The organism is Acidithiobacillus thiooxidans ATCC 19377, assembly GCF_009662475.1.
Taxonomy (GTDB): Bacteria; Pseudomonadota; Gammaproteobacteria; order Acidithiobacillales; family Acidithiobacillaceae; genus Acidithiobacillus; species Acidithiobacillus thiooxidans.
The window spans coordinates 1,806,278-1,919,793 of sequence record NZ_CP045571.1 but is presented as its reverse complement, the minus strand read 5'-3'; the positions used below and the strand labels follow the sequence as shown (position 1 = coordinate 1,919,793).

At 52.6% G+C, this 113,516-nt stretch carries 116 protein-coding genes and 1 pseudogene (2 of these 117 running past the window's edge); 71 read left to right on the top strand and 46 right to left on the bottom strand.

Annotation, left to right across the window (positions count from 1 at the left end; all coding sequences use genetic code 11):
• A protein-coding gene (locus tag GCD22_RS10130; RefSeq protein WP_024893514.1) for a YciI family protein crosses the window boundary here: on the bottom strand, window positions 1-22 show its 5' portion. Its footprint begins 281 nt before the window's first position; 22 of the gene's 303 nt are visible here — the first part of the coding sequence; it begins with the start codon at window positions 20-22; its stop codon lies beyond the left edge, outside the window.
• Between the two features lie 51 nt (window positions 23-73).
• On the bottom strand, window positions 74-625 hold the full coding sequence (locus tag GCD22_RS10125) for a septation protein A (protein ID WP_031572122.1): 552 nt from the start codon (window positions 623-625) through the stop codon (window positions 74-76).
• Between the two features lie 63 nt (window positions 626-688).
• Between GCD22_RS10125 and GCD22_RS10120 the strand changes: the two genes are divergently transcribed.
• Window positions 689-1,552, top strand: a complete 864-nt coding sequence (locus GCD22_RS10120) for an ATP-binding protein (RefSeq protein ID WP_031572121.1) — start codon at window positions 689-691, stop codon at window positions 1,550-1,552.
• Between the two features lie 24 nt (window positions 1,553-1,576).
• Here GCD22_RS10120 and GCD22_RS10115 read toward each other — a convergent pair whose 3' ends face one another.
• Window positions 1,577-2,374 (bottom strand): inositol monophosphatase family protein, encoded by a 798-nt coding sequence (locus tag GCD22_RS10115; RefSeq protein WP_029316069.1) that lies wholly within the window; start codon window positions 2,372-2,374, stop codon window positions 1,577-1,579.
• A 110-nt stretch (window positions 2,375-2,484) separates the two neighbouring features.
• Here GCD22_RS10115 and GCD22_RS10110 point away from each other — a divergent pair, with 110 nt between their 5' ends.
• The 39 genes from GCD22_RS10110 (at window position 2,485) to tilS (ending at window position 41,512) form a co-directional block, all read left to right on the top strand.
• Window positions 2,485-3,252 carry an RNA methyltransferase gene (locus tag GCD22_RS10110; RefSeq protein WP_031572120.1) on the top strand — a complete coding sequence of 256 codons (768 nt, stop codon included), beginning with the start codon at window positions 2,485-2,487 and terminating at the stop codon, window positions 3,250-3,252.
• A gap of 50 nt (window positions 3,253-3,302) precedes the next feature.
• Window positions 3,303-4,058, top strand: a complete 756-nt coding sequence (gene cysE / locus GCD22_RS10105; protein ID WP_024893509.1) for a serine O-acetyltransferase — start codon at window positions 3,303-3,305, stop codon at window positions 4,056-4,058.
• A 45-nt stretch (window positions 4,059-4,103) separates the two neighbouring features.
• Entirely contained in the window at window positions 4,104-4,595 is a 492-nt protein-coding gene (locus GCD22_RS10100) for an Rrf2 family transcriptional regulator (protein WP_010638749.1), read from the top strand.
• An 18-nt stretch (window positions 4,596-4,613) separates the two neighbouring features.
• Window positions 4,614-5,879, top strand: a complete 1,266-nt coding sequence (locus GCD22_RS10095; protein WP_077218310.1) for an IscS subfamily cysteine desulfurase — start codon at window positions 4,614-4,616, stop codon at window positions 5,877-5,879.
• 24 nt (window positions 5,880-5,903) lie between these two features.
• Window positions 5,904-6,332 (top strand): Fe-S cluster assembly scaffold IscU, encoded by a 429-nt coding sequence (gene iscU, locus GCD22_RS10090; protein ID WP_010638752.1) that lies wholly within the window; start codon window positions 5,904-5,906, stop codon window positions 6,330-6,332.
• Window positions 6,333-6,342: 10 nt separating this feature from the next.
• Complete coding sequence (gene iscA, locus GCD22_RS10085) at window positions 6,343-6,666, top strand: iron-sulfur cluster assembly protein IscA (protein ID WP_010638753.1); 324 nt, start codon at window positions 6,343-6,345, stop codon at window positions 6,664-6,666.
• Entirely contained in the window at window positions 6,666-7,283 is a 618-nt protein-coding gene (gene hscB / locus GCD22_RS10080; RefSeq protein WP_024893507.1) for a Fe-S protein assembly co-chaperone HscB, read from the top strand. Before iscA ends, hscB begins: the two co-directional genes overlap by 1 nt.
• Window positions 7,284-7,388: 105 nt before the next feature.
• The gene (hscA, locus tag GCD22_RS10075; protein WP_024893506.1) at window positions 7,389-9,254 is read left to right on the top strand and encodes a Fe-S protein assembly chaperone HscA; all 1,866 of its coding nucleotides are present in this window, start codon (window positions 7,389-7,391) and stop codon (window positions 9,252-9,254) included.
• A complete protein-coding gene (gene fdx / locus GCD22_RS10070; RefSeq protein ID WP_024893505.1) occupies window positions 9,255-9,593 on the top strand; it encodes an ISC system 2Fe-2S type ferredoxin in 339 nt (112 codons plus the stop codon).
• Window positions 9,593-9,787, top strand: a complete 195-nt coding sequence (iscX, locus tag GCD22_RS10065; RefSeq protein WP_010638760.1) for a Fe-S cluster assembly protein IscX — start codon at window positions 9,593-9,595, stop codon at window positions 9,785-9,787. Before fdx ends, iscX begins: the two co-directional genes overlap by 1 nt.
• Window positions 9,788-9,799: 12 nt before the next feature.
• Entirely contained in the window at window positions 9,800-10,864 is a 1,065-nt protein-coding gene (gene mnmA / locus GCD22_RS10060; protein WP_010638761.1) for a tRNA 2-thiouridine(34) synthase MnmA, read from the top strand.
• A gap of 20 nt (window positions 10,865-10,884) precedes the next feature.
• The gene (locus tag GCD22_RS10055) at window positions 10,885-11,901 is read left to right on the top strand and encodes a potassium channel beta subunit family protein (protein ID WP_244947517.1); all 1,017 of its coding nucleotides are present in this window, start codon (window positions 10,885-10,887) and stop codon (window positions 11,899-11,901) included.
• A 160-nt stretch (window positions 11,902-12,061) separates the two neighbouring features.
• A complete protein-coding gene (locus GCD22_RS10050) occupies window positions 12,062-13,324 on the top strand; it encodes a DEAD/DEAH box helicase (RefSeq protein ID WP_024893503.1) in 1,263 nt (420 codons plus the stop codon).
• Window positions 13,325-13,437: 113 nt separating this feature from the next.
• A complete protein-coding gene (gene phoB / locus GCD22_RS10045; protein ID WP_081577390.1) occupies window positions 13,438-14,154 on the top strand; it encodes a phosphate regulon transcriptional regulator PhoB in 717 nt (238 codons plus the stop codon).
• Between the two features lie 43 nt (window positions 14,155-14,197).
• Window positions 14,198-15,526 (top strand): phosphate regulon sensor histidine kinase PhoR, encoded by a 1,329-nt coding sequence (phoR, locus tag GCD22_RS10040; RefSeq protein WP_024893501.1) that lies wholly within the window; start codon window positions 14,198-14,200, stop codon window positions 15,524-15,526.
• Between the two features lie 256 nt (window positions 15,527-15,782).
• On the top strand, window positions 15,783-16,550 hold the full coding sequence (gene pstB / locus GCD22_RS10035; RefSeq protein WP_024893499.1) for a phosphate ABC transporter ATP-binding protein PstB: 768 nt from the start codon (window positions 15,783-15,785) through the stop codon (window positions 16,548-16,550).
• Window positions 16,551-16,562: 12 nt separating this feature from the next.
• Window positions 16,563-17,276, top strand: coding sequence for a phosphate signaling complex protein PhoU (gene phoU, locus GCD22_RS10030; protein ID WP_010638778.1), 714 nt, complete (start codon window positions 16,563-16,565; stop codon window positions 17,274-17,276).
• Between the two features lie 2 nt (window positions 17,277-17,278).
• On the top strand, window positions 17,279-18,790 hold the full coding sequence (locus GCD22_RS10025; protein ID WP_024893498.1) for a Ppx/GppA phosphatase family protein: 1,512 nt from the start codon (window positions 17,279-17,281) through the stop codon (window positions 18,788-18,790).
• A gap of 33 nt (window positions 18,791-18,823) precedes the next feature.
• Window positions 18,824-19,423 (top strand): DedA family protein, encoded by a 600-nt coding sequence (locus GCD22_RS10020; RefSeq protein WP_010638782.1) that lies wholly within the window; start codon window positions 18,824-18,826, stop codon window positions 19,421-19,423.
• 191 nt (window positions 19,424-19,614) lie between these two features.
• Window positions 19,615-20,367, top strand: coding sequence for a 30S ribosomal protein S2 (rpsB, locus tag GCD22_RS10015; protein ID WP_010638784.1), 753 nt, complete (start codon window positions 19,615-19,617; stop codon window positions 20,365-20,367).
• 29 nt (window positions 20,368-20,396) lie between these two features.
• Entirely contained in the window at window positions 20,397-21,275 is an 879-nt protein-coding gene (gene tsf, locus GCD22_RS10010; protein WP_031572118.1) for a translation elongation factor Ts, read from the top strand.
• Complete coding sequence (gene pyrH / locus GCD22_RS10005) at window positions 21,276-22,001, top strand: UMP kinase (protein WP_010638788.1); 726 nt, start codon at window positions 21,276-21,278, stop codon at window positions 21,999-22,001.
• Window positions 21,998-22,558 (top strand): ribosome recycling factor, encoded by a 561-nt coding sequence (gene frr / locus GCD22_RS10000; protein WP_031572117.1) that lies wholly within the window; start codon window positions 21,998-22,000, stop codon window positions 22,556-22,558. Before pyrH ends, frr begins: the two co-directional genes overlap by 4 nt.
• A gap of 5 nt (window positions 22,559-22,563) precedes the next feature.
• A complete protein-coding gene (gene uppS / locus GCD22_RS09995; protein ID WP_080707799.1) occupies window positions 22,564-23,328 on the top strand; it encodes a polyprenyl diphosphate synthase in 765 nt (254 codons plus the stop codon).
• Entirely contained in the window at window positions 23,310-24,128 is an 819-nt protein-coding gene (locus tag GCD22_RS09990) for a phosphatidate cytidylyltransferase (protein WP_031572115.1), read from the top strand. The genes uppS and GCD22_RS09990 overlap by 19 nt, the downstream gene beginning before the upstream one ends.
• The gene (gene ispC, locus GCD22_RS09985; protein WP_024893493.1) at window positions 24,125-25,303 is read left to right on the top strand and encodes a 1-deoxy-D-xylulose-5-phosphate reductoisomerase; all 1,179 of its coding nucleotides are present in this window, start codon (window positions 24,125-24,127) and stop codon (window positions 25,301-25,303) included. The genes GCD22_RS09990 and ispC overlap by 4 nt, the downstream gene beginning before the upstream one ends.
• A gap of 12 nt (window positions 25,304-25,315) precedes the next feature.
• Entirely contained in the window at window positions 25,316-26,671 is a 1,356-nt protein-coding gene (gene rseP, locus GCD22_RS09980) for an RIP metalloprotease RseP (protein ID WP_031572114.1), read from the top strand.
• Window positions 26,668-29,004, top strand: a complete 2,337-nt coding sequence (gene bamA / locus GCD22_RS09975) for an outer membrane protein assembly factor BamA (protein ID WP_010638802.1) — start codon at window positions 26,668-26,670, stop codon at window positions 29,002-29,004. The genes rseP and bamA overlap by 4 nt, the downstream gene beginning before the upstream one ends.
• An 18-nt stretch (window positions 29,005-29,022) precedes the next feature.
• Window positions 29,023-29,553: an OmpH/Skp family outer membrane protein gene (locus tag GCD22_RS09970; RefSeq protein WP_024893491.1), complete on the top strand. Its 531-nt coding sequence runs from the start codon at window positions 29,023-29,025 to the stop codon at window positions 29,551-29,553.
• Complete coding sequence (lpxD, locus tag GCD22_RS09965; protein ID WP_024893490.1) at window positions 29,553-30,617, top strand: UDP-3-O-(3-hydroxymyristoyl)glucosamine N-acyltransferase; 1,065 nt, start codon at window positions 29,553-29,555, stop codon at window positions 30,615-30,617. Before GCD22_RS09970 ends, lpxD begins: the two co-directional genes overlap by 1 nt.
• Window positions 30,607-31,056, top strand: coding sequence for a 3-hydroxyacyl-ACP dehydratase FabZ (fabZ, locus tag GCD22_RS09960; RefSeq protein ID WP_024893489.1), 450 nt, complete (start codon window positions 30,607-30,609; stop codon window positions 31,054-31,056). The genes lpxD and fabZ overlap by 11 nt, the downstream gene beginning before the upstream one ends.
• The gene (gene lpxA / locus GCD22_RS09955) at window positions 31,053-31,835 is read left to right on the top strand and encodes an acyl-ACP--UDP-N-acetylglucosamine O-acyltransferase (RefSeq protein WP_024893488.1); all 783 of its coding nucleotides are present in this window, start codon (window positions 31,053-31,055) and stop codon (window positions 31,833-31,835) included. Before fabZ ends, lpxA begins: the two co-directional genes overlap by 4 nt.
• On the top strand, window positions 31,832-32,773 hold the full coding sequence (locus GCD22_RS09950; RefSeq protein WP_024893487.1) for a Gfo/Idh/MocA family protein: 942 nt from the start codon (window positions 31,832-31,834) through the stop codon (window positions 32,771-32,773). The genes lpxA and GCD22_RS09950 overlap by 4 nt, the downstream gene beginning before the upstream one ends.
• Window positions 32,774-32,821: 48 nt before the next feature.
• Window positions 32,822-33,931 (top strand): DegT/DnrJ/EryC1/StrS family aminotransferase, encoded by a 1,110-nt coding sequence (locus GCD22_RS09945; protein ID WP_031572113.1) that lies wholly within the window; start codon window positions 32,822-32,824, stop codon window positions 33,929-33,931.
• A gap of 4 nt (window positions 33,932-33,935) precedes the next feature.
• Window positions 33,936-35,063: a lipid-A-disaccharide synthase gene (gene lpxB, locus GCD22_RS09940; RefSeq protein WP_031572112.1), complete on the top strand. Its 1,128-nt coding sequence runs from the start codon at window positions 33,936-33,938 to the stop codon at window positions 35,061-35,063.
• A gap of 41 nt (window positions 35,064-35,104) precedes the next feature.
• Window positions 35,105-35,707, top strand: a complete 603-nt coding sequence (locus GCD22_RS09935; protein ID WP_081577387.1) for a ribonuclease HII — start codon at window positions 35,105-35,107, stop codon at window positions 35,705-35,707.
• Window positions 35,704-39,210: a DNA polymerase III subunit alpha gene (dnaE, locus tag GCD22_RS09930; RefSeq protein ID WP_031572110.1), complete on the top strand. Its 3,507-nt coding sequence runs from the start codon at window positions 35,704-35,706 to the stop codon at window positions 39,208-39,210. The genes GCD22_RS09935 and dnaE overlap by 4 nt, the downstream gene beginning before the upstream one ends.
• A gap of 30 nt (window positions 39,211-39,240) precedes the next feature.
• Window positions 39,241-40,191 carry an acetyl-CoA carboxylase carboxyltransferase subunit alpha gene (locus GCD22_RS09925; protein WP_010638820.1) on the top strand — a complete coding sequence of 317 codons (951 nt, stop codon included), beginning with the start codon at window positions 39,241-39,243 and terminating at the stop codon, window positions 40,189-40,191.
• A complete protein-coding gene (tilS, locus tag GCD22_RS09920; RefSeq protein WP_024893482.1) occupies window positions 40,169-41,512 on the top strand; it encodes a tRNA lysidine(34) synthetase TilS in 1,344 nt (447 codons plus the stop codon). The genes GCD22_RS09925 and tilS overlap by 23 nt, the downstream gene beginning before the upstream one ends.
• A gap of 6 nt (window positions 41,513-41,518) precedes the next feature.
• Here tilS and dksA read toward each other — a convergent pair whose 3' ends face one another.
• The gene (gene dksA / locus GCD22_RS09915; protein WP_024893481.1) at window positions 41,519-41,983 is read right to left on the bottom strand and encodes an RNA polymerase-binding protein DksA; all 465 of its coding nucleotides are present in this window, start codon (window positions 41,981-41,983) and stop codon (window positions 41,519-41,521) included.
• A gap of 120 nt (window positions 41,984-42,103) precedes the next feature.
• On the opposite strand from dksA, the gene GCD22_RS09910 reads away from it, so the two are divergent.
• A complete protein-coding gene (locus GCD22_RS09910) occupies window positions 42,104-42,868 on the top strand; it encodes an HAD-IA family hydrolase (RefSeq protein ID WP_024893480.1) in 765 nt (254 codons plus the stop codon).
• Window positions 42,869-42,956: 88 nt separating this feature from the next.
• Here GCD22_RS09910 and GCD22_RS09905 read toward each other — a convergent pair whose 3' ends face one another.
• Complete coding sequence (locus tag GCD22_RS09905; RefSeq protein WP_031572108.1) at window positions 42,957-43,196, bottom strand: HP1242/YdcH family protein; 240 nt, start codon at window positions 43,194-43,196, stop codon at window positions 42,957-42,959.
• 348 nt (window positions 43,197-43,544) lie between these two features.
• Between GCD22_RS09905 and GCD22_RS18975 the strand changes: the two genes are divergently transcribed.
• Genes GCD22_RS18975 through GCD22_RS09895 form a run of 3 tightly spaced genes read left to right on the top strand, consistent with a single transcriptional unit; the run spans window position 43,545 to window position 45,245 of the window.
• Window positions 43,545-43,973 carry a UTP--glucose-1-phosphate uridylyltransferase gene (locus tag GCD22_RS18975; RefSeq protein WP_425321080.1) on the top strand — a complete coding sequence of 143 codons (429 nt, stop codon included), beginning with the start codon at window positions 43,545-43,547 and terminating at the stop codon, window positions 43,971-43,973.
• The gene (locus GCD22_RS18970; protein ID WP_425321079.1) at window positions 43,963-44,490 is read left to right on the top strand and encodes a UTP--glucose-1-phosphate uridylyltransferase; all 528 of its coding nucleotides are present in this window, start codon (window positions 43,963-43,965) and stop codon (window positions 44,488-44,490) included. Before GCD22_RS18975 ends, GCD22_RS18970 begins: the two co-directional genes overlap by 11 nt.
• 5 nt (window positions 44,491-44,495) lie before the next feature.
• Complete coding sequence (locus GCD22_RS09895; RefSeq protein WP_035210404.1) at window positions 44,496-45,245, top strand: PilZ domain-containing protein; 750 nt, start codon at window positions 44,496-44,498, stop codon at window positions 45,243-45,245.
• 32 nt (window positions 45,246-45,277) lie between these two features.
• Here the strand turns inward: GCD22_RS09895 and GCD22_RS09890 are convergent, their stop codons facing one another.
• On the bottom strand, window positions 45,278-46,456 hold the full coding sequence (locus GCD22_RS09890) for a glycosyltransferase (RefSeq protein ID WP_081577385.1): 1,179 nt from the start codon (window positions 46,454-46,456) through the stop codon (window positions 45,278-45,280).
• 15 nt (window positions 46,457-46,471) lie between these two features.
• On the bottom strand, window positions 46,472-47,596 hold the full coding sequence (locus tag GCD22_RS09885) for a glycosyltransferase family 4 protein (protein ID WP_031572104.1): 1,125 nt from the start codon (window positions 47,594-47,596) through the stop codon (window positions 46,472-46,474).
• 203 nt (window positions 47,597-47,799) lie between these two features.
• Here GCD22_RS09885 and GCD22_RS09880 point away from each other — a divergent pair, with 203 nt between their 5' ends.
• From GCD22_RS09880 to GCD22_RS09870, 3 genes are all read left to right on the top strand, one after another.
• Window positions 47,800-49,770, top strand: a complete 1,971-nt coding sequence (locus GCD22_RS09880; RefSeq protein WP_031572103.1) for a DNA topoisomerase IV subunit B — start codon at window positions 47,800-47,802, stop codon at window positions 49,768-49,770.
• 38 nt (window positions 49,771-49,808) lie between these two features.
• Window positions 49,809-52,130: a DNA topoisomerase IV subunit A gene (parC, locus tag GCD22_RS09875; RefSeq protein WP_031572102.1), complete on the top strand. Its 2,322-nt coding sequence runs from the start codon at window positions 49,809-49,811 to the stop codon at window positions 52,128-52,130.
• Window positions 52,131-52,296: 166 nt separating this feature from the next.
• Window positions 52,297-52,821 (top strand): hypothetical protein, encoded by a 525-nt coding sequence (locus tag GCD22_RS09870; protein ID WP_226859367.1) that lies wholly within the window; start codon window positions 52,297-52,299, stop codon window positions 52,819-52,821.
• Window positions 52,822-52,829: 8 nt separating this feature from the next.
• On the opposite strand, the gene GCD22_RS09865 is transcribed toward GCD22_RS09870, so the two are convergent.
• From GCD22_RS09865 to GCD22_RS09840, 6 genes are all read right to left on the bottom strand, one after another.
• Entirely contained in the window at window positions 52,830-53,108 is a 279-nt protein-coding gene (locus GCD22_RS09865; protein ID WP_031572100.1) for a YrhK family protein, read from the bottom strand.
• Between the two features lie 65 nt (window positions 53,109-53,173).
• Window positions 53,174-53,644 (bottom strand): lytic transglycosylase domain-containing protein, encoded by a 471-nt coding sequence (locus GCD22_RS09860; protein WP_237747432.1) that lies wholly within the window; start codon window positions 53,642-53,644, stop codon window positions 53,174-53,176.
• Between the two features lie 250 nt (window positions 53,645-53,894).
• The gene (locus GCD22_RS09855) at window positions 53,895-55,190 is read right to left on the bottom strand and encodes a sensor domain-containing diguanylate cyclase (RefSeq protein WP_226856158.1); all 1,296 of its coding nucleotides are present in this window, start codon (window positions 55,188-55,190) and stop codon (window positions 53,895-53,897) included.
• A 135-nt stretch (window positions 55,191-55,325) separates the two neighbouring features.
• Window positions 55,326-55,532, bottom strand: a complete 207-nt coding sequence (locus GCD22_RS09850; protein ID WP_024893470.1) for a DUF1289 domain-containing protein — start codon at window positions 55,530-55,532, stop codon at window positions 55,326-55,328.
• A complete protein-coding gene (locus GCD22_RS09845) occupies window positions 55,522-57,336 on the bottom strand; it encodes a cation:proton antiporter (RefSeq protein ID WP_031570045.1) in 1,815 nt (604 codons plus the stop codon). The genes GCD22_RS09850 and GCD22_RS09845 overlap by 11 nt, the downstream gene beginning before the upstream one ends.
• 13 nt (window positions 57,337-57,349) lie before the next feature.
• Window positions 57,350-57,607: a GlsB/YeaQ/YmgE family stress response membrane protein gene (locus tag GCD22_RS09840; RefSeq protein WP_215858229.1), complete on the bottom strand. Its 258-nt coding sequence runs from the start codon at window positions 57,605-57,607 to the stop codon at window positions 57,350-57,352.
• A gap of 293 nt (window positions 57,608-57,900) precedes the next feature.
• Here GCD22_RS09840 and GCD22_RS09835 point away from each other — a divergent pair, with 293 nt between their 5' ends.
• Window positions 57,901-58,842 carry a sulfotransferase family protein gene (locus GCD22_RS09835; protein ID WP_024893467.1) on the top strand — a complete coding sequence of 314 codons (942 nt, stop codon included), beginning with the start codon at window positions 57,901-57,903 and terminating at the stop codon, window positions 58,840-58,842.
• A 10-nt stretch (window positions 58,843-58,852) separates the two neighbouring features.
• Window positions 58,853-59,677, top strand: a complete 825-nt coding sequence (locus GCD22_RS09830; RefSeq protein ID WP_024893466.1) for a glycosyltransferase family 25 protein — start codon at window positions 58,853-58,855, stop codon at window positions 59,675-59,677.
• 50 nt (window positions 59,678-59,727) lie between these two features.
• Here the strand turns inward: GCD22_RS09830 and GCD22_RS09825 are convergent, their stop codons facing one another.
• The 7 genes from GCD22_RS09825 to GCD22_RS09795 all read right to left on the bottom strand — a co-directional run bounded on the left by GCD22_RS09825 (window position 59,728) and on the right by GCD22_RS09795 (window position 67,850).
• Entirely contained in the window at window positions 59,728-60,276 is a 549-nt protein-coding gene (locus tag GCD22_RS09825; protein ID WP_031570048.1) for an HdeD family acid-resistance protein, read from the bottom strand.
• A 12-nt stretch (window positions 60,277-60,288) separates the two neighbouring features.
• Window positions 60,289-62,814, bottom strand: coding sequence for an alpha-glucan family phosphorylase (glgP, locus tag GCD22_RS09820; RefSeq protein WP_031570051.1), 2,526 nt, complete (start codon window positions 62,812-62,814; stop codon window positions 60,289-60,291).
• Between the two features lie 89 nt (window positions 62,815-62,903).
• Complete coding sequence (locus GCD22_RS09815) at window positions 62,904-63,824, bottom strand: beta/alpha barrel domain-containing protein (protein ID WP_024895148.1); 921 nt, start codon at window positions 63,822-63,824, stop codon at window positions 62,904-62,906.
• 123 nt (window positions 63,825-63,947) lie between these two features.
• Window positions 63,948-64,292 (bottom strand): hypothetical protein, encoded by a 345-nt coding sequence (locus GCD22_RS09810; RefSeq protein ID WP_024895147.1) that lies wholly within the window; start codon window positions 64,290-64,292, stop codon window positions 63,948-63,950.
• A gap of 52 nt (window positions 64,293-64,344) precedes the next feature.
• Window positions 64,345-65,172, bottom strand: a complete 828-nt coding sequence (gene ppk2, locus GCD22_RS09805; protein ID WP_024895146.1) for a polyphosphate kinase 2 — start codon at window positions 65,170-65,172, stop codon at window positions 64,345-64,347.
• Window positions 65,173-65,310: 138 nt separating this feature from the next.
• A complete protein-coding gene (locus tag GCD22_RS09800) occupies window positions 65,311-66,390 on the bottom strand; it encodes a cytochrome d ubiquinol oxidase subunit II (RefSeq protein ID WP_024895145.1) in 1,080 nt (359 codons plus the stop codon).
• 11 nt (window positions 66,391-66,401) lie between these two features.
• Complete coding sequence (locus GCD22_RS09795) at window positions 66,402-67,850, bottom strand: cytochrome ubiquinol oxidase subunit I (RefSeq protein WP_024895144.1); 1,449 nt, start codon at window positions 67,848-67,850, stop codon at window positions 66,402-66,404.
• Between the two features lie 270 nt (window positions 67,851-68,120).
• On the opposite strand from GCD22_RS09795, the gene GCD22_RS09790 reads away from it, so the two are divergent.
• The 4 genes from GCD22_RS09790 to GCD22_RS09775 all read left to right on the top strand — a co-directional run bounded on the left by GCD22_RS09790 (window position 68,121) and on the right by GCD22_RS09775 (window position 71,785).
• On the top strand, window positions 68,121-68,753 hold the full coding sequence (locus GCD22_RS09790; protein WP_051690473.1) for an SPOR domain-containing protein: 633 nt from the start codon (window positions 68,121-68,123) through the stop codon (window positions 68,751-68,753).
• Window positions 68,754-68,761: 8 nt separating this feature from the next.
• Window positions 68,762-69,481: a Crp/Fnr family transcriptional regulator gene (locus GCD22_RS09785; protein ID WP_010638875.1), complete on the top strand. Its 720-nt coding sequence runs from the start codon at window positions 68,762-68,764 to the stop codon at window positions 69,479-69,481.
• Between the two features lie 364 nt (window positions 69,482-69,845).
• Window positions 69,846-70,325: a hypothetical protein gene (locus tag GCD22_RS09780; protein WP_024895142.1), complete on the top strand. Its 480-nt coding sequence runs from the start codon at window positions 69,846-69,848 to the stop codon at window positions 70,323-70,325.
• A gap of 74 nt (window positions 70,326-70,399) precedes the next feature.
• The gene (locus tag GCD22_RS09775) at window positions 70,400-71,785 is read left to right on the top strand and encodes a sugar porter family MFS transporter (protein ID WP_288010081.1); all 1,386 of its coding nucleotides are present in this window, start codon (window positions 70,400-70,402) and stop codon (window positions 71,783-71,785) included.
• A 125-nt stretch (window positions 71,786-71,910) separates the two neighbouring features.
• On the opposite strand, the gene atpC is transcribed toward GCD22_RS09775, so the two are convergent.
• The 14 genes from atpC to GCD22_RS09710 are packed head-to-tail and all read right to left on the bottom strand — an operon-like array spanning window position 71,911 to window position 88,236.
• Window positions 71,911-72,426: an ATP synthase F1 subunit epsilon gene (gene atpC, locus GCD22_RS09770; protein ID WP_010638887.1), complete on the bottom strand. Its 516-nt coding sequence runs from the start codon at window positions 72,424-72,426 to the stop codon at window positions 71,911-71,913.
• A 27-nt stretch (window positions 72,427-72,453) separates the two neighbouring features.
• The gene (locus tag GCD22_RS09765) at window positions 72,454-74,763 is read right to left on the bottom strand and encodes a plasma-membrane proton-efflux P-type ATPase (RefSeq protein ID WP_031570059.1); all 2,310 of its coding nucleotides are present in this window, start codon (window positions 74,761-74,763) and stop codon (window positions 72,454-72,456) included.
• 28 nt (window positions 74,764-74,791) lie between these two features.
• Entirely contained in the window at window positions 74,792-76,087 is a 1,296-nt protein-coding gene (gene eno, locus GCD22_RS09760) for a phosphopyruvate hydratase (RefSeq protein ID WP_024894599.1), read from the bottom strand.
• 14 nt (window positions 76,088-76,101) lie between these two features.
• A complete protein-coding gene (pyk, locus tag GCD22_RS09755) occupies window positions 76,102-77,529 on the bottom strand; it encodes a pyruvate kinase (protein ID WP_024894598.1) in 1,428 nt (475 codons plus the stop codon).
• Window positions 77,526-78,920: an FAD-dependent oxidoreductase gene (locus GCD22_RS09750; protein ID WP_031570063.1), complete on the bottom strand. Its 1,395-nt coding sequence runs from the start codon at window positions 78,918-78,920 to the stop codon at window positions 77,526-77,528. Before GCD22_RS09750 ends, pyk begins: the two co-directional genes overlap by 4 nt.
• Window positions 78,921-78,935: 15 nt before the next feature.
• Window positions 78,936-79,892: a 1-phosphofructokinase family hexose kinase gene (locus GCD22_RS09745; protein WP_024894596.1), complete on the bottom strand. Its 957-nt coding sequence runs from the start codon at window positions 79,890-79,892 to the stop codon at window positions 78,936-78,938.
• Complete coding sequence (locus GCD22_RS09740) at window positions 79,889-80,815, bottom strand: bifunctional enoyl-CoA hydratase/phosphate acetyltransferase (RefSeq protein ID WP_024894595.1); 927 nt, start codon at window positions 80,813-80,815, stop codon at window positions 79,889-79,891. The genes GCD22_RS09745 and GCD22_RS09740 overlap by 4 nt, the downstream gene beginning before the upstream one ends.
• A 46-nt stretch (window positions 80,816-80,861) precedes the next feature.
• Window positions 80,862-82,049 carry an acetate/propionate family kinase gene (locus GCD22_RS09735; protein ID WP_031570070.1) on the bottom strand — a complete coding sequence of 396 codons (1,188 nt, stop codon included), beginning with the start codon at window positions 82,047-82,049 and terminating at the stop codon, window positions 80,862-80,864.
• Window positions 82,037-83,254: a dihydrolipoamide acetyltransferase family protein gene (locus GCD22_RS09730; protein WP_031570072.1), complete on the bottom strand. Its 1,218-nt coding sequence runs from the start codon at window positions 83,252-83,254 to the stop codon at window positions 82,037-82,039. The genes GCD22_RS09735 and GCD22_RS09730 overlap by 13 nt, the downstream gene beginning before the upstream one ends.
• Window positions 83,251-84,243: an alpha-ketoacid dehydrogenase subunit beta gene (locus GCD22_RS09725; protein WP_031570074.1), complete on the bottom strand. Its 993-nt coding sequence runs from the start codon at window positions 84,241-84,243 to the stop codon at window positions 83,251-83,253. Before GCD22_RS09725 ends, GCD22_RS09730 begins: the two co-directional genes overlap by 4 nt.
• Window positions 84,240-85,304 (bottom strand): thiamine pyrophosphate-dependent enzyme, encoded by a 1,065-nt coding sequence (locus tag GCD22_RS09720; protein WP_031570077.1) that lies wholly within the window; start codon window positions 85,302-85,304, stop codon window positions 84,240-84,242. Before GCD22_RS09720 ends, GCD22_RS09725 begins: the two co-directional genes overlap by 4 nt.
• On the bottom strand, window positions 85,297-85,647 hold the full coding sequence (locus GCD22_RS09715) for a carboxymuconolactone decarboxylase family protein (protein WP_031570080.1): 351 nt from the start codon (window positions 85,645-85,647) through the stop codon (window positions 85,297-85,299). The genes GCD22_RS09720 and GCD22_RS09715 overlap by 8 nt, the downstream gene beginning before the upstream one ends.
• Before the next feature lie 37 nt (window positions 85,648-85,684).
• Window positions 85,685-85,966 (bottom strand): hypothetical protein, encoded by a 282-nt coding sequence (locus GCD22_RS18525; RefSeq protein ID WP_226859395.1) that lies wholly within the window; start codon window positions 85,964-85,966, stop codon window positions 85,685-85,687.
• Entirely contained in the window at window positions 85,939-88,236 is a 2,298-nt protein-coding gene (locus tag GCD22_RS09710; protein ID WP_226859394.1) for a plasma-membrane proton-efflux P-type ATPase, read from the bottom strand. Before GCD22_RS09710 ends, GCD22_RS18525 begins: the two co-directional genes overlap by 28 nt.
• 250 nt (window positions 88,237-88,486) lie before the next feature.
• Between GCD22_RS09710 and GCD22_RS09705 the strand changes: the two genes are divergently transcribed.
• Window positions 88,487-89,866, top strand: coding sequence for a dihydrolipoyl dehydrogenase (locus GCD22_RS09705; RefSeq protein WP_031570082.1), 1,380 nt, complete (start codon window positions 88,487-88,489; stop codon window positions 89,864-89,866).
• A 69-nt stretch (window positions 89,867-89,935) separates the two neighbouring features.
• Here GCD22_RS09705 and GCD22_RS09700 read toward each other — a convergent pair whose 3' ends face one another.
• Window positions 89,936-90,241, bottom strand: coding sequence for a HigA family addiction module antitoxin (locus GCD22_RS09700; protein ID WP_031570084.1), 306 nt, complete (start codon window positions 90,239-90,241; stop codon window positions 89,936-89,938).
• A gap of 229 nt (window positions 90,242-90,470) precedes the next feature.
• Between GCD22_RS09700 and GCD22_RS09695 the strand changes: the two genes are divergently transcribed.
• From GCD22_RS09695 to GCD22_RS09635, 13 genes are all read left to right on the top strand, one after another.
• Window positions 90,471-91,925: a cytochrome ubiquinol oxidase subunit I gene (locus GCD22_RS09695; RefSeq protein WP_024894587.1), complete on the top strand. Its 1,455-nt coding sequence runs from the start codon at window positions 90,471-90,473 to the stop codon at window positions 91,923-91,925.
• Between the two features lie 40 nt (window positions 91,926-91,965).
• On the top strand, window positions 91,966-93,048 hold the full coding sequence (locus GCD22_RS09690; RefSeq protein ID WP_031570091.1) for a cytochrome d ubiquinol oxidase subunit II: 1,083 nt from the start codon (window positions 91,966-91,968) through the stop codon (window positions 93,046-93,048).
• An 81-nt stretch (window positions 93,049-93,129) separates the two neighbouring features.
• Window positions 93,130-93,447 carry a hypothetical protein gene (locus tag GCD22_RS09685; protein WP_031570093.1) on the top strand — a complete coding sequence of 106 codons (318 nt, stop codon included), beginning with the start codon at window positions 93,130-93,132 and terminating at the stop codon, window positions 93,445-93,447.
• 77 nt (window positions 93,448-93,524) lie between these two features.
• A complete protein-coding gene (locus tag GCD22_RS09680; protein WP_031570094.1) occupies window positions 93,525-93,740 on the top strand; it encodes a hypothetical protein in 216 nt (71 codons plus the stop codon).
• A 12-nt stretch (window positions 93,741-93,752) separates the two neighbouring features.
• Window positions 93,753-94,469 (top strand): Crp/Fnr family transcriptional regulator, encoded by a 717-nt coding sequence (locus GCD22_RS09675; RefSeq protein ID WP_140391070.1) that lies wholly within the window; start codon window positions 93,753-93,755, stop codon window positions 94,467-94,469.
• A gap of 133 nt (window positions 94,470-94,602) precedes the next feature.
• Window positions 94,603-95,163: a sigma-70 family RNA polymerase sigma factor gene (locus tag GCD22_RS09670; protein WP_031570097.1), complete on the top strand. Its 561-nt coding sequence runs from the start codon at window positions 94,603-94,605 to the stop codon at window positions 95,161-95,163.
• 154 nt (window positions 95,164-95,317) lie between these two features.
• Complete coding sequence (locus GCD22_RS09665; RefSeq protein WP_024894582.1) at window positions 95,318-95,692, top strand: carboxymuconolactone decarboxylase family protein; 375 nt, start codon at window positions 95,318-95,320, stop codon at window positions 95,690-95,692.
• 29 nt (window positions 95,693-95,721) lie between these two features.
• Window positions 95,722-95,889, top strand: a complete 168-nt coding sequence (locus tag GCD22_RS09660; RefSeq protein ID WP_153940763.1) for a hypothetical protein — start codon at window positions 95,722-95,724, stop codon at window positions 95,887-95,889.
• 113 nt (window positions 95,890-96,002) lie between these two features.
• Window positions 96,003-97,331, top strand: a complete 1,329-nt coding sequence (locus GCD22_RS09655) for a TolC family outer membrane protein (RefSeq protein ID WP_153940762.1) — start codon at window positions 96,003-96,005, stop codon at window positions 97,329-97,331.
• A 26-nt stretch (window positions 97,332-97,357) separates the two neighbouring features.
• Window positions 97,358-98,392 carry an HlyD family secretion protein gene (locus tag GCD22_RS09650; RefSeq protein ID WP_024894554.1) on the top strand — a complete coding sequence of 345 codons (1,035 nt, stop codon included), beginning with the start codon at window positions 97,358-97,360 and terminating at the stop codon, window positions 98,390-98,392.
• Between the two features lie 3 nt (window positions 98,393-98,395).
• Complete coding sequence (locus tag GCD22_RS09645; protein ID WP_081577382.1) at window positions 98,396-100,168, top strand: ATP-binding cassette domain-containing protein; 1,773 nt, start codon at window positions 98,396-98,398, stop codon at window positions 100,166-100,168.
• Window positions 100,165-101,280, top strand: coding sequence for an ABC transporter permease (locus GCD22_RS09640; protein ID WP_031573385.1), 1,116 nt, complete (start codon window positions 100,165-100,167; stop codon window positions 101,278-101,280). The genes GCD22_RS09645 and GCD22_RS09640 overlap by 4 nt, the downstream gene beginning before the upstream one ends.
• Complete coding sequence (locus GCD22_RS09635; protein ID WP_031573383.1) at window positions 101,280-102,389, top strand: ABC transporter permease; 1,110 nt, start codon at window positions 101,280-101,282, stop codon at window positions 102,387-102,389. Before GCD22_RS09640 ends, GCD22_RS09635 begins: the two co-directional genes overlap by 1 nt.
• A 42-nt stretch (window positions 102,390-102,431) precedes the next feature.
• Here the strand turns inward: GCD22_RS09635 and GCD22_RS18520 are convergent, their stop codons facing one another.
• The 3 genes and pseudogenes from GCD22_RS18520 to GCD22_RS18190 all read right to left on the bottom strand — a co-directional run bounded on the left by GCD22_RS18520 (window position 102,432) and on the right by GCD22_RS18190 (window position 103,030).
• Complete coding sequence (locus GCD22_RS18520) at window positions 102,432-102,608, bottom strand: hypothetical protein (RefSeq protein WP_226856128.1); 177 nt, start codon at window positions 102,606-102,608, stop codon at window positions 102,432-102,434.
• 66 nt (window positions 102,609-102,674) lie between these two features.
• Window positions 102,675-102,725, bottom strand: a pseudogene (locus GCD22_RS18965) (hypothetical protein); the annotation flags it as partial.
• Window positions 102,710-103,030, bottom strand: a complete 321-nt coding sequence (locus tag GCD22_RS18190; RefSeq protein ID WP_031573377.1) for an AAA family ATPase — start codon at window positions 103,028-103,030, stop codon at window positions 102,710-102,712. The pseudogene GCD22_RS18965 and the gene GCD22_RS18190, both read right to left, overlap by 16 nt.
• 96 nt (window positions 103,031-103,126) lie before the next feature.
• Here GCD22_RS18190 and GCD22_RS09625 point away from each other — a divergent pair, with 96 nt between their 5' ends.
• Together GCD22_RS09625 and GCD22_RS09620 are read left to right on the top strand one after the other, a co-directional pair.
• Complete coding sequence (locus GCD22_RS09625; protein WP_080707843.1) at window positions 103,127-103,369, top strand: type II toxin-antitoxin system TacA family antitoxin; 243 nt, start codon at window positions 103,127-103,129, stop codon at window positions 103,367-103,369.
• A 304-nt stretch (window positions 103,370-103,673) separates the two neighbouring features.
• Window positions 103,674-103,880 carry an N-acetyltransferase gene (locus GCD22_RS09620; protein ID WP_051690667.1) on the top strand — a complete coding sequence of 69 codons (207 nt, stop codon included), beginning with the start codon at window positions 103,674-103,676 and terminating at the stop codon, window positions 103,878-103,880.
• A gap of 83 nt (window positions 103,881-103,963) precedes the next feature.
• On the opposite strand, the gene GCD22_RS09615 is transcribed toward GCD22_RS09620, so the two are convergent.
• The 4 genes from GCD22_RS09615 to GCD22_RS09595 all read right to left on the bottom strand — a co-directional run bounded on the left by GCD22_RS09615 (window position 103,964) and on the right by GCD22_RS09595 (window position 106,631).
• On the bottom strand, window positions 103,964-104,461 hold the full coding sequence (locus tag GCD22_RS09615; protein WP_081577381.1) for a GNAT family N-acetyltransferase: 498 nt from the start codon (window positions 104,459-104,461) through the stop codon (window positions 103,964-103,966).
• Window positions 104,458-104,745: a type II toxin-antitoxin system TacA family antitoxin gene (locus GCD22_RS09610; protein WP_010638966.1), complete on the bottom strand. Its 288-nt coding sequence runs from the start codon at window positions 104,743-104,745 to the stop codon at window positions 104,458-104,460. The genes GCD22_RS09615 and GCD22_RS09610 overlap by 4 nt, the downstream gene beginning before the upstream one ends.
• A gap of 234 nt (window positions 104,746-104,979) precedes the next feature.
• Complete coding sequence (locus GCD22_RS09600; RefSeq protein WP_031573371.1) at window positions 104,980-106,263, bottom strand: type II toxin-antitoxin system HipA family toxin; 1,284 nt, start codon at window positions 106,261-106,263, stop codon at window positions 104,980-104,982.
• Window positions 106,260-106,631 (bottom strand): helix-turn-helix domain-containing protein, encoded by a 372-nt coding sequence (locus GCD22_RS09595; RefSeq protein ID WP_051690666.1) that lies wholly within the window; start codon window positions 106,629-106,631, stop codon window positions 106,260-106,262. Before GCD22_RS09595 ends, GCD22_RS09600 begins: the two co-directional genes overlap by 4 nt.
• Window positions 106,632-106,885: 254 nt before the next feature.
• Between GCD22_RS09595 and GCD22_RS09590 the strand changes: the two genes are divergently transcribed.
• Window positions 106,886-107,152, top strand: a complete 267-nt coding sequence (locus tag GCD22_RS09590; protein WP_031573366.1) for a CopG family ribbon-helix-helix protein — start codon at window positions 106,886-106,888, stop codon at window positions 107,150-107,152.
• Window positions 107,152-107,502 (top strand): hypothetical protein, encoded by a 351-nt coding sequence (locus GCD22_RS18515; RefSeq protein WP_226856129.1) that lies wholly within the window; start codon window positions 107,152-107,154, stop codon window positions 107,500-107,502. The genes GCD22_RS09590 and GCD22_RS18515 overlap by 1 nt, the downstream gene beginning before the upstream one ends.
• Before the next feature lie 309 nt (window positions 107,503-107,811).
• On the opposite strand, the gene GCD22_RS09580 is transcribed toward GCD22_RS18515, so the two are convergent.
• The 4 genes in view from GCD22_RS09580 to GCD22_RS09565 are tightly spaced (at most 2 nt apart) and all read right to left on the bottom strand, a layout consistent with a single transcriptional unit that may run on beyond the window.
• On the bottom strand, window positions 107,812-111,294 hold the full coding sequence (locus GCD22_RS09580; protein WP_031573362.1) for a pilus assembly protein: 3,483 nt from the start codon (window positions 111,292-111,294) through the stop codon (window positions 107,812-107,814).
• Complete coding sequence (locus GCD22_RS09575) at window positions 111,291-111,947, bottom strand: hypothetical protein (protein ID WP_051690665.1); 657 nt, start codon at window positions 111,945-111,947, stop codon at window positions 111,291-111,293. The genes GCD22_RS09580 and GCD22_RS09575 overlap by 4 nt, the downstream gene beginning before the upstream one ends.
• Window positions 111,948-111,949: 2 nt before the next feature.
• A complete protein-coding gene (locus GCD22_RS09570) occupies window positions 111,950-113,137 on the bottom strand; it encodes a PilW family protein (protein WP_051690664.1) in 1,188 nt (395 codons plus the stop codon).
• 1 nt (window position 113,138) lies between these two features.
• Window positions 113,139-113,516 carry the 3' portion of a type IV pilus modification PilV family protein gene (locus GCD22_RS09565; protein ID WP_080707841.1) on the bottom strand. It continues 183 nt past the right edge of the window, so 378 of the gene's 561 nt are visible here — the last part of the coding sequence; the start codon falls outside the window, past its right edge — the gene reads right to left on this strand; the stop codon is at window positions 113,139-113,141.

Here is a 113,516-nt window from a genome sequence, read left to right as displayed (position 1 = left end):
TGCCAATGATGCAGTAATACATAAGCTTGTCCTGTCAATGAATGAGCGGTATCGGTGTTTCCAGCATCGGCGTTCACGAGTCACTGCCTTTAATTTCCTGGGGAAGTGCCCGGGAAATGACCACGGCCTGGAACAGCACAAAAATGATGGTAATGCCGAGCATACCGAAAAGCTTGAAGTCTACCCAGATACCCGTCGAAAAACTGTAGGCCACCACCAGATTCAGGACCGCGCCAAAAATAAAAAACGTGATCCAGTAGATATTGAGGCGTTTCCAGAAAGACTGCGGTAGGGTAGCCGGCAGTTGACTACCCATCAGGCGCTCGAGCAGTGGCTGATCCCGCCAATGGGTAAACAACAGGACTCCGGCAAAAAGCAGATAGAGGATGCTGGGTTTGACCTTGATGAAGGTGTCATTATGAAAATAGAGAGTCAGGCCACCGAAAATCAGAATCAGCAGCGTAGAGACCCAGGTCATTGTCTCAATACGACCACGGCGCCACCACTGCCAGGCCATGAGCACAATGGCGGCAACAATCAGCACTTCTGTAGCCGTATAAATACCATGAATCTTATACGCTACAAAAAAGAGGATAATGGGCAGAAAGTCGGTAAGCAGTTTCATGACGGGACGCAGTAATATAGAGTGGAACTTGGCTATCTAATCACAGAAAGGAGTTTATGGACAGTGGTACGTCAGCATTTGCTTCAAAGTTTAGCAGCGCTGCTGGGGGATAGCAGTGATCATCCCTTGCCGGATTTCGCCAGCATCAAGGCTGCGCGTTGGCGACATTTGCCACTGGGTGGGCGTCTGGAGGCCGTCAGCCGGGTGGATTTGCCGGATATGGAGGAGTTGTTGGGTATTGACGAAACCAAGGCGGCCCTGGAACTGAATACCCGGCAGTTTGTGGCCGGATTCCCGGCCAATGACGCCCTGCTCTGGGGCGGAAGGGGAACGGGAAAGTCTTCCCTGGTCAAAGCCTTGCTACGTCGTTATGCGGATCAGGGCTTTCGTCTGATTGAAATAGACGCGGATGGCATTCTCGATTTGCCGGAAATACTGGCCGCCCTGCAGGCTGCTGATCCCGTACAGCGTTATCACTTTGCCCTGTTTTGTGATGATTTGTCTTTTGGTTCTGACGATCCTGGCTATAAGGCCCTCAAATCACTGCTCGATGGCGGTGTGGAGGCGCGGCCCGATAATGTGCTTTTGTATGCCACCAGTAACAGGCGTCATCTCATGCCCCGGCATTTTTCCGACAATGAAGAATATCACCGTCATGGTGATGAGATTATTGCGGGAGAAACGGCTGAGGAAAAAATCAGTTTATCTGAGCGCTTCGGTTTGTGGTTGGGTTTTTACCCCTTTGATCAGACCATGTATCTGGATATTTGTGCCATCCATTTGCGGCGTCTGAATATGCCGGCGGATCCTGAACAATGGCAGGAGGAAGCCTTGCGCTGGGCACTGCAGCGTGGCTCCCGCAGCGGGCGGGTAGCCCGCCAGTTTGCCCGGCACTGGGCCGGATCAAAGTCACTGGCAGGACAGTAAAACACCGCGCCCGGGCTGCGGGTTTCAGGCCTTGGGCTTGTTGATTTCCTGGCTGATGATGTGGAGCATCTGCGCATGGACGCGCAGATTGCCAGCCACGATGTTGCCATTTTCCAGAAATCCCTGGTCCCCCGTGAAGTCGGTGGCGACCCCACCGGCCTCCTGAACCAGCAGTGCGCCCGCTGCCAGATCCCAGGGTTTGAGGTTGAATTCCCAGAATCCATCATAACGGCCGGCGGCCACATAAGCCAGATCCAGAGCGGCGGAACCTGGACGACGAATCCCTGCAGTTTTCAGCATGAAGGCCTTGAAGGTGGCAAGATAGGTATCCAGATAGGAAAAATCCCGAAAAGGAAATCCGGTACCCAGAAGCGCACCATCCAGATCTTTGCGTTGGGCAATGCGCAGGCGGCGATCATTGAGATGGGCGCCGCCGCCGCGCGTGGCGGTAAACAGCTCATCGTGGATGGGATTGTAAATAACTGCATGTTCCAGTCGGTCAAAATGTTTAATGCCAATGGAAACACAGAGCTGTGGCATGCCATGAATGAAATTGGTGGTGCCGTCGAGAGGATCGATAATCCATTCAAAATCCTTGTCGGGAATCCGGTTGCCTTCTTCGGCCAGAATGCCATGATCCGGGTAGGCGCGGCGGATGATTTCGACAATGGCGGCCTCGGCGCGTTGATCCACGTCGGTCACAAAGTCATTGTGCGCTTTGCTGGTGATGGTGATTTCATTGACCCGGGCAAAACTGCGATTGATGATATCGCCGGCTTTGCGGGCGGCACGGATAGCGGTAACTAATATGGGATGCTGCATGGGAACCCTTTGGCAAAACAAATTGGACGCAGTATAAGGGAGAACGGCAATGAGCGCACGAATAGCGCTGCGCATCAAACTAAACAGCGCGTTATCAGGAGCAAGCTAGCTTGAGTACAAAATTTCTGGAGAGGCTGCGGGTGGTTCTGGTGGAAACCAGCCATCCGGGCAATATTGGCGCTACTGCCCGCGCCATGAAAGTGATGGGACTGCAACATCTGGTCCTGGTGAATCCACGTTTTTTTCCTCATCCTGAAGCGACAGCACTGGCATCAGGTGCCGAGGATATTCTTGAACGGGCGCAAGTCACAGCAGATCTGGCTGCAGCCTTGCAGGGCTGCCACAAGGTCTATGGAACCAGTGCCCGGGATCGCCGCATTCAGTGGCCCGTATTGGATGCCCGCGAGGCGGCTGTGGAAATGGTTGCGGAACTTGCTGACGGAAATTGTGCGCTGGTTTTTGGCCGTGAGCGCACGGGGCTCAGCAATGAGGAGCTGGATCACTGTCAGGTTCTGGTGAATATTCCCACGGCGGAATTATATCATTCCCTGAATCTTGGTCAGGCGGTGCAGGTTCTGGCATACGAACTGCACATGGCGACTCTTCAGGCAAATCTGGAGCCGCACCCTGATCCCGATGTAACCAGCGTAGAACTGGCAGCGCCTATGGAGGACATGGAAGGTTTTTATGATCATCTGGAGCAGGTTCTGCGGCAAAGTGGTTTTTTACAGGAAATTCGTGCCATCCGGATGATGCGTCGATTGCGTCGTCTCTATGACCGGGCCCGGCCTACGGTTAATGAAGTCAACATTCTGCGTGGCATACTTACCGAAATACAGCGCTGGGCGACGAATAGTAGACAAAAAGGGTCGGGATAGTCTTTAATGCGGTCTGGCAAGGGCTCGTAAAACCTGGAGGAACATAACGAATGGCTGGTCATTGGCGTGCTGACCTGGATGCCGTATTTGCCCGTGATCCTGCCGCCCGCAATCGTCTTGAGGTTCTGCTGACCTATCCCGGTGTGCATGCCCTGTTTATGCACCGTCTTGCCCATGGGCTATGGAAACGGCGCTGGCGCTTGCTGGCCCGCAGTCTTGCGGCTTTTTCTCGTTTTTGGACGGGCATTGAAATTCATCCTGGTGCCTGCATTGGGCAGCGCTTTTTTATTGATCATGGCATGGGTGTAGTGATCGGTGAGACGGCAGAAATTGGTGACGATTGTACGCTTTATCATGGCGTTACCCTAGGTGGAACGTCCTGGCAACCGGGCAAGCGTCATCCCACATTGGGTAATGGCGTGATTGTCGGCGCGGGGGCCAAAGTGCTGGGACCCATTATGGTTGGCGATCAGGCTCGGGTTGGTTCCAATGCGGTCGTGGTCAAATCGGTTCCGGCAGGGGCGACAGTGGTGGGTATTCCCGGCCGGGTCGTAAATAAAGGGGAACAACACCCGGATAATTTTGAAGCCTATGGACTGACTGGGCAGATGCCTGACCCGGTAGCGCGAGCGATAGAATGCATGCTTGAACACATGCATCGCCAGGATGCCGAGATCACCCAGATCAGATCCGGATTACAACAATTACAACCGCGTGAAGCCTTGATGCCGGTCGAGGAAATCGCTTGTTCTCTGGAAGCAGGGCCGGATTCTGCCGAACAGGGAACTTCAAAACAGAATACTTGACTAAATTAGTACAGATAGTAGGATGTGCAGCAGAGGTTACCTGATATGAAATTGACGACGAAAGGCCGCTATGCCGTAACAGCCATGCTGGATTTGGCCCTGCACCAGAGTGATGGCGTGGTGACGGTGGCGGATGTTTGCCAACGTCAGCAAATATCTGTGGCTTATCTGGAGCAGTTGTTTGGACGTATGCGGCGCTTCGGACTGATTGAAAGTGTACGTGGGCCAGGTGGAGGTTATCGGCTGGCTGTACCGGATTCAGAAATTCCCCTGACCAGGATTGTCGAAGCGGTTAATGAGTCCATCAGTACAACCCAGTGCGGTGGCGAACCGCAAAACTGCTGCAAGGGTGATGGCCAGCAATGCCTGACTCATGATTTGTGGGAAGAATTGGGCGAGCGCATCGCCAGTTTTCTCGGGAATATCACCTTGGGTGATCTGGTTGCCCGACATTTACAAAAAGAATCGGCGCAGGGTGTGCCGATTCGTATGCAAAATCGCCATGCGTTGCATGCGGCAACACATGATACCGCTTGATACCGTGAGGTGCAGAAAATGAATCAACCCCAAATTATCGACCTGGAAAGCAAGAAACCCTTGCTGATTAACCCGGATCGTCCCATTTATCTGGATTATCAGGCGACTACGCCGGTAGACCCACAGGTGTTGGAACAGATGCTGCCTTATTTGACCCATGATTTTGGCAATGCAGCGAGCCGTTCCCATGCTTATGGCTGGACAGCAGAAAAAGCCGTCGAAAAAGCCCGTCAGCAGGTGGCGGATGCGCTTCATGCGGATCCCCGGGAAATTGTCTGGACCTCCGGCGCAACAGAGGCCACTAATCTGGCCTTGAAAGGTGCGGCGCATTTTTATTCCGGTAAAGGCAAGCACATTATCACCCTGCGCACCGAGCATAAGGCAACTCTGGACACCTGCCGTCAGTTGGAGCGGGAAGGTTTTGAGGTCACTTATCTGGAGGTTCAGGAAGATGGTCTGGTCGATCTGAAGGCTTTCGAAGCCGCCATTCGTCCGGACACCATCATCGCCTCGGTGCTGTTCGTAAATAATGAAATCGGCGTCATCCAGCCCATGGAAGAAATTGGCCGGATTTTGCGGACGCACAAGGTCCTTTTTCATGTGGATGCGGTGCAGGCGCTGGGTAAGATACCAGTAGATGTAGAAGCCATTCAGGCGGACATGATGAGCCTGTCCGGACACAAGATTTATGGCCCCAAAGGCATCGGTGCACTATATGTCCGGCGTAAGCCCCGGGTGCGCGTGGAAGCTCAGGTGCATGGTGGTGGTCACGAACGGGGTATGCGTTCAGGTACTTTGCCCACGCACCAGATTGTCGGTATGGGAGCAGCTGCGGAACTAGCCGTTCAGTTGATGGATGCTGATGCCCAAAGAATTGGTAAATTGCGCGATCGTCTGCTCAAAGGCATTCAGGATCGTGTTGAGGAAACCTATATTAATGGCAGCATGGAACATCGGGTTCCGCATAACCTGAACATCAGTTTTGCCTTTGTCGAAGGCGAATCTTTGATCATGGCCCTGAAGGAAATTGCGGTTTCCAGCGGTTCAGCCTGTACTTCAGCCAGTCTGGAGCCGTCTTACGTGCTTCGGGCATTGGGTAAATCCGACGAATTAGCCCATAGTTCCATTCGTTTCGGTATTGGGCGCTTTACGACCGAGGCAGAAATTGATGCCACCATCGAGTTGATAGCGGGCAAAGTGGGCAAATTGCGGGAGTTGTCACCGCTTTGGGAAATGCATCTTGAAGGCATAGATCTTAACAGTATTCAGTGGGCCGCACATTAAGGCCCTCAAGCAAGGAGAATAGTCATGGCATACAGCGAAAAAGTGATTGATCATTATGAAAATCCCCGGAATGTCGGGGCGATGGACAAGGATGATAGTGGGGTTGGCACCGGCATGGTAGGCGCGCCCGCATGTGGAGACGTCATGCGTCTGCAGATCAAGGTGAACGAGCAGGGCATTATCGAAGATGCCAAGTTCAAGACCTATGGTTGCGGTTCGGCCATTGCCTCCAGCTCACTGGTTACCGAGTGGGTCAAGGGTAAAACTCTGGACGAGGCCATGACGATCAAAAACAGTCATATTGCCGAAGAGCTGGAACTGCCGCCCGTCAAAATCCATTGCTCCGTGTTGGCGGAAGATGCCATCAAGGCGGCTGTGGAAGACTATCGCAGCAAGCGGGGTGCCGGGCAGGCCAGTCAAACTGAAGTAGCTGCCGCCCAGGTGGCACATTAAGGATACGGTCATGGCTTTGACTTTATCGGAAAGTGCGGTCCAGCAGGTACGAAAAAGCATTGCCAAACGTGGCAAGGGCTTGGGAATTCGTATCGGGGTCAAAACCAGCGGCTGTTCCGGGCTGTCCTATGTAATGGAATTTGTCGATACGCCCAACCCCGAGGATATGGTTTTTCCCCATGACGACGTGAGTCTGTTCGTGGATCCTAAAAGCCTTATTTATCTGGACGGGACGGAGCTGGATTTTACCCGTGAAGGCCTGAATGAAGGGTTTCGCTTCAACAACCCCAATGTGAAGGACTCCTGCGGCTGCGGCGAGAGCTTCACGACCTGATGGCAGGAGTATGCATTCAGTGCGGGGCGGAGCTCAATGCTCCCCCCGCACTTTGTCATTCTTGTGGAGCTATTCAGCCTTTTCGTGCGGAGCTGTCCCTGTTCGATGTGGTCGGGTTGCCGGAAAGCTATGATCTGAATCTGCAGGCATTACGGAGTCAGGTATTGCAGTTGCAGAAAGTCCTGCATCCCGACCGCTTTGCCCAGGCAGAAGCGACGACCCGGCGCTTTTCCCTGGAGTGGAGTACGCGGCTGAATGAAGCGCTGGCGGTACTGCGTGATCCCCTGAAGCGTGCGGACTATTTGTTGCAACGTCAGGGAATTGATGCCCTGGGTGAACAGGTCAAGGTGGCTGATCCGTCACTGCTGATGACCCAGATGGTGTATCGTGAGCGTCTGGAAGATCTGCTTGCAGCCAGGGACCAGAACGGGTTGGATCAATTGCGTGGAGAAGTGGAAGACGCTTCATCCAAAGCGGTAAATAAGCTTCACATCCTCTTGAAAAATCTGCCCTGCGAACAGGTTGACGAGGCTGGATCTGTGCTGCGTGAGTTACAGTTTCTGGACAAACTCCTGGGTGAAATTGAGCGTGGCGAAGAGTCCTTGCAAAACCTGTAGTTTTTTGGATGCATCACACGAACTTTTAAGATAAAGCCTGGCGTAGTTGCTTTGCAGGAACCATACTCAGAGCTTTTTTATCATGAATAAACAAGGTGCTATAGCATGGCTTTAATGCAAATTGCAGAACCGGGCATGACTGCTGATCCGCATCAGCGGCGGCTGGCTATTGGGATTGATCTGGGAACTACCCATTCTCTAGTAGCTTCTGTTTTGTCTGCGCTGCCGACGGTCATGCGCAACCATGACGGGCAATATTTGTTACCCTCGGTGGTGCGTTACTGCGAAGACGACAAGGTGGTTGTGGGTTATCCGGCACAGGCGGCAGCGGGACAGGATCCCCATAACACTATTGCTTCGGTCAAGCGTTTTATGGGTCGTGGTCATGAAGACGTCCAGCTTTTGGCCGGGCACTTACCCTATGATCTGGTGCCCGCTGAAGGCATGATTCGCCTGCGTACGCGTGCGGGTGAAAAGTCTCCCGTTGAGGTTTCTGCAGAAATTCTTAAGGTTCTGAAAAATCTCGCAGAGGAAACGCTGGGGTCTGAGCCCGAGGGTGTCGTGATTACCGTGCCCGCCTATTTTGATGAGGCGCAGCGGCAGGCGACCAAAGATGCTGCCCGTCTTGCTGGCTTGAATGTTTTGCGCCTGCTGGCCGAGCCAACGGCAGCGGCAGTGGCGTATGGACTGGATAAAAAAAGTGAAGGTCTTTTTGCCATTTATGACCTCGGCGGCGGCACTTTTGATATCTCCATTTTACGCCTGCAGGCGGGAGTGTTTGAAGTGCTGGCAACTGCCGGTGATACGGCCCTGGGTGGCGATGACATGGACCATGCCATCGCTGAATGGTTGATGGCGGAGAGTGGTATCCATCTGGATGATCCACTCTGGCGTCGTCAAGTTCTGCAACAGGCGCGGCAGGCCAAGGAAGCCTTAACAGATCAGGAGCAGGTTGAGCTGACGCTGGACTCCGGGCAGGGTGCTCCCCGCATCATCCAATTGACGCGAAAGCAGCTTGAAACCCTCATTCAGCCTGTTTTACAGCGCACCCTTCCAGCCTGCCGGCGCGCCCTGCGTGATGCAGGTCTGAAAGTGGCGGATGTGGATGGGGTGGTGCTGGTAGGAGGGGCAACCCGGGTTCCGGCCCTGCGTCGTCTGGTGGCCGAATTTTTTCAGCAGCCCGTATTGACTGATATTGATCCTGATCAGGTGGTGGCTTTGGGTGCGGCCATTCAGGCCGATGCGTTGGTGGGCAATCAGCGCGAAGATTTACTGTTGATGGATGTTCTGCCCCTTTCTTTGGGTCTGGAGACCATGGGCGGGCTGGTGGAAAAAATTATTTCCCGGAATACCCCTATCCCCGCTGCCAAGGCCCAGGAGTTCACGACTTTCAAGGACGGCCAGACGGCTATGAGTATTCATGTGCTCCAGGGGGAGCGGGACCTGGTGCAGGATTGTCGTTCTCTGGCGCGTTTCAGCTTGCGCGGGATTCCCCCAATGGTAGCCGGAGCTGCCCGCATCCGCGTGACTTTTCAAGTGGATGCTGATGGACTGTTAACGGTATCTGCAGAAGAAACGAGTACAGGTGTGCGTTCTGAGGTGCTGGTCAAACCCAGTTTTGGTCTGAATGACGATGAAATTGCCCGCATGCTCCAGGATTCTTTTGCGCATGGGGCTGAAGACATAGCGCATCGGCGTCTTTCTGAAGCACGGGTAGAAGGGGAACGGGTGCGCGAAGCCTTGCAAGGTGCCTTATCGACAGATGCTGCCTTGCTGCAAGCGGACGAAAAAGCCCGATTGGATGCCGCCAGTCAGCATTTAGAGCAGTGTCTGGCAGGCAGTGATGCAGATGCCATCAGTAAAGCCGCCGAGGCTGTGGAAGCTGCAGCCGAACCTCTGGTGCAGCGACGCATGGATAGTGCCTTGCGGCGGGCTATTGCCGGCCGTTCCATAGATGATCTGGGAGAGTGAATGACTAAAATACAAGTACTACCCAATGCTGAACTTTGCCCCGAAGGGGCGGAGTTTGAGGCGGAGCCGGGGGAAACCATCATTGCTGCGGCCATGCGCAACCATATAGCGATTGAACATGCCTGTGAAATGTCCTGTGCCTGTACGACCTGTCATGTCATTTTGCGTAAAGGTTTTGACAGCCTCAAAGCAGCCGAAGAAAAAGAGGAGGATCTTCTTGACAAGGCCTGGGGTCTGGAGCCCACTTCGCGCCTGAGTTGTCAGGCCAAAGTGGCGGAAACCCCTCTCGTCATTGAAATACCCAAGTACACCATCAATCTGGAAAAGGAGCGGCACTGATGCATTGGGGCGATACCATGGACATTGTTTTCGCACTGGATGAAGCACACCCCGATGCAGATGTGCAGTTACTCCGGTTCACGGATTTGCATCGCTGGATTGTGGAGCTTGCAGATTTTGATGATGATCCTGAAAAGTCCAGTGAAGGGGTTCTCGAAGCCATCCAGATGGCCTGGCTGGCAGAGCGGGACTAAGGACAGATTAACATGGCGGCGCCCAAGGCATTGGTGGCACTTTCCGGCGGTGTGGATTCAGCGGTAGCTGCGATTCTCATGCAGGAACAGGGCTATGACCTGATCGGTGTTACCATGCGCCTGTGGCCGAAAAGTCGTTGTTGCGACGAGAAAGATATTGAAGACGCAGCCGAAGTCTGTGCCCGGCTCAATATCCCTTATCAGGTTCTGGATTATCGCGAGGCTTTTCGCCAGCAGGTTGTGGATGTGTTTGTGGCAGAATATCAGGCGGGGCGAACGCCCAATCCCTGTGCCCGCTGCAATCAGTTTCTCAAGTTCGATGCCCTGTTGGAAGAAGGGAAAAAGCTGGGGGCGACGATTCTCGGTACGGGTCATTATGCCCGTCTTCAGGAAACCCCTTCCGGGATGTCTTTGCTGCGGGGTGAGGACGCAGCCAAAGATCAGTCCTATTTTCTGTTTGCTCTGAATGCTGGTCTGCTGCCACAGTTGTGTTTTCCGGTGGGTGAAATGAATAAGGACGCGGTTCGGGCCATCGCCCGGCGGCACGGTTTGCCGGTGGCAGCTAAACAGGACTCTCAGGATATCTGCTTTGTTCCGGACGGGGACTATCGGCGTTTCCTGGCGGATTATGCCGGCCTTGATATGGAGCAGGAAGGGGAGATGGTCGATAGCAGCGGTCAAGTGATCGGGCATCATTCCGGAACCCTGAATTTTACCGTAGGACAGCGCAAAGGTCTGGGTGGCGGCAATGGCCAGCCGCGCTACGTGCTGGCCCTGGACCCGGTTCGTAATCAGGTGCGCGTCGGTAGTGAAAATGAGTTGTATCAGCCTCAGGCCTATTTGCAGGACTGCAACTGGCTGACGCCCCTGTCTGCTTCTGATGAACACCCTGTGACCGTCAAGTTGCGGTATCGCTCGCGCCCGGAGCCGGGACTGTTGCTCCTGAAGGAAGATGGTCGTGCCGAAATCCGCTTTCATGAAGCACAACGGGCCATTACTCCCGGTCAGGCGGCGGTGTGTTATCAGGGCGAGCGTCTGATTGGTGGTGGCTGGATCAGTAGCGCCCATGGTGTTTGATTGATAAGGAGAGTCAATAGATGTCTGCAGATTCAAAAAGCAATTCGATGATTTATCGTCATCTCGGCCGCAGCGGTTTACAGGTTAGTCTGTTTTCTTTGGGCTCCTGGGTCACCTTCCATAACCAGGTAGATGCTTCAGGCGTTCGCGAAATGATGGCTATGGCCTGGGATGCCGGGGTCAATTTTTTCGATAACGCAGAAGTATATGCCAACGGTGAAAGTGAGCTGTTAATGGGTAAGGCTTTGAAAGAACTAGCCTGGAATCGTCTTGATTTTGTGATTTCCAGTAAGTTTTTTTGGGGGTTGAAGCCGGTTGGTGGAAAACAGTCCAGGACCAACAGTCAAAATACGCTCAACCGGAAATATTTAATGCAGGCTATTGATGGCAGTCTGCAGCGTCTGAAACTGGATTATCTGGATCTTATATTCTGCCATCGCGCTGATCCTCATACCCCTGTTGAGGAAACAGTTTGGGCGATGCATAACATTATCGAACAGGGCAAGGCACTTTACTGGGGAACCAGTGAGTGGAGTGCTGATGAAATTCGTGCTGCCTGGGAAGTCGCCGAGCGTCATCATTTGCATAAACCGGTGATGGAGCAGCCACAGTACCATTTGTTCCATCGTCAGCGTGTAGAAAAGGAATATGCCAGATTGTACAAAGACATAGGTCTTGGTTTGACCACCTGGAGTCCGCTGGCCTCAGGACTTTTGACAGGTAAATATATTGAAGGAATTCCTGATGGTAGTCGTGGTGCCATGCAAAATATGTCATTTTTACAGGAAGAATTACTGGATCAGCAAAAAAATCATGCTGTAGCTCAATTGCAGGAAATTGCGCACTCATTGGATTGTAGTGTCGCACAATTGGCTTTAGCCTGGGTGGCTCATAATCCCAGAGTCAGTACAGTTATTCTTGGAGCATCTCGTCCTGAACAATTACAAGAAAATCTTGCTGCGTTGGATGTTCTGAAGAAGCTGAATCCGGAAACGGTGGATAAGATTGAAGGTTTGACGGCGAAATTTGCCGATTAACTCATTTTATTCTCGTATTTATGTTTATATTCTGATAAAGTCCGTTCGCCAACATGATACAGTCTATATGATGGCCCTTTGCATTGGTCCCCACCTTGAGAAGCGTCTGCCCAGACTGACGCCCTAGCGGCGAGGCCGGTGTTTTTTTGGAGTAAATCCCATGTCGTCTGATTTTGCATCTCTCGGTCTTTCCGAGCCCATTTGGCGTGCTGCAGCGGAACGCGGTTATACCACCCCCACACCTATTCAGGAACAAGCCATACCGGTGGTCATGTCAGGCGTGGATTTGCTGGCTGGTGCGCAAACCGGAACGGGCAAAACGGCTGCTTTTGCCATGCCGATTCTCCACAAACTGGCCGCCACGTCGGAAACTGCGTTTCATGGTCCTTCCAGCGTGCGCGCCCTGGTGTTGGTCCCTACCCGGGAACTGGCTGCCCAGGTAGAAGAAAGCGTGCAGCTTTACGGAAAGAATTTGTCTTTGCGCTCCCTGATTCTGATCGGTGGCGTCAAAATCAATCCCCAAATGCAGAAGCTGCGACGCAGTGTGGATGTGCTGGTGGCGACGCCAGGGCGCCTTCTGGATCATATTCAGCAACGCAGTGTGGATTTGTCGCATGTTGAAATTCTGGTCCTGGATGAAGCGGATCGTATGCTGGATATGGGGTTTATCCGGGATATTCGCCGGATTCTAGCAGTGTTGCCTAAAAAACGTCAGAACTTGTTGTTTTCTGCAACTTTTTCTCCGGAAATCAGAACACTGGCAGACGGCCTCCTGAATAATCCGGTCAGTGTCGAAGTGGCCAGTCGTAACGCCACTGCCGATACGGTTTCCCAGCGCTTTTTGGCGGTAGATCAGGATCGTAAAAGAGAACTCCTGACCCATCTTATTGGTGAACAGCAATGGCATCAGGTGCTGGTGTTTACGCGTACCAAGCATGGTGCGGATCGACTGGCGAAACATCTCTCCCAGGGGGGCATGCAGGCCATGGCCATTCACGGTGATAAAAGCCAGGGTGCCCGTACCCGTGCGCTGGCTGAATTCAAGGAAGGTAAGGTGCGGGTGTTGGTGGCTACGGACATTGCAGCACGAGGCATTGATATCAATGAATTACCTCATGTGGTGAACTATGAACTGCCGCATGTGCCGGAGGACTATGTGCACCGTATTGGGCGTACCGGCCGCGCCGGTAATAATGGTCAGGCGGTTTCTCTGGTCAGCGTCGATGAACGTAAACAGTTATCGGACGTAGAGAAACTTCTGAAGCGCTCCTTTACCAAAGAAACCATTGTGGGTTTCGAGCCCAAGCAAAGCTTTTCCAGTCAGCCGCATGCGCCGCATACGCGTCGTCCGGCCGCGCCCGGCGCTCAGCGCCGGGCGCCTTCACGTTCGACTGGTGGCGGGAATCGGTTTCGGGATCGATAAAATCCGCTTATAAATTTTGCTGGACATTATTTGTCTGGTTTTTGGCTTGGCAGACCCCCCGCTGATCAGTCACAATGCTGCGAGAAGGGGCGTCAATCCGAGAAAAGGCAGACATGGAAGAAGAGAAGATTTCATCTGCACGCATTCTGGTTGTTGAGGATGAAGAGGGTATTCAGGAATTGTTGCGGGTTGCCCTGAAGCGTCAGGGTTTTGAGGTGTGTTGTGAAAGCAGTGTAGAATCCGCTGAGCCGGCACTACAGAGTTGGGCACCTCAGCTTGTTATTCTGGACTGGATGCTACCGGGTGAAAATGGTCTCGCCTGGTGTCGGGCCTTGCGGCGTTGTGAAGAAACCCAAAAACTGCCGATCATTCTTCTGACTGCCCGAGGTGAGGAAGGGGATAGGGTGCATGGCCTGGAATCGGGGGCAGATGATTATCTGGCCAAGCCCTTTTCACCACGTGAGCTGGTGGCCCGCGTCAATGCCTTGTTGCGCCGCAGTTATGGTAATAATTCTGCCGGTGTGGTGAAGCTGGGTGAGTTGCATGTAGACCTGCGCGCGCATCGGGTTTATGTCAAAGATGTCCAGTTGCATCTGGGACCCACAGAATTCCGTTTGCTGCGCCTGTTTGTGACCAATCCAGATCGGGTTTTTTCTCGCGATATGTTGCTGGATCAGATTTGGGGCCGACAAAGTTTTATCGAAGAACGCACGGTCGATGTCCATATCCGCCGTTTACGGCGGGTTCTTGACGAATACGGTCACGCGCCCTTGATTGAGACAGTTCGTGGTGAAGGTTACAGATGTAGTGCAGTGGTCAGTGACGTATGAACATGGCATCGCCTAACTTTTTGAAGAATATATTTTTATTTTTGTGAAAACCTTACGCGCCTGGTTTTATCCGCTGGCCGTATGGGCCCTGATACCCCTTTTTCTGGCCGCAGACAGTTTACGTGCCTGGTCTTATTTACCTCCCGTGATCATCGCCTTGATTCTGGCGATCTGGGTTGCCTGGCATCGGCAACAATCCCAAAGTTTCAGTGCCTGGTTCCGTAATCCCGATACTCATCTTCCCCCCCTCGCTGGAGGGCTCTGGGAGGAAACGTTTGCCGACGGTTATCACTGGCGGCGGGACCAGGAGGCCCGACAACGTCAGTTAAGTGCCCAGATTCTTCAGCTGCGCGATGCGCTCCAGGCAATGCCAGACGTGGTAGTGCTCATGGATGAGCGCGGTCAGTTGGTCTGGGTGAATCCTTCAGGTATTCGCCTCTTGCAACTGCAATGGCCGGATGATGTTGGCAAACCCCTGGCCTTCTGGTTGCGTACCCCCAATCTGCGGGCATTTTTAAGCGGTGAGGGCCCTTCAAGTTTGCAACTGGCTGCTCCATCAGATGCCCAGTTGTTTTTGGAGGGCGTGCGTTATCCTTTGGCTGATGCCGGAGCCTTGGTGATTTTTCGGGATGTGACCCGTATTCGCCAACTGGAGCAGGTACGCCAGGATTTTGTGGCCAACGTCTCCCACGAGCTGCGCAGTCCGTTGACTGTTGTGCGGGGCTTCCTGGAAAACCTGCTGGATGGTCCGCTGGCCGAAGACGAAGAAGTAGGCAGCCAGTTGCATTTGATGGAGCAGCAAACCCTGCGGATGCAATCCCTGGTGGAGGATTTGCTCTCTCTGGCGCGTATGGAGGCGGCCGAAGCCGAACCAGAGCGCTGTGATACGATCATTTTCAGTGCATTGATCGAGGGCGTGCTGGACACGCTCAAGCCCAATATATCCGAAAAAAGACTGAAAATTCACAAGCACCTGGACGAGACTCTGGGTATTTTTGCGGAGCAGGTAGACTTGACCAGTATCGTCCGTAATCTCCTAGAAAATGCAATCAAGTACACCCCCGCCGGGCGCAGCATCAGCATAAGCTGGGGCCGTGGTCCCGATGGTCTCAGGCTGACGGTGCAGGATACCGGAGATGGGATTGCTACCGAACATCTGCAAAGAATTACGGAACGTTTTTATCGGGTGGATAAGGGAAGATCCCGGAGGATGGGAGGTACAGGTCTGGGACTTGCCATTGTTCGCCATGCAGTAGAACGCTATCAGGGACATTTGGAAGTACATAGCGAAATTGGTCAGGGAGCGGTATTTACCGCACTGTTTCCCTTGTCTCTAGCGCGTAGTGCTGTCAGCGGTGAAAATGTGTCATAAAACGGTAATAAAACTCTGCTATTGTAGGTTGTCTATGCTGTAGGCTTCATACCGGAAGGTTGCGCACCAATATGAAAATTAAAAATGCATACAAGACACGTCGGCTCAGTGTGCTGCCGAAAATATTTAAGTTTGCCATGAGGCCTTATCATGAGTGGCAAAATCTTGCCCCGGCGGGTGCGTTAATGGCGACCCTAGCCGTGTTGGTTTTGAGCCTTGGATCACGTTTTCTTATTAAAGACAGGAGCCCGCGTTAATGTCGGAACTTCATAATACCAAAATTGCTGTTCGCCACCTGGATTTTTACTATGGCAGCAATAAATCCCTCAAGGATATCAATCTGGAGATGCCGGAGAAACAGGTCACCGCGTTTATCGGCCCTTCGGGTTGTGGCAAGTCGACCTTGCTACGGGTATTTAACCGCATGTATTCACTTTATCCCGGGCAACGCGCTACCGGTGAGGTGTTGCTGGATGGCGAAAATATTCTTTCCCCCAATATGGACGTCAATATGTTGCGTGCCAAAATTGGCATGGTGTTTCAAAAGCCGACGCCTTTCCCGATGTCGATATACGATAATATCGCCTTTGGCATCAAGCTCTATGAAAAACTTCGCAAGGTGGAAATGGATGAGCGCGTGGAAGAAGCCCTGCGTCAGGCCGCTCTCTGGGATGAGGTCAAAGATAAACTCAAGACCAGTGGTTTGGGTCTTTCCGGAGGACAACAGCAACGTTTGTGTATTGCCCGCGCCGTTGCGGTAAAACCCGAAGTGATTTTGCTGGACGAACCGACTTCTGCTCTCGACCCGATAGCTACCCTGAAAATTGAGGAACTGGTCAGCGAATTGCGCAATCAGTTCACCATTCTCATTGTGACCCACAATATGCAACAGGCCGCGCGCGTGTCTGATTACACCGCCTTTATGTATATTGGTGAAATGGTAGAATTTGGTCAGACCAACCAATTATTTACCAATCCGGCCAAGAAGCAGACGGAAGATTACATCACGGGTCGTTATGGTTAAGGAGAACTGAACATGGATAAAGATCAGCATATTTCCCAGCGCTTCAATGATGATTTGAACGAAGTTCATGAGCTGGTTCTGGCGATGGGTGGGGTGGTTGAAGAACAAATCAGCAATGCCATTCGCGCGCTGCAGACTGGTGACAATGACCTGGCCCGCGAAGTGGTAGCCCGGGATCATGAAGTCAATGGTTATGAAGTACGGATTGAAGAGGAATGTATCAATATCCTCGCAATGCGCCAGCCGGCGGCCTCGGACTTACGTCTGGTCATGACGCTCATCAAAAGTATTGCCGATCTCGAGCGCATGGGTGACAAGGCCAGCAAGATTGCGGATATGGTGTTGGCCATGGGGCATGGGACGCGTAATTCCAACCCGGCCTTTTTACGTGATGTGGGCGTCATGGCAGACTATGCGCTGAATATGCTGCGGCGCGCCATGGATGCCCTGGCTCGGGCAGACGCTGAACAGGCCATTGCCATTGCCAAGGGGGACGAGATTCTCAATCAGGAGTACCGGTCTGCGCTGCGTCGTCTGATTACCTACATGATGGAAGATCCACGCACCATCACTCCAGCCATTGATGCCCTGTTTATTGCTAAAGCCATAGAGCGTATTGGCGACCATGCCCGCAATATTTGTGAGTATGTGATTTATCTTGCCAAGGGCAAAAATGTCCGGCATCTTCCCCTGGATCAGGTAGAGCAAAGCCTTCAGGGGAAATAATCATGTCGGAACCCGTGACCACTGCAGTATTGGAAAATTATTTGGCAGCAGTGGATCTCGGTTCCAATTCTTTTCATATGGTAGTGGCGGAAGAGCTGGGTTCAGAAATTCGCTTGCTCGACCGCCTGCGAGAAGGCGTGCGTCTTGCCGAAGGTTTGCGCGAGGATGCCACTCTGGATCCGGCCGTCGAGAAGCGCGCACTGGATTGTCTGGCACGTTTTGGTCAGCGCCTTCGTGGTATTCGTCCCGAGCGGGTCCGCATTATTGGTACCAACACGTTGCGCCAGGCTAGTGCCGCCGAGGGGTTTGTGCAGGCTATTGAATCCACTCTGGGTTTTCCTCTGGAAATTGTTGCCGGTCGGGAAGAAGCGCGACTGGTCTATCTGGGGGTCGCCCACAGCCTGGCGGTAGATGCGGATGAACGCCGCCTGGTGATTGATATTGGGGGTGGCAGTACCGAACTTATTGTGGGTCAGGGATTTGTACCGAATAATCGTGAGAGCCTTCACTTTGGATGCGTAGGTTCCAGCCGCGCCTTTTTCCCGGATGATCTGATCACCACTGAGTCCTGCGAACGGCTTGAAAAAAAAGTGCGCATGGCGGTAGAGCCAATGCTGGATGAATTTACCGGCCATGGCTGGGATCAGGCAGTAGGTTCTTCAGGGACAGTCAAAGCCATAAACCGGATTCTGGTCGAGAATGGTCAGGGTAGTCGTATTACCCGCAACGGGATGTACTGGTTGCGGGAGCAAATCCTGCAGTTGGGATCGGTGCGGGCCTTGTCCCGTCTGAAAGGTTTGAAGTCGGATCGTGCCGCTGTATTTGCGGGTGGATTCATGATTCTTTACGCCTTGTTCGAAGCCTTGAATATTCAGGAAATGCGTTTTTCAGAGGGGGCGTTGCGGGAAGGTGCCATTTATGACCTGCTCGGCCGGATTCACCAGGAAGATACCCGCGAACTCAGTATTCACAGTCTCCAGGAACGCTTTCACAGTCAAACCAGGCGCAATCGTGGGGTGGCAGCCTGGGCGGATCAGTTTTTTACGGCAGCGATGGCCAACTGGTCTTTGCATGGTGCTCATCGGCAATGGCTGCAGTGGGCGGCGTTAACCCATGATATTGGGCTGGATATTGCCCATTCCGGCTTTCACAAGCATGGCGAATATATCTGGCGCAATGCCGATTTGGCGGGATTTTCCCGCAGGGAGCAGGGCGTTGTGGCAGCATTGCTGCGCACCCAGCGCAAACGGCTTCCGCATCTGCAGTTCTATTCTACCTTGGGTATTGCGGCTGAAGATTTGCTCGCTGTTCAGCGTTTGGCTGTGCTACTGCGACTTGCTATTGTTTTCCATCGCGGCGCACAAATTTCGGGTACTGCACCCGCCTTGCAAGTGGAGGACAAAGTCCTGCGTCTGTCACTGCCTGATCATTACAAGGATAAAATGCCCCTGCTTTTTGCGGATCTTGAGCAGGAACAGGAAAATACGGCTCCTGATTTTCATCTCCATTGGTAAGAGGGCGTTCCCATCGAATTTCTGAATCCGTTGTTGCACTGGCTGCATCTGCAACCGGTTACTCTGAGCGTTATCAAGGAATTTCTCCGCCAGTATGGGTACTGGATACTGTTTATCGGGACCCTGCTGGAAGGTGAGGCGGTAGTCATTGTTGCCGGGGCCCTTGCCCATGCCGGCGTGCTGGATTTACCCGTGGTCATTGCCGTTTCCTGGCTGGGTAGCACGATTAATGATCAGGTTCTGTATCAGGTAGGTTCGCGCTATGGAGAACGGATTCTCGACTGGCTTCCCAATTTTCTCAAGCGCCATGTTGCTCAGGCAGAGGGATTGATTAGGCGCTTCGGCGATTGGGTGACGCTGCTGTTTCGCTTTATTTATGGGACCCGAACCATTACCCCGATACTCCTGGGTGTGCATCATTATCCACCCCGGCGCTATCTAGTCATGAATCCACTGGCTGCTGCTGTCTGGGCCGGCGTCATCGCCGGTATCGGTTATGTTCTCGGGGCTTCATTGCAAGGCCTGCTGAATGGTGTACGTCAAGTGCAAATCATTTTGTTGCTGCTGCTGTTTGTGGGTGCTTTGCTTTACTGGTTTTGGCATCGCGGGAATAAATCCAAAACCGGTACTTAGCACGACTGCTTGCAGCCGACCTGGCCCCAGTGCGCGTTCCAGTCTTGCTCTAGTGGGGTAACCTGTGGTAAAACGCGCTGGGCTTTGCCCTAATACGCACACGTAGCCTGAGAGGATTTCCGGGTGTCCGCAAGGATGGAATTCTCGGCCGCGTGGTGGATCTTAACCCTATGAAAACTGGAGAAATCTCTATGAGCAGCAATGTAAGCATGCGTGCCCTGCTGGAAGCCGGCGTGCACTTTGGTCATCAAGCCCGTTACTGGCATCCCAAAATGGCCCCTTACCTGTTTGGTGAGCGCAACCGCATTCACATTATCAATCTTGAACATACTTTACCCATGCTGCGTAGCGCGCTGGCTTTTATTGAGCAGGTGTCGCGCAAACACGGTCGGGTTCTTTTTGTGGGAACCAAACGCCAGGCGCGTGAAGCTGTAGAGCAGGAAGCCCGTCGTTGTGGCGCTTTTTTTGTCAATCAACGCTGGCTTGGTGGGACCCTGACCAACTTTAAAACCATTCGTCAGTCTATTCGTCGTCTGGACGAGTTGGACCAGATGACAGCCGATGGCACTCTCGAAAAGCTGACCAAAAAAGAAGGTCTGACTCTGTCGCGTGAGCGTGACAAACTGGAGCGCAGTCTTGGTGGCATCAAGGAAATGAATGGTCTGCCCGATGCTATTTTTGTGATTGATGTGGGTCATGAAAATATTGCGGTGCTGGAAGCGCGCAAGTTGGGCATTCCGGTTATTGGTGTGGTCGATAGTAATTGTGATCCATTGCTGATTGATTATCCTATTCCGGGTAATGACGATGCTACCCGTGCTATCCGACTTTATGCTTCGCTGGTGGCCGATGCCATTTTGGCCGGTCGGCAGGGTGGTGCAGCGGATTTGCTGGATGAATTCGTCGAAGTGGACGAAGAAACCATTGAAATTGACGCCGATTAACGCATTCACCACATAACCAAGGAGTTTACATGGCTATCAGTGCACAACAGGTTAAAGAACTGCGTGAGCGCACCGGCGCTGGCATGATGGAATGCAAAACCGTTCTGACGGAAGCGGACGGAGATATGGAAGCGGCCATTGATCTGCTGCGCACCCGTGGTCTGGCCAAGGCCGACAAGAAGGCCAGCCGGGTAGCGGCGGAGGGCGTCATTGTTACTGCGCTGAGTGCAGACCAGAAGCAGGGCGTGGTGCTGGAAGTGAACTGCGAGACCGATTTTGTGGCCAAGAATGAGGATTTTCTGGCCTTGGCCAAGGATTGTGCCGGGCAGGCTCTGCAACAGGGTCTGAAACAAATAGAGGCGCTGGTGGCGGATGCGACCATTGAAGAGCGGCGCAAGACCCTGGTCAGCAAGCTGGGTGAAAACATCAGTTTGCGGCGTTTGCAGCACTTGCAGGTTAAGGAAGGCGTGGTTGGAGCCTATATACATGGCAGCCGCATCGGGGTGATAGTGGCGCTGGAAGGTCAGGCGGCTACAGAAGAACTCGGTAAGGATGTGGCCATGCATGTGGCTGCAGCCCGGCCGGAAGTGGTTCGTCCTGATCAGGTCTCTGCAGAACGTCTGGCCCGGGAAAAGGATATTCTGGTCGCCCAGGCCGCTGATAGTGGAAAGCCTGCTGATATCGTCGAAAAAATGATATCCGGCCGGCTTAACAAGCTGGTCAACGAAATTGCGCTGACCGGGCAGCCTTTTGTGAAAGATCCGGATAAAAGCGTAGGGCAGTTGGTCAAGGGCTTTCCGGGAGTGGAAGTCGTCGAATTCATCCGTTTTGAGGTGGGTGAAGGTATCGAAAAAGCACCCACGGCAGACTTCGCCAGCGAAGTAATGGCGCAAGTCCGGGGGTCCTGAATGACCGCTCCCCGGTACTCACGTGTTCTCCTGAAACTCAGTGGGGAGGCATTGATGGGGGATGGGCAGTATGGCGTCGACCGCGAGGTCGTACGCCGTATGGCTCGTGAAATCAAGGATGTGGTCTCGTCTGGTGTGCAGGTCGCCATTGTCATTGGTGGTGGCAATATTTTCCGGGGGATGGCCAAGGCAGCCGAGGGTATGGACCGTGCTACTGCTGATTATATGGGGATGCTGGCGACAGTAATGAATGCTCTTGCGGTTCAGGATGCCCTGGAGCATTTAGGCCTGCCGACGCGGGTACTTTCCGCCCTGCATATAGAGCAGGTCGCTGAACCCTATATCCGTAGGCGTGCCATTCGTCATCTGGAAAAAGGTCGGGTAGTGATTTTTGGTGCTGGCACAGGTAATCCTTTTTTTACCACGGATACAGCCGCCAGTTTGCGGGCTGTAGAAATCAATGCCGAGCTGGTTCTGAAAGGAACCAAGGTGGATGGCGTATATACGGATGATCCAGTCACTCACCCCGAGGCTATGCGTTACCGTGAACTGTCTTACAATCAGGTTCTGGAGCAGAATCTTCAGGTGATGGATGCGACAGCAATTACCCTCTGTCGTGATAATGACATGCCCATCATCGTTTTTTCCATCAACAAATCCGGCGCATTGATGCGGGTAATGCTGGGTGAAGAAGAAGGCACCTCGGTGCGTAGAGAGGTTCCATGAGTATTCAGGAAATCAAAAAAGACGCCGAAACCCGGATGAAAAAAAGCATCGAATCCCTTAAGGGGGAGTTGACGCGTCTGCGTACCGGTCGCGCCAGTGCTGGCTTGCTGGATCATGTGATGATTGATTATTACAATGCTCCCACTCCATTGGCCCAGGTGGCCTCGGTTTCCGTAGCCGATGCCCGCTCTTTGGTGGTGACACCCTGGGAAAAAAATCTGATCCCAAAAATTGATAAAGCCATTCGCGATGCCGGGCTGGGACTTAATCCGGTGGCTGGTTCGGACAATATTCGTGTACCTCTGCCGGCACTTTCAGAAGAGCGGCGCAAGGAAATGGTGAAAGTGGTCAGACAGGAAGGCGAAGGTGCCCGAGTAGCCATTCGTAATATCCGTCGTGACAGTATTTCTCAGGTCAAGGACATCCATAAGCAAAAAGTCATTTCCGAAGACGAAGAACGTCAGGCAGAAGAGGCTTTTCAGAAGCTGACTGATCGCTTTGTGGATGAAGTCGATGCCGTGGTGGAGGCCAAAGAAGCTGACCTCATGGAGGTCTGAGCAGGATGATGGCAGCATATGGATCAGGAGCGCGTTCGCTTCCGCAGCATGTCGCAGTCATTATGGATGGCAATGGCCGCTGGGCGTATCGGCAACATTTACCCCGTGTAGCCGGTCATCGACGAGGAGCGGAAGTCGTCCGGGAGATGGTTCAGTCGTGTGTAGACTTGAATATTCCCCATCTTACTCTCTTTGCGTTTAGCACTGAAAATTGGCGGCGGCCTCCTTTGGAGGTGCGTCTGCTCATGAATCTGTTCCGCTTGCTCCTGAAGCGGGAAGCCCGCAAGTTGCATGAAAACGGTGTGCGTTTACGAATTATCGGTGATCGCAGCGCGCTGGAGCGGGATATTCTTCAGCTCATTGAAGAAGCAGAAAGTCTCACCCAAAATAATACCCGTTTGCAACTCAACCTCGCAGTGAATTACGGTGGACGTTGGGATATTGCCCAGGCTACACGCGCGGCAATTGCTGCGCTTCAGTCTGCAGATTTGAATCTGCAAGAGCTCGACGAGCAGGATATTGCCCGGCATTTAAGCCTTGCCGATGGCCCCGAGCCGGATTTGTTGATTCGTACGGGTGGGGAAGAACGCATCAGTAATTTTCTGATCTGGCAACTGGCGTACACAGAATTCTATTTTACTGATACGCTCTGGCCGGATTTCGATCGCGCTTCCCTGGAACATGCACTACATTCTTTTGCACATCGGCAAAGACGTTTTGGACGTACTGGTGATCAGGTTCTGGAGGGCGATTGCTCCGTCAGCGACTGATCACCGCCGCCTTTTTGTTGCTGCTGGTTTTTGTCCTGATTTTTCAGGCTTCCTCTCCGGTTTTTCTGGTTTTTTTAATGCTGCTCGCCCTGTTTGCCGGACAGGAATGGGGTCGTCTCAGCCTGTTCTCCAGGCCATTTGCCTTACTGCTGGGGCTGGTACTGGCGGTTCTTTTGCTGTTGCCGCTCTGGTTGAATAATCTGATCGGCCCCATGTTGGCAGATATTTCGGTAGCCGCATGGTTATTATGGGCGGTGCTGATGCTTGCTGTGTCACCCAGCATGCTAGATAGAGCTTCAATTTGGCAGCGTCCGTTTACGGGTTTTATGCTTTTGCCAGCTTTTTTGCCAGCTTTCTGGTTTGCCTCGCAACTTCAGCGTCAGTCCCCCCATCAACTTTTGTGGGTGATTTTGATAATCAGCGCAGGAGATGTAGGTGCCATGACTTTTGGGAAACTATGGGGCCGGCGGCGGCTGATCCCACGGGTCAGTCCGGGCAAAACCTGGGAAGGCCTCCTGGGTGGCTTGCTTGCCAGCGCCATTGTGGGCACACTGGGCGCATGGATCTGGCTGGGGGCTCACCCTCTCGTATTATGCTCAGGGGCTTTGCTGGGAGTGGTGACAGCAATATTTGCAGTCATTGGTGACCTGGCAGAAAGTTATCTCAAACGCCGCGCAGATCGTAAGGATAGCGGTCAATTACTGCCGGGGCACGGTGGTTTGCTTGACCGTCTGGACAGTATCAGCGCGGGTATCCCGGTTTTTGTAGCCGGGATTTACTATCTGGGTTGGTGGAAATGACAAGAGGCATCTGCATACTCGGAGCCACGGGCTCCATTGGGAAAAGCACCCTGGACGTGCTTTCACGCCATTCCGATGTATTCCGGGTGGTGGCCTTAACGGGTAATTATCGTGTTGCGGAGATGCTGGCACTCTGCAAAATCCATCAACCTGAGCAGGTCGTCATGGCAGCACCCGAAGCAGCGCAAGAACTCCGGGTGCTGTTACGTGATGCCGGTCTAAAACAAATAAATGTGGAAAGTGGTCCCGAGGCATTGGCAGCCGTTGCCCGTATGGACGGTGTTGACGAGGTAATGGCCGCAATAGTCGGAGCAGCTGGTCTTTTGCCTACTCTGGCTGCGGTGGAAGCCGGCAAAAAGGTATACCTGGCCAACAAGGAATGTCTGGTGATGGCGGGCAAGCTGTTTATGGACCGGGTGCGGGCGTGTCAGGTGACCCTGCTGCCTATTGATAGTGAGCATAATGCCGTTTTCCAGTGCTTTGCCGATGGCCGAGGGGTGCGCCGCATCCTCTTGACGGCTTCTGGCGGTCCTTTCCGGACCTGGCCTTTGGAGCGTCTCGCGGGAGTGACTCCAGATCAGGCCTGTGCGCACCCTAACTGGGTGATGGGCCGGAAAATTTCTGTAGATTCTGCGACGATGATGAACAAGGGGCTCGAAGTGATTGAAGCCCATTGGTTGTTTAATCTTCCGGCAGAACAAATTGATGTACTCATCCACCCCCAAAGTATTATCCATTCCATGGTAGAGTACGTAGACGGGTCGGTGTTGGCCCAGCTGGGCAATCCGGACATGCGTACGCCCATTGCTCATGCCCTGGCTTACCCGGAGCGCATCGAAAGTGGGGTGTCCTCACTGGATCTGGCCAAGACCGCAGATTTGCAATTTGAAGTCCCTGACCTGCAACGCTTCCCTTGTCTGGCTTTGGCTTTTTCTGCCCTTAAAGCGGGTGGTGCTGCAGCTACTGTCCTCAATGCTGCCAATGAAGTAGCGGTTCAGGCTTTTCTGGACGAGGCTTTACCTTTTGCCCGGATTGCTGCTGTTGTGGAAAGTACCCTGGCCGATTTGCAACCTGCCGCACCGGATGAACTGGAAGCCGTTCTGGCGATTGATCAGCAGGCCAGAGTGATAGCTGGCAAGCATCTGCGCCGTTACGCTGAATCTGCTTTGGCCTGATTTCGGGCTACTGTGCACATACTCGAAACCATAGGCGCTTTTATTCTCGCAATTGGCATTCTGGTGCTGATTCATGAATCCGGACATTTCTGGGTCGCCAAATTCATGGGCGTGAAGGTGCTGAAATTCAGCATCGGCTTTGGTCCTGCTTTGATCAGTCGGCGCTGGGGCAAGGATCGCACCGAATATGTCATCGCTGCGTTACCTTTGGGTGGTTACGTCAAAATGCTCGGTGAACAGGCCGGTGAAGAAGTAATGCCTGAAGACCGTACCCGGACTTTTGAGCAACTGGCTCCCGGTAAACGCTTTCTCATTGCCCTGGCTGGCCCTGCTGCCAATCTCCTTTTCGCCATCATTGCTTATGCCGGAGTTGCCTGGATTGGCATTCCCGGGCTGGCTCCCATTGTTGGTCTGGTGAATGATCATTCTCTGGCCGCTCAGGCCCATTTGCAGCCGGGTCAACGCATTACCTCCCTGAACGGTCAGCAGGTATATACCTGGGAAGACATGCGTATGGGTTTGTTGTCGGCGGCCATTGCCCGGGTGCCCGCACACCTTGAGACTACCGAGCAGGGCAGGTTGTCAACACATACTCTGCCTTTGCAAAGCCTGAAGGCAGATTCGGTGGGGCCGGACTTTGTTGGTAAGATCATCGGAATGGAGCCTTACCTGCCAGCAACTGTGGGAGCGGTCGAAGCCAAAAGTCCGGCCGCTCAGGCAGGACTGGTTGCCGGTGATCGTATTACCGGCATTAATCATCATCCTGTCCCGAGCTGGGAGAGTCTGGCCCGTCACATTGAATCGCATCCAGACAAAACGATGGAGATGACTTACCGGACGGCTGCGGGGATCAGTAAAACCATTCAGATCAAACCACAAATGTTTCTCGACAAGGCGGGTAAAGCGATTGGCAGGATCGGTATTGTCATGGCGCCCCTGCCCAAGGATCTCATCGTTATACGCCAGCGGGGGCCGCTTGAGGGCTTGATCTATGGTGCGCACAGTACCTGGCAGATGTCCTGGATGACGGTGGAGATGATGGTTCGGATGGTGCAGGGTTTTGTTTCGCCGGATAATATCAGCGGGCCTATTAGCATTGCCGAATATGCGGGGCAGTCGGCTCAGGCGGGCGTGGCGCCCTTTCTGTCCTTTCTGGCTTTGGTTAGCATCAGTTTGGGGGTCCTGAATTTGCTCCCTATTCCCATACTCGATGGTGGTCATCTGGTGTTTTACGCCCTGGAAATGGTACGAGGTAAGCCGCTTTCGCCGGCGGTGGTGCAAAAAGCCCAACAGATCGGTATAGTGCTGCTTCTGATGCTGATGTCCTTCGCTTTCTACAACGATATTACGAGATTGATGACTCCGTGAAAAAATTCAGCCTGACTTCACCTTCGCCTCTGGTTCTTGCCTCGGGTATTGCCTGTTTGGCGGCCGTTTGGACGGCTCCAGCCTGGGCATTTACACCCTTCACTGTTAAAAACATAGAGATAAGAGGATTGCAGCACATTGCTCCTGGAACGGTCTATAACTACCTGCCCATCCATATCGGGGAAGAAGTAGATGACCAGAAAGCGCAGCAGGCGATTAAAGATCTGTACTCTACTGGTTTTTTCAAGGACGTAACTATCGCCCGCTCGGATGACAATTTGCTGGTGGTCGTCCAGGAACGTCCGATCATTGCCAGCATCAAGACGCACGGCATCAAGGCCTTTTCCAAAAAAGAAGTGGAAGGAACCCTGAAAGGCATCGGTCTGGTGGACCGCCATATTTTCAATCAGTCCCTGCTTGACGAGGTCGTACATGGGCTGCAGCAGCAGTATGAGGGCATGGGTTATTATAATGCGAAAATTCATGCCAAGGTGGATAAACTCCCACGTAACCGCGTAGCTATTTATCTGGATGCCAACGAGGGAGAGCAGGCTACTATCAAGCAGGTGACCATAGTCGGCAATCACGCTTTCAGTGAAAGTCGTTTGCGTGGCCTTTTCGATATTGGTGCCCCTGACGCCTTTTCATTTTTTACTAAAAATGATCGTTACTCTCAGGAAAAATTGATGAAGGGCCTGGAAGCCCTGCACAATTTCTATCTGGATCGCGGCTATCTGAATTTTGATATTGAATCCAATCAGGTACAGGTCACACCAGATCGTCGTTTTGTCTATATTACGGTCAATGTGCATGAAGGACCGGTTTATCATGTGAAGTCGGTGAATTTGACGGGGAATCTGGTGATTCCCAAGCCAGAGCTGGAAAAACTGGTTGAAATCCATCCCGGCGAAGTGTTTTCCCGGGCAAAAATCAACGACACTAACAGTGCCATTGCCAACAAGCTGGGTGATCTGGGCTATGCTTTTGCCAATACCACACCGGTGCCGACGGTAGATGAAAAAACCCGCGAGGTAGCACTGAATTTTGAAGTGGACCCAGGGCGCAAAGTATACATTCGCCGCATTGAAATTACCGGCAATGATCGCAGTCGTGACTATGTAGTCCGGCGTCAGTTCAGGCAGATGGAAGGATCTCTTTATAATGGTGCGCAGATCAGGCGTTCCAAGGAGCGGCTCCAGCAGACCGGTTTTTACGATAAAATCGATACTAAAACGGTTCCGGTTCCCGGTCATCCTGATCAGATGAATCTGGATGTGCATGTCAGTGAGCGGCCAACTGGCAGTTTTAGCCTGGGTGTGGGTTACTCCAATGCGCAGGGTATTTTGTTCAATGGTTCCATCAGCCAGAACAATTTCATGGGTACTGGAAATGCGCTGTCTTTTTCGGCCAACGTGGGCGGTTTGGGCACAGCATTCAACCTATCTTATACTGATCCTTATTTTACTCCGGATGGTATCAGTCTGGGTGTTAATCTTTATCGGAATGATACCAATCTTTCCAGCCTTGCTGTTGCGCCCTATCAGGAAATTGACTATGGCGCTACGGGTACGCTGGGCATACCCATCATGCAGTATGTCTATGACTATATGTCCTTGGGCTACAGTAATACAACTATTAATCTGACTTCAGACAGCACGCAAATTTATAATTCTTACGTAAATACTTTCGGGAATACGGCCAGCGCTGTCACTGTAGGTAATAGCCTCGTTTATGACAGCCGCAACTCGCCCATATTTCCGACCAAGGGGTTTTATGGCAGCCTGGATCTGAAAGCGGCTGTTCCTCCGGGAAAACTGAAATGGTACAAGGCCGAAGTCAAGGCTGACTATTATCATCCCATTACCTCCTGGTTAACCGGCGGGCTCAGCGGGCGATATGGTTTCATAAACGGTTATGGTGGCAAACCAGTTCCTTTCTTTAATAACTACTATTTGGGTGGCCCCACGACCTTGCCGGGTTACCAGACATATTCCCTGGGCGAACAAATTGATGGTTATCCCGTCGGAGGCACACGAGAATTATTGTTTAACGCCAGTTTGTACTTTCCGTTACCAGGTCTGGAAGATAACCATAATTTCCGGATGTCTCTGTTTGCCGCCAGCGGTTGGGTTTATGGGGTGCAGTCTTATCTCGGCGGTGCGAACAGTACGAGTTATTTCCCCAGTCTGGGTGAGATGCGGACAACAGCTGGCGTAGGCTTTCTGTGGATCAGTCCTCTCGGGCCTCTGCGTCTGTCTCTGGCAATTCCTCTGGACAAAAAGCCGGGAGACCTTACCCAACCCCTGCAGTTCACTGTGGGTAATAACTTCTGATGCCCCGGTGAGATGGGTATGATGCGTCAGTTACTTCTGGGTCTGGGTTTGTTGCTGTTTGCCGGGATAGCCTTGGCGGATCCCATGAAAATTGGCTTTGTCGATCTTGATAAAGCCCTGCGCGAGCTTCCGGAAGCGCAGGTTGGCGCGGCGAACCTCAATAAGCAGGTGGAGGCGAAGCAAAAGGAAATAGAAGCAAAGCGCCAACAGATAGATGCTTTTCAGAAATCGCTGGAAAAAGATTTTCCACATTTGAGTAATGCCCAGCGACAGGATCGCGAAGCTCAATTGCAAAGCATGATTCTCAGTCTTCAGCAATTTCAGCGCCAGGCTCAGGATACGCTCAACTATCAACGCAATCAGATCCTCAAGAATATTCAGACCCAACTGGTCAAAGTGGTCAGTCAAATTGGCCGTGCCGGGCATTATACGGTCATTCTCAATGACAAGTCGGTGTTATATGTCAGTGGTGCCATTGATTTAACCGGGCAGGTGGTGGCAGCGATGAACAGCACGATAAGTGCGGCAAAGTCCACAGGTAAAAAATAATGAGGGCAGCCAGCGCACATCGCCTTCAGGATCTGGCACAACACATTGCTGGAGAAGTACGCGGTGATGCGGAATATCTGATTACCGGCATGGCACCTCTGGATACTGCCGAGGCTGGGGATATTACTTTTTTCCAGGCGAGCAGCCTGCGCAGCTGTTTGCAGTCCAGTCAGGCTGGTGCTGTTATCCTCAGTTCTGAATTTGCTGATGATTTTTCTGGGCACTGCATTGTTGTCAAAAACCCCTATGCGGCTTTTGCTAAAACCATGCAGTACCTGTTTCCTGTGGCCCGATCTGAACCGGGTATTCATCACAGCGCTCAACTGGATCGGAATGTACAGATCCATCCTGAGGTACGCATGGATGCTTTCGTCAAGGTGGAGGCGGGGGCACAGATCGCGGCCCGAGTTTGGCTTGAGGCAGGGGTATTTGTGGGCGCTGACGTTCAGATAGGGGCGGGCACCCATGTTTATCCGGGTGCGAAAATCTACTCTGGTTGCCGCATTGGCGAACGGTGTGTTGTCCACGCGGGTGCGGTCATTGGTGCCGATGGTTTTGGGTTTGCGGAAGAAAACGGAAAATATCTGAAAATTCCCCAGATAGGCGGGGTACTGATTGGCAATGATGTGGAGATAGGTGCCAATACCTGTATTGATCGTGGTGTTCTGACCGATACGATCCTTGCCGACGGGGTCAAGATCGATAATCTGGTACAAATCGGCCATAATGTACAAATAGGCGCGCATACCGTTATTGCCGGCCAAACGGGAATAGCAGGCAGTACCCGTATTGGCAGCCATTGCCGGATTGGCGGGCAGGTTGGCATTACCGGCCATGTTGAAATAGCGGATAACTGCGTGATTGCCGGACAAAGTGCTATTACCCATTCGTTACGCAGCCCGGGGGTTTATTCGGGAGTGGTCCCTGCCCATGAAATTACGCGATGGCGGCGCATTGTTGCCCGCTTTGACGGGCTGGATACCTTATTTCGGCGGGTAAAAAATCTGGAAAAAAATTCTGCGCACCAAGCATCAACTGACGGAGAGCCATTTCATGGAGAGTGAACTGAATATTCAGGATATTATGAAGCGATTACCGCATCGCTATCCTTTTTTGCTGGTGGACCGTGTGCTGCATGTGGAAGTAGGGAAATCATTGCGTGCGATCAAAAATGTCACTATAAATGAGCCCTTTTTTCAGGGACATTTTCCGGCTATGCCCGTCATGCCAGGGGTTTTGATTATTGAAGCCCTGGCCCAGGCTGCTGCTCTACTGGCTTTTGTTTCGGAAGATAAATATGGTGAAAATGCTGCTGTGTATTTTGCCGGTATTGATAAAGCCCGCTTTCGCAAACCGGTCACTCCAGGCGATCGCCTGGAACTGCTGGCTAACGTCAGCCGGCGTCGCTCGGGAATGTGGCAAATGGAAACCCAGGCATTGGTGGATGGTCATGAGGTGGCTTCGGCCCTGTTGATGGCGACACTTCGGGAAACCGCTCCATGACTAGGGATATTCACCCTACGGCCATTGTTGATTCAGGTGCTATTGTGGGTGCCGATTGTAAAATTGGTCCTTACGCAGTGATTGGTGCTCACGTCGAGCTGGGCGCTCATTGTCAGATCGGTGCGCATGCGGTACTGGAAGGTCCGACCAGGATAGGCAGCCATAATCATATTTTTCAGTTTGCTTCAGTGGGGACAGCTCCTCAGGATCTAGGTTACCAGGGCGAACCTACGGCACTGGAAATCGGTTCGCACAATACCTTGCGGGAATTCGTGACGGTGAATCGCGGCACGGTAAAGGGGGGCGGTGTTACGCGGATTGGTAGCCATAATCTGCTCATGGCCTATTGTCATGTGGCGCATGACTGCCGCATCGGCGATCAGGTGGTGATGGCCAATGCGGCGACTCTGGCCGGACATGTCTGCATTGAAGATCATGCCATTCTGGGCGGCCTTTCTGCCGTACATCAATTTGCACGCATAGGTTCACATGCCATTTTGGGTGGGGGGACCATGGCACCTTTGGATATTCCACCTTATATGATGGCTGCCGGGAACCATGCCAGTCTTCATGGAATTAATGTGCGTGGTCTGGCTCGGCGTGGCATTTCCCGCGAGACCATTTTGCAAATCAAACGCGCTTACAGGATTTTGTTCCGTTCCGGGCAACGACTGGATGATGCTATGGAAGAGGTGCGCCAGCGCGGTCTTGATGCCCCGGAAATCGCCCATTTGCTGGACTTCATCCAGAACAGCAAGCGCGGAATTACCCGACCATGAAAAATCTCAAAACAGCCGTGATCGGTGTGGGTCATCTGGGTCGTTTTCATGCCCAGAAATATGCCAATTTGTCCGATCTGCAAGGCATTTATGACGCCAATCCCGATCGTGCTGCTGAAGTGGCCCGGGAACTGGGCTGTCGGGCTTTTGCCAGTATTCCTGAGCTGCTGGCTTCAGTAGAGGCCATATCCATAGCGACCCCAACTTCAACCCATCATGAGGTTGCTGAAGAAGCACTGCGTGCGGGAGTGCATTGCCTGGTTGAAAAGCCGTTCACGCTGGATATTCCGGAAGCAGACGCCCTGATTGCCCTGGCTCAGGAACGTCAACTGGTTCTGGCTGTGGGGCATATCAAAAGAGTGCATCCAGCCATTCGCTATTTGCGTCAGGCGGGTTATGGCGCCCCGCGTTACCTGGAGGCAGAGCGTCTGGCACCGTTCAAGCCCCGTTCTCTGGATATTGATGTCATCATGGATCTCATGATTCATGATCTTGATCTGACTTTATTGTTGACCGAGGCCGAACCTGTTGATGTGCGCGCGGTAGGCGTTGCTGCGGTGACCGACAAGGCCGACATGGCCAATGCCTGGATTACTCTCAGTAACGGTACCGTGGCGAACCTTGCGGCCTCCCGGGTGGTTCGCGAACCGGCCCGGCGCTTGCGGATTTTCTGGCAGGACCGTTACGCTTCTGTGGATTTTATCCAGAATACCCTGCACATTTACCATCGCGGAGAAGGCGCCGTGCCAGGTATTCCCGGTGTTCGGGATGAAGCCGTCAATTTGGCTAAAACCGATGCCCTGGCCGCAGAAATTGAAGATTTTCTGGGTGCGGTGCTGCGTCAATCTCCGGTATTTTGTGATGGTATGGCGGGTCGCCGGGTATTGGCGGCAGCACTGCAAGTACGCAAGGCGGTGGATGGTTTTCTTTCCCGATGAGGGATGGGCCAGACCCAGTGAATGAATTTCTAAACAGGATATCAATACATGAGTTATAGTACAGCCATTCCCATGGTCGATTTGCGCGCGCATTTTCAGCCACTGCGTGAAGAAATTCTTGCCGGATTGGGAAAAATTCTGGATCAGGCGGGTTTTATTCTCGGTGAACACGGTCGTGCTCTGGAACAAGATGTGGCCCAACTTTGTGGCGTAGCCCATGGGGTAGGCTGTGCGTCGGGAACAGATGCATTGTTGCTGGCTCTGCGTGCTTTGGGGATTGGGCCGGGGGATGAAGTCATTGTGCCTACCTTCACCTTTATTGCTACGGCAGAAGCGGTCCTTTACGTGGGGGCAAAGCCGGTCTTTGTAGACGTGGACCCGCAAAATTATGTGCTGACCGCGTCACTTGTTGAAGCGGCCATCACCGACCGCACAAAAGCCATTATTCCAGTGCATCTTTATGGCCTGCCTGCCGATATGCCCGCTATCATGTCTTTGGCGCAACAGTATCATCTGAAGGTCATTGAAGATTGTGCTCAGGCTATTGGGGCCAGTATTCATGGGCGTGCGGTGGGAAGCTTTGGTGATATCGGCTGTTTTTCCTTTTTCCCCAGCAAAAATCTTGGCGGTGCTGGTGATGGCGGCATGGTGGTGACCAATGATCCGGAACTGGAAAAACAATTAAGGGGCTTGCGCAATCATGGTTCATGGCAGACTTATCATCATGATGTACTGGGTTATAACAGTCGTCTGGATGAAATGCAGGCATTGATTTTGCGCACGGAATTTCCGCATCTTTCTATTTTTAATGCGGGTCGTCAGCGGGCTGCTGCCTGGTATGCCGAGCATCTGGCGGGCCTGGATCTGCAGTTACCCCATGCACCAGAAGCTTATCAGCATGTATACCACCAATATACGATTCAGCTGGAAGGTCGGGATGCGGTAAAAGCCGCCTTGCAGGCTGAGCAGATTGCCAGCGCCATTTACTACCCCATTCCCGGCCATCGCCAGAAAATGTTTGGTGATCAGCCTCAAGGCCATTGTCCAGTAGCGGACAATCTGGCCGAGCGGGTTTTGTCCTTGCCCATGTTTCCCGAGCTGCAAGAGGCGCAGGTTGCCCGGGTGGCAGAGGTGATTCGCCGCACGCTGAAGGATTAAAGCGTTGGGCAAGGTATTTATCCTTGCTGTAGAGCGTTCCGGAGAAAATCTCGGACTGGAAATCATGGAAAATGCGACTGCTGCTGGTCTGGATTTACATTGGTCAGGAGTAGTGGGTTCGCGTTTGCAGACCGCCGGCGTTGAAAATATTGCCGACGGGGAACCACTTGCCATCATCGGTCTGGTTGAGGTGCTGCGCCATTATGGGGCGCTACGCCGACTGTATCATCAGGTTGTATCGCACCTGAAAAATGAAAGGCCCACTTGTGTCATTCTGATTGATCACCCAGCATTCAATATGCGCATTGCCAAGGCTGCCAAGGCACTGGGCATTCGCGTTCTTTATGTGGTGGGGCCGCAGATTTGGGCCTGGCGCGGGCAGCGCATTCATCAAATCAAGCAGATTGTTGATCAAATGCTGGTGCTTTTTCCCTTCGAAGTTCCCATTTATGCCGAAGCCGGTGTTCCGGTGCAGGTTCTGGCCCATCCTTTGCTGGCACAGACTACTGCTGCACCTGATCGTTTGACTGCTCGGGCGGCTCTGGGGTTCGCGGCGGATGATCAGGTGCTCGCCTTGCTGCCCGGCAGCCGGCGTGGTGAGCTGGAAAAACTTTCCCGCCGTTATGCGCAAACCGCAAGTTTGCTGCGCGAGCAGATGCCCCGGTTGAAAATTGTCGTGGCTCTGGCTCGTGATGAACTGGCGTCGGCCTGGAAGCATCAGTGGGAACAGGGAGCAGGCCCCTGTGATGCTCTGGTGGTTATTGCCCAAACCCGCACGGTACTGTCAGCCGCCAATGTGGTACTGGTGGCTTCCGGAACGGCGACCCTGGAAACCGCACTGATGGAACGTCCGGCGGTAGTGGTTTATGCCCTGAATGCGCTGACCTACGCTTTTGCGCGGCGCCTGGTTAAAACCCCTTTTGTGGCCATGCCCAATATTTTACTCAAGGAGTCTGTTTATCCGGAGTTTTTGCAGGATGCCTTTAAACCCGGACAAGTCGCTGCAGCTCTGTTACCCTTGTTTACCGATGCCGGTCATAAACAAGTTCAGCGCCTGAAGCAGATACGTGACTTGTTGCAGGGGGATTCCGCAGAGGCGTTGCAACAGGTTTTGCGGAAAATGCTTTTATGACTGGTAAATCTAGAAATGGCAAGTGGCATGAATAATTGAGAATGAGTACAGCCAGAAGATCTCCGGTTTTGGAACACTGGGGCCCCTCGTGCGCGGGTGTGGATGAAGCCGGTCGTGGTCCGCTGGCGGGGCCGGTCATTGCGGCGGTGGTGATTTTGCGTGAACCTCTGTACGGCCTGAATGACTCCAAGAAAATGACCGCCAAGGCTCGCTTGCAATGGGCTGCCAGAATTCGGCAGGAAGCGCGGGCCTGGTCGTTGAGCTGGGCGGCAGTGTGGGAAATTGAGCGCTACAATATTTTACAGGCCTCTTTACGGGCCATGTCCCGGGCTATTGCTGCCCTGCCAGTGCGTCCGGAGCTTGTTGTTGTGGATGGTAACCAGTCACCGCCGGGCTGGCAGGTTGAGACTCTGGTGGGCGGTGATGGTCGGGTAGATGCTATTGCAGCGGCCAGTATTCTCGCCAAGGTGGCGAGAGATCAGACCATGCAGGTATTGGATGCTTATTATCCGCATTATGGCTTGGCCCGGCACATGGGTTATGGAACCGCAGTCCATATGCAGGCATTACAGCGATATGGACCTTGTCCGCTGCATCGACGTGGTTTTGGTCCGGTGGATCAAGCCTGGGAGGCAAAGCAGTGAGTGAACCGACTTTTGTCCATCTTCATGTGCATTCCGAATATTCGCTGGAGGATGGCATTATTCCGGTCAAGGCGCTGGCCAAGCGCTGTGCCGAAAAAAATATGCCGGCAGTGGCGATTACGGATCACGGTAATCTTTTTGCTCTGGTGAAGTTTTATAACGCCGCCCGCAGTCAGGGCGTGAAACCACTGATCGGGAGTGAAATCTGGGTCCACGATGAGGGCGATGCAGATCGCCCCGCCAGCCTGATTTTGTTGTGCATGAACAAAACCGGTTACGCCAATCTCAGCCGTCTGTTGAGTCGCGCCTATCTGGAGGGACATCAGCAGGGCCGCCCGCAAATTGCCGCCGGATGGTTGCAGCAGGCCAGTGATGGATTAATTGCCCTTTCCGCAGCGGGGCAGGGTGAAATCGGTCGGGCTTTGCTGCGCCGCGATCATGCGCAGGCTGAACTGTTGGCAAAACGCTATGCAGACTGGTTTCCCGAACGCTTTTATCTGGAACTGCAACGGAATGGCGAAAAAGATCAGGAAAGTCTGCTGCAAGCAACCCTCGGGCTGGCCGAAAAGCTGGATTTGCCGGTGGTGGCTACCAATAATGCCCATTTTCTGGATGCCGCCGATTTTGCCGCTTTTGATGCCCGTCAATGCATTTCTGCAGGGCTGACCCTGGATGATCCACGTCGGCCGCGACGATTTACCGCCGAACACCGTTTACCGGATCCAGAGGAAATGCGGACACTTTTTGCGGATTTACCCGAAGCTTGTGACAACACGGTAGAAATTGCCAAACGCTGTAATCTGGAGTTGGTGCTGGGCCAATACGCCTTGCCGGATTATCCCATTCCTGAGGGTCAGTCTGTGGATGAATATCTGCATGAAGCGGCTCAGAAAGGGTTGCAGGTGCGTCTGAATGCCCTGGGGATTCGGGCTGAAGGCAGCTTGCCTTACCATGAACGCCTGCTGCGTGAAGTGGGGGTGATCCAGCAAATGGGTTTCCCCGGTTATTTTCTGATTGTGGCGGACTTTATCCAATGGGCCAAGAATAACGGGGTTCCAGTCGGACCCGGACGTGGTTCGGGCGCCGGTTCTCTGGTGGCCTATGCCCTGGGGATTACCGACCTCGATCCGATCAGCAATGGCCTGCTTTTTGAACGCTTTCTGAATCCTGAACGGGTTTCCATGCCCGATTTTGACGTGGATTTCTGTATGGATCAGCGCGACCGGGTCATTCAGTATGTCGCTGAAAAATATGGCCGCGAACGGGTTGGTCAGATCATTACCTTTGGAACCATGAAGGCGCGGGCGGTAGTCCGGGACGTTGGCCGGGTGCTGGGACTGCCCTACGGGTTTGTGGACCAGCTCGCCAAGCTGGTGCCCGGTGATTTGGGCATGACCCTGGCCAAAGCCCTGGAAGAATCCGAAGAGTTGCGGCGCCGCCAGACCGAAGAAGACGACGTACGCGATCTTCTGGATATTGCCTTGCGTCTGGAAGGGTTGCCGCGCCATGCCTCCACCCATGCGGGGGGGGTTGTCATCTCTCCAGAGCCGCTGGCGGATCGTTTACCGCTATTTACGGACAGTTCTGGTGGTGGTGGTAATGTGACCCAGCTCGACAAGGATGATGTCGAAAAAATGGGTCTGGTCAAATTCGACTTTTTGGGTCTGCGCACCCTGACCATTATTGATATGGCGGTAAAACTCATTAATGCCGCTGCCGTCACGGAGGACCTTGCGCCCCTGGATATTCAGCAACTCCCGCTCGATGATCCAGACACTTTTGCACTGCTGAAATCCACGGAAACCGTGGCCGTGTTTCAGCTGGAATCATCGGGCATGCGTGATCTGGTGCGGCGTCTGCAACCCGATACTTTTGAGGATATTGTCGCCCTGGTGGCCCTGTTTCGTCCCGGTCCTTTGCAGTCGGGCATGGTGGACGATTTTATTGCTCGCAAGCATGGCAAGGCCCAGGTCAGTTATTTGCACGCCAATCTCGAACCCATCCTCAAGGAAACCTACGGCGTTATTGTTTATCAGGAGCAGGTCATGCAATCGGCGCAGGTCCTGGCAGGCTATTCCCTGGGGGGTGCCGATTTGCTGCGCCGCGCCATGGGCAAGAAAAAACCCGAAGAAATGGCCAAACAACGCAGTATTTTTCTGGAGGGCGCACATAAAAATGGCCTGCATCCCGATCAGGCAGGAGCTATCTTCGATCTGATGGAAAAATTTGCGGAATATGGTTTCAACAAATCCCATTCTGCGGCCTACGCTCTGGTTTCCTATCAGACGGCTTATCTCAAGGCCCATTATCCCCAGTTTTTCATGGCGGCGGTTCTGACTGCAGATATGGACCATACCGACAAGGTCGTGGCGATGATCGCCGAATGTCAACGCATGGGCCTGCGCATTGCCCCGCCCAGCGTGCAATGCAGTGGTCTGGAGTTTAAACCCGAAGGCAGGCAGGATATCCGTTTTGGTCTGGGGGCGATCAAGGGCCTGGGACGGGCGGCGATTCATAGTATTCTGGAAGCGCGTAAAGAAGGTCCTTTCCAGAGCCTCTTTGACCTGCTTTGTCGGGTAGATAGCCAAAAAATCAATCGCCGCGCGCTGGAGGCCTTGATTCGGGCCGGCGCCATGGATGACTGGCAGGTGTCCAGAGCGGACCTGATGGCTTCTCTGGAAAGCGCCATTGAAGCAGCCGCCCAATTTCAGCAAAGCCAGGCCAGTCTGCAGGAGTCCCTTTTTGACGGACTGGAAGCATTACCTGTCGCCCCCCCTATTAGTCATGCTGAGCTGTGGACATCCACAGAAATACTGCGTCAGGAACGGGAAACCCTGGGCTTTTATTTCAGTGGTCATCCCATGGATGATCTCCGTGTGGAACTCGCCGAGCTGGGTGTGCAGCCGTTGAGCAATATTGTGGTGGGAACCGTTATGTTGGTTGCCGGATTGGTGGTGGCGCGGCGCAGCACCCGTACCAAAAGGGGCGATCGTATTTATTTTCTGACCCTGGATGATGGTGTAGGGCGTCTGGAGGTCGTGGTATTTGCCGAAGTCTGGGCCCAGGCGGGAAAAATCGGAGAAGGGGAAGAACCCGTGCTGGTCCTGGGTGAGGTCGGCGAAGACAGCTATTCCGGTGGTCTGCGACTCAGCGCCCTGCGGGTGCTGGATCGCCAGCGGGCTCGTGATGAGTTGGCAACACAATTGACCGTGGAAATTCCTCAGGGTGAGTCGCTGGCTCCCGAGCTTTTGCGTGACTGGCTTCAGCAATATCCGGGCTCTGTGCGTCTGCTCCTGCGTTTACCGGTGGACAATGACCTGCAGGTGCTGTTAAAAGTTCCGGAAAGCTTAAGTTTTGTGGCGAGTGAAGAAGCCCTGGCGGCACTGCAGGCGCATATGCCCGAGGGATATCAATGGCAGTGGACGTACCGTGCTGCCACTTCGCTGGTAAATAATGTGATTCCTCTGGAACGTGGACAGCGCAAGACCCGGCGTCCCGCCTGAGGCAAGTTTTCAGATTGTTCAGGAGTACCTATGAAAATCAGTTATCTGGATTTTGAACAGGGTGTAGCAGAGCTGGAAGCCAAGGTAGAAGAGTTGCATGCTCTGAATCAGCCCGGTATCGCCGATGAAATCAAGCGCCTTGAAGTGAAGGCCCGCAAAGAGCTGCAGCGCATATACAGTAAGCTGGGTGCCTGGCAGACCGTGCAGGTGGCGCGCCATCCCCAGCGCCCCTATACCCTCGATTATGTGCAGGCTCTGTTCAGTGAAGTGCAAATTCTGGCCGGAGACCGCGCTTTTGCAGATGATCAGGCCATCATCGGCGGTTTGGCCCGCTTCAATGATCAGCCGATTGTCTGGATGGGACATCAAAAAGGGCGTGACACTAAGGAAAAAATCCAGCGTAATTTTGGTATGCCGCGCCCTGAGGGGTATCGCAAGGCGCTGCGCCTCTTGCGTTTGGCCGAACGCTTTCAATTACCGGTATTCACTTTTATTGATACGCCCGGTGCCTATCCTGGAATCGGTGCGGAGGAACGCGGCCAAAGTGAAGCCATTGCCCGGAATCTGGCGGTTATGTCCGATCTCGCCGTTCCCATCATCTGTACCGTCATTGGCGAAGGCGGGTCTGGCGGCGCACTCGCCATTGGCGTGGGTGATCGGATGCTGATGCTGGAATACAGTGTTTATTCCGTTATTTCACCGGAAGGCTGTGCGTCCATTCTCTGGAAAGATGCAGGAATGGCTGCGGAAGCGGCAGAAACCCTTGGCATTACGGCTCGCCGTTTACAGTCTCTCGGACTGGTAGACGAAGTCCTGGTTGAACCTCTGGGCGGTGCTCATCGTGATCCGGAAGCCGTTTTCACTTTGGTCCGGGAACGTTTTACCCAGCATCTGGATGAACTGAAAGCGATGGATACCAGTAAATTACTGACCACCCGTTATGAACGCCTGATGCATTATGGAGTGGTCGGCGCGGCCTGATCTGGAGCTAAGGCTCCAGAACATTCTCCAGAAGTGGGAGCTCCTGCCCCGGGAGCGCCCGTTTTTTGTGGCCTATAGTGGCGGATCAGATTCTACCGCTTTGTTGGTCGCTCTGGTGGCCTTGGGCTGTCCTGTGCAAGCCTTGCATGTAGATCATGGCTGGCACGCTGAGAGCCCGGACTGGGCGCGTTTCTGCGTCGCGCAGGCCAACGCCCTGGGTGTCTCCTGTATGGTGCTGCATTTACCTCCGGAAACTTCAGGAGAAGGTCCGGAAGATCGGGCCCGTCGCGGTCGTTATGCGTTGTTGGCGGCGCAGTTACAGGCCGGGGACTATCTGCTGACCGCTCAACATCAGCAAGATCAGGCCGAGACTTTTTTCCTGCAGTTATTGCGTGGTACGGGTATTGCCGGACTCTCCGGCATGCCTCAGCAAAAACCCTTGGGGGCAGGGGTGTTGCTTCGCCCATTTTTGCAGTTTCCCAAACAGGCACTGCTGGACTACCTTCAGGAAAAGAAAATCCCCTATATTTCCGATCCTGCGAATCAGGATCCCCGTTATGACCGGACGCGCGTTCGCGAACAGCTGTTACCGCTGCTCGAAAATCTCGGCTGGCCGCACGCTGTGGCCACTGTGGCCAGAACGGCAGAAAATCTGGGCGATGTTCACGAACTCGTCGATGACTGGTTTGCCTTGTATTGGGATCGGCACCAGTCAGACCATCCTGGCTTGCAGGAAGACGCTTTGTCTCTGGGCTTTTTGCAGCGCCTGTCTCCAACCCGGCAAAGGATGTTTTTGCGGGGCTGGCTGCAACGTCTTCAATGTCCATTACCCTCCCGGGCGCGTCTGGAAGTCCTTCAGGACGCACTGATGACCGCTACAGCTAAAAGCATTCAATGGGAGGGGGGTGCCTGCAGGATTCAGGGGAAAACCCTCTATTTAAGTCGTGCCCCGGAGTTTGATGATAATTGGCAAGAGGGTAGCTGGGATATTTCCCGGCCCCTTCCTTTTCGCGGCTGGGAATGCCGGTTACTGGCGCAAGGGTCTGGGGAAGGAGTCAGTCATGCTTTGCTCGCGGAGTGTGCCGAGGCTAATTTATATTGGCGGCGCCGTCAAAACGGTGAGCGGTCACGGATGGCTAACGGACAGCATCGAACGGTAAAAAACATCATGCTGGAGGCTGGCATACCACCCGAATGGCGAGCAAATATTCCCCTGCTGTGGGATGAAGCCGGGCACTTGTTGTGCATTCCCGGTTATTATCTGGCCCCGTGGGTTTGCGCCCCGATGGGGGGCGCTGCGCTCTGCTTACTCCGAAAATAAAACTTTTCAGTCCTGCGCCATTTGTTTTTCGCGTTTTTCTTCAAGCGTCTTGCAATCAATGCAAAGCGTGGCCGTTGGTCTGGCTTCAAGACGCCGCAGACCAATTTCCACACCACAGGATTCGCAATAGCCGTATTCATTTTCCTTGATGCGACCCAGAGCCTGGGTAATTTTGCGAATCAGTTTGCGTTCGCGGTCCCTTGCCCGTAATTCCAGACCCATGTCGGTTTCAAGACTGGCGCGATCATTGGGATCCGAGTAGTTGACGTTTTCCATTTGCATGTGTTGCACAGTACGATCGACCTCAGCCATGAGTTCGCCGCGCCAGTCTTCCAGAATTTTCTGGAAGTGAGCGATTTGCGCGTCGTTCATGTATTCTTCGTCAGGCTTCGGTTCGTATGGAACAAATGCGGTATATTGCTGAACATTTTTGGGGCTGATGCCAGCATTTTGAGAGGCTTGGTCTGCCATGTGATCTTCCTGTCCTTGTAATAAATCCGCATACGTTTAACAGAGATCAGCCATTTTGGCAATCTTGCAGCTTGCGTTTACAATGCCGGCTCCTTCAACTCTGTACCAGGAATAAAGCTTATGCCCTTGCGCGCCCTGATTTTTGATGTGGACGGAACTCTTGCTGATACCGAGCGGGATGCTCACCGTGTGGCTTTCAACCAGGCATTTGCTGCTGCAGATCTTCCCTTTGACTGGGATGTACCTACCTACGGATATTATTTGAAGGTGACCGGTGGCAAGGAGCGCTTGCGCAGCTTTTTGAATGATCACCCTGAATATCCGCAGCTTGGTGATGTGGATATTGCCCGAATCCACAAGCAGAAAACGGGTTTTTATGTGGAGATGATGGAAGCCGGTCTTTTACCCTTGCGCCCCGGCGTGGAACGCCTGCTGAATGTTGCCAGAGAGGTCGGGCTACCCATAGCCATAGCGACCACGACTACCCCGGCCAATGTGGAGTCCTTGCTGAAAAGCACCCTGGGTAAAGATGGACCGGGCCGATTCCGGACCATTGGCGCCGGCGATATTGTGCCGCACAAAAAGCCGGCTCCGGATATCTATTTGTATGTACTGCGGCAATTGGGTTTTCCGGCTGCGGACTGCCTAGCTTTGGAGGACTCGGAAAATGGCTTGCGTTCTGCCGTTTCTGCCGGATTGGATACGGTGATTACGCAAACGGAATATACTCAACACCAGGATTTTTCATCGGCTCTACGGGTACTTGATCAACTCGGCGAGCCCCAGGCCCCTGCACAGATTTTGCTAGGACGTGAAGCGGGTGCGCGCGTTGTGGTGGATGTGGATCTGCTGACCCAATGGTGGGAAGAAAAAACGCAGCATTAATCTGGAAACGGCCGTTGGCTGCTTCCAGGATTTATCAACCAAAATCATGTGAAGATGGCGGGTATTCTTTCTTCGGGTATGTGTAAGCTTAATCCGAAGTGAGCATATGATATATTTCATCTTTCAGGAGCAGGCGTTTTTTCTTCATTTCTTCCAGACTTTGTGAACCGCTAGCCGCATCATTGCGCTCAATGTGCTCAATGTGGGCGGTCAGTTCATTGAACTCTTCATAGCGCCGGGCAAAATGCCCTTGCTCTGCCAGGAGTTGGTCCATTTGTCCAGCCAGTTCAGGAAACTCTGCTTTCAAGTCTTGATGTTCAGTATTCATATATATTCTCCGGTAGTGATTGGATCCACTGGCTGCCTGTGGGGCAACAGCACATGCCCTCCACACCCAGTATAGCCTGCTGTTTTGCGCACGAAAAGCAGACAAAACCTGTTTCACAGGGATAGCGTGTTCCAATTTTGTTAAAGTTTTGGGTTTATTTACTGTTTTGGTTTTAATCAAAAATATTTTTTTGAGAATAAATTATGTATCACATGTTTTACGTCTGGCATCTGTCTATGGAGATTTTTTAGAAGGAGGGACGGTGAAGTACACCATTTGCTTTGCATGGTATAAGAATTGCTAATGCTTGGTAACTAAAATTTTGACCCTGCAAAAATGAGGTGTGTCATGCAGAAACATGCTCCGGATGTGGCAAAAAAATCTGTTCGGACCGCAGTCTTTCCTGTCGCAGGCATGGGTACCCGTTTTCTTCCTGCTACAAAAGCAACTCCTAAGGAAATGATGCCCGTGGTGGATAAACCGCTGATTCAATATGCCGTAGAAGAGGCTTTGGCAGCAGGTTGTGATCGTCTGGTATTCATAACGGGGCGGGGTAAACGTGCTATTGCCGACCATTTTGATGTCGCCTATGAGCTGGAAACAGAACTTGAAAAGCGCGGTAAAACAGCTCTACTGAAGGAAATTCAGAATATTGTACCGCGTGGTGTGACCACGACATTTATTCGCCAGCCTCGGGCTCTAGGCCTTGGTCATGCGGTGCTCATGGCTCGTGATGTGGTTGGCGATAATCCCTTTGCGGGTGCTCTTGGCGGATGATCTGATTCTTTCAGAAAAGCCGGTGCTTTTACAGATGAAAGAACAGTATAGCCGTTATCAGACGGCTATATTGGCAATTCAACAGGTTCTGAGGGAGGAATGCAGTCGTTATGGAATAATCGCTTCATTGGGTCAGGAAGAACAAATTGTGCGTATCGGCGGAATCGTCGAAAAACCAGCGCCTGAGTCAGCTCCTTCCAATTTAGGGGTGGTGGGCCGCTATGTGCTTCCTGCAAGAATTTTTGACCTTCTGGAAGAATTGCCTTCGGGCGCTGGAGGTGAAATTCAATTGACGGATGCCATTGCCCGTTTGGCTCTTGAGCGTCAGGTGCTTGGTTATGAATTTGAAGGACAGCGCTTTGATTGTGGCGATAAGTTTGGTTACCTCCAGGCCATTGTCGAGTTTGCACTCATGCATCCTGAATTTGGTAAAGAGTTCAAAGCTTATCTCGATAAAAGAATGCTTCAGGCAGGGAAAAAGAGTAGGTCAGTTGCCAAAGTCACTTGTGCTGGATGAAGCATATGGCTAGCTCTGAGAGCGCTACAAATGATCTGAGTCTCATTTTACCTCCCCGTGCCGGACAAACATTTAGAGAGTATCTGCAAGTAATTGAGAAAATTTTTCAGGAAATAGTACAAGAAGATCCAGTTACTCTTCTCAGTGCCATGCAGACGGGTGAAGTAATCGTATTTTCATCCGCCGAAGCGGATTCCGGCCAGCTGTGTAGTCTTTATAGCGTGAGTTCAAGTACTATTTCTCTAAAATTTAGTGTTTCCCAGAGGCTAAATCATGTTAATTATAATGAGAGAATTATGGTAATTATTGGATCTGGTAACAATATTTATGCTTTTTTCGCGAAATTTTTATACAATTCTGATAACCTCGCGATAGTTGCCGCGCCATTAGCTGTTTATAAGCGATCAGTGCGAAAATATTCCCGAATTAATATAATAGAGCCGCTTAAAATATCTTGTAAAGATGGTCTGCAGCTTGAGGGGGAAATCGCAGATTTTAGCCCTACCGGGATACGTTTTATTATGCCAACTATCAAAGTTATGAAGCGAGATACCATGTTAGTCGAATTTGCATCGGGCGATTGTGGGGCTTGTGAGACGCTTGTTCAGGTGACTCGCAGTCAAAGGCTTTCTTCCGGTGTGCGCAGTCAGGTGGCTGTGCGTATGTTATTGACTGGGTTGATGAAGAATAAAATGGAGTATATGTATTGGTGTTGCCGCAAGGTGCAATCAGGTAGCGCTCAATTGAAATACTGAGGCAATGTATGTGCATGTTGAATGTGCAGATATCATAATTTTTGCTTAGTTCTGTTTTCGTTAATGGTCTCTCGGTAAAATTCTGCCAGTTTTGCCACCATGGCGCTTTCTGCCCAATCCTGGGCGAGCTTTCGGGCCTCATCGGATAATTGCTGACGTAAATTTTCATCGGCGAGAAGTTCCGCGCAAGTTCGTGCGAACGTATTGGCTTCGGCAGGTGCTGATCGGGTGCCTAAACTGCTGCGGAGAACATCTGCCGCACCCATGGCTGGAACGGCAACAATGGGCAGTCCTGCGGCGAGGGCTTCCAGTAATACCATACCCTGTGTTTCCGTTTCCGATGCGAAAACCAGCAGGTCTGCAGCCGCATACGCCTGAGGTAATTCAGCAACATGATCAAGGTAACCCAAAAAGCGGACGTTTTGCGCCAATTGGCTTGATTGCACCTCGTTTTCCAGGTTTGATCTGGCTGGCCCATCACCAACAAGTAGCAGCAGAATATCGGGAAATTGTTGTCTGAGCTGCTTTAACATGGACAGAAGCAGTCCGATATTTTTTTCGGGAGCCATGCGTCCTGCGTACAGCAGGACAGGACAATTTTGGTCCAGATTATAGCGCGTTCTAAAATCCTGGCGATGACTTGTATTATGGGTCTGATGATTGATGCGAATGCCGGTGGGAATCACTCTTGTCGGTGTACGGATACCATAATCCCAGAGAACTTCAGCCATGGCTTGGGACGGAACAATTAATCCGTTTATAGCTGCACATTGCTGGCGCGATGGAATGCGCGCCATAGCTTTACGCAGCGGACCGGGGATTTTTCTGTAGTAGTGGCCGAGATACGCTTCAAAATAGGTATGGTAGGAACTGATGACTGGCAATTTCAAACTCCGCGCCAGATGATTCCCCAGATAGTGGGCAACGAAGGGTGTCTGGATATGCAGGATATCGTAGTGGCGAGCTTTGAGACCGGTTTTTATTTTCAATAATGCGCGCGGTTGCATCAGTCGTTCTTCGGGGAAAAAAGGAATATTTCGTGCCGGAATACGGTAAATTCCGTATTCCTCAGATGTGCAGGAGCCATAATCCGGAATCAGTAAATCGACCTCGTGTCCCAGCAACTCCAATCCTTGGCGAAAGCTGCGAATGGAAGTGGCCACACCGCTGATGCGTGGAAAATAAGTATCAGAAATCATGAGAATGCGCATGGAATATCCAAAAATTCAGCGGGCTGAAAATTGTTGTTGATAGGTGGCTTCGAGAATATCAAAGCTGCGTGTCCAGCTTTGTGATTCCGCACGCAGGCGTCCGGCCTTGCCCAAGCGCTGGCGTTCAGCGGGATTGCTATAGAGTGTTTGCATAGCTGTTTCCAGATCGCTATCACGCGGAAGCAGCAGACCATGTTCGCCATGAATGACTTGTTCGCAGACGCCCGGACAGTCATAGGCAATGATGGGTAAGGCGCTGGCTTGTGCTTCAAGTACCACATTACCGAAGGTTTCACTACAGGATGGAAAGCAGAATAAATCGGCGCTGGCGTACCAGCGGGCGAGATTCATGCCGCTTTGCATGCCTGCACAATAAATCCGTTCGTTGGTGTACTGGTTAATTTCACTGCGTAACGGGCCATCCCCGACCAGAACGAGGATAGCCCGGGGATGGTTCCTGCTCAGTTTGCGATAGGCTGCAATCAGGGGCGGCAGGTTTTTTTCCCGCGCCAGGCGTCCTACATAAAGCAATAGTAAATCTTCGTCACTCAGTCCCAGGTCCTGGCGGATTTGGGCATCACGCCATTGCGGATTGAAGCGCTGCGTATCTACTCCGCGCCCCCATTGCTGCAAATGCAGAAATCCCTGCTGATGGAGTCGCCGCAAAGTGCCCTGACTGGGTACCAGCGTTTGCCGGGTAGCATTATGAAAATGACGTAAATAAAGACGCGCTAGGTGATGTAGAGCAGGAATTCCATATAAGGAGAAGTATTGGTCGAAATTGGTGTGAAAACTGGTCACAACGGGTAAGCCGAGCTTGCGGGCGGCGATAAGGGCCGCGTATCCCAGTGGGCCTTCAGTGGCAATGTGTACCACCTCACTGCTCCAAGATTGCAGACAATCGTTAATATAGCCCGGACTGGCCCACCCTAATTTGACCTGGGGATAGAAAAACAAGGGAAATGCTTTCACCAGCCCTTCCTGGGCACTTTCATCAGATTGGCGTGGCCGAATGACCCGGACTTCATGACCGCGTGACCGGAGTTCCTCAACCGTCTTTCCTAAGGTAAGCGCCACCCCATTGATTTCTGGAGGGTAAGTCTCGGTGATCAGTGCGATTCTGAGTTTGCCTGTTGTCATGCCTTAACCGTTTGCTGAATGACTTGCAGGGCGAAGATGCTCTGCAGTTTATCCCCTCGACCTCGACATGATGATAACGGAGAAATATGACAATTTGATGAATCCTGCTGACATGCTGCTCAAAGTCATTAATCCGTTTATGATGGGCCCAGTAGTCAGCCCGAACTGAATTTGGGATACAATGATTAAGGAACCCTACTGTTTTGAACTATAGTGCTGAACAATTCACTGTCCTTAAGGGACTGGAGCCCGTGCGTTTGCGCCCGGGTATGTACACGCGTACCACCTGTCCGACACATATGGTTCAGGAGCTCATTGATAACTCTGCGGATGAAGCGCTGGCCGGACATGCGACCCGTATTGAAGTCACCGTACTCAGTGATGGGTCGGTCGTCGTCGAGGACAATGGTCGGGGGATTCCGGTAGGAATTCCTCCAGGAGAGACGCGTCCTGCAGCAGAATTGGCCTTTACTACCCTGCATGCAGGGGGGAAATTCGACAAGACTGACAAGTCTTCGGCTTACCGCTTTTCGGGCGGTTTGCATGGGGTGGGTGTGGCAGTTACCAATGCACTGTCCAACCGTTTGTTGGTGGAAATTCATACCCGGGATCCGCAAGGGGGTGGGTATGGTCATTATCGTTTGAGCTTTGTGGACAGTAAGCTTCAGGAAGCCCTGACCCGCGTGGAAAACAGTCAGGCCCGCCGTCATGGGACTCGGGTTCAGGTTTGGCCGGATCCCCGCTATTTCGATTCTGCTCGAGTCAACATCCGGGAGTTGACGCACTTACTGCGTGCCAAGGCTATTTTGCTGCCCGGTTTGCAGGTGATTCTGAATTTACCGGAGCAGGAGGCGCTGGTCTGGCAGTATGATTCCGGCCTGGCGGAGTATCTGGGAGAAATGCTTGCGGAAGCAGAGCCTATTACCCCGGTTTTTGCAGGTGAAATGTATCAAAATGATGATAGTAATGGTTTCGCTCAAGGAGAGGGGGCGAGTTGGGCGTTGTGTTGGAGTGCCCAGGGTAATCCACGTCCGGAAACCTACGTCAATCTGATTCCCACGCTCGATGGTGGAACCCATGAATCGGGTTTCCGCGCCGGTGTTTTTGAAGCAGTGCGCAGCTTTATGGAGCACCACAGTCTGGTGCCGGCCAAGCTGAAGCTGGTGCAGGATGATGTCACCGGTAAAATGGCTTTGGTGCTTTCCGGGCGGATTCTTGATCCCCAGTTTCAGGGTCAGACCAAAGATAAACTCACCAGTCGCGAAGCCTATAAGCTTATGGTGCAGACCATTCGCGATCCTCTGGATTTATGGCTGAACAGCCATCCCGAGGCGGGCAGGGCCATTGTCGAGCAGGCTATTCAGAGCGCACAACTGCGTAGTCGCGCGGCGCAAAAAATAGAACGCAAGAAAGGCTCGGGCTTAGCGACTTTGCCGGGCAAGCTGACCGATTGTGAAAGTGAGGATATTCAACGCAATGAACTGTTTCTGGTAGAAGGGGATTCGGCGGGAGGCTCAGCCAAGGCGGCGCGTGATAAAGAATATCAGGCGCTATTACCGCTTCGGGGCAAGGTGCTGAATACCTGGGAGGTGGATGCGGACCTGATTTTCAAAAATCAGGAAGTACACAATATGGCCGTGGCACTGGGTATTGAGCCGCATGGTGTCGCGGCGGATCCTGAGCAGGTGCTGGCGGGGTTGCGCTATGGCAAAATCATGATTCTCTCTGATGCTGATGTGGATGGGAGTCATATTCAGGTGCTGATTTTAACGCTGTTTCTGCGCCATTTTCCGGCATTGCTCAGACGTGATCATGTATTTGTGGTGAAGCCACCCTTGTATCGGGTAGATGCTACCTGGCGCGGCAAGGCCCGCAAAATCTATTGTGAAGCCGAATCCGAGCGGGATGTAGCCATTGATCGTCTTCGCGCTGAAGGCGTCAAGGATTCGGCTATTTCGGTTCAGCGTTTCAAGGGCCTGGGAGAGATGAATCCAGATCAACTCTGGGAAACGGCCATGTGTCCAGACACCCGCTCCCTGGTGCCCTTGACCATGTCGTTATCTGATCAGGCTGCTCTCCATGAACGCTTCAGTCTACTCATGAGCAAACAGTCGGCGGGCGGGCGTCGGGAATGGATGGAAAGAGATGGCTGGACGGCCGATCTGGATATTTGAGGAGATAGCTGTGGTAGATGTTCAGGAAGGAATCCCGCATGAGTAATACACTGGACTTGTTTGATGGCTTGAGTCCTGAGCAGGCATCCAGCCCGCCAAACGAGCCCCCGCTGCCGACTGCAGAGGGGGGGAACCCCGAAGACCCTTCGCCACCTCTTGCGGAATATGCCGCCAAAGCCTATCTGGCATACGCCATGAGCGTCGTGACCGGGCGCGCCATTCCGGCACTTGCCGACGGACAAAAGCCGGTGCAAAGACGCATTTTATATGCCATGCGCGATATGGGCCTGCAGCGTTCTCCCAAACACGTCAAATCTGCCCGGGTGGTGGGTGAGGTGATCGGCAAGTGGCATCCCCATGGGGACAGTTCTGTATATGATGCCATGGTGCGCATGGCGCAGCATTTTACCTTGCGTTATCCCGTGGTGGATGGACAGGGTAATTTTGGTTCTCTGGATGGTGATTCTGCTGCAGCCATGCGCTATACCGAAGCCAATCTGACCCCCATCTCCGAGTTGTTGCTGGGTGAGATTGATGAGGGCACCGTCGATTTCCGCAGTAATTATGATGGTACCCTGGAAGAACCGGTGACTCTCCCTGCGCGCCTGCCATTTTTGTTGATGAATGGTGCCTCCGGCATTGCTGTCGGCATGGCTACAGAAATTCCGCCCCATAATCTGCGCGAGCTGGCGGCCGTTTGCGCGCAGTTGGCAGCAAATCCGGAGACGTCGAATGACGCTATTCTTGCGCAGATACCCGGCCCGGATTTTCCCGGGGGAGGGCAAATTATTTCGCCACCCGAACAAATTCGTGAAGCTTATCTGTCGGGGCGGGGCAGTATTCGGGTGCGGGCCCGCTGGGAAGTGGAAAAGCTGGCGCGGGGTGAGTGGCGCATCAGTATTCATGAACTGCCTCCAGGCGTTTCCACGGCACAGGTGCTCTCGGAAATAGAAAATCTCTCCAATCCTCAGCCGAGGGGTGAGGGCAAGAAAAAAGCCCTGACGCCTGAGCAGCAGTCCACCAAAACGGCCATGCTTTCCCAGATAGATACGGTGCGCGATGAGTCCGGCAAGGATCACGCAGTGCGTATTGTGGTGGAACCCCGTTCCCGGAATCAGGACCCCCAGCAACTGATGACCTATTTATTGGCGCGCACTTCGCTGGAATCCAATCAGTCTGTCAATTTGACGGTGCTGGACCTGGAAGGCCGCGCACCCTGTCTGCCGCTAACGGCCATTTTGCGGCAGTGGGTAACTTATCGTCTGCGCACCGTTCGCCGCCGTAGCCAGTTTCGTCTGGACAAGACTTTGGCGCGTATCCATATTCTCGAAGGACGACTCCGGGTTCTTCTGGATATTGATGCCGTTATCCGGGTTATTCGGGAGTCCGATGATCCCAAAATCGACCTCATCCAGCACTTTGCTCTGACAGAAATTCAGGCCGAAGACATTCTTGAAATCCGTTTGCGGCAATTGGCCAGACTGGCTGGCATTGAACTGGAAAAAGAACTCAAGGACAAGCGGGATGTGGCCGATTATCTGGCTGGCCTGCTGGCGCACGAAGATCGCCTGAGAGCCTTGCTGGTTGAGGAAATCAACGCCTATGCCCAGAAGTTTGGTGATGACCGGCGCACTTTGCTGGAAGCCGATGTCGCCATAACCAGTAAATCTGCTCAGACTATTGTGGCCGCTGTGACCGATGAGCCAGTGACGGTCATCGTGTCTCGCAAAGGCTGGTTACGCAGTCGGGCCGGACATGGTATTGCCACGGAGAGTCTGAACTTCAAGGAAGGCGACCAGCTCCTGCAGGTTTTTGAAGTACGCTCTGTAGACCATCTGGTATTGCTGGATCAAAGCGGTCGCGCTTATTCTGTTCCAGTCAGTCAGATTCCCGGTGGCCGTGGGGACGGGGTCCCCGCCTCCAGTCAGGTAGATTTTCAGCCCGGAGCTTCCCTTCAGTCGGCGGCTTGTGGTCCGGCCGACAGTTTGTGGCTGGTAGCGAGCAGTGGTGCATATGGCTTTGTCACTGCACTGGAAAACATGGCCGGGCGCAATCGTGCCGGGAAAGCTTTCCTGTCTCTGGTTAAAGATGAGTATCCTTTGCCGCTGCTTCCTGTTTCTGATCTGTCTGCAGAAATATTGTGCGTTTCTTCAGATTATGCGGGATTGATATTTCCGCTGGCAGAAATCAAAAGCCTGCCGAAAGGGAAGGGGGTGAAACTGATGGCGCTGGCGCCCCAAGCCCATTTGCAAAGCCTTTATACTCATCCCGAGGGACAGACTTTGCCGCGCCCTATTCGTAAAAATCGCCTGGAGATTTGTCGCGGTAAGCGGGCTGGCAAGGGGCGTTCATTGCGCTAATGAAGAGCAGTCGTGCGCACCAATATAGTGCATTTGCATTATGGTGGTGCAACTTAATAGAAAACGATGTCGGAAATGCACTCGGTCCCGTCTGGAATGTTTCTTGCAGATGTATCAGCATGCCGACGATAAACGGCAGGTTTTTTTGCTGAATCAGGAGTCGATAATGTCTATAAAGGATTTGCTGCGCCGTGATCCCCGGTTGTCCGTCTTGCGTGATAGTTTGGGGGGCGAGCATACCTCGGTTTTTTACAGCTCGCTGGCGGATAATGTGAGTGCTGTGCACGACCCCATTACCGGAGCGGTATTTTTATCCCCGGCGCTGGTTCAACAGCCCCAGGAATGGAGGCAAGCGCTCCTGGCCAGAGAACTGGGGCGTGCTACAGCTCCCAAGCGCAGCAGAAGATGGCGTCTGGGAGTTACGGCTTTTCTTCTCTGTGTGATTCTGGATGTTGTGCTCATGCAGGTTCCTCTGGCAATGATGCCCAGGCTGCTTGACGCAGGAGTTGCCACCTTATGTTTCTGGTTGGCTATCTGGCAGTTTAGAGGCTTATACGCGCGAAACACCATTCAACAAACGGAGCAGCATGCCAGCGCATGGGCTCGTGATCGGGTTGAGAATTATGACGAACTGATCGCGCAAGCCACTGCGCGGCAAAGTATTGCGCGATATTTGCGGCCCGCTCGCTGAACGGGCAGTTACATATCCCAACTACCACTGGGTAGTTTCTGTAGGTGAATATGGCGGGCGAGCCGGATCACTGGTCTTATTAACAGTTCGGCGCTGCCAATCACAAAAAGCCAGACGCCAGCCGTTTCCATGGAAGGATAGAAGAAAAAGAAACTGCCTACCAGAAATAATATGCCGATCATGAAATCATTGGCGATGCTGATGGTTTCGTAGCGGTTACGAATCAATAATTCATCGTGACCCATGCAGATAGTGAAATTGCTGTTTGACTGACTGTTTTCTGGCAAGGTCCTCTCCTAATTAAGTTAACAATAAGTATTAATGTTAACATAGGCTGGCGTACAGACCGATCTCAAGCCGCCAGTGCCATCACCTGACGCGCATAAACTTTTGCCGGCATTGGAATATTCCCTTGGGCCACTGTGGTGGGTCCGGCATTATAGGCTTCCAGTGCCAGGCGCAGGTGTCCATGGAAAATCGCGAGCAGACGACGCAAATAGCGGGCCCCTCCCACAATGTTCTGGCGAGGCTTCCACGGATTGACATGGAGAATGCGCCAGGCAGTGCCGGGCATGAGCTGCATAGGACCAACTGCCCCAGCATAGCTGACGACGTTACTTGCACGACTTTCGACATGAATCACGGCGGCCAACAATTTGCGGGAAACTCCGGTTTGATTGGAAGCATACAGTACATCTTTACTGTAGACGCCAGCGAGCTTCTGCCATGCACGTCCCGTCAGGGGGTTGGCAAGAGCAGCAGAAGATTGTGGTTGGGAACTGTGTGAGCTTCGAGAACTGCTTAAAGTTATTCTTGGTTTCATTAGAGCTATATTTGCAGGGAGTCCGGAGATACTGCGCTGCAAAGGCTGCGGGGCAATAATAAACAAGAAGCTTAATCCGGCCGTCACTGCGACCACAAAAAGTTTTTTCAAATCAAAATAACCACATAGCTGCAAGGGCCATAGGTTATACAGGTTTTTTTTGGCGGACGCAAGTTTTAGCTGATGCTAATATGCTTGGGCGGATCCGATTATCAGACCCAGCCAGTCCGTTGTGTTTTCATTATCCTGATCATGATAAAAGCATTGCGACATGGGCGCCGCCATTCTGTTTGGCCTGATAAAGAGCCCGATCTGCTCGGGCCAGTGCCAGAGAAAATGGCAGGTCTTCTTCATGCAATTCGGTCAAGCCGATGCTGGCTGAGATGGAAACTTCATTATCGGAGAGTCTAATGCTGATTTTCTGCATTTTTTCCTGGATTCGTTCCAGGATTTCCAAGCCTTCTGTCATCGTACACTTTCTGAAAATGATCGCGAATTCATCTCCACCCAGGCGACCAAAAACGTCTGTTTCCCGAAGGGTCTCCTTAAAGAGTGATACAAAGACTTTCAGAACACGATCTCCGCTTAAGTGTCCATAGCGGTCATTGATGGGTTTGAATTTATCCAGATCAATCACGGCGAGCAGGCTATATTCTGGCTGTCTACGCAAATGCTTGATCAGGTGATTGGCTTTTTCCAGAAAGGCCCTACGGTTCAATATGCCGGTCAATTCATCAATGGTGGCGAGTCGATGTAGCTTTTCCTTAATAACGACCTGTTCGCTCACATCTCTGAATAGGCCTTCCATACCCAGAAACTGCTTATCCTCACTATAAATTGCGCTGCTGGTAATTTCGACATCCACAATATGCCCATCTTTATGTTTCAGGCGTGCCGGGAAGTTTTGAACTTTCCCATGTTTCTTAACGGCGGTGACGATATTTGCCCGTGCTTGTGGATCAAAATAGAAGCTGGAAGCAGGGAGGCCAATAACTTCTTCAGGTAAATAACCTAAAACACCTAAGGCTGCGGGACCCACCAAGGTCAGGTTTTGCTCACTGTCCGTTCGATAGAAAACGTCGAGCATATTTTCAAAAAGACGCTGAAAATTCTGCTCAGATTGGCTGATTTCATGTCCCATTTCTTCACTGAGCTCGGTAGCGGCCGCCAGAACCAGAGTATGCCCGGCAATTTCTATTAATGAACTGACAGATATGATGTGTTTGATTTTGCCATTGAGCGTGTAAACACGTGCTTCTGTAGGGTTGTTTTTAGTTTTTTCATCGTTGAGTATCTCAAGACGGTTAAGTATGCGTCCATGATCTAGAGGATGAATAAAAGAAGTGATATCCTTGCCCAAAAAATAATCTGAATTATCTCCATCAAAAAGTTTAACAGCGGATTTATTGACAAATAGTAACTTTCTGTTGTGTGTTAGTGCATGGGGTATCGGATGTTGCTGTAATAACTCCAATGCGGGGAAACTGTTTAAAATTTCCTGTATAGTCTGGGCGTCCAATTCATCTGGCTTCTCTGGATATTTCAATGGACTTTCGACTCCGCTTGGATAGGAAGCTTTTGTCAATACATGGTCTATCAGTAAAGACTATCATGAGAAATGCGGAATGTCACTATAAGTAAATGATAATAATGTATTATATTAATGCATCCAACACTCTGATTATAGATCCTTGGCTTTTCTCTGCTGATCCCACCAGCCATTTTTGCGAATGCGGTTCCAGGTAGCCGCTTTCTGTTCAGGTGTCATAGTTATCCACTGGCAAACCTCTTCAAAAGTTCGACCGCAGGATTTACACACGTCATCGCCCAGAGCGGTAGTGCAAAATCCCAGGCATGGAGAATCAGGTAGTGAGGAGTTAGTGGGCATCTTCAGTGGGAGCTACGTCAGGTGCAACCAGAGCCAGAATCTGATCGCCAGCACGCGGTTCAGGCTGGCTTTGGTCACTGTTTATAACTTGCAGTTTTCCATTTTTATGCAGTACAAATAATGCCAGAAAGCCTGCAGTAAATTGTTGCTGGTATTGTACCCATTCAAACTGCTCAGTCAGGCCGGTTGCTTTCAGGGTCCAGCCCTTTTCCATTTTATCCAGCAAAGAACCAGCGGTAGCGTCTTCACTGAAAAGATGAAGACGTCTATGTTGTTTTGCCGTGCGGTTGCGGGCACTGGTTTTGCGACTGCTGCCATCGGCCAGGGTAAACACAGAACGATGACCGAATTCGGGATCATAACGCAGTGAGGCGATCAGATTACGGGCGGCATCGGTGGATAGAGCCAGCAGATAACCAAATCCAATCAGGTTGAGTTGACGATCGGCGGCTTCTGAAACCGGGCTACCCAAAAAAGTATCCAGTCCTGCCATGCGTGCCGCCTGGATTTGTCGATATTCATCATCCACCAAAAGTGGCCGGAACCCCCATTCCTTGAGTTTTCCAGCAACGGCGATGGCAAATGCGTTGGCCCCCACAATAAGAATGCCACGAGGGTCTTTTTCAGAGACACCCAGAAGCCTTGCCATGGGACGCGCCGTAAAACTGGCCAGGAGTACGGTGACAATGATCAATGCGAAAGTCAGAGGCACAAACAAGTGGGCCTTGGGATAATTCAGTGCTTCCAGTTGCCCGGCATATACGGGGGCGCCTGCTGCTGCGACAATTCCGCGCGGGGCGATCCATCCGGTCATGAATCTTTCTTTCCAGTTCAGTTCCTTGCCATCGTAAGCCAGTAACACTTTGACAGGCTGGGCGATCAGTTGAATAACCAGCGTGAGCAGTACGCCGGAGATGATGACTTCTTTCAAGGCCAGCAGATTCAGGCGCGCAGCGAGGAGAATGAAAAGAATGGAGATTAATAAAATAGAGAGACTTTCTTTGAAATTAAGAATATTTTCCAAGGGGATATCGCGCATATTAGCAAGCCATACACCCATCAGGGTGACAGCAAGTAGTCCGGATTCGTGGGCGATTTGGTTGGCTGCAGCAAAAATAATAAAAACACTACCCAATGCCACTACGCCATGCAGATAATCGGGGATAGCTCTTTTTTTGAGTAACCATCCCAGGCTTTGACCAGCTAAAATTCCTAAAACAACACCTGCACCAAGCATTTTTAGAAAAACTTCAACGGCAGAATTGAGTCCAGTGGAGCCGTGATGGGCAATAATAGCTTCGAAAACCAGAACGGCCAGCAAGGCCCCAATGGGATCAATGAGTATGCTCTCCCACATTAATACATTACTGATACGCGCATTGGGTCTGGCTGCCCTTAACACCGGGCCGATGACGGTGGGTCCGGAAACCACCACAACTGCACCAAAGAGGATTGCCATGGTCCAGTTAAAGTCCGCAATCCAGTGAGTAGCTACCGCCAGTATCAGCCAACTGCTGATGGCCCCCAGGCTGACCATTCTGCGAATGACCGAGGCGAGGCCGCCCAGTTCTCGCAGGCGTAAATTCAGCGCGCCCTCAAACAGTATTACGGCTACTGCTAAAGAAATACCGGGAAACAGGAGAGGGCCAAATAGCTGGTCCGGTTGAATCCAGCCGGTGACCGGGCCGGCAATAATGCCAATACCCAGAAGAAATATAATGGCGGGTAGTTTGACCCGCCATGCCAGCCACTGGCTGGCCGCGCCCAAAATAACCAGCCCAGCCAGAATCAGCATGATGTTCATAACGTTTTATTTTTTAGAGTTTTTTGATGAGCTTGACGATAAACAAAAGAATAATGGCACCAATAAAGGCAACAATAATGGCACCGATAATGCCCGCCCCAAAAAGACCAATCAAGCCAATCGTCGTCAGGACGAATCCACCGATGAAAGCACCGATGATGCCGACAATGATGTCTCCGATAATGCCAAACCCCCGGCCTTTGATGAGCAATCCAGCCAGCCAGCCAGCGATTCCGCCGACGATGAGAAAAACAATAATGTTCATTAACATGGTTCAATCCTCTCTATTTGTAATATCGTCTTGTCAAACTAACACATAACGTGTTTCCAGGTCATTATAAGCATATACGAATTTTTTTATATTTTATAAACCGAACTTCGTTTGTTCTATAAAAATGGATTTTCATATTTCTTAACAATTTTTATTACGGCCATGTCTTATCTGGAGAGGCCTTGAGACCTTACACTGAGCGCTGAAAACTGGGACTTTAGCCTGTTTTCAGGTGGACCATATGTTTGTGGAGCTTTTTATATAAAACGTTACAGCATATAAGAGGTTATATAGTGATTGATGAGTTTTTGGAGCATGCTCCCAGCGGCCAACCAATTCAGAGAAGTATCGTAACGGTCATCGGCATGCATAGAAGTGGTACAAGTGCTATTGCCAAAGGTCTGGAGTGTTTGGGGCTCAATATGGGGGATGCTTTGATTGCGCCCGGTGAAGATAATCCGAGAGGCTACTGGGAAGATGCCGAGGTTTTGCGCATCAACAAGGAAGTTCTTGAACGTTTAAATATTGCCTGGAATGACACCCGGATTGTTCCGGAAGCTCTTTTTTTAGGTACGGCGCTGAAAGATCTCCATGATCAGGCTGAGAAGTTATTGATCAATCGCGCGGATCAATACACCATGTGGGGATTCAAAGATCCGAGAACTTTAAGAGTTTTGCCTTTCTGGCTGCATGCTGCAGAACAGTCAGGGGTTAATCTTCAGTTTGTCGTCGCCCTACGACACCCTTATGCGGTGGCGCTATCGCTGCAAAAGCGCAATGGTATCTCCCTTACGAGAGGCCAGTTGATGTGGGCGGCATATACCTTACCATTTTTACCGCATATTAAAAATTATCCTCACGTTTTTATTTCATATGATGATTTGTTGGAACAGCCAGCACTTGTTCTGGAAAAAATCTCTTTACATCTGGCACGTTCCATAGACGAGAATAAACTCAAAATTTATGTTGAACAGTTTTTAAGTCAATCCCTAAGACATCATTCCGTTGCGCTTAATGATGAAGAATATGCCAAAAATATGCTACCATTACTCGATAAAATATATCATATTCTAACTGCCATAAAACAAAATGAAAGTGTCGCCCAGTGGGTACTATGGGCGGAATGTTATGAAGAATACCAACGTTACCAAAGTATTCTTGAAGAGCTCGATGCAGAAAGCGATTATCACTGGAAACGGCGAGGAAGCTTCCTGAAGAGGTTGATTTATGGTTAGGAATAACAGTATGAACATCAAAACTGGGGGAATGATCGTTTCTTTGAAGAAATGTATGCCTCCCATTCATGTGATTTCCATGGCGAGTCACCCTGAACGCCGTCATCATATTTCAGCAGAAGCCAGGCGTTTGCAGGTACATTTAAATTTGTTTGAAGCTTGTGCACCTAGACACATTGCTGATTACCCCAATTCTTATGATCAAACGTACCGAAAAAAATATTTCGGATATGAAATGACCCCGGGCGAAGTTGGGTGTTTTATGAGTCACCGTTCATTGTGGCAACAATGCGCACAATCAGATGATGTGGCTTGGTGTATTCTTGAGGATGATGTAGTGCTAGGGCCCAACTTTGTTGAAAAAATTGCGCTCGCCATAGATACTGCTGGGGAGTGGGATATTTTGCGTCTGATGAGTGAACGTTGGGATCGGCAAGGTAAGCTATATCTTCGCGTGAATAATGAATTTCGACTGATGCGTTATGTTCGACAGCCACAGGGAACCGCTGCCTATCTGATACGACCAGACGCCGCCAAGGTACTACTTAAACATACTGAAAAAATGCGTGACGCAGTAGATAAGATGATGGATCAATACTGGTTGCATGGATTGCGCATGTTGGTTCTTGAACCTGCTCTGGTTTCTATTGATGTGAAGCTGCCATCCATTATTCAAGAGCGCGGTTGGTCTGCGGAGCACCGATCATCGCGGCCATTCTGGCGACGTCTACAAAGAGAGGTCAGGAATGGCTGGGAAAGTCTCTGCGCACGGAGTTATCTGTGGGCACAAACTTTCCGTAATCCAGTCCACGGATATTGGACGTTCCGCAAATGAATAAAATAAAAAAAGATTACTGATTGCCTAAAATTTGTGCAATATACTGTTTATCCGGGTTTTACATTGCGCAACATCAGCAGGATGATCCCATCAAATATCAAGTTGACGCCGACAAATATGCCGACCAGGATCAATGAACCCCGAGGCCAGGTGACCACGAAGAGAAGGGCAATGAAAATGTCGATAATACCACTAAAAATGGACCAGCCCCGACCATGTCCCGGATAGATTTTCATTTGCGTGAAATTTCGGTAGGCATCAATGATGAAATACAGAACGAACATCAAACCAATTGCCGCAATTCCTGCTTTCGGTAAGGCAATCATGATGCCCCCAGTGATAAAAAGCAGTAAGGGTTTCAGCCAGTCAGCCATTTGATGCTGGTGCATCTGGATGCTGTGCGCAATCCAGGTGAATCCGGCAATAATCAGCATAGCTGCAATAATGCCATCGGTGACTGCAGAAAGAATAATTGGGCTTAAAATTCCAAATATCCCGATAATGATTAATAAGATAGCTACAGGAACCAAATATTTACCGAACATTTTCTTTTCGGTTTCCATAATATTTTGTAGATCAGGAATGTTGGGATTCAATTTTTGTTCCTTTTAACGGTACCAGAGTATTTCCGCACTCTCCATGGGCACCAGGCAATTTTGATGGCAAGGAATGATGCGCGGAGTGTAGTCTGCCAAGTCACGATCAGCAGGGATGTCCAACGTGTAATTGTAACTGTTGACTGCTCCACTCAGTGCTTCACCACGCTGCATGGGAACCACTTCTAAAGGATATTGGTCACTTTGGTTGGCAAATAGTTCCACGCTGATAGATTCAGCATCCAGATCGTCCAGATAAACATGCAGTTCAAAATAATGGCGATTATTTTCGGTACGTACATGGAGATCGCCAAAATGCAGAAGGGGCCAGTGTTGGCGAATATTTTTTTGCCAGTTACAGATTTCCTCAATTCGACTTTTTTCGCTACGATCGGCGAGGAGGCGTCCAGCGGGTTCGTATAGGGTCGAGACATAATCGCGGAGCATTCGATTGCTGCTGTATAAGGGCGTAAGCCGACTCATGCTTTCGCGAATTTTCTGAATCCAGGCCTGCGGACAGCCGCTGGCATCGCGATCCTGATAAAAAAGAGGCACAATCTCGTTTTCCAATAAATGATAGAGAGTTTCTGCTTCCTGAATATCCCATTGTGGATCATCATCATGTTCGGCGCGATCACCGATAGCCCAGCCCGTTTCCGGACAATAGGCTTCAGCCCACCAGCCATCCAGTTCGGATAAATTAAGTCCGCCATTAACCAGTACTTTCATGCCACTGGTCCCGCTGGCTTCCCAGGGGCGACGCGGCGTATTAATCCATAAGTCGACGCCTTGAACCAGATGCTCGGCCACCAGCATGTCGTAATCGGCAATAAAGACAATATGATTGGCCAGCTCGGGATGTTGATGAATAAACAAGGTCCACTGCTGAATCATTTTTTTGCCCGCTTCATCCCGAGGATGAGCTTTTCCGGCAATGAGCAGTTGTACCGGGCGATGTGGATTGGTCAGTAATTGCCTCAGTCTGTCGGGATTACTCAAGAGCAGATTGGGACGTTTATAGGCCGTAAAGCGACGTGCAAAACCGATCGTCAGGGCATTAGGGTCCAATGCCAACGCAGCACGCTCTTGCTCCTCCAGCGGCGCGTGCGCCTGCGCCAGTTGTTGCTGAAGCCGTTGTCGCGCGAAATGAATGACCTGCTGACGGCCTTTGCTGCGTAATTCCCAGATCAAACTGTCGGGTGTTTTACGGAATTCTGCTGCGAGGTTTTGCAAGTCACCCAGCCAGCGCTGTTTACCGCAGCAGGAAGTCCACAAGGCATCTGCTTCAGCAGAGTCCCAGGAGGGCATGTGCACACCATTGGTGACATGGGTTACCGGAACTTCGTCCGCAGGCCAGCGTGGAAAGAGCGGCTGGAACAGACGTCTGCTGACTTCTCCATGCAGGCGGCTGACGGCGTTGACCATAATGCTGCCGCGAATCGCCAGCCAGGCCATATTAAATGGTTCTTGCGGATCATCGGGATTTTCCCGTCCCAGCGCCAGGATGGTTTCTACATCGACACCAAAAGCTTCTGGCGCTCCCGCAATGTAACGCGTCATTAATTCTGCCGGGAAACGGTCAAAACCAGCAGATACGGGGGTATGGGTTGTGAAAATATTACCGGCCCGAGTGCCATTGAGGGCACATTCAAACTGGGTGCCATGATCCTGCATATGGCTGTATGCGCGGGCCAGAATGGCAAATGCGGCATGCCCTTCATTGAGATGGCATATTTCGGGTTGAATCCCCAGACGGCGCAATAACAACCAGCCGCCGATGCCCAGACAGATTTCCTGCTGCAAGCGGGTTTCCGGGCCTCCTCCATATAACTCAGCGGTTATCCCTCGATCTGCCGGAGTATTCAGGGGATCGTTACTATCCAGCAAATACAAGGTTACCCGGCCTACCTGGGCTTGCCATGCGCGTAATATGACTTTTCGGCCAGGGAAGGGGAGTTGCAGGCGCAACCATTCTCCTTCGCTGTCACGCACCGGGGTAACCGGCATCTGGGTGGGATCGTTATAGGGATAAAATTCCTGTTGCCGACTGTTTTCATCCAGCGTTTGGCGAAAATAGCCCTGTTGCCAGAGCAGACCGATACCCAGCAACGGGATACCCAGATCACTGGCAGTTTTCAGGCAATCGCCGGCCAGGATTCCCAGCCCTCCAGAATATATGGGGAGGGCCTCGGAGAGGCCGAATTCCATGCTGAAATAAGCAACCTGCCGGAAGGAAGTCTGGGCGTAATTCTGTTCAAACCAGCTGCTTTGGGTTAATTGCTCCTGATGCTGCGCACTAAAAGCCTTGAGCTTTTCAATGAATGCTGGATTTTGCGCCAATTCTTGCAAGGTTTGACTACTGATATTTTGTAAAATTAACCAGGGATTGCGCGTTTGCTCCCAAAGTTCTGGCGCTATTTCGGCCCAGAGGGAGTCGGCGGCATGACTCCACGCCCAGCGCAGATCCAGCGCCAGCTCCGTCAGACCACTGAGCGATTCGGGCATTTGCGGAAGCAGATAACAGGGGGCAATAGTCACTCACTTTTCTCCGTTATGTCAGGGTGTTAATTTGCCGGGGGTGCTGGTGGGCATTCACAAACGCCAGCGGGTATGGCCCATCGGGTTGATTAAGACGCTTCTCCCAAAAGTTTTGCAGCTTCTTCCACGCTCTGATTTTTGACGACCAGGGCATGGATCGCCTGACAAAAGTGTACAGCATCCGGTTGACTGCGTTGATGGACATTTCGGCCTGTGGCACAGCCCTGGGTCCCACCAATATGTATTTGTGCATGCAGACGTTGCAAGAAGGATTCAGAGTCGGTTTCTGAGCCCCCGGCGCAAATGACCTGAGTACGTCCAGCTGCCGCAACGGCCTCACCCAGCAGGCGGGCATCCATGTTTCCCTGTGCATCCAAAGGTGGATTCACCTTCGCAAAATCAGCGCCGAGGCAGGCAACGAGGCCGCTGGCTCCGGCAATCATGTGCGGATCCTGTTCCTTGTCGCCTACAGCCTGTCCGCGCGGATAAGCCCAGATAACGGCCAAAAGACCCATGGCGTGGGCATCCTGGATAATGCGCGCGGCTTCGGTCAACATCTCGGGCTCATATAGTGAACCGGGATAGATGGTATAACCGACGCCTACAATTTTCAGGCCGGAGTGCCGGACAAAATCACGCACCTGGGCCATGCTCTGCCACTGCAAACTGGCCGGATCACGCTGGGCAGTTTTCACTAAATGGGTTTTGCTGTTGAGTTTCAGCAGATAGGGCACTTCAGGATAATCCATTCCATAGTGGCTGATCAGCCCCATCTGAGCCGCGAAGCAACCTACCGGTGCCGCACTGGCAATCCGAAAAAGATGTTCAGGATCAGCATCATCTGCAGCAACCTGACCTCCGACAAAATCATCATTCAGATGCTCGACCTTCTGGTCGCCCGCCATCAAAAAAAGACGCCCGCTTCCTTGCGTGGCGAGTTGGTAGTTTTCTGTCCAGCGTTTAGCGCTGTCTGTGGGGATACCCAAGGGAGGGTGCTTGAATTGAGACATGCCTGCTAACTCCTTTCATGGCTAAAAGGGAAATGCGGTTGACCTGATTATAGGAGATGGACGTGAATCGTGAGCGTTTTGGTCCATCTCGTTGCTGCAATGGAGTGCTTTGGCCTGAGAATTTTACTTGGTTGTATCTCGCTGCTTGGCCACACGGTGGCTCAGGACGGCAATTTCATGGGCAAGCAGGTATTGATCCTTGGTGACCTCCCATTCCCGAGCCTGTTCCGCATCGTAGCTTTCCGGATCACAGAGGGCAGAAAGTTGTTCACAGCTCATACTGTCATTCAGGAAACCAATCAGTTCAACAAGTTGATCGTTGCCGAAAACGCCCACGGCAGCATCCAGGGATAATCCTTCTTTTTTGCTGAGTTGTTCTGCTGCCGCAATGGTTGCCGCATCCAGGGAGTCCTCGTTTTTGAGGGAGAGGGCGCGAGTCAAAGCTGACGGTAAATCGATGATGGACATATTTCCTCCTGGGCAAAATCAAATGGGTAAAGTATTGAAGATGGATGTGTCATTATTCCTGGATCATCCCATTATCCAGATAAAGGGATTCATATTCAAAAATGATGGATTGGTCAGGAAGTACCCGCATTTCATCCTTGTCTGTGTAGGATAGCCGGCTCAAAAGCCCTTTGATGAGTTGCAACCGGGCTATCTTTTTATCATTGGCATTGACGATAATCCAAGGGGCGAAAGGAGAATGACTGCGGGCAAACATGATATTGCGTGCTTCGCTATAATCCTTCCAATGTTTCAAAGCTTTTTCATCAATGGGACTGGTTTTCCACTGTTTGAGTGGATCATCTTTGCGCGCTTCAAGGCGTTGTTTTTGCTCGTCGCGCGAAATATCCAGATAGAACTTGAATAGATGAATGCCGGAACGCACCAGCATCCCTTCAAAATTATTGACTTCGGCGAAAAACTCTTCGTATTGCTGGTCTGTACAGAATCCCATCACCTTTTCAACGCCTGCACGGTTATACCAACTGCGGTTGAAAAAGACCATTTCTGCGGCTGAGGGCAGGTGTTCTATGTAGCGCTGAAAAAACCACTGACTTACTTCCCTGTCCGAAGGCTTGCTTAATGCAACCACCCGGGTTTCGCGAGGACTGAGGTGTTCGATAATGCGTTTGATGGACCCATCCTTGCCGGCTGAATCCCGACCTTCGAGTATCACCAGTATTTTTTCATTTTTACGAATAATATCTCTTTGCAACTTGACCAGCTCAATCTGGAGGGCCCGCAGTTCTGCCTTGTAATGGGCTTTTTCATCAAGATGATTTTTTTCGTGCGCATCATCTTGAAGTGACCGCATCGTACTATTTTTTTTATTCCTGGACATCTCAGGACTCCTGTTTAGTTTGTGTTGCCAAGGTAAAAGTAAATTATACCTGATCATTATAGAACATTTTCATACGATTATGTGAAGCTAAAAAAAGGGGCCTTGCGGCCCCAAACGGAACATCACCAGGGAAATGACTTAATGACTTTCATAACCGGCCAGATGGGTGATGCGCTTGCGAAACACCCAGATCTGATAGATGTTGTAAGTAATCATGACCGGCACGAATCCCGTCATGAACAGGGTCAGGATGGCCAGGTCATTAGCCGGATTGCCGCCCTGACTGATGGTCCAGGTCTGCGGAATGATGTAGGGGAAATTGGTGGCCCACATCCCGCCCCACATGAACAACACAATGGCGCCACACCAGAGCAGTGCGGCGAAATCACGGTGGGCTGCGTGATTGCTCATCATTTTGTAGGCAGAAATCAGGATGGCAATGAGCAAAATCAGCCAGCCGAACCAGCCGCTCCCCGTCCACTTGGCGGCATCGGGCATGATCGCGTAGGACCAGATCAAGGTGATGACTACCGCCGCCAGCGCCAGGAAAGAAAACAGAGTGGCAGACTTGTGAGCCTTCTGGTAGATGGGATCATCCTGCTCAAAACGGGCACAAAGGTACAAGGTGCCTGCCAGACCGCCGGCGATCAACGCCCCAATGCCTGTCCAGATGCTGAAAGCAGAAAGAAAGCTCAGGGCGTTGCCGGAAAAGTGCGGAACCGTATTCACAAACGGGTCATTGGCCACCTGAATGCCTTGCGCGTTGCCGGTATTCATCGGAAAGCCCAGCAAGGTAGCTCCAAGTGCAATCCCCGCAAAAAGGGCCGCGACCAGACTGCCAAGGCCAAACATGAAGCCCCAGAATTTGCGGCTGCTTTTGGCGTGGACATGAAATTCAAAGGCCACCGCCCGGGAAATGATGCCCCAGAGCGCAAACATCAACGGGATCATCAGATAATTGAATGTGGACCCATAAACCAGAGGAAAGGCCCCGAAAATCACGCCACCGGCCACCACCAGCCAGGTTTCATTGGCATCCCAGGTGCCCGCCATGGAGGACATGACGGCCGCCCGATCATTCTCGTTGTTGAGGAGCAGGGAAAATACGCCGGCCCCCAGATCCGCGCCGTCGAGAACAATATAAATGACGAAGAAAACCCCTAACAAAATCCACCAGAATGTACTTAAGGTGCTATGAATGCGAAATATTTCATGCATGGTATCGGTCCTCAGTTCAGCTTGTTCATTATCGGTTTGGCGAAAGTCGGCTTGGCAATTCCGCCACCGGATGGATGGGCATCATGATCCGAAGCACCAATGACCGGGCTGGTCATATCGGGTCCTTTTTGGATAACCCGGGTAAAGAAGTACCAGGCACCCCCCCAAACCATCAGTTCGAAAATGATGTAGCCAATCAGCCAGAAGGATTCAGCAGTGACTCCCATATGGCTGACACCCTGCCAAGTCCGCATCAGGTTATAAACAACCCAGGGCTGACGGCCTATTTCACGTGTCCACCAGCCGGTCCAGACGGCGAGATAGGGCAGGAATCCACTGAACACCAGCAGACGCAGGAACAACGGATTCTTACGCAAATGTTCTGCAGTCAATTTCCCCCGCAAGCGCAACCAGTTACCCCAGAGTGCCATGAAAAACAGGAAGAAGCCGATGGCGACCATCACCCTGAAGGCATAAAAGGGCACCCAGACATTGGGTCGATCATTCGGAGCAAAATGATCCATACCGGTGACTACTCCGTCCCAGGTATGGGTTTCGAGCAAGCTGAGAACATGAGGAATCTGGATGGAGAACAGATTTTTTCCTGCTGAAACATCTGGAATGGCAATCAGATTCCAGCTGGTGTTGGGCTTACCATCAGGCAGATAGGTGTGGAAATGGCCTTCCATGGCCGCGAGAGAGGTGGGCTGGTCGTGTGCCACTTCCCGACCCAGTTCATCACCAATAAAAATCTGCAGCGGGGTGATGATGATCAGTGCCAGCAAAGTCGGCTTCAAGAGTTTGGTAAACAAATTGGCCTGGCGATTTTTCAAAATAAACCAGGCGCTGACCGCCGCGAAGAAAAACAGGGCTAATTCTACGGTAGCTACCCACATATGCGGGAAGCCGATATTAAAGTTCGGGTTAAAAATGGCTTGCCACCAGTTGGTGACCTGAAACAGCCCATCTTTCAGTTGAATTCCGGTGGGAGACTGCATCCAGCCGTTGGCGACCAGAATCCACATGGCTGAAAGACTGGATGAAAGGGCCACGTTGAAGGTTGCAAAAGCATGCATGCCCTTGCCGATTTTGCCCCAGCCAAAAATCATCAGGCCAATGAAGCCGGCCTCGTACATGAAGGCGGTGATGGTTTCAAAGCCGAGAATGTTTCCGAAAAAAGGGCCAACAGCCTGGGAGAAAGGGCCGTACAAAATGCCGAAGGCCATTTCCATGGTCACGCCCGTGGCCACACCAGCGCCGAAATTGACGATAAAAAGCTTTTCAAAGAAGCGCTGCAGGCGGTACCAGTGTTCATTGCCGGTCTTCAGCCAGGCCACCTCCAGAAAAAATAGCAGCCAGGACATGCCAATGGTCACCGGAGTCCAGAGAATATGCATGGAGGTGATGAAGGCAAAATCGAGGCGACTGAGAAGCACGGGTAAAGTGTCTTCAATAATCATAGTTGAATCCTCGTGAACGGTTGTTTTTAGGTGTTACTACCGGGGATAAAAGCATCTTTTGTTCCTGACTGAATTGCTCGGATATGAGTCATATAAAAACATGGTCTTATATTATTATGTAATGATGCGTCGGTTGCTTTTGGTTTATTTCACCCATGATGAATTGGTTTATATCAACCGCATTGGTTTATATAAACCAGACTCTTCAAGCTAGGCTTGTGCCGATCAAAATTGTAGTATGGGCGTACCTTGCTGAGCTGCGGAGCGCGGGTGAACCGCCAAAAACACATGAAAAATACAGATAATGTCGCCAGACCGACCCGGGAGATGCAGACCGGGCGCATGCGCTTGGGTGTGCTGATTTTCATTATTTTTTTGCTGGTCATTTTGTTGTTTGTTTCCTTTATCTGGAAATCTTCGGCTGTTTCCGAACCTGGAAAAGTCAAAATGATCACTTCAGATTCCACCAGTGTATTCCTGACCTTGCCGAAAACGTCTGCCCCGACCGGTTCAGCAGTATCCACAGCCAAAACGCTGTTACTGACTTCGGCAACCCGTTCTCCTACTTCACCGGTGTCCGCAGAGTCATCTCCGGGCCCTGCCAACGTTGCGTCAGCTGTTCCCGCAGCCGTTAAACCGGTACCCATTCCCCATGCTTGTCAGCAAGCCGGTTGGTATGTGCAACTGGGTGCTTTTGGAAAAGTCACCATGGCTGAACAATTGCTGCAAGAAGTCGATAAAGTGGGTGTCAAAGCCTGCGTGGGGACGCTTTCCGTTAACCACCTGTTTCGGGTGCTGGTGGGGCCGCAATCCAGCAAAAGCGAGGCAGGATCAGCGGCCACGGGAATTGGCAAAAAATCCAGGCAGAAGGGTGCCTATCCACAGTATTGGGCTACTCAATAAATGGGTTCATGAACAGCGAAATTGCCAGCAAACGTTCTGATTGCCTGCAATGTCGCATGCGCGACCAAAGTATATTTGCAGGACTGAATACCGAAGAACTCTGCAGTCTGGGGATGGAAGTGCAGGATATAGAGGGTCGGCAAGGGGACGTTCTTTATCGGATGAAAGAACCTGCTCGATATGCTTATACCTTGCGAAATGGTGCGGTGAAGCTGGTATGTTCTCTGGAAAGTGGTCAGGACGTTATCGTTCGTTTACTCCATCACGGAGATCTGCTTGGTTTTGAAGGCATGCAGGGAGAACATCATCGCCATAGTGCTATCGTTCTTGCTCCGAGTCAGCTCTGTCGACTTGATCTGGCAGAACTCCAGCGCTTGTCGGAACGTCTGCCCAAAGTTCGGGCGGCCATTTTGCAGCGTTGGCAGGACGCCCTGCAAAAAAGTGAAGAACGGATTATTGAGCTGGGCGCTAAACGGGCCGAGGCCCGGCTGGCGACTTTTTTACTGCAATGGGCCCGGCGCTATCCGCAGTTACGCAGTTTGCCTTTCCCGTTAACGCGAACAGATATCGCCGCCTTTCTGGGGCTATCTACCGAGCATGTCAGTCGGATTATGGCAGATTTTAAGCGTAAGGCGTTGATTCAGGAGCAGGGCAGTCAACTGGAAATCTTGAAACCAAAAAGTCTTGCGCATATTGCCGGCCTGTCTGAAGCGCATAAACCCGACTAAATCAGTCAAAATTGATTTTTATCAATGCCGCTTTGTGGTGACTGCAGGATACTTACCACTAAGTAAGTTCTGATGATGATATGTTCACCAGATATCCAATCCTTTGATGTAGCTGTCCCGATGAACCTAACGGCAGTTGCCGTGGATGCTTTTCAGCGACTTTTGTTCTGGGCCGTCGTTGTTCTTGGTGAAGTCCTGCGCCCGTCAGGAGGAGATGTTTGAGCCCGTAGGGCGAGTTCTCTCCTGACAGCAGGATGAGCCTTAGAACAACAGGCAAGGAACAATGGAGCAAAAAGCACCCACGGCCACTACCGGTAGAATGAATCATCTGGGCGGCGACATGCTTAATTTAAGGAGTATCTATATGTTTTCAAAACAGAATATGCATGTTGGCATGCGTGGGGCTGGTCGTGATCCTATCAGGGCTGCTCGTCATCAACATGACCAGAGTGTTTTCCATCGTCTTCTGGCACTGCATGATGATATTCAGCGTGATCTGGAAATGTTGCCTGATGGGATTCGCTCGCGAACCCGTTCACACAATCCGGAGGTGGTGGCTTTATTGCACGATCATGTCCCTGCGATGAAACAGCGCTTGCACGAAAATTTTGGCCTGCGCTTTTGGGATCCGGCTTTTGCCGAGCTCTTTGCTCAACATGACAAAGTGCATATGGAAGTCAGCCTGCTTCCAGATGGTGTGATGATTGAAGAACGCAGTGATGATCCCAATGTGGTGACCCTGATTCAGGCCCACGGACAGGTGATTAATTTGTTCGTGGCCCATGGTGAAAAGCAGGCGCAACAGGAAAGCCCGTTGCCGGCAGAGTACCTCCGGGTTTTATAGGGTTTGCTGTATGCTTTATAATTGCATTGCCAGCGTTCAGCGGATTATCATGTAAAAAGATGTTTTAAACTACAATAAGCTCTCATGAGGATATTCGTCGGATGAGTATGACAGAGGCCAATCAGCCCAAGAAAGACTGGCGATTTATTTTGATTGCAATTGTTGCCGGGCTCGGTGGATTACTCTTCGGCTACGACACAGGTGTCGTAGCTGGCGTTCTCTTGTTTGTGAATCAAGTTTTTCACTTTGATGCAAGCATGAAGGGGTTGTTTGTTGCAATCGCGTTAGCTGCTGCCGCCGTGGGCGCAGCATTTGCCGGAGCACTTGCAGATGCTTTTGGACGTCGTGCCGTACTGATTGTTGCCGCCGTTCTTTTCTCAGCAGGTGCAATTTTATCTTCAGTAGCTGGGACCATACCTATTCTCTTCCTTGGCCGGGTTATGGTAGGAGCCGCCATTGGGGTTTCTTCCATGATTACCCCTCTGTACCTATCAGAGATCACAGCGGCGCACTGGCGCGGCGCGATTGTAACCATCAATCAATTTTATATTACGGTTGGTATTTTTGTATCGTATCTGGTTGATTATATGCTCTCTGGAACCCCAGATGGCTGGCGATGGATGCTGGGGCTTGGTTCCGTTCCCGGACTTATTTTGCTTGGGGGGATGATGGTCCTGCCGGAAAGTCCTCGGTGGTTGGCGGGGCGTAATTTTATAGAAAAGGCGACGGCGGGACTTCGTTTTTTACGGGGACGTCAGGATGTATCCGAGGAACTTGGGGATCTACATCGCGATATTGTTGAGGACAGCCGTCGGGCAGCGCCGTGGTCGTTACTTCTGACACGTAAAGTTCGTAAGCCTCTGATTATCGGAGTCGGTCTGGCGGTTTTTCAACAAATAACGGGTATAAATGTTGTTATTTATTTTGCACCAACCATTTTCCGGGATGCCGGTTTATCCTCCGCTTCCGGTTCTATTCTTGCCACTGTGGGTATTGGTGCCGTCAATGTGATCATGACAGGCGTCGCAATGCGGTTACTGGACACCGCTGGCCGCCGCAAAATGCTACTTTTGGGTCTGTATGGTATGCTGACCAGTCTTGTTTTTATTGGTACTGGATTCCTGATACAGCTTCACGGCCCACTAACTTATATCATCGTGGGCATGGTTGCGATTTTTGTTGCTTTTTTTGCTATTGGCCTCGGACCCATTTTCTGGCTGATGATCTCTGAGATTTTTCCGCTCGCTATCCGGGGTAGGGCCATGAGTATTGCAACCGTCGCCAATTGGGTCTCAAACATGGTGATTTCCGGCATATTCCTAGACTTGTTATTGATCATTGGACGCGGCCCTACTTTCATGTTTTATGCGGCAATGACTGTTTTGGCGATCTTGTTTACTCTTTGGATTGTACCAGAAACAAAGGGAAAGACACTTGAACAGATCGAAGATAGCCTCTAATGTGAAAGAGATGGGATAATAGACACAGGAGATCCTATGCAGGCTGCCGGATTTTTTCTTGCGTAAAATTTTCATATAATTATTAACGATTCAATCTGATAAGTGGTCATTTCCCAACGCAAGATTCAGTCTTCCAGTGTTTGTACATTAATTTCAGGGACACCTTCCAGAGGAGGGCGTTCCCAGTCGTATTCCAGCTTTTCATTTCCCTGGCTTGCCTGTTGATATTTTTGAAAGGCCCTGAGCTTGGCTAGTTCACTTTGCAAAGCCAATTCAGCGGCAACAAAATCCATTTCTGAAGCCTTACGCTCTTTCAGGATACGCTCAGCGGCGCTGATACGATTTTGGCTGAGTTTGGGATCAATATCGCTGACGCGTAGTCCGTTGTTGGCCAGAACCGTCACCGTTTCGTGCTGAACTTCTACCATTCCGCCTTCAATGAAAAGAATTTCCGGCGGCCCATCAAAGGGGGTGATGCGTAATTCACCAGCCCGGAGAATGCTGATTAATGGCGCATGACCGGCCAAAATGCCCAGTTCACCCAATTCACCAGGCACAACCACAAAAGTGGCTAGACCGGTATAGATTTCGCCATGCACATCGACGATCTGAAGCTGAAAATGTCGTGACTTTGCAATCATAGTATTCCCGGGCTCCCAATAAAAAGCTTAAGCATGCGTCAGTTTTTGTAGCAGAGGAACTTTGATCTGGTCCAGCAACAGCGTATAGACAACAGTCGCTCCCAGCAGACAAAGCACAAAAATCCAGGGGATTGGGGCCATCAACCAACCCATGATGGCCAGAATGCTGACAATCATAATATCTACCAGACTGGCGACGCTGAGGAATGTTCCGGGGCGGGATGCCCAGAGATGACCGCGCTCGCGGACCAGAAACACATTAGCCAATCCTGAGAATACCAGGCCGAGAAAATCCAGGGTCTGGATTGAGGGGGTAGGCAGATGGAGACTACGGCCTACAGCATAGACCGCAAAAATATAGATGAGCCAGGCGATGGCGACAGCGAGAGAGGAAAAGACCAGGGTCCGGATTGCCCAGCGATCCGGCTGGGGTGAGGGACGGACGTTATCTTCGGCCAGGGACATGGTCACGAAATCGTTGGCAAAGAGCAGGAGCAGCACGAGCAGGGGAGTGACCACAAAGCTGCGGAAAAGTAAAAATCCGAGACTCAGAAACAGGGCAACCTGAAAGACTTTGACAATTTTGTTCAGGGTATAGGTGAGCATGCGTTGATAGACGCGACGGCCGGTGATGACCGCCTCCAGTACGCCTTGCAGTCCGGGGGTGGTCAGTACAATGCTGGCAGCGGCCTTGGCCACATCGGTGGCACTTTCCACCGCCACTCCCATTTCCGCCTGCTTGAGTGCGGGGGCGTCATTCACCCCATCGCCGGTCATGCCGACAATCCGGCCCTTTTTTTGCAGCCCCTGGACCAGATGGAACTTGTCGGCCGGGAAGACCCCGGCATAAACCCCACAATCTTCGGTGATTCGCCCCCGTTCGCAGACTTGACCGTCAATCCCGAGAGTGCTGGCGACGCTTTGCGCGGTCTGGACGCTGTCTCCCGTGACCATCCGAACATGAACACCCAGTTTCTGGAGTTGTTGCACCACGTCTTTGGCATCAGGGCGGATAGGATCTGAAAGAGCCAGCAAACCGAGAAAGCGCGGCTGACTATCTGGCCCTGCCGCGACCGCCAGTACCCGCGCACCGCTGGCAGCCAATTGTGCGGTGCGACTTTCCCAGTCTGCATCCTTGCAGAGCCTGGCGATGATTTGCGGGCTTCCCTTCATGGCGCGCCACTGATTGCCATCTTGGGTAAAAGTGCCTTCAGAGCGCTTGCTGGCCGGATCAAAAGGCACGAACTGCGCACGGGTTGGCGGACTGATCTGCCTTTTGGTGCTTTCCTGGAGAATGGCTAAATCAATGGGATCCTGAGTAGAACTGTCACTGGCCAGGGCGGCCATGCGCAGCAAATCTTCTTCTTTGACATCGGGCCAGGGCTGAATCTGACCGAGGCTGAGACAATTCTGAGTGAGGGTGCCGGTTTTATCACTGCACAAATCGTTCATGGCCGCTGCCTCTTCCACGGCGGCCAGGCGGGTCACCAGCACTCCGCGATGGACCAGATGCAGGGAAGCAATGGCGGTGGCGAGGGTGAAGGTGGCGGGCAGGGCGACGGGCACCGAGGCGACCAGCAAAATCAAGGCGAAGGGTAAAATGTTGGCGAGCGGAATGTGCTGCACCATGGCATAGGCGAGAATGGCGAGTACCAGCAGAACGTCCATGGCGACCAGATAGCGGACAATGCTGAGAACCAACTCTTCCAGATGGCTTTTGGCACCCGCGCCACGGACCAGTTCGGCGGTTTTACCGAAATAGCTTTTGGCCCCGGTAGCGGTGACCTCCCCACTGGCCTCCCCGCGTTTCACGATGGAGGCGGAATACAGGGTACTGTCTGCCGTGCAATCGACGGGCATGGATTCTCCGGTCAGGGCGGATTGATCGACCAGGACATTGCCATCTGTCAGGTGCAGATCGGCGGGAACAATATCCCCCACGCGCACATGCACCAGATCGCCCGGAACCAGTTCGGCGGCCGCCAGAGTCTGCCAGTTGCCATCCCGGCACACCCGGGCCTGAATACGCAGGCGTTCACGGAGAAGGGCCAAGGCGTTTTGGGCTTTGCGTTCCTGGCTGAAGCCCAGTATTCCGTTAAAAAGTAAAAGCAGAGCGATGATGATGGCTTCCGGCCACTTGGTCAGCAGCACCTCCAGAACAAAGGTGGCTTCCAGCATCCAGGGAACCGGTGCCCAGAATTTGTGAAGGAACAACAGCCAGGTTTTGGGCGCTTCTTCGACTACGGCATTGGGTCCGTATTGTGTCAGACGTTTTTGCGCCTCGGCACTGCTTAGCCCGCTGCAGGTATGAATGGAAGAACCGGATTCAAGAGTCATGACTGCTGTTCCTCGTGTATCAACTGTTTTATCCACGTACCGGCCGAACAAAAGCCTTTTTACCGGCAAAACTGGCGGCTGTGCCCAGTTCTTCTTCAATCCGCAGTAACTGGTTGTATTTGGCCACCCGTTCACCCCGGGCCGGTGCGCCGGACTTCAGGTGACCGGTGTCCAGGGCCACGGTCAGGTCAGCAATGAAATCGTCGGTGGTTTCGCCGGATCGATGCGAGACGAAAGCTCCCCAACCATGGAATTGAGCCAGCCGGGTGGCGGCGATGGTTTCGGTGACTGTGCCAATCTGGTTGAGCTTGATCAGCGTTGCATTGGCAATGTTGTCTTCAATGGCCTGAGCAATGATTTTCGGATTGGTGCAGAAAATATCATCGCCCACCAGTTCGATGCTGCTACCCAGTTTTTCATTGAGTAGCTTCCAGTTTTCCCAGTCGTCTTCGGCCAAACCATCTTCCAGCAGAACCACCGGGTAATTACGGACGATTTCTGCATAATAATCGACCATTTCCGCGCTGCTGAGAGCCCGGTTTTCCGTGCGCAGCTGGTATTTTCCGTCTTTGAAGAATTCCGAAGAAGCCGGATCAATGGCGATGCCGCAATCTTTTCCGGGTTCAAATCCGGCACGGCGGATGGCCTCGACAAGCAGGTCATAGGATTCATGATTGGAATCGACGGCGGGGGCAAAGCCGCCTTCGTCACCGACGCCGACGGAAAGATGTTTTTCGAGGAGCAGGGCCTGCAACGCATGGTAGATTTCCGCACCCCAGCGGAGCGATTCGCGGAAGCTGTCAGCCCCATAGGGAACCAGCATGCATTCCTGAAAATCAGCCCCCTGCCAGTGCGCATGGACGCCACCATTCAGCACATTAAAACAGGGCACAGGCAGGCGGGTAGCACCGGGTCCACCCAGGTAAGCATACAGCGGCAGGTCACAATAATCAGCGGCGGCTCGGGCGCAGGCCATGGACACGCCGAGAATGGCATTGGCACCGAGCTTGCTTTTGTTATCCGTGCCATCCAGACCGATCATGGTCTCGTCAATGGATTTTTGATCGCGCACATCCAGATCCTGCAAGTCGGGGGCAATGATCTCCTCAATATTCTGAATGACCTGGCGGACGCCTTTGCCACCAAAACGAAGGGTATCGCCGTCACGGAGTTCCACCGCTTCCTTGCTGCCGGTGGAAGCTCCGGAAGGGACGGCGGTGCGGGCGTGTTGCCCGTTGCTGAGATAAACTTCCACTTCTACTGTGGGATTACCGCGAGAATCCAGAATTTCGCGGGCGATAATGTCTTCAATCAAACTGTCCATAAAACACTCTCCTGTTATTGTGGGGCAGAAACATCCAGATGAATGATTTCCAGGCGGTTGGTACCTCCCGGATGACCCTTGCTGGGGCCTTGCGTCAGTAAAATCAAACCTTTTTCAACAGCGTTAGTGCGCAGCCAGCGACGCGCAGCCTCTTCCCAGCCACTTTCGGGACTCGGCATTTCTATAGGATAGACCCCATAGTGCAGACAGAGGCGCTGACAGGTCGACGAATGGGGACTCATGGCCAGAATCCAGGGTTCAAGCCGAAACCGCGCAATGCGTGCGGCTGTTGTTCCCGTTTCTGTGGGCGTTACGACAAATAAAGGATTCAGCCGTTCGGCGCTGTGCCGGACATTACTCGCAATAGTAGATTCTACGCCGGGCTTGTCATCGAGGTCGATGGAACTCAAAGGATTGAGTTCCGCCCGGTTTTTTTCGGTAACGCGGGCAATTTCTGCCAGCATTTTTACAGCTTCTACCGGAAAATCTCCCATGGCCGACTCTTCCGAGAGCATGATGCAGTCCGTACCATCGAGGATGGCATTGGCCACGTCGGTCACTTCCGCGCGGGTTGGCCGCCGGTTATGTACCATGGACTCCAGCATCTGGGTAGCGGTGATGACGGGTTTGCCCACGGCGCGTGTCTTGCGGATCAGGCGTTTCTGGATAATGGCAATTTCTTCAATCGGCACTTCAACTCCGAGATCGCCGCGTGCCACCATGATGGCATCGGTGGCGTCGATGATCGCATCAATATGTTTCCAGGCCCGTGCTCTTTCGATTTTGGCGACCAGAAAAGGATGAAAAAATCCCAGGGCGTTGGCTGCACGGCGGGCGGCGTGCAGGTCTTCGGCGCTTTCCACAAAGGAAACACTCAGACCATCGACCCCGGCCTCCAGGGCAAATGCCAGTAATTCCCGATCGGCAGCGGTGAGCGCGCCACCCTCCAGATAAACACCCGGTAAATTGACGCCTTTATGGGAAAGCAGCACACCACCGACGAGCACCTGACACAGTACGCCCTGGCTATCATGCTGTTCTACCCGAAGTTCCAGAAAGCCGTCATTGAGGTAGACCGTATCGCCCTTGACGAGGGGTTTGGCCAGGGGCGGCAGTTCCAGAGGAATGGCCTGCGCCGTCCCCGGCGCACCCGGAGCGAGTAGAACATGATCCCCATGCTTGAGAGTGACCGGGGCCGGCAAGGAGCCAATACGGATTTTCGGGCCGGGCAGATCGGCCATAATGGCGACGCGATAGCCGGTCTTGCGGGCGGCATCGCGGATGCGGGCAATGCGCGCCCGATGTTCATCGGGGGTGCCATGGGCCAGGTTGAGCCGGGCGACATTCATGCCCGCCCGGATCATCTGTTCCAGGACATTGGGGGCATCAGATGCGGGACCGATGGTGCAGACAATTTTGCTGCGATGCTTGGGGAGTTTCATAAGGGTTGGTCCTCCACGCAGGGGTGGAGGAGGGCATAATGACGCTGCAGGGCATCTCCGGTTGCGGCAACCAGCGGATGCAGGGAAGGGGTCAGGCGCGGCTGGCTGCCAAACTGCATGCTGACCAGATCGGGTGCAGTAGCGTGCATCTGAATGGCGAGACCGATTGTGTTGACCAGTTCCCCGGTGGTGGCACCGCCCAGGACCTGCCCACCCAGGATTTGCAGGGAGTCAGCAGCAAAAATGATACGGCAGAAAATTTCTGTGGTGTTGGGCATGGAGGCCGGATGGTGATCGGGCAGGCGGGCTTCCCCACTTAAAATCGGAAAGCCTTCCTGTTCGGCCTGATGTTCGGTCAAGCCGGCCACACCAAAAGCCAGGCCATCAATTTCACTGGCGTAGACGCTCACCGAGCCGGCATTGGTACGCAACTGACGCAGGCCATACAAATTCATTCCGGCAATGCGGCCTTCAGCGGCGGCTTGTGAGGCAATCATGGCATGATTGGCCTTGCGCGTAAAAAAGTCCTGTTTGTGGGCACAATCACCCACGGCGAAAATATGGGGGTCTTCCCGGGTACGTTGAAAAGCATCGACCCAGATACCACCAGAGCGGCTCAGGGTCAGGCCCATCGCCTTGGCCAGATCCACCTGTGGACGGGTACCGATGGCAATGAGCACCGCATCAACCTCCAGAGCCTCCTGTCCGGCGATTTGCACTTGGCCTACCCGTTTACCATTGGCACCGACCACCAGGGCTTCTACCTTGCAGCCGGTATGAATATGGACGCCGTGCTCGCTGAGCTGTTTTTCTACCGCCTTACAGGCATCCAGATCAAAAGCCGCCTGCATCAGGTGGGGCAGCATCTCGACAATGTGGACCTCAATACCGCGCTTGCGGATTTCATCGGCAAATTCCACGCCGATAAACCCTCCGCCAATAATCGCCAGCTTTTTGATTTGCGGGATCAGGGTGCTGAACAATTTGTCGAGATAGTCATAATCCTTGTGAATGCTGAAAACGCCTTCCAGTTCTGTACCCGGAATGGGCGGAATGAAGTTCTCCGCGCCGGTCGCCAGAACCAGCCGTTCCCAATGGATGAGATCCCTGTTTTCCAGAGTGGCGGTGTGGGCATTGCGATCTATGCTGGCGACTTTACCAATCTGGATCCGGCCGCCCGCTGCGAGGAGCGGCGCACGTCCGGCCATGTCTTCTTCGGTGCCTCCCAGGGTACCGAAAATATAGGGAATCCCGCAAGGAATGACAGCGTCCGTCTCGGGGCGCAGCACCAGAACCTTTTTGTGGGGAGAAAACTGGGCGGCGGTTATGCCCGTCATCATTCCGGCGGGACCACCGCCGACAATCAGAATATCCGTTGTACTTTCCGTCATGTCGTAAATCTCCTTTTAAATATCGAGCATCTTGACGTTCACCTGTTGCAACAGTTCAACCACCTGACTGTGAGAAAATATTTCCGTACCGGGCCGTGCCGCCGTGCCACTGCCGCAGGCAACGGCCAGTCGCAACGCCTCGGCGGGGCTCTGCCTGCGTGCCAGCGCCGCTACCAGTCCGGCAACCATGGAATCTCCCGCACCAACCGTGGATTTGACCGCTATGCTGGGTGCCTCGGCCAGATAACTGCCGTCGGGTCCAACCAGCAGGGCGCCTTCAACACCCAGCGAGACACAAACGTACTGGACGCCTTCCCGCTGGATGGCGCGGGCTTCCCGGGCGACATCTTCCAGGGTTGGCAACTCACGCTGTCTGAGTACCGATAACTCATAGCGATTGGGTTTGATCAGGTAGGGCTGATGGGGAAGGGCCAGTTGCAATAGCGCGCCGTGGGCATCGACAACGGCCTTGCCGCCGTCCCCCTGTACTTTGTCCACCAGGTCGCCATATATGAGATCGGGCACCCCCGGAGGAACCGAGCCGGTGAGCACCGCAAATCCGCCCTTGCACAGTTCCAGAAAGCTTGTTTTGACGGCGCTGAGCGCAAGTTCGGAAACCAGTGGACCAATTCCGGTTACTTCAAACTGCGCAGGCGGATCGCCCTGAAGTATGGTGGCATTGATCCGGGTTTCGCCTTCCACATGCACGCAATGCGGACTGTCCAGTTGATGCTGCAGCAGCTTCTGCAACAGCTCGCCTATATTCCCGGCGACGATGCAACAACTATGGGCGCAGACCAGGAGCTCCTTGAGGGCGCGGGCAACATTCACGCCATTACCGCCAGGATCATAACGCGTAGCAAGGGCATGACTTTTCTGATCGGGAATCAGGTGCGGCACTTCATAGGCAATATCCACTGCCGGATTGAGGGTCAGGGTGGCGATGGCCTGGCATGGCTCCGTTGCAGTCATTGGGAATGGGCTCCTGTTTTATGGTAATGAATCAGTGCCGCCAGGGCCGCCGAAACCAGTCTGGCCCGGGCCGGATCAGACCGGGAGGTGAGGATGACGGGCACTCTGGCCCCCATGACAATGCCAGCCATGGTCGCGCCGGCCAGATATTCCAGGTCTTTGGCGAGAATGTTGCCGGAAACCAGATCGGGTACCAGCAGGATATCGGCATCTCCTGCGACTTCGCTACGGATGCCTTTGATCTGCGCCGATTCCCTGGAAATGGCATTATCAAAAGCCAGGGGTCCATCGACCAGTGCATCGGTAATCTGACCGCGCTCGGCCATTTTGGAGAGGCAGGCGGCATCGACGGTGGAGGCAATGGCCGGATTGACGACTTCCACCGCCGAGAGAATGGCGGCCTTGGGATGCGCTACGTCCAGAATATGTGCCAGATCGATGGCATTTTGCAGAATGGCGGCTTTGGTTGGCAAATCCGGGGTGATATTGATGGCCGCATCGGTTATCAGCAGCAGTTTGTGATAGCTGGAAATGTCGGTAACGAATATATGAGAAAGCCGTTTTTCCGTACGGAGCTTGGCGAGAATGGGATGGAGAAAGGCATCACTATGCAAATGCCCTTTCATCAGCGCTTTTGCTGCTCCCGAAAGGACCATTTCCACGCCCTTGTCGGCGGCATCATCGGGATTGTCGGCGGCGACAATCTGAAAGTTGGGACAAGTACCCGAATCGGCCCCCATCTGTTGGAGCAGATGACGGATTTTATCAGGATCGCCGATGAGAATGGGTTCAACGATGCTTTGTTTTTTGGCCTCGCAGGCACCCAGGAGGACATGTTCCTCGGCCGCATCTACCACCGCTACCGGAATGTCCGGGAGGGGTGCTATGGCAGCAAGCAGATCGTCAAAGTGTGGATATGCCATCCTGGTTTCCTCCGGGGTTGGGTTTATTCATACAACGTATTGAGATTCATGGGGTACCCGTGCCCAGTAGGCGCAGGGTATGGCGCGCAATCATCAGATCTTCGTCGGTAGGCACCACCAGCACCTCAACGGGGCTTTCCGGGGCCGAAATCCTGCGAGCCTCCTGAGCGACAGCAGCATTGGCCTCCGGGTCGAGATGAAAGCCCAGGGCCTCCAGGGGCCGACAGATGGCCCAGCGCACGGCCGCCGCGTGTTCGCCGATGCCGCCGGTAAAAATCAGGCGCTGAACACTGCCCAGCACCGCCATGAGACTGCCGATATGCTTGCGGGCACTGTAGGCAAACTGGGCAATAGCCTCCGCTGCATGGGGATTGTTTTCCCGCTGCCGCAATAATACCTGCATATCCCCGCTGCAGGCCGAAATCCCCAGCAAGCCAGAAAGATGATTGAGCAGCCGTTCCAGTTGCGGCGCGCTATACCCTTTTTCAGCCATCAAATAAAGAAGTATGCCCGGATCCAGATCCCCGGAGCGGGTACCCATGACCAGGCCTCCAGTAGGGGTCAAGCCCATGGTGGTGTCCAGACAACGGCCATCGGCAACCGCCGCCATGCTGGCCCCATTCCCCAGGTGGGCAATGATGGTAGGCGCTTTCCCCTGATCCGGAAGCTGACTGACAATGTACTCGTAAGAAAGACCATGAAAGCCATATTTGCGCACCCCTTCCTGCCAGAGATTGCGCGGCAGCGGCAGGCGTGCGGCCAGTTCCGGCATGCTGTGATGAAATGCCGTGTCCAGACAGGCGACCTGAGGTTTTTCCGGCCAGATTTTTTGCAAAGACTCGATGGCCGCAATTTCGGCCGGTAAATGCAGGGGGGCAAAAGCCAGGGCATCACGGAGATCCTTCAGGACGGTCGCGTCAATGCATACATGGGCCTGCTGATGGGGTCCTCCGGAAACAATCCGGTGACCGATAGCATCGGGATGGGTGATACCCAGTTCGGATAGCACTGCGACAACCGCCTGCAGGGCGGCCGATTGATCCACAAAGGCTTGTTGTCGGTCCAATACCCGCTGACCGGCCTGTTCCAGCCATATCCTCCCCATGCTTTGACCAATGCGTTCTACGGCCCCGTCAAGCTGCTGCTCCTCAAGCCCTGCTCCGAAAGCAAACAGGGCAAACTTGATGGAAGAAGAGCCGCTATTGATGGAGAGAATCTGGGTTATGTCAGCCAAGAGAGGTCCTCCAGACGCTTGCCCAGGCGTTGCAGAAAACGCGCCGCATCCGCACCGAAAATAACCCGATGATCACAACTCAAGGTGAAATCCGTCAGCCCGTCACTATCAGCAGCCGCTACCGCCAGAATGGCTGCTGCCCCCGTGGGGACAATGGCATTGAAGCGCTCAATCTCCGGAAAAATTCCCAGATTGGACAGATAAAAACTGGCGCCCTGATAGTCATTGGGTGTAACTCGGCCTTTTTTGACCTTGCCCAGCAATATGCGCCAATCCTCAGCGAGTTCCGGCATTGTTCTGCGGGCGGCATCCCGCAGCACCGGGGTAATCAGACCTTCACCAGTGTCCACAGCGATGCCCAGATCAACCCTTTGCCGTTTGGCCAGTCCCTGGCGGGTCCAGACCTGATTGAACCAGGGATCTTCAGCCACGGTGAGGGCGCAGGCTCTGCCCAGTGCCAAGGTAAAGCTGAGTTTGGCCGTTTTGGCACTTGCGTGCAGCGCGCTCAAATTGAAGCGGCTGCCGATCAAAAAGGTCGGCGTCTGGAGGGTGGCTGACATGTTGCGGGCCACGGTAGCCCGCAGGGCACTGGGCTTTTCGATCTGGTAGGGTGGACCCATGCGCAAGTCCGCGTCCTGAGGCGCCAAGGCTGCGGCCAGTACCTGACTGGCATGAATCACACCATCAGGTCCTGGCGTGATCTGCTGGAGATCCAGATTCAGATCCGCCGCCAGAGCGCGGGCGTAGGGAGAAATCAATGCCCCGTCGGCATGGTCGCCGGGTTTTGCAGAAATTGTCCCGGTGTTTTGCCTTATCGGTGCGGAAGGGATTGCTTGGGACGGCGATGGAACGGGATTTGCTGTTCCCGGCGCCGCAATTCGCGCAGCCGGTTCCGGTTCCGGCACTGGTGCAGCATCCGCAACGGCCGCATGAGGCTCAGGCGCGGCAGGCTTAACAGGCGCCTCTTTTTGATCAACGATATACCCGATAACCTGGCGAACCGGAATATCCGTATCCGTAGCCGCCAGTGGCCCAGCCAGAAAGCCATCCGCAAAGGCCTCCACGTCCAGGACCGCTTTATCGGTTTCCACTTCGGCAACAGCCTCGCCCTTTTTGATGGCATCGCCAACGGACTTGTTCCAGCGCGTCAGCCGACCGGTTTGCATGGTATCCGACAATACCGGCATAGTAATGGGGTTTTTCATGATTGACCTCCCTGCGAGCCCAGCATTTGCCGGGCTGCCGTAATGATGTCTGCCGTACGCGGGATACTGGCTGCTTCGAGCTGACCATTGAAGGGCGTGGGGATATCCAGTCCAGCGACCCTCTGGATGGGGCGATCCAGAAAATAAAAGCAGCGCTCCTGAAGGGTGGCGCTCAATTCCGCACCGGCTCCGGCAAAACGACAGTCCTCTTCCACAATCAGACAGTGATGGGTTTGCTTGACGGATTGCACACAGGTCTCCCAGTCAATGGGTGCCAGACTGCGCAAATCAATGACCGTCATGGCAATGCCTTCCTTGGCCAGAATATCCGCAGCTTCCAGAGCCAGCATCACCATCCGGGAATAAGCAATACAGGTAATGTCCCGTCCCTGACGGCGGAGCAAAGCCTGATGAATAGGCGGGGCAACAGCCGCCTCATCAACATGATCCTTGGTGAAATAGAGCAGTTCATGCTCTAGAACAATGAGCGCGTCATCACTATGAATGGCCTGGCGTAATTGCCAGTAGGCATCCTGAGGCGTGGCCGGAACGGCTATCCGCAATCCGGGCACGTTCATCAGAGTATGCTCCAGGCGCTGGGAATGCTGGGCACCCAGTTGCCGGGCAATGCCACCCGGCATGCGAATGGTCAGGGGCATGGGAAATTGCCCTCCGGACATGAACGGGATCTTGGCGGCCATGTTGATGATGGCGTCAATGGCAAACAGAGCAAAATTGATGGTCATGATTTCGACCACCGGGCGCAGACCCAGCATTGCCGCGCCCACACCGAGGCCGGTAAAACTGTTTTCGGAAATGGGGGTGTCGCGCACGCGCCATTCGCCATATTTGGCCATGAGTCCTTCCGTCACCCGATAGGTTCCGCCATAAAGACCCACGTCTTCACCCAGGGTGATGACACTTTCATCCGCCGCCATTTCGGCATCCATGGCCCGATTCAGCGCTTGCCAATAAAATAGCTCGTTCATTGGGCTGTCTCCATCAGTACTTCATAACGACGATTGTGATGAAAGACGGACCAGACATCCTGCATGTCCGGCTCCGCACTTTGTTGGGCAAAACGGACGGCGTCTTCCACTTCCGTTTGCACTTCCTGACGCAAACGGGTGATTTCCGCCTCGTCGAGATGACCTTCCTGGCAGCAATGGTCACTAAAGTGGCTAATGCAGTCGGCTCCTGCGGCAGCCATGGCTTCAGGTGATGGATAAGCGGATTCTGCTTCGTGGATGGCTGCGGCAATGGGATCGTTAGCCTGATAGGCATTCAGTTCCACATTGGGGCGATAGCTCGCCGGATCCGCCATGGAGTGCCCGCGATAGCGGTAGGTTTCTAGCTCCAGAAATTGCGGGCCGTCGCTGCTGCGAACCCGCTCCAGCGCCTTGCGGGCAGCGGCATGCACCGCAAGAACATCCATGCCATCGACTTTTTCCGCCGGAATCCCATAGCTGCAGGCACGTTTATACACTTCAGTCACGGCAGAATGACGGTGAATTTCCGTACCGATCTGATAATGATTGTTCTCACAGACAAAAAGAATGGGGAGTTTCCAGAGCGCCGCCATATTGAGGGATTCATGGAAGGTCCCCTGGTTGACCGCGCCATCGCCAAAAAAGCAGATCACGGCTTCCGGCAGACGGCGGTAGGCGACGGCGTAAGCTGCTCCCAAAGCGATGGGAAAGGTTTCGCCGACAATGGCGTAGCCCCCCAGAAAGCGCCGACTGGCATCAAACAGATGCATGGAACCGCCCATCCCTTTGCTGATGCCGGTAATTTTGCCCTGCAGTTCCGCCATGATTTCCCGCGCAGGAATCCCCCGGACCAGGGCATGGACATGCTCCCGATAAGTGCTGACCACATAGTCCCCGGGCTCGGCGGCATGCAGCACCCCCACGGCTACCGCCTCCTCTCCCGGATACAGGTGCAAAAATCCGGCAATCTGGCCCTGGGCATATCCCTGGGCGGCGGCCTCTTCAAAAGCCCGGGCGCGGAGCATATCCCGGAGCATGGCGCGCATTTGCAGTCTATCCATGGGTGTTCTCCGGCAGGAATTCATCCAGCGCCTTGCTCAGCGGCACCAGATACATCAAGGCAGGGCCGCCATGCATAATGACCGCCATGAAACCGGCACTCATGATTTCATCGCAACTGGCCCCGGCTTCAATGGCGCTTTTGGTATGCAAGGCAATGCACCATTCACATTGCGCAGCGACGGACAGAGCCACGTTGATCAACTCCTTTTGTGCCGCACTCAGGGCCGGGTTTCCTTCCGCCTTTCCCATAAAACCCAAAAAGGAATTGATTTCCGAGGGATAATCCTGCTTGAGATTTTCCATCAACTGATGTACTTCGGTAAGTCGATCTTTAGCGGTCATGGTATTTCTCCGAATCAGGGGGTGCAATAAGAGAACATTATTTTGAATCTCCACCTCTCATAAAATGGGTAAAAGCCTGCCGAATGTTTCGTTGAAAGCCGGCACCATCCCGTTCCAGCTGTGTCAGGGCGGGATGCAGAGAATGATTGAGAGTGCGCAAAAACCGACTCTGGTGGGCTGCCTCATGATCCATCAGGCGGTGAATGCCCAACTTGGCAAAGTCGGCCAGCAGCATCCACACTACGTTGTATGCCCATACCAGGCCAATGGTCGTCCAGGGCACCGCCGTCATCAGCCAGCCAAAACCGACAATCGCCACGCCGACAATCTGGGTGCCCAGGATGGCCAGCAGGAGAATGGGCGCAGGGTAGGGGGGCGCCAGAAAGGCCCGCGCACCCGGGTCAGGAACAACATGAGATGTCCCCCGGCAATCAGCTGCAGGAACATGATGCTTTGTGCTTCCGGCAGAGGAATATGAAACACAAAGCGGGTAAGGAGATAAAGCCCAAAGGTCCCCGCAAAAGCCAGAAGCCCCATGGCTGAAGACAGACTCAGCACTCTCGGCATTTCCCAATGAACGGGGGATTTCTGTACGGCGGTATGGTCCCAGGCAATGGTCATGATGGGAATATCATCGAGCAGGGAAAGCAGAACCACCATGATGGCAGTCAACGGATAAGAGTTGAAAATCAGCATGGCAATGACCACAAAAAACAGAATATCCAGCGTCATGGCGATGCGATAAACCGTATAACTGGTCATCCGCTCAAAAATGCGTCGCGCCTCCTCGACGGCCTTGACGATCACATTCAGGCCCGGGGCTGTCAGAATCAGGGCGGCAGCACCGCGTGCCGCGTCGGTGGCACCCGACACAGCAATCCCCACATCGGCCTGTTTGAGCGCCGGCGCATCATTCACGCCATCGCCGGTCATGGCGACAATATGCCCGCGTTGCTGCAGGGCTTTGACAATGGCATATTTATGTTCAGGAAACACCTGGGCAAAGCCATCGGAGTGTTCAATTTCATCGCCCAGTGCCTGGGGAAGTACCCCGCCCTCGGCAAATTTCGAGAGCCGGTCATCCACGGTCAGAATATGCGTGCCCAGGTTCAATTGACCGGCAATTTCACTGGCAATGGCCTGATGATCACCCGTCACCATCTTGACTTCAATACCATGTTCCTGCGCTTCCATAATGGTCTGCTTGGAATCGACCCGGGGCGGATCCAGCAACGAAAGAATCCCGAGAAAACGCCAGTTCTGCGCATCATCGTCGGAACGGACCACGCCCAGCGTACGAAACCCCTTGGCGGCGGCATCCTCCACCACTTTTTCGGCCTTGGCACGTTCAGCATCAGCCAGTTTGGCCATTTCAATGAGAACTTGAGGCGCCCCTTTGCTCACCCGAAACTTTTTCCCGTCGCTTCCGTGAAGTTGCCCTTCCGTACGCTTGGAGATGGGATCAAAAGGAATGAATTTGTCCTGAGTGAAAGCCGCGAGGGTTTTGTCGCGATCGGGAAGTCCGGCAAGCACGGCATTATCAATGGCGTCCGCGTCTTCCGCCTTACTGGCCAAGGCCGCCGCAAGAATGAGTTCCTGTTCATTCTGCGCGGCAAACAGGGCGCTTTCCCCCAGGGTGATCTTGTTTTGGGTTAAGGTTCCAGTTTTATCCGAGCAGAGAATATCCACCCCGGCCATTTCCTCAATGGAAGTCAATTTGGAAACAATGGCCTTCATGCGCGATAGGGCCAGAGCCCCCAGAGCCATGGTGACGGACAATACCGCCGGCATGGCGACCGGAATGGAAGCCACTACCACAACCAGGACAAAAGTCAGCAGGGTCAAAAACGGCAAGCCACGGACTAATTCTACAACAATCAGCAATAACGAAAGGGATAGAGCCAGAACAATTAAAAAGTTACCGATATTAAGTACGGCTTTTTGCACCAGACTCGCCGTACGTCCGAAAAAAGTTGCAGAGCCGGTTTCATAGACCAGCCCCAGCATTTCACCCTGCTTGGCAATATTTCCTGAGTAGGCCACGTCTCCGGATTTTTTGTTCACCGGTAAGGACTCGCCCGTCAGGGCAGACTGATCCACGGACAGATAATCACCGGAAATGAGTTTGATATCCGCCGGTAGAATATCCCCCAAGCGCAGACGAACGACGTCACCCGGCACCAGTTGCGCTGCGTCAATGCTTTGCCATTGCTGATCGCGCAAGACCCGCGCTTTGAGCGCCAGTTGATTTTTCAGCGCCTTGAGGGCGTCATTGGCACCTTTTTCTTCCCAAAAACCAATGCCACCGTTGATGAGCAGCATGGCAAAAATGACAAAAAAGCTCTTCCAGTCGCCGTTGATGGCCGATAAAACGGCCGCAACCTCTATCATCCAGGGAATGGGTGCCCAAAAATAGGAAATTAATCTACGCCAGAGCGGAGTTTCTTTTTCTTCCAACAGGTTGCTGCCAAATTGCGCCAGGCGGGTACTGGCTTCACTGCTGCTTAAACCTTTATCGCTACTTTCCAGAGCCTGAAAGCTGGCATTCAAATCCAGGCTTTCAAAACTTTTTGCATCAACCGGTTGCATGCGACGGTCTCCCTTTATGAAAATTCTCTACAGAAAAAATCTGACCAGCTCACAATTCAAATCTCAATATCCTAATATAAGATAGCACAAGATTCGTTCGGGCAATCTGACTTCGCCATATTCGTGACCATGAGTATAGACAAGGTGAAAGAATCATCATGAATTTTAATGATATATTCATATCTGCCTGTTTCTTTTGTTTGCTTGTGCTAGGCTTTGCAGGATTGGATTCAACGTGGAGGGCTGCAAAATGACTGTTCAGGAAGTGGATTTGTTATGCGTAGGTGCAGGTGGCGCCGCCTATCCGGCCGCTTTTCGTCTGGCAAAAGCTGGAAAGAAGGTACTCATGGTCGATCCGAAGGGGGTCATGAGTGGTAACTGTCTGTATGAAGGTTGTGTTCCTTCCAAGGCGGTTCGGGAAACAGCCGCTTTTTACCAGGATGCCCAGCGTTTTCAGCCCTACGGACTGGGCGGCAATCTGCACGTGGATTTTGCCGCCCTGATGCAGCATAAAGATGCCATTCAGGAGCGGCGTTATGCCCAGCACGCAGCGGAACTGGCCGCAGAACCTCTTATCCGCTTGATTAAGGGCGTAGCGCGCCTGTTAGATCCCCATACGGTGAAAGTAGATTCAGATGCGGGAACGGATACCTATCATGCCCGGCATATCCTGATCGCCAGTGGCTCGGACGTGTTCATTCCGCCCTTGCCCGGTGCTGAATGGTGCCTGACCAGTCATGATCTTTATAAACCTTCGCCAGCCATGCGGGCTTTGCCCGAAAAACTGCTGGTTATCGGCGGTGGCTACATAGGGCTGGAAACAGCGACATTTTTTGCTGCCTTGGGTACGGAAGTTACCTTGCTGCAAAAAGGCGCACAAATCCTGAATGGCATGGATCCAGGCATGGTCAACCTGCTGCTGCCTTTACTACCCAAAGGGCTTGAACTTCGCACCAATGTAGAGGTGCAACGCGTTGAGAATACAGGCAGTGGTCGTCGTGTTGTCTGGCTTGAGGACGGCAAGGAACAAAATCAGGAGGTCGATGCCGTCCTGCTCGCCGTGGGGCGTCGTCCGGTCATTCCAGAGGGTGCAGAAGCCCTGGGCATTGCGTTTGATCATCATGGTATTCAGGTGGGCCCCAGCCTGCAAACCCGCTTTCCGCATATTTATGCAGCAGGGGATGTCAATGGACGGGTACCACTTTTTCACGCAGCAGTGCGTCAGTCTCTGGTGGCAGGCCACAATATTCTGGCGGGGAACGTTCCTACGGATTATGCGGATTTTGACCATGTGCCGACAACGATATTCACCTTGCCGGCAGCAGCCTACATCGGCCTGACACCGGCCAAGGTCTCTCCTGGATCTTTGCTGGAAGCCCGCTATGCCTTTTCAGAGGACTCCAGAGCGCAGATTCTGGAACGTCTGGATGGCGAAATCCGGCTCTTTTTTGAGCCCGGCAGTTTGCGGATTCGCGGGGCATGGATTGTGGGGATTGATGCAGGCAGCCTGATTGGACAGGTGGGTACGGCCATTGCGGGCGGAATGACGGCCTATGACCTGGCGCGATTTGCCGATCAGCATCCAATGTCCGCCGAAGGTATCGGCAAGGCTGCACGCAACCTGTTGTAAATCACCCTCTGCAATCAGTATCAGCAATATCGACGATCAATAAAAGGTTTCTAGGCTTAAACTGGGCGCTTATGCCACTTGTTGTCTGGGCTGTACTTCGCGGGCAATGGTGGCGCCCACCCCGTTTTCCGTTTTCCGCAGATCGTAAGCAACTTGTAGTCCCAACCAGAATTCCGGACTGGTCTGAAAGTAGCGGGACAAACGCAATGCCGTATCTGGTGAAACTGCCCGACGCTCACGAATGATCTCATGGATACGTGGTGACGGCACCCGCAATGCCATAGCCAATGTATGTGGTGTCATTTTCAGCGGGGCCAAAAACTCCTCACGTAATACTTCGCCCGGATGAATAGGGCGCATTCCATTTCTGGTCATGATTTCGATTCCTTTGTTAATTGTCATTTTTTCTGCTTGCAAGAATAAATTGGTTTATACGAACCACATGAACCGGTTGTATCTCCCATTATTTTTTTGCGAAAAATCATTTTTAAAACGCAACATACTGATTAATTATAGAGCGGATAACTGGCACATTTATTGCTGTTATAGATTCGGTAATATGTTTGCCATTTTTTAACGCCGCTATTAAAGCGAGGAGTTTATCATGCTCGTAGAAAATACTTTGCCGATTCTTCTGAGTCGGCTGGATTTTGCCTGGATTACCTCCATGCACATCCTATGGACGCCCCTAACTATCGGGGTGTCATGGATTCTTTTCGGATTGGAGGTAGCCTGGCTGCGTTCTGGAGACGAACGATGGTACCGTCTGGAGCGCTTTTTTGAAAAAATCTTTATTGTCAATTTCGGCGCCGGTGTGGCTACCGGTGTCACCATGGAAATGGCCTTCGGCATTCTCTATGGCCCGTTTTCTCAGGCCGTGGGTCCCTTCTTCGGGAATATTCTGGGCTTTGAAACCATTACCGCCTTTATGTATGAAGCCGGCTTCATTGGCCTCATGGTGTTTGGTTGGAACAAGATCGGCAAAGGTATGCATTTGTTCTCTACCTTTAACGTGGCGTTTGCTTCCAGTTTGTCGGCCTACTGGATTCTGGTGGCCAATGGCTGGATGCAGACTCCTGATGGTGTCGTGCTGAAAGACGGTCTGTTTCAGGTGACCAATTGGTGGAGTGCCATTTTCAATGAAAGTAATGAATGGGGTTTCCCGCATATGTGGGTGGCTACCATGATCCTGGGCTTTTTTGTACTGGCCGGGACCAGTGCCTGGTTTATTCTCAAGAATCGTCACGCCGATTTGTTCGTCAAGATGCTGAAACCCGCCATTCTGGCTTTATTGATCGCGACACCAATACAAATCTGGTTAGGCGACAGTCTGGGGGTCGATGTGGCCCATAGCGAACCGACCACACTGGCCGCCATGGAAGGGCATTATCACACTTATTTACCGGATGGTAAGCCGAACACTTCCTGGAATCTGATTGCCATTCCCAATGCTGCCAATGATGGAAGTCTGTTTTCAATCCGTATTCCCCATGTGTTAAGCCTGCTGGAAACCCATACCCTGAATGGCGTGGTTCCCGGTCTGGATCAGTTCCCGGCCAAGGATCGCCCCGATGTCTGGGTCCCTTTCTATTCCTTCCGGATCATGGTCGCTATCGGCTTTTTCCTGTTCTTTATGGCGTTGTGGGGCACCATGCTCATCCTGCGCGGCCAACTGACGGTGGAGGGATTGCGTAAACGCCCCTGGTTTTTGCGGGCCATGGTCTTTAGTGCTTTTTTACCGTATCTGGCCGTCTGGACCGGCTGGTGGACCCGCGAAGTAGGGCGTCAACCCTGGGTAGTTTATAACCTCATGCGCACCTATGAGGGCACCAGTCACATGGGGCTTGGCCAGGAAATCGTCTGGTTTCTCGGATATGGCGTTTTTGAACTGACCGTCTGGGCCGGTGCCTGGTATTTCTTCTCCCGCGTGATCCGCAAGGGACCGGATCTGGAAAGTCCTTTACCGGGTGCGCCAGAGCAGCATGCTGATCAGGAACACGCCGGTGGTGGATTGGCGAAACCGACCTTTGCCAAACCGACCTTTGGGAAAACCCATTAAGCGTGGTTTTTCGGGATTTCGATTCAAGGAGTAATACAATATGTTTGATCTCGCCAGAATCGCTACCACTCTAACGACGTGGTGGTGGCTGTTACTCAGTCTACTGTTTCTTTTCTTCATTGCCCTGGACGGTGCCGATCTCGGCGCCGGGGTGTTTGCGCTTTTTTCTCCCGATGAGCAGGAGCGGGGCGCCATTATGGCTTCCATGGCCGGTATGTGGGATGGCAATGAAACCTGGCTGGTTGTTGCCGGCGGCGTGCTGTTCGGTGCTTTTCCGCTGGTGTATGGATCGGCCTTCAACTATCTGATGATTCCTTTGATGTTCGCTTTATGGGGCGTCATTTCGCGGGCTGTAGCCTTTGAGTTTCATGTCCACGCAACCGGAAGCAAGCGCTTTTGGGGTTGGGCCTTTGCCGTCGGGAGTTTTATGGCGCCTTTCGGGGCAGGTGTGGCTTTGGGGGCGACCTTGCAGGGCTTCCCCATGAAGGCCGGTGAGGCCATGGCCAAAGGGGCTCCGGGCCTGTTTGTGAATTCGCCCGTTCCCCATTTTACCGGGACGGCCCTCTCTTTTCTGACTCCTTTCAGTATCTTCACCGGTTTTGGCGCGGTCATCGCGGCCGGACTGGCCGGCGGTCTTTACCTGAGTGCACGCTTTGAAAAAGGCGATCCGATCAACGTCAAGGCACAGCGCTGGACCACCCTTTTTTCCTACCTGGCCTTAGCGGCCATTGTCGTCACGCTGGTATGGTCCTATGCCATATTCCCCTGGGCAGCGGCAAAATGGACTGGCCCTTATTGGTGGGTATGGGCCATCTGGCTCTTGGTAGTTCTGTTCTTTGCCTTTAAATCCATGATGAACCACTCCATGCAAAAAGACTTAGCCGCCCTGCTGTGGGGTGAAGGGGTGGTGGTTCTCCTGTGGTTTGCCATGTGGGCTACGATGTTTCCCTACATTGTTCCGGAAACCTGGACCATCCAGGCGGCCGCCAATCCGGCCAACTCCATTGCCGTGTTTACCTTATTCATGACCGGGTTTGTACCCATCATGATCATGTACAACGCTTATCAAATCTGGGTGTTTCGGGGTCGCACCACAAAAATGGCCAGTTACGGCGGTCATTAAAACCGGAAGGGAAGGGCAGGCTTTTCGCTGCCTTTTCCCGAGTTCCTGTATAACAGGCGGAAACTATTCATGGAGTGATTTATGAAAATCAGATCTTCTTTAACGGTTCAGGGCGAACCCGAAGCGCAGCTCGATGACCATGCCATTCTGGATATTCTCGATGTACTGGAAACACGCCACGATCTGGTCAATGAACAATGGTATGCGCTACGCGCAGAACTCTCCACCCTGAATGAAGAGCAGGTGTTGGATAACCAGTCGCAAAAAAAGGTGTCCGATCATAGCTTGCTGATGGAGCAGGAATTATCGCGTTGTCAGCGCTTCTTTCACATTTTTCGGCAAAATCTGCTGCACAAAAAGGCAAACCGGGCAGCTTATCCCGTGCTGTACACGAGCTGAATGCCATGGAGGGACTTTCATACCAGCGCATACAGGATGGCGCACAACCTGACACGACATCGGGAGATATCCTCATAATGCAAGACACGAATCGTATTCTGAACTGCCTGCGTGGCGGACCCATGACAACCATAGAGATGGCTTGTACCCTGCACCTGACGATGAACCGTATTCAGAGTATTCTGAATGAGCTGGTTACCCAACGCAGCATTTATGCGCGACGTTGGGTAACCGATGCCTCTGATAACCAGATCCCGCTCTGGGAATTGGAGGATGCCGACAGCATCGCCTAACAGGAGTATCTCATGCATTCAGCGTCATGGCATCTGACGGGCCAGTCAGATTGTCAGCTTTGTCCCATGCGCCAGTTGAGCATTTTTGCAGGGCTCACTGTGCAAGAATTAGACAATCTGGGGATGACCGTACAGGATATTCATCTGCCTGCTGGAGAAGTGCTTTACCATCAGGGCGAAAGCGCCCGCCATGCGTTTACCTTGCGGTCTGGTGTCATCAAACTCAGTCTGGAATCACCGCTTCATGGGGTGGAAAAAATTGTTCGGCTATTGCGTCATGGCGATCTGTTGGGATTTGAGGGCTTGAATCATTCACATCCCCGTTATCCGCATACCGCCACAACATTAGATGCCGCTGATTTATGTTTGCTGGATATATCGGAATTAAACCGTTTGTCAGAAGACCTCCCCCACGTGCGAAGGGCATTGCTGGAGCGATGGCAGAGAGCACTGGAAGAGTCTGAATTCCATATTGTGGAAGTGGGAGCAGGGAAGGCCGATGCCTGCCTGGCGGCATTTTTATACCACTGGTGCGGCGTGTTCCCCGATGGTGCCTGGGTCCCTTTCCCTATGGCACGTAAAGAAATTGCCGGTTATCTCGGGCTTTCTTCTGCACATGTTTCGAGAGTCATGGCGGATTTCAAGAGACACGGATATCTGCGTGAATCCGGTCAGCGCATTATGGTTCAGCGCGCGTCGCTACGAAAAATTGCCAGCGGTATGCATTGATGGGTTGTGAATACTCCACCGGCTAAAAGCCGGTGGAGTATTCACTTAAAAATGTAATTCATCTGAAAACCGAGTTTCAATCAGTTTATAGTTTTCTTGTGAGGCACGCGCTCAGACGCTTATGATAGCGGCCATGAATCATGCCCTGAAACCATTGGAAACCTGCGTCACCCATGCCTGGAAAATGCACCAGGCAGAAATATTCGGTTTTCTACGGCATCGTCTGGGAGATGATGATTTGTCTGCCGACCTGCTGCAGTTGGTGTTTCTTAAAGCGCTGCATGAAGGTCGCAGGTTTTGTGAATTGCGCGAGCCCCGGGCCTGGTTATTCACCGTAGCCCGCCATGTGCTGACGGACAACTTCCGCAGTCAGCGCGACTATGTTGATCTTCCAGAAGAACTTGCAGAACCGGTTGCAGAAGTCCCTGCCGTGGATTCGCTGGCCGACTGTTTGCCACATGTATTCACCCTTCTCGAAACGGCTGACCGCGATATCCTCACCTGTTGTGAATTGCAGGGGATGACCCAAAAAGCCTATGCCCTATCCCATGGGCTCAGTTTAGCTGCCGCCAAATCCCGGTTATTGCGTGCCCGGTTGCGCCTGCGTGCGGCTTTAATGACCGTCTGTGAAGTACGGTTTGATGCAGATTCGGGTCAGGTCTGTTGTCATCTCCCTCACAAAAAGCCGTCCTGAACCGGCTGGGCCAAGGTCGCGGCACTGCCTTGAGCCATGCCTCGAATCATCGTTCCGTCTTTATCAGTAACAAATGTGCATCCTTTTCAGGGCTGGTCCGTCTTCCTATACAGGACCCATACGTTTTAACGACTTGTCAAAAGGAGAGTGCATCATGAGTAACACAACGACCCCCACTGCCCACGAATTATTGGCCAAAATGCGTGCCGGCATGGGCCGTGTGCCGGCTGCTATCGAGAAATCCACGGTGGTGGATGAAAGCCTGATTCAGGAGCACATGCGCTCACGCATGTATGCCATGCCTCAGGAGGGCGCTCTTGATGAACAGACGCGCGTTCTGGTCTACCTTGCAGCTGCACTGGCGGGCAGCAGCCCGGCTTGTGTCCGGGCAATGTCTGACAAGATTGCTCTGCAGGGCATTCCCAAGGATAAGGTTCTGGAGACGGTACGCATTGTACGCTTTGCCATGGCAACTAAAATGATTGGTGACGCCGAACCGATTTTCGATGCTCTGACCGGGCTTGAATAATTATTTGCCATCCAAACAGGAGCCTTAGCATGAACTTATCGACCAGACACTGGAGCAAAGAAGCATTTCAGGGACTTGAGGGCGCTGTGACCTTGTACGCCGGGCTGCGGGTTACAGTGGCACATCATGAGGCTGCCGGGCCGGTGGGGCCGGTCGAGCCCTTTTATCTTATTCGCAGACTGGTTTTGGCAGGCTGACTGACCGGCGCAATAAGCAACGCCCATGTTGTGTTATTGCGCCGGATAATGGTTTGACGGAAATATGCAGATCCGCTATTTTGGCACCCACTTATCTTAATAAGGGCATAATAATGGGCCTTAGTCGCATTTTCTGGTCCTCCCTTGTGGTGACCTGTTTTCTGAGTACAAGCCCTGCCTGGGCAGAAAACCTGATTGACGCCTACCAGCAGGCCTACCATACCGACCCGGTACTGGCCCAGGCCCGCGCCGAACTGGCCGCACAAATGCAGGACAAGCCCCTGGCGCGTTCAGCCTTGCTGCCCCATGTGGGGGTTGGTGCAGCGGTGGGCTTCAATACCGCCGACATTACCGGCTTTGGCAATATCGATATTAATCGCGCCTATTTGTCCGACAGCTACAGCGTCAATATCACCCAATCCGTATTCAACGGCCAGGCCTGGACGGCGCTGAAACAGGCAGACTCGCGCATACAGGCCAGCGCTGCCGGCCTGACCTACACCGAACAGCAGCTCGCCCTGCAGGTCGCCACGGCCTATTTCGGGGTGCTGGAAGCCCAGGCCCAGGAACGGGTGGCGAAAAAGCAGAAATCGTTGCTGGAGAGCATTTATCAGCAAACCGAAGCCACCCTGAAAATAGGCACGGGAGACATTATCGCCGTGCGTGAAGCCCAAGCCCGGGTTGATGCCGCCGAAGCCGATCTCATCAAAGCCAGCAACGGGGTGGCGATCGCCGAGAAACAGTTTCAGCGCCTGACCCATCATCCCATCGGCGTGCTGGAACCTTTAGGCCATTATCGGGCCCTGGGTCCGCAGCCTGATGATATGCAGAGCTGGGTGCACAGTGCTGTTCAGGATCAGCCGCTGATGCACCAGGCCCAGGCCCAGCTCCACACCGCCCAGCAGGAAGTCCAATACCATCAGCGCGCGCGCTGGCCGGTGGTCAACCTGCAGGGTGTAGCCCAGCATGCCCTCGGGAATCCCTTTCCGGGGCTGGTCATGAATCAGGCCGGCGTCAGCCTGAACTTGTCGGTCCCCCTGTATGAAGGCGGTAACATTTCCGCCTCCGTGCAAAAAGCCCAGGCGCAAACCGTAGCCAGTGTGGATCATGTTGCCAATGTGCGCGATGACGTCACCCTGAACACCCAAACTGCTTTTCTCAATCTGAAAAACAGTGTGGCGCAGCTCAAGGCCGCCAAAGAAACCGTGGACTCTGCCAAACTATCCCTGGAAGGAACGCGCAAGGGCTATGAAGTGGGCACCCGCTCCATCATCGACCTGCTGCACACCGCCACCGACTACGTGCGGGCCGAGCAGGACTACAACGTCGCTTTCTACAATCAGGTAATTGCCCGGGTGCAGCTCAAGGCGGCCTCCGGACAAATCAATATGGCGGATTTACAGGCTATCAATGCCTTGTTGGTCAGGAACGTCACCCCATAACACCTCAGCCGAGGAGTATTCAACGCATGGCTATCCAGAAAAAAAAGCTGATCATTGTTGCGGTAGTGGCTCTGGCCATTGCAGGCGCAGTCGCCTATTGGCAAACCCGACCGGCTGCACCCAGCGATCAGGTAACCGTTTATGGGAATGTCGATATCCGTCAGGTGCAGGCAGCCTTTGATGATAATGGCCGGCTGCTCGATCTCCTGGTCCAGGAGGGCGATCGGGTCAAAAAAGGCCAGTTACTGGCAGAAATTGATCCCGTGCGTTTTCAGGATGCGGTAGACAAAGCCAGCGCTGCGGTGGCTGCGCAACAACAGGTATTGGCGCGCCTGCTGGCCGGTTCCCGTCCCGAAGAAATTGCCGAAGCTCGCGCCCAGGTTGCCGCTGCCCAAGCGACCATGGTCAACGCTGAAAGTACCTGGAAACGCCAGGAGTCCCTTGCCGCCCAGCAATATGTTTCCCGACAAAGCGCCGATAACGCGGCGGCTGCCCTGAAGACGGCCCGCGCCAATGCCGAACATGCCCAACAGGCCCTGTCTCTGGCGATTAAAGGCCCGCGTAAGGAAGACATTGCGGCAGCGCGCCAGGTGCTGCAGGCGGATAAAGCGGCCTTATCTTTAGCGCAGCGTGAGCTGGTGGATACGCGCCTCTATGCGCCCGATACCGGCGTGGTCCAGGACCGCATTCTGGAGCCGGGCGATATGGTTTCTCCGCAGACGCCGGTGTTTACCCTGGCACTGGATAATCCGGTTTGGGTGCGTGCCTACCTGCCCGAAAAGGCACTGGGTCAAGTTCGCCTGGGCATGAAAGCGAATATTCAAAGTGATTCTTTCCCCGGCAAAACCTTTTCCGGCTGGGTGGGTTTCATTTCACCCACCGCAGAATTTACGCCCAAGACCGTGCAAACCACCGAATTGCGCACCGAACTGGTCTACCGGGTGCGGGTTTATGCCTGTAACCCCCGGCATCAGCTGCGTCTCGGAATGCCCGTTACCGTGCATGTTTCCCTGCAAAACAATCCTCCGCAAAAATTGTCTGCGCATCCCTGCGGAAACTGAGTCGTGAGCGAAGCGGTTACGCCCCTGCATTTTGCTGATGTCAGCAAAAGCTTTGCCCGTGGCAAGGAGCGGGTGCAGGCACTGGATCATCTGGAGATAACTTTGCAGGCAGGCAGTATCACCGGGCTGCTGGGGCCGGACGGTGCGGGCAAAACGACCCTGATGCGTTTAGCAGCGGGTCTGCTTTTACCCGATAGTGGCACCGTGCGTGTATTGGGTGCTGACACCCGCAGTCAGGCCAGCACGATTCAGAAACACATTGGCTACATGCCCCAGCGTTTTGGTCTGTATGAAGAACTCAGCGTACAGGAAAACCTGGATCTTTTTGCCGATTTACAAGGTTTGAGTCGCGAGGCGGTGCGGAGTCGCCAGCAGGAGTTGCTCAAGCTGACGGCGCTGGGTCCTTTTGGCGCCAGGCCTTCCGGAGCCCTGTCCGGCGGAATGAAACAGAAGCTGGGTCTGGCCTGTGCCCTGTTACGTGCGCCGCAATTGTTGCTGCTGGATGAACCGACCGTGGGCGTGGATCCCATTGCCCGCCGTGAACTCTGGGAAATCATTCAGGGCTTGCGCGAAAAAGGCCTGACCGTGTTGATGAGTACGGCCTATTTTGATGAGGCCGAACGCTGCGACGAAATCATTCTGTTACATCAGGGTAAATTGCTTAAAAAGAACACGCCGGCGGCATTCAGTGCGCCGCTTCAAGGCCGCTGTTTTCTGGTGAGCCAGCAAACGGCCAGCAAGCGACATCTCCGCGAAACCCTGCAAGCCCGTCCGGGTATTCAGGATGCGCGTATTCTTGCCAATGGCGTGCGGGTGCTTTGCCGGACCACGACCCAGCCCGAAACACGGGCAGGGGAGAACTGGCAAGCAGTGGCTCCGGCCTTTGAGGATGCTTTTGTGGATTTGCTGGGTGCTGCAACGTCCACGTCTGATTCGCCGGTGACCAGCAATACGGTAGCGGCAGAGCCAGCGCAGCCGACTTCTCCGGTGCCACCCAAGGCGAAATCCATAGCGGAAACAGTCATTGAAGTGCACGATCTCTGCAAGTTTTTCGGGCATTTCGAAGCCGTCAAGGGGAATAGCTTCAGCGTTCAGAAAGGGCAGATATTTGGCCTGTTAGGGGCCAATGGTGCCGGGAAAAGCACGACTTTCCGCATGCTTTGCGGTCTGCTCCCTGCCTCATCGGGCACCTTGCGTGTGGCCGGGGTGGACATGCGCCACGCCAGTGCCCAGGCGCGGGCCCGCATCGGGTATGTCTCCCAGAAGTTTTCTCTTTACGGCAATCTCAGTTGTGACCAGAACCTGGCCTTTTTCTCGTCAGCCTATGGCTTGCGCGGGGCTGCGCGACGGCAGCGACTGGATTGGGCGCGGCGGGAGTTCCAGTTGCAAGACTATCGCGACGTCAATGTCGACGAGCTTCCCCTGGGCATCAAGCAACGCCTGGCCCTGGCTTGCGCCTTGTTGCACGAGCCCCCCATTCTCTTTCTGGACGAGCCCACTTCCGGCGTCGATCCTCTGGCCCGGCGGGAATTCTGGAAGCGGGTCAACGCACTGGCAGAAGCCGGGGTGACGGTGATGATTACCACCCACTTCATGGATGAGGCCGAATATTGCGACAACCTGGTCCTGATGTCGCTCGGCGAAGTGCTGGCCCAGGGCAGTCCCGAACAGGTACGCGCCCAGGCCCGCAGCGAAGAACATCCTGACCCCAGCATGGAAGACGCATTCATCCTCCTGATTGAGCATCACGAAAGTCAAATCCGGAGATCCTCATGAATCTGCAGCGTCTGCGCGGCCTGATTCGTAAGGAGTTCATCCAGATTTTGCGCGACCCCTCGGCCATAGCCATTGCTTTTGTCCTGCCGGTATTCCTGCTGTTTTTATTTGGCTACGGTGTCTCGCTGGATGCCCGTCATATCCCCATTGCCGTTGTCGTGGACCAACCCACCGCAGAAACCAGCGCATTTGTGGGTGGGCTACAACATTCACCGTATTTCATGCCGGAAATATACGGCAGTCTGCATCAGGCCCGGGAGGCAGTCATGGACCGCAAGGCTGACGGAATTGTCTGGCTGCGTGCTGATTTCAGTCGCCAGGTCATTCAGGGCAGAACGGCATCCATTGGAGTGCTGGTCAACGGAGTGGATGCCAATAATGCCCGCATTATGGAAGGCTATATGCAGGGTGTCTGGCAAAACTGGCTGCAGCAGCGTGCCCTCAATGCGGGCAAGCCGCTGATTATCCCCATCAATGCCGAACCACGCATCTGGTTCAATCCGGCCTTGCGCAGTCGCGATTTTCTGGTTCCCGGCCTGATTGCCGTCATCATGACACTCATTGGCGCCTTGCTGACCGCGCTGGTGGTGGCGCGGGAATGGGAACGTGGAACCATGGAAGCTTTGATGGCTACGCCGGTCACCATGGCCGAGATTCTGCTCGGTAAGTTAATACCTTATTTCATCATGGGTATGGGTGGTCTGCTGTTGTCGGTGGCACTGGCCGTCTGGCTGTTTGCTGTCCCCCTGGTGGGGAGTTTCTGGGTGCTGCTGGTCTGTTCAGCACTTTTTCTGTTGGCGGCGCTGGGTATGGGTCTGCTGATTTCCAGTGCGGCCCGCAACCAGTTTGTGGCCGGGCAGATTGCCATCATTGTCACCTTTTTACCGGCCTTCATTCTGTCCGGCTTCATTTTTGACATCCAGTCGATGCCTGCGCCTATCCGCCTGGTGACCCACATTGTTGCCGCCCGTTACTTTGTCAGCATCCTGCAGACGGTGTTTCTTGTCGGTGATGTGTGGTCCATCATCCTCTGGAATAGTCTGGCTTTGCTGTTAATGGCCCTGTTTTTTCTGGGGGTTACCTGGCGACGTTCGCGCAAGAGGTTAGACTGATGCTGGCACGCATATGGGCCTTGGTGATCAAGGAATTTCTTGCGCTCCTGCGCGATAAAAAAAGCCGTTTTGTACTGATCGGACCGCCGATTATCCAGCTGCTGGTGTTTGGATATGCCGCTACCTACGACCTGAGCCATATTCCCTATGCGGTTTATAACCAGGACAGCGGCTTTGCCTCCCGGCAATTATTGGGTGAGTTTCAAGGATCCACAGCCTTTAAGCAGGTTGCAACCATTGAAAACGAAGGACAAATTGCTCCGCTCATCAATAATGAAAAAGTCTTGCTCGTCCTGAATATCGGCCCGCACTTTACCCGCGATTTGCTCATGCATCATCCCACGCCCTTGCAGGTGATCATCAATGGCCGCAACTCCAATACGGCCACCCTGGCCCTGAATTATGTCAATACGGTGTTGATGCACTTCGATGTACGCTGGGCGCAGGAACACCACTGGGGAAGACCGCCGGCGCAACTGGTAGTGCGTTCGTGGTTTAACCCCAATCTGCTGTCGCGCTGGTTTATCGTGCCGGGTATTGTGGCACTGCTGGTGTTGGTGGTGACCCTGCTGGTCACCGGTTTGTCCGTAGCCCGGGAGCGGGAACAAGGGACCTTTGATCAATTGCTGGTGACGCCCATGCGTCCCGTGGAAATTTTGCTGGGTAAGGCCATACCCGGTTTTGTGATCGGTGCGCTGGAAGGACTGTTTATTGTGCTGGTGGCGGTGTTCTGGTTTCAGGTGCCCTTCGTCGGCAGTATCCTTGCCCTTATCCTCGGTTTGGCTCTGTTCCTGATGGCTGCAGTCGGTATCGGCCTGATGATTTCTTCCCTGTCGGTCACTCAGCAGCAGGGCCTGCTGGGCGTGTTCATTTTTCTGGTGCCGGCCATCATTCTTTCGGGTTTCGCCACCCCCATCGCCAATATGCCCGAAGCGGTGCAATACCTGACCTATCTCAATCCCATGCGCTATTTTCTGGTGATTGTGCGCGGCGTTTTTCTGGAAGGGGACAACATCCCCATGCTCTGGCCCCAGTACTGGCCCCTGGCCATTATCGCCCTGTGCTCCATGGCGGCCGCTGCATGGCTGTTCCGGCATCGGATGCAATGATGCGCCCATTCTCTCAACACACTTCCCCGAAGAACAAAACCATTATGCTGAATGGTTCAGCAGGAAACGCCAAGCGGGGACTACGTCAATTTTACCTGAAAAGACGGGAAGTTGTTCTTCCTCGTTACGCGTTACGATAATGCCTTGGGCTTGTTGAAGTTCGGACATGGCTTCGGCCAGTGCAGTGGTTTCCCGTTTACGGGTGTGCGGATCGGCCATTGATTCGCACACCTGAACAAGCATGCGGGACTGGCCTGTCCGACCGGTGATAAAATCCACCTCCCGGCCCATCCTGGTTTTGTAATAATAAATATCCGGCGTTAGCCTTCGCAACACGGTAAACACCAGGTTTTCCAATAGAGCGAAAAATAAGCCTCCAGAATCACCGCCAATTTGTCGTGTTGAAGGTTGTGCAGGCGATCATCGAAAAAATTCAGGTAAAGGATGTTCTGCCGGTCAACCCCCGTATCCTGCAATTTCTTCATAAGCTGAAACATAAAAGTCGATTTACCTCTGCGCCGCACACCAATGCAAACGATAGCCTTACCGGGCATATGTGAGACAGAAACCTGCCTGACTATGCCGGTAGGCAGATCCATATCTTGAAAATCGAGGAAGATTTCTTTGAGTATGTCGATCACGTTGAATAATCATAACCGGATATGTGTCTATGATCCAGCGAAGGGTCGCGTGCTGTCCCATTCCCCGACGAACTTTCAGAAATCAGAGCGGCTCCGATGGTTGGTGCGACCATCAATCAATTCATGGTCCAGTCATCCCTGCGTGAAGCCGAGCGGATCATCGAACAAGAGCGGGTCATGCGTTTATCTGCCCAAGACACAGAGACCTTTATTCAGGCGTTGGAAAATCCGCCACCACCCAATGCTCAATTGAAGGCAGCACTGCAACACTATAGAGAAGCCAAGCGAGACGATGAAGATACAGGCTTTAACTGGCATCCACGACCGAAAGAGCTTTGATTGTGGTGTCGAGGTCCTGAACTTTTGGCTTCGGCAAACAGCGTTGCAGCATCAAGCAAAGGGGATATCGCGAACATTTGTTGCCATGGCATCAGACGCTGAGGAGATAGAAAGTTACCATTCAGCAGGTTATGTAGATATTGGGGAGACCAGTATTTTCGGTTACTTTGCTTTTACCTCTGCCTTTGTTTTGTCCACTGATCTCGCTCCCGAATTAGCCAGACGCTACCCGCGCCAGATCCCTGTTACCCGACTGGGGAGGCTGGCTGTTCATTCCAATCGGCAAGGGTAGGGGCTTGGACGTTTGTTGCTGGCTGATGCCGTCACCCGCTCTCGCAATGCCGCATTGTCAGTAGGCAGTGCAGGTATATTTGTAGATGCCAAAAATGCAGATGCAGTGCGATTCTACAAGCGCTATGGTTTTATTGCCTGCCATGAGCAACCCTACAAGCTGGAGGCCGATTTTCGTATGTTCCCCGGTCTGACTATGGAAAACTGGGTGGATAATTGAGGCGCGGACATGGATACAGAACAAAACCATTATGCTGAATGGTTCAGCAAGAAACGCCAGGCGGGGCTGGCCTGTCCGATATCTTATCCAGCGAAGCGCCGCGCGTCCTTCAAAAGCAGGATGAGTTGCCGGTCGTCGTCTGGCGTCGGTTCGAATCCGAAACGGCGATAGAATGCATCAGCATCGGCGTCAAGGGGGTGCGTCAGCAAAGCCCGGATGCCCGCATGCTCGGCAATTGCAAGCGCCCGATGGATAGCATCTTGCAAAAGACTAAAGCCGATACCTTGTTTTTGATAATCGAGATCCACGGCAAGGCATGCAAGAATAACTAGCGGAATCGGGTACTGTCCCATTCCCCGACGAATGCGTTCAGGTGCATCGAGTGTATCGATTTGGCCCACCGTCAGGCTGAAATAACCGACAACACGAGTTTTATCACAAACCACGAAGGTTCTCGCCGAGCCGCTACCTTGCGCCTGGCGGGCGTGACGCAACAGCCAGTCGGTGAGACCGGATTTACCGCAGTCAAAATCTTCCAGCCGATGTTGCGCATCGAGTGGCTGCGGCGCGGACAAGCTCATTTTTTGGCCCACACCGGGGCTCGGGAGAACAGATCGGCCAATCCGGGGTTGTCAGATTCTGGCCGATCGAGCATTTCCAGAATCGCTTGATACTGACTGCCGGTCACCATGAACAGGCGCTGGTCGAGCAGGGTCTGCTCGGCAGCCTGGTAAGCGGCATCGAGAATGAAATCAGTCAGTGATTTATGGGCGACCTCGGCGGCGCGACGCAGTACAGTTTCCTGAGCCGGTGTTGCGCGCAGTCCAAGGCGGGCCGAGCGCGTCGTAGTGTTTGTGGTCAGCATTGCAACCGTCCTTGTGGTGTACGTTGGGTGTCATGTTAGTACAAATGACGCTACTCGTCCAGGCGACTGTAAGCGGGTGACAGGGCTCATGTACATCCATGTATTTACATTGCTACCCAAACGGGCCGGAATAGAACCGGGCATAGGTAAAATGGGGGAGGGGGGACCAAGTGATCACGAAAATTTTCAGAAATGGCAATTCGCAGGCCGTCCGCATCCCGGCGGAACTGGCCTTCAAGAATTGGAAGAAAGAACGTTTTTACTATGGTCTGAAAAACTGTGCTCCCAAAAGTTGATGTCTTTCTGTGAAAATCCCAGGTCCTGCAAAACCGCACGCCAACCTTGCAGCGCTTCACAGCACTTGTGGACAATATGTGTCGCTTCCGACCTATCCAGACCAAAGGCCTCCACCATGGACAGCGCGTTTTGCAAAGTGGCCTGACGCCCTTCTTTACCGAGAGCGATGGATAAGTCGAATTGGGTATGCAGACCGGGGCGACTATGCGTTGGGTTGATGTCATATGCCGGTGATAATTGCCAGGTGCCGTCCACGCCCAGAATTACCGCATGATTACGCAGATGGTCATCTGTATTTCGGACCAGCCAGTTGAAGATCATTCTCCTGAAAAGCTCCGTCGCTCCAGACAGGTCCCCGAACATCCTCAGATGGTTGGCCAGGTCAGGATAACTGCCTAGCCGGTTTTCGCTTTCATCGAAATTCAAAAGAGACAGGCCACTGACCATGGCCAGGTGCCGCCTGTTTTCTGGGGTGCCGACCCGGTCAAAGCGTTGCGACAGAAACACATGGCGACCATCCTGGAGTGGATACAGTTCGGTATTCGGCGTTGTGATTCCAGCGCGGCGGGCCAGTATCATGGTGGCCTGCTCCAGGAGACCTACGTCATAACTATCCCGATAGGCGGGCAGCTTGGCCAGCCACATTTGCCCCTGGTGGTAAACCGAGAGTTTCGGGCGAGCGCCCCCCATACTGGTTCTTTGTACCAGAAAATCCGCCAACGGCTGCAGGGGATAGGATGATGGGCCTTCCTGCTCCAGAGATTCGACGGCCTGCACAATCGCAGACAGATCCGGCACGTCATCGGTCCTATTCACGGGCGCGGGGATCACCGGAGCGCTTTCCAGGTCTCTGGAAAACGCCAGAAATCCGGGGCGATCCTGAACATCCGCCTGCAATAAGTCCGAGAATTGCACGGACTCTACTGCGATACCCAGATTTTTGGCATAAACCAGCGTGCCCCAGTAATCCGGCAAGGCATCCCGAATCGGTCCCGGTAGTCCCCGGTTCATTGTTTGGGTCAATATAGGCGGGCCGTCTTTCCGCCATGCAGGCATAGGGGCGATGGGCGGCAAATCGTCGCGTTCACGATAACTGCGCACATACTGAAAGGTGCTGATCGCCGCGCTTTCGTGGTAAGTCAAAATGCCTGCCAGATACCTTTGTGTCGCATCCGGGCAGACGTACACATAGAACAACGGCGCATTATCCGTGCGGCTCATAGGCTATCCGCCAGATCATCGGGTGAAACACTTCTGGATCGACGGCGGGTATGCAGGCTTTGTTCGAGGGCCGCCCCCTGGTAGTCACGGTCATACAACAGCAGGTTATCAAGGTCCCCCAGCATCCCCAGCAAAGACAAAACCGCCACCCAGGTGCCAATGGCGGTCCCCGGGTCCGCCTTTTCCATTTTGCGGTAGGTAACAATGCTCACCTGCAGTAATCTGGCCATTTCGATTTGTGACCATCCACGGCGCTTACGGGCGCGTTTCAGCCGCTCGGCAAGGCTCCGCAGAGAGGACTCCATGCGGCGGGATTGACCATGAGCCGGCTCAGTCCGCTGCAGCTTTTTGTTAGGCAAAATATCCATAATAAATACTATAATATCTACTATTGGTTTATTTGGATACTATTTTATGGATGTGTTTGCACAATTCGAGGTTACGGCGATAGATCGACTATAAGCAGATGACAGGGTTTATGTACCTCTATGTTTTTCAGTATTTCTCAGCGGTAACGCTGGTTCTCGAAACTTTGACTGATTCAAAACTAATCACTATGATTTGAAAAAAATCAAACCACATCAGAAAGGCTCGTGCCCGATGGACATCAAGGAGGTGCAACATGACCGCAGCAACCAAAGTGCTGACCGCACACGTACCGCTTCCGTTGGCAGACAAGGTAGATCAGATGGCTTCACGACTTGAGCGTTCGCGCGGCTGGATCGTAAAGCAGGCGCTTTCCGCCTGGATCGCCCAGGAAGAGGAGCGCGACAGACTGACCCTAGTAGCGCTGGCTGACGTAGACGCCGGCCGCGTCATCGATCACCAGGCCGTGCAAGCGTGGGCGGAGAGCCTTAGCACTGACCAGCCGCTGCCGATGCCGCGTTGATGGAGCTGAAGTGGACCAGCAAGGCGCTTTCCGATTTGGCGCGCTTGTATGAATTTCTGGCTCCGGTGAACAAGCTCTCGACCATTCTGCTGACCAACCCACGCATCGGCGAGCAACTTTTCCAGTTCGAGCCGCGCGAGGTACGGCGAACGTCATATAGGGGGCGTGTGGATCAAATCGCTCATGATATGGGCGACCTGAAACATCGTATGTCTGGCCTGGATCAAGCTATGACACTGGTGAAGCGAGGGATCAATCTGAGTGAGGAAACTGATGCCAGACAGCAGATCACGCTGAACAAGCTGGCTGAGCGCATCGGACGTATTGAGCGTCGCCTCGAACTATCTTGACCTGAGAAGATTCTCCTCTATCGTAGGGTAGTCATAGTGATCACGAAAATTTTCACAAACGGCAATTCGCAGGCCGTTCGCATCCTGGCATAATTGGCCTTCAAGAATTGAAAGATGGAGCTGGTTATAGAGCATCATAGTGATGAACGCGAAGCATTATGAATGCCGAAATGTAAGTTCGACACTACCCTCTGATTCATCTGACGACATGACAACCACCAGGTACCTTTATTCCAGCTACTATACTGACTAAACTTGAATACGGCATAATCTGCTCGCTAGTGTTTGGCTGTCTGTTTCCCCGCATGTTCAATGTTGTAAAACCAGACGCCAGGCAGTCGGACCTCCTAGTGGCAAGCTCGCACCTATCGCCGAGGCGAACCCTGAAGTGCCTCCCGTGGTGTTTTTACTGGCCGCACCCTGAAGAAGTAAGCTGCCATTAAACACAGTTACCGAGGGCGTTAACGCATTGCCTTGACCAATGACATATCCTCCTTGAGCGTCTAGAGTAATCAGGGTTCCGCCAGTTGAAACATAAGCGCTGGAAGGAAAAATTCCATTAACTAATGAATAAATATAATAAGCCGCTGTATTGACACCGCAGGTATCTGTGCTTGATGGTGGGACGGTAACAGGTACTATAACGTTGCCATTGTTAATTAATGCCTGATCAGTAATCGTTGACCCAGAGGGTAAAGGTGTAATGGTGGTATTCGAAGTGTAACTACTAGCGCTACTCCCGCTCCATTCACCAGCACCCCCAGAATAAGTGGTCCATACCGGTGACCAGTTTCCGGTGGAATTATTGAACATGGTGATTCCACTTGGACCCTGAACGCGCAGATAATTTTTCCCTTGGTAAAATGTTCCACCAATGAACTGTACGTTTGTATTGAGGCCACTGGGCCAGTTCGTGGTATAATTACCGATTGATGTAAAGTCCCCAGAAGGTATGGAATAATTGGATGGCTTGTTTAACACCTTGATGAGATTCGCCGCCGTCATCTCATAGACATTACCACTACCATCTCCCAGAAAGAGATTGCCATTGCTGTCAATATAAGGCGTAGCTGTATCGCTGATTGGTAACGGATCTAGTTGGAAAGCTCCGCTGCTCACGTTGAGAATGCCCAGATTGCTCCCTGAACTGTTATTAATAGCAAACAGCGCCCAGGTTTGGCCGAAATTACTGGCACCGGGCGAATTAACCTGATAGAAAACAGGGGCACTTGCTACGGGTTGTGAATAGCCGGAATAATTATATTGAGCAACAACGTTTCCCAGATCGGGGGCGCTGGTCCCGGTGAGCTGTAGGTCATAGTAGATGCTTCCGTTACCTGCTACACCTACTACATAGGTATGCCACTTACTGTCGGAATTGTCATAAGCGTCAATACTCGCAAAGTTATCCATATTGTTGCCTTGCCAGAATGAAGGATAATTTTGTAAAGAGGGTAACAAGGCACCCGGCATCCACCCCCAGAGCAGCGTGGGTCCGGTAGGAGTAGAACTGCTGCTAGTGGCGATATTTTGATATCCTAGTGCATATAGAAATCCATCATTATCTGAGAACAGCACGGCGTTCTGACGATTGGCATGACCGGAGGCAAAGCTGAGATACCCCGCGTTATTCAGCAAGCTAGCATTGTTGGGAGCAGTCAATACTTCCGCAGGCGCTGAACTGGGAAGGCCTACATACCACCCTGAATCTCTCCCACCCAGGTATGTTCCGTTATCATAGGATGGATTGATGGTGTACTGGGCAATGTCGCTCGCTGTTAGATTGGAAGGGAGTGTGCCAAACGCTGCAGAATCTGTAGACGCCACTGCAGGAAAGGTTAGAGCACTTCCACCATTGGTGGTGGTGTTACCAATTGGCGTTGTGTACAAAACTGTAGAACGTGTTGCCGCAGTCATATTTGAATTAGCATCCCAACTGGCAGTGCTGCTGACACTACCGTTGCTGGTGACCGGATAGGCGTATAAATCACCTTGGCCTGTCACCGGGTTGACATTCTTCAAAAGAAATTCCAGCGAGCCTACCGTGACACTCGGTGGCGCAGCGTATGAGGAGACAACACTTTTACCTAGAATGTTCGCGACAATGGTGTTCAGAGCGGATTGCAAATGGCTGGATGATGTCGCCGTATAAAGCGTGTTAGTGCCACCGGCGTTGGCCATGGCCTGCAGTACGTATTGCCCCTGTTGCGCCTCTGCTTGTTGTTTTTTCGTGGTACCAGAAATGCTGGGATTGACGGCTGAGCCAACGCCAATAACATAGGTTTTAACGTCATTTTGGGCTAATTGACCAATTGCGTTCACGGCTTCAATCACAGCATTATTGTTGGTCTGCAATCCATTGTTACTGGGCGTGGTGGCGCTGACCATAGATGCGGTTATTGATGTTACGTCAAATATAGATGCTGCTGCGCTGCCCAATGGCGGATAAACTTTACCGCCAGTGCCTTTGGTGGGTTGACCAAAAGTGATAAAAATCACATATTTTTTACCACAGGTGGTGGGCGGTGAAGATGCTTGACGGGATTTGCCTTGAAAATAATTCAATGCAGTTTGGAACGCTCCAGCTACAGGAGCATAACCTGCGGAAGCCGTGATGGGGTCGCTATTATAAGAAATATTTTGACTTAATACTTCAGGAACAATTCTATTATTTATGTTTTCATTATTCCCCGCGTTGCTTTTCGTTATGGCCACTACCAGATTCCCATTGCTACCACTAGTACTGGAATCAAAACCATATCCACGCTGAGAGTTCCAAACCTGCTGGGAAGTCGGTATATAACCCGCACTTGTTGGACTGCTGCCACTGGCTAGTCCATTGGTGTACTGGTTATATGAACCTTGTATTTGTTTAGACTCATAACCATCCAGATTGTAATTGGAAGGAGTATTGGGTTCGGAACCCACATTGTTTGTAGCGCCAGTACCCCATTGGTTGGCAGTGGCATAGAGGACATCGTTAATAATAGGATTATCGGATGTATCTTTAACATACAAATACGGATCGTTGTAAAGATTAGAAGTGTTTAGATTCTTCATAGCACCGTAAGTTTGATAATAACTATAGATATCTCCGCAGGAATAGTTTGTGAAAGAACCATTAGATACAGACCCATAGCACGGATTAGCTACCGTCTGCAATCCTTTTGGCGGAGTTGGACTAGTGCCAAAACTAAAGCCGTCAGAAGCACTCATATAATATACCCAGGTATTGTATAGAGATATTGAGTGTGTGGAGTAGGTCTCTAGTCCAAACTGAATATTATTGGCATAGGTGGGTTGACCAAGTATGTAGCGGATAGCATTTTCAGACATATTAAACATCGATTCCGAGTTGTCTACGTAGGCTTTGGAGGATGTTCCAGCGCCAAAGGAAGAACAAGCAGTTTGACCCAATGTAGTAAGCAAACTTGAATTACAGGGTACGGAATACTGCACGCTTGTACCGGGGGCAACTGCTGTTGTTGCAGTTGCAGGCGGGATAAAGCCATCCGTTCCTACCGGATAATAGACCGGAGAACTGGAACTCACGTCTTCAGCCACAGTCCCGGAGCCACTCATGATGGCACCCGAAAGCCCGTCAACTCCCTTGATAACCCCCGCCATTCCCTGAGAGTTATCCAGAATAATCAGGATTTGCGGTTGTTCCCCAGAAGGGATGTTAATACCATTAGCAGCTGCCTGGGCATAAGGTATGAAGCCTTGCATGGGCAGAATATTCATCCCCAGGGCGAGAAGAATGGATATCGATTTTTTGATTGATTTATTCATCCGGCTATCACCTTTCGTATCACTGCCTGTACTGTCACACCCAGGCCGCCACCGTTGCTGTTCATGGCATGGACGAAAACAATATAATATCGAGACTGAATTGAGTTGCCTGTACCGGTTTGGGATTGATCATTACCCCCGAGCTGGGTGGACATCCCGCCCGTTGGAAATATCACGTACTCCACCTGATAACTGAAAGGACCATAGCTTATGGTTCCAATGGAATGACATGTGTTACTGCTTACACAGTAAGTCCAGTAAGTTGGATTATTCGGGGCCTGTATAGGTACACTTTGAGTACTTGCCGTTAAGTATCCACTGGTTGGCATGTTTAGAAAAAATCTTGGTGCTAAATTGGTTCCAGAATTTGCTGATATTTCTGGCCATGTGGGTTGATTGTTTAGCCAGGCAGACGCATGCTCCAGACCCTGATCTGTAGCCTCCTGCGCTGCATTTTGTACGGCCAGATTAGAGGCAATAAAGCTATTATTTTTATTCAGATACAAATAGGCCAGAAGCGCCAAAGTTACCGCAAAAATCAGGACCAGTACGATGACCAGAATGGCTCCTTGTTCCTGTTGGTTGATTTTCGATTGTAAAATCGTTTTTTCTTGATCATGAAGGTCTGCTTTATTGAATTTATTATCTCCCATGATTAATCTCCCTGCCAAATACCGTTACGGACCGGGATTACGCTCTGAAATAAATGATATTCATAATGTTGGCAGTTTCCTTGTAAGCATCCTGGACCATTAGTGGTAGGTACGGTGTATGTTTTACCCAAAATGGAAAAGCTAGCAGGACTCAAACTATTTGGAAGGTATTGGGAAGAACGGATCAGCATGGCTAATTGTACCGCCACAATGCTCAGCGTTGTACTGGGAGTATATTGGTTAGGGGTGACCCATTGTTGTACAGCACCGTCCGTACCTAAACCATACTGAATTTGCAAATCCACCACACCAGATGCCAAAGCTTGGGGACTTGGAGCATTGCTAGAGTTGGTCGTGTATTGAGTAAGGTAAAGTGTTGGGGTGCCTACTTGTGTTGAGCCTGGCGGAGTATCCAAAATCTGAAATTGATTAACTACGAATCCATTATTCCCTAGATCGTAGAGTGGAGCATCAGTAAAATCGCCTGCTGATATTGTGGATCCGGTAGCGCTGCTTAATTGTGAGAAAATTTGATTCGTATTGATTTTTGCACAGGACGCCCCGCCCGAGTTCATAGTTATTGTGCCGTTACCCCCGTTTCCACCTTTCCCGTTTCCCTTACACGAACCGCTGCCGCCTACTGTGGTGATTTCACCAAAAATACAAGTTCCACCGCTGGATGCAGGTACAATTAAAGCCATATCTCCAGGTTCCAAAGGGGCACTGTTATTCACTTGAAGGCTACTAGCATTCAGGCTGGGAATACTGGCGACTGTGGTTGCAGGCGCCCCCCCAAAACTGCCACCACCGATCACTGTACTAAAAGTATAAGGATTTCCATAGGTATAACCGGTACTCTGAATAGAAGCCGTGATGGCTGTCATAGTTAATGGTTTATTCCCTGTATTCGAGTAGCCCACCACCCCATTCGGACACTGACTGTAACTCGGCAACCCATATCCCGCCGACTCGATAGCCTGTCTCATAATCGCCAAAGCATTGCGGCCGCGCTGCCACATTTCGCCGCTGGCAGATTGCTGACTCACGCTTTGACTGGTCGTCAGAAAAAAGGAGAAAACTGCAGTAGCCAGTAAGCCCACCACAACCAGAGAAACCAGCAACTCCACCAAAGTCAGGCCGTTTTCATGGCATCCAACATTGAAGTGTTGCGAGGAAGCAAGTCTATTCATATCAGTAGCCCACTATGCTTTGTGTGGTATAGGTTTGTGCGCCCCCATCCCAGGTGACGGATACGGTGGCCGTGCAGGGGCAGAGACCGTTGTTGTTGAGCGATGTAAGTGCCAAGCTCACCTGGCTTTGTGGGGGCATCCCGTAGGCACTCATCACCGCTGAAACGGGGTCCAATAAAGCATTGCTGGCCTGACTGGCGCTGACAGTGGCTCCGTTAAGACTCAAAGCCTGCGCACCATTGGCCCGGAGCACACCCATGGCACTCTGGGCAATTTCATAGCCGGATGTCAGATTCTGATTCTGATTGGTCATGGCAAAACTGCTGAGGAACAGGCTTAAAATACCTAAGGAACCGATGGCAAAAATCGCCAGAGCAGC

Excerpts from the sequence above, each read along its gene's own strand:
- GCD22_RS10125 (WP_031572122.1), bottom strand. The coding sequence starts at position 625 with ATGAAACTGCTTACCGACTTTCTGCCCATTATCCTCTTTTTTGTAGCG.
- GCD22_RS10115 (WP_029316069.1), bottom strand. The coding sequence starts at position 2,374 with ATGCAGCATCCCATATTAGTTACCGCTATCCGTGCCGCCCGCAAAGCC.
- cysE (WP_024893509.1), top strand. The coding sequence starts at position 3,303 with ATGGCTGGTCATTGGCGTGCTGACCTGGATGCCGTATTTGCCCGTGAT.
- GCD22_RS10100 (WP_010638749.1), top strand. The coding sequence starts at position 4,104 with ATGAAATTGACGACGAAAGGCCGCTATGCCGTAACAGCCATGCTGGAT.
- GCD22_RS10095 (WP_077218310.1), top strand. The coding sequence starts at position 4,614 with ATGAATCAACCCCAAATTATCGACCTGGAAAGCAAGAAACCCTTGCTG.
- iscU (WP_010638752.1), top strand. The coding sequence starts at position 5,904 with ATGGCATACAGCGAAAAAGTGATTGATCATTATGAAAATCCCCGGAAT.
- iscA (WP_010638753.1), top strand. The coding sequence starts at position 6,343 with ATGGCTTTGACTTTATCGGAAAGTGCGGTCCAGCAGGTACGAAAAAGC.
- hscB (WP_024893507.1), top strand. The coding sequence starts at position 6,666 with ATGGCAGGAGTATGCATTCAGTGCGGGGCGGAGCTCAATGCTCCCCCC.
- hscA (WP_024893506.1), top strand. The coding sequence starts at position 7,389 with ATGGCTTTAATGCAAATTGCAGAACCGGGCATGACTGCTGATCCGCAT.
- fdx (WP_024893505.1), top strand. The coding sequence starts at position 9,255 with ATGACTAAAATACAAGTACTACCCAATGCTGAACTTTGCCCCGAAGGG.
- iscX (WP_010638760.1), top strand. The coding sequence starts at position 9,593 with ATGCATTGGGGCGATACCATGGACATTGTTTTCGCACTGGATGAAGCA.
- mnmA (WP_010638761.1), top strand. The coding sequence starts at position 9,800 with ATGGCGGCGCCCAAGGCATTGGTGGCACTTTCCGGCGGTGTGGATTCA.
- GCD22_RS10055 (WP_244947517.1), top strand. The coding sequence starts at position 10,885 with ATGTCTGCAGATTCAAAAAGCAATTCGATGATTTATCGTCATCTCGGC.
- GCD22_RS10050 (WP_024893503.1), top strand. The coding sequence starts at position 12,062 with ATGTCGTCTGATTTTGCATCTCTCGGTCTTTCCGAGCCCATTTGGCGT.
- phoB (WP_081577390.1), top strand. The coding sequence starts at position 13,438 with ATGGAAGAAGAGAAGATTTCATCTGCACGCATTCTGGTTGTTGAGGAT.
- pstB (WP_024893499.1), top strand. The coding sequence starts at position 15,783 with ATGTCGGAACTTCATAATACCAAAATTGCTGTTCGCCACCTGGATTTT.
- phoU (WP_010638778.1), top strand. The coding sequence starts at position 16,563 with ATGGATAAAGATCAGCATATTTCCCAGCGCTTCAATGATGATTTGAAC.
- GCD22_RS10025 (WP_024893498.1), top strand. The coding sequence starts at position 17,279 with ATGTCGGAACCCGTGACCACTGCAGTATTGGAAAATTATTTGGCAGCA.
- rpsB (WP_010638784.1), top strand. The coding sequence starts at position 19,615 with ATGAGCAGCAATGTAAGCATGCGTGCCCTGCTGGAAGCCGGCGTGCAC.
- tsf (WP_031572118.1), top strand. The coding sequence starts at position 20,397 with ATGGCTATCAGTGCACAACAGGTTAAAGAACTGCGTGAGCGCACCGGC.
- pyrH (WP_010638788.1), top strand. The coding sequence starts at position 21,276 with ATGACCGCTCCCCGGTACTCACGTGTTCTCCTGAAACTCAGTGGGGAG.
- frr (WP_031572117.1), top strand. The coding sequence starts at position 21,998 with ATGAGTATTCAGGAAATCAAAAAAGACGCCGAAACCCGGATGAAAAAA.
- uppS (WP_080707799.1), top strand. The coding sequence starts at position 22,564 with ATGATGGCAGCATATGGATCAGGAGCGCGTTCGCTTCCGCAGCATGTC.
- ispC (WP_024893493.1), top strand. The coding sequence starts at position 24,125 with ATGACAAGAGGCATCTGCATACTCGGAGCCACGGGCTCCATTGGGAAA.
- GCD22_RS09970 (WP_024893491.1), top strand. The coding sequence starts at position 29,023 with ATGATGCGTCAGTTACTTCTGGGTCTGGGTTTGTTGCTGTTTGCCGGG.
- lpxD (WP_024893490.1), top strand. The coding sequence starts at position 29,553 with ATGAGGGCAGCCAGCGCACATCGCCTTCAGGATCTGGCACAACACATT.
- fabZ (WP_024893489.1), top strand. The coding sequence starts at position 30,607 with ATGGAGAGTGAACTGAATATTCAGGATATTATGAAGCGATTACCGCAT.
- lpxA (WP_024893488.1), top strand. The coding sequence starts at position 31,053 with ATGACTAGGGATATTCACCCTACGGCCATTGTTGATTCAGGTGCTATT.
- GCD22_RS09950 (WP_024893487.1), top strand. The coding sequence starts at position 31,832 with ATGAAAAATCTCAAAACAGCCGTGATCGGTGTGGGTCATCTGGGTCGT.
- GCD22_RS09945 (WP_031572113.1), top strand. The coding sequence starts at position 32,822 with ATGAGTTATAGTACAGCCATTCCCATGGTCGATTTGCGCGCGCATTTT.
- GCD22_RS09935 (WP_081577387.1), top strand. The coding sequence starts at position 35,105 with ATGAGTACAGCCAGAAGATCTCCGGTTTTGGAACACTGGGGCCCCTCG.
- GCD22_RS09925 (WP_010638820.1), top strand. The coding sequence starts at position 39,241 with ATGAAAATCAGTTATCTGGATTTTGAACAGGGTGTAGCAGAGCTGGAA.
- tilS (WP_024893482.1), top strand. The coding sequence starts at position 40,169 with ATGGAGTGGTCGGCGCGGCCTGATCTGGAGCTAAGGCTCCAGAACATT.
- dksA (WP_024893481.1), bottom strand. The coding sequence starts at position 41,983 with ATGGCAGACCAAGCCTCTCAAAATGCTGGCATCAGCCCCAAAAATGTT.
- GCD22_RS09910 (WP_024893480.1), top strand. The coding sequence starts at position 42,104 with ATGCCCTTGCGCGCCCTGATTTTTGATGTGGACGGAACTCTTGCTGAT.
- GCD22_RS09905 (WP_031572108.1), bottom strand. The coding sequence starts at position 43,196 with ATGAATACTGAACATCAAGACTTGAAAGCAGAGTTTCCTGAACTGGCT.
- GCD22_RS18975 (WP_425321080.1), top strand. The coding sequence starts at position 43,545 with ATGCAGAAACATGCTCCGGATGTGGCAAAAAAATCTGTTCGGACCGCA.
- GCD22_RS09895 (WP_035210404.1), top strand. The coding sequence starts at position 44,496 with ATGGCTAGCTCTGAGAGCGCTACAAATGATCTGAGTCTCATTTTACCT.
- GCD22_RS09890 (WP_081577385.1), bottom strand. The coding sequence starts at position 46,456 with ATGCGCATTCTCATGATTTCTGATACTTATTTTCCACGCATCAGCGGT.
- GCD22_RS09885 (WP_031572104.1), bottom strand. The coding sequence starts at position 47,596 with ATGACAACAGGCAAACTCAGAATCGCACTGATCACCGAGACTTACCCT.
- parC (WP_031572102.1), top strand. The coding sequence starts at position 49,809 with ATGAGTAATACACTGGACTTGTTTGATGGCTTGAGTCCTGAGCAGGCA.
- GCD22_RS09870 (WP_226859367.1), top strand. The coding sequence starts at position 52,297 with ATGTCTATAAAGGATTTGCTGCGCCGTGATCCCCGGTTGTCCGTCTTG.
- GCD22_RS09860 (WP_237747432.1), bottom strand. The coding sequence starts at position 53,644 with ATGAAACCAAGAATAACTTTAAGCAGTTCTCGAAGCTCACACAGTTCC.
- GCD22_RS09850 (WP_024893470.1), bottom strand. The coding sequence starts at position 55,532 with ATGCCCACTAACTCCTCACTACCTGATTCTCCATGCCTGGGATTTTGC.
- GCD22_RS09845 (WP_031570045.1), bottom strand. The coding sequence starts at position 57,336 with ATGAACATCATGCTGATTCTGGCTGGGCTGGTTATTTTGGGCGCGGCC.
- GCD22_RS09840 (WP_215858229.1), bottom strand. The coding sequence starts at position 57,607 with ATGTTAATGAACATTATTGTTTTTCTCATCGTCGGCGGAATCGCTGGC.
- GCD22_RS09830 (WP_024893466.1), top strand. The coding sequence starts at position 58,853 with ATGAACATCAAAACTGGGGGAATGATCGTTTCTTTGAAGAAATGTATG.
- GCD22_RS09815 (WP_024895148.1), bottom strand. The coding sequence starts at position 63,824 with ATGTCTCAATTCAAGCACCCTCCCTTGGGTATCCCCACAGACAGCGCT.
- GCD22_RS09810 (WP_024895147.1), bottom strand. The coding sequence starts at position 64,292 with ATGTCCATCATCGATTTACCGTCAGCTTTGACTCGCGCCCTCTCCCTC.
- ppk2 (WP_024895146.1), bottom strand. The coding sequence starts at position 65,172 with ATGTCCAGGAATAAAAAAAATAGTACGATGCGGTCACTTCAAGATGAT.
- GCD22_RS09800 (WP_024895145.1), bottom strand. The coding sequence starts at position 66,390 with ATGCATGAAATATTTCGCATTCATAGCACCTTAAGTACATTCTGGTGG.
- GCD22_RS09795 (WP_024895144.1), bottom strand. The coding sequence starts at position 67,850 with ATGATTATTGAAGACACTTTACCCGTGCTTCTCAGTCGCCTCGATTTT.
- GCD22_RS09785 (WP_010638875.1), top strand. The coding sequence starts at position 68,762 with ATGAACAGCGAAATTGCCAGCAAACGTTCTGATTGCCTGCAATGTCGC.
- GCD22_RS09780 (WP_024895142.1), top strand. The coding sequence starts at position 69,846 with ATGTTTTCAAAACAGAATATGCATGTTGGCATGCGTGGGGCTGGTCGT.
- atpC (WP_010638887.1), bottom strand. The coding sequence starts at position 72,426 with ATGATTGCAAAGTCACGACATTTTCAGCTTCAGATCGTCGATGTGCAT.
- GCD22_RS09765 (WP_031570059.1), bottom strand. The coding sequence starts at position 74,763 with ATGACTCTTGAATCCGGTTCTTCCATTCATACCTGCAGCGGGCTAAGC.
- eno (WP_024894599.1), bottom strand. The coding sequence starts at position 76,087 with ATGGACAGTTTGATTGAAGACATTATCGCCCGCGAAATTCTGGATTCT.
- pyk (WP_024894598.1), bottom strand. The coding sequence starts at position 77,529 with ATGAAACTCCCCAAGCATCGCAGCAAAATTGTCTGCACCATCGGTCCC.
- GCD22_RS09750 (WP_031570063.1), bottom strand. The coding sequence starts at position 78,920 with ATGACGGAAAGTACAACGGATATTCTGATTGTCGGCGGTGGTCCCGCC.
- GCD22_RS09745 (WP_024894596.1), bottom strand. The coding sequence starts at position 79,892 with ATGACTGCAACGGAGCCATGCCAGGCCATCGCCACCCTGACCCTCAAT.
- GCD22_RS09740 (WP_024894595.1), bottom strand. The coding sequence starts at position 80,815 with ATGGCATATCCACACTTTGACGATCTGCTTGCTGCCATAGCACCCCTC.
- GCD22_RS09730 (WP_031570072.1), bottom strand. The coding sequence starts at position 83,254 with ATGAAAAACCCCATTACTATGCCGGTATTGTCGGATACCATGCAAACC.
- GCD22_RS09725 (WP_031570074.1), bottom strand. The coding sequence starts at position 84,243 with ATGAACGAGCTATTTTATTGGCAAGCGCTGAATCGGGCCATGGATGCC.
- GCD22_RS09720 (WP_031570077.1), bottom strand. The coding sequence starts at position 85,304 with ATGGATAGACTGCAAATGCGCGCCATGCTCCGGGATATGCTCCGCGCC.
- GCD22_RS09715 (WP_031570080.1), bottom strand. The coding sequence starts at position 85,647 with ATGACCGCTAAAGATCGACTTACCGAAGTACATCAGTTGATGGAAAAT.
- GCD22_RS09710 (WP_226859394.1), bottom strand. The coding sequence starts at position 88,236 with ATGCAACCGGTTGATGCAAAAAGTTTTGAAAGCCTGGATTTGAATGCC.
- GCD22_RS09705 (WP_031570082.1), top strand. The coding sequence starts at position 88,487 with ATGACTGTTCAGGAAGTGGATTTGTTATGCGTAGGTGCAGGTGGCGCC.
- GCD22_RS09700 (WP_031570084.1), bottom strand. The coding sequence starts at position 90,241 with ATGACCAGAAATGGAATGCGCCCTATTCATCCGGGCGAAGTATTACGT.
- GCD22_RS09695 (WP_024894587.1), top strand. The coding sequence starts at position 90,471 with ATGCTCGTAGAAAATACTTTGCCGATTCTTCTGAGTCGGCTGGATTTT.
- GCD22_RS09690 (WP_031570091.1), top strand. The coding sequence starts at position 91,966 with ATGTTTGATCTCGCCAGAATCGCTACCACTCTAACGACGTGGTGGTGG.
- GCD22_RS09685 (WP_031570093.1), top strand. The coding sequence starts at position 93,130 with ATGAAAATCAGATCTTCTTTAACGGTTCAGGGCGAACCCGAAGCGCAG.
- GCD22_RS09680 (WP_031570094.1), top strand. The coding sequence starts at position 93,525 with ATGCAAGACACGAATCGTATTCTGAACTGCCTGCGTGGCGGACCCATG.
- GCD22_RS09675 (WP_140391070.1), top strand. The coding sequence starts at position 93,753 with ATGCATTCAGCGTCATGGCATCTGACGGGCCAGTCAGATTGTCAGCTT.
- GCD22_RS09670 (WP_031570097.1), top strand. The coding sequence starts at position 94,603 with ATGAATCATGCCCTGAAACCATTGGAAACCTGCGTCACCCATGCCTGG.
- GCD22_RS09665 (WP_024894582.1), top strand. The coding sequence starts at position 95,318 with ATGAGTAACACAACGACCCCCACTGCCCACGAATTATTGGCCAAAATG.
- GCD22_RS09660 (WP_153940763.1), top strand. The coding sequence starts at position 95,722 with ATGAACTTATCGACCAGACACTGGAGCAAAGAAGCATTTCAGGGACTT.
- GCD22_RS09655 (WP_153940762.1), top strand. The coding sequence starts at position 96,003 with ATGGGCCTTAGTCGCATTTTCTGGTCCTCCCTTGTGGTGACCTGTTTT.
- GCD22_RS09650 (WP_024894554.1), top strand. The coding sequence starts at position 97,358 with ATGGCTATCCAGAAAAAAAAGCTGATCATTGTTGCGGTAGTGGCTCTG.
- GCD22_RS09640 (WP_031573385.1), top strand. The coding sequence starts at position 100,165 with ATGAATCTGCAGCGTCTGCGCGGCCTGATTCGTAAGGAGTTCATCCAG.
- GCD22_RS09635 (WP_031573383.1), top strand. The coding sequence starts at position 101,280 with ATGCTGGCACGCATATGGGCCTTGGTGATCAAGGAATTTCTTGCGCTC.
- GCD22_RS18520 (WP_226856128.1), bottom strand. The coding sequence starts at position 102,608 with ATGGCCGATCCGCACACCCGTAAACGGGAAACCACTGCACTGGCCGAA.
- GCD22_RS09625 (WP_080707843.1), top strand. The coding sequence starts at position 103,127 with ATGGTTGGTGCGACCATCAATCAATTCATGGTCCAGTCATCCCTGCGT.
- GCD22_RS09615 (WP_081577381.1), bottom strand. The coding sequence starts at position 104,461 with ATGAGCTTGTCCGCGCCGCAGCCACTCGATGCGCAACATCGGCTGGAA.
- GCD22_RS09610 (WP_010638966.1), bottom strand. The coding sequence starts at position 104,745 with ATGCTGACCACAAACACTACGACGCGCTCGGCCCGCCTTGGACTGCGC.
- GCD22_RS09600 (WP_031573371.1), bottom strand. The coding sequence starts at position 106,263 with ATGAGCCGCACGGATAATGCGCCGTTGTTCTATGTGTACGTCTGCCCG.
- GCD22_RS09595 (WP_051690666.1), bottom strand. The coding sequence starts at position 106,631 with ATGGATATTTTGCCTAACAAAAAGCTGCAGCGGACTGAGCCGGCTCAT.
- GCD22_RS09590 (WP_031573366.1), top strand. The coding sequence starts at position 106,886 with ATGACCGCAGCAACCAAAGTGCTGACCGCACACGTACCGCTTCCGTTG.
- GCD22_RS18515 (WP_226856129.1), top strand. The coding sequence starts at position 107,152 with ATGGAGCTGAAGTGGACCAGCAAGGCGCTTTCCGATTTGGCGCGCTTG.
- GCD22_RS09580 (WP_031573362.1), bottom strand. The coding sequence starts at position 111,294 with ATGAATAAATCAATCAAAAAATCGATATCCATTCTTCTCGCCCTGGGG.
- GCD22_RS09575 (WP_051690665.1), bottom strand. The coding sequence starts at position 111,947 with ATGGGAGATAATAAATTCAATAAAGCAGACCTTCATGATCAAGAAAAA.
- GCD22_RS09570 (WP_051690664.1), bottom strand. The coding sequence starts at position 113,137 with ATGAATAGACTTGCTTCCTCGCAACACTTCAATGTTGGATGCCATGAA.